Raw genomic sequence first — 115,343 nt, 5'->3', positions numbered from 1 at the left:
GACTGCAATCGCTTCTCGGGAAGATCCCGTTTCTGAAAGCCAAGGGTGTTGTGGCTGCCGGGCCCGACCCGTTTGATGATCCGCAGTTGCTGGCCCTGATCGCCTCTGAGCTGGAGGCCCTGCCGCCGCCGGAGGTCTCGGTCCCGCCTGCGGATGATTTTGCGTCCGATCCGTTATCGCAGTCCCCTCCCTCTTCGGCGCGGGCTGCTGACCCCTTTTCTGTTTCCGAAGAGCCGGTTCTCCGGGCGACCACTGAAGACCCTGGCTACCCCGCAGAAGACGATTTTTCGGCTCTGGGGGGAGTTAGCCCGGAAGATCCGTTTGCCACAGATGAGGCTGACGAGATCTACCGCAACCGCCGCCGTCGCCGGACGGTGATGGGGCTGATTTCCACTGCTGCGCTGGTTCTGGTTCTGGGGGCTGGCCTTTTCTGGTTGTTCGGTTCCTCTGAGCCTGAGCCTTGGGTTGCGGAAGGGCTGACCGTTCTCAATGAAAAAGGCGTGCCGATCGCAGTGCCGCCTGCTGAGGCGGTGGTGTCGGGGACGCGTGTGACCATGGCAATGCCGCCACCGCCGAAGCCACCGCTGCAGGCGAAGACGGATCCGGCCTCTGCATTAGGCACTGAGAAGTCAACAGCCCGCCGCCCTTGGCTGCAATCGGGGCAGGATGCCCCTGCTGCTCCGGGCGAGGCTGCTCCGGCTGAGGCAGCGGTTGCCGCACAGGCTGAAAAGCCGACGGAGCCGACCGCGCCCCCGGCTGACCCGAATGCCGGGAAGCCTAAAGTGGTTGATCCGATGGCTGCCCTGCCGATGTTGGTCGATCCGTTGGGGCCGACTCTGCGGGCTGCCGGTGGCAAGACTCCGAGCTATGCCGGTCTGCCGGATCTGAAAGTGCCGCCCGCTCCGTTGAAGGAAGCCCCCGACCCGGATCTGGCCAAGCGCAGTCCGCTTGGTATTCTGCCGATTCTTGGCCGGGATGGCCGGGCTTCATGGCAGGCTTATGCCCATCCCTTCAAGGTGCAGCCGCCTCTGCCGGCTTCGGCCCCGAAGGTTTCGGTAATCGTCGGTGGGCTGGGGATGAACCCCGACGCCACAGATACGGCAATCCGTAAGCTGCCGCCGGAAGTGACGCTCGCGTTTTCGCCGTATTCGCCGCGACTCGACGAATTTGTGAAAAAAGCCCGGGCTAATGGCCACGAGGTGATGCTTGAGTTGCCGCTGGAGCCTGAGAATTTTCCGAGTCAGGATCCCGGCCCGCTTGGGCTGCTGACGATTTTGCCGCAGATTGATAACCTGACCCGCCTGGAAACCATTCTGGGCAAAACCACCGGCTATGTCGGCCTGCTCGGGCGCATGGGGGGGAAGTTCGGTGCGTCTCCGGTGCATATGCGGCCGGTGCTTGAGGCAATGACAAAGTATGGCGTGATGTATGTCCATACCGCGAGTCCGAAAGGACTGGGGGATATGCGCGGCATTGCCGTGCCGGTGGTGCAGAACATTGTCATGGTGGATGACAGGCCGTTCCGGGACGCCTTTGACGCCCGCCTCAGCTATCTGGTCACTGTGGCCAAGCAGCGGGGCACTGCCGTCGGTGTGACCAATCCGTCGCCGATGGCCTATGACCGTCTGCTGGCGTGGATGGCAACCCTGCAGGCGCAGGGTGTGGTGTTTGCGCCGGTTTCCGCGACGACAGGTATTCCGGCAGGCTGATTTCTGTCCTGCCTGCCTGCTCCCGCTTCTGACAGTCCTGTGGTCTGTTGGGGCAAGAGGGGGCTTGGCCTAACACACTGACATCAGGATGCACCATGTCTCATCCGTCTGCCCCGTTGATTGACCGCGAGTCGCTGCCCTATCGTCCCTGCGCCGGGATCATGCTGGTGAATGCCGACAACAAGGTGTTTGTCGCCCGTCGGATCGATACGGATCAGGACGCCTGGCAGATGCCGCAGGGAGGGATCGATTCGGGCGAAAATCCGCGGGATGCCGCCCGGCGGGAACTGCTGGAGGAAATCGGAACCAACGCCGCTGACCTGCTGGCCGAAACGGACGACTGGCTGTATTACGACCTGCCGCAGGATCTGATCGGGAAAGTCTGGAAAGGCAGGTACCGGGGGCAGATGCAGAAATGGTTCCTGATGCGTTTCACCGGTCAGGACCACGACATCACGCTGGAAACCGAGCACCCTGAATTTGATGCGTGGCAGTGGGTACCGCTGGCCGATGTTCCGCGGCTGATTGTGCCCTTCAAGCGGGATATTTATCAGCAGGTCTGTGATCGTTTCGGGCCGTTGCTGTCGCCCTGATCGCCGCGAGGGGGGCTGCCTGCTCTGGCGATGAGGGCATTTGGCCGGGTTCTGTGATGCGGGCCATTCCGTCCCTGATTTGTTCCGTTTATAGTGCCGCGCATGTCGACGAAAAAAGCCCCCCGCCCGCCCGTTAAAGACCGGACCCGTCTTCTTCCGCCTGAGGCGAAAGAAGCCCTGACCCGGCTGTGCCGCCGTCTGATCGGACTGTGTCTGATCCTGTCGTCCGGTGCGCTGGCTGTGGCGTTGTGGAGCTATTCTCCCTCCGATCCCTCTCTCAATACGGCCGGGCCAAAGCAGGTGGATAACCTGCTGGGGTTACCGGGGGCGCTGATGGCGGATACCCTGTTTCAGGGCTTTGGCATTTTGGCCATCGGCCCGTTGGCACTGCTTGTTTTTTGGGGGGTGCGGCTGCTGTTTGCCTCACCAATCCGCTGGATCTGGTTGCGTCTGGTTGCATTGGTGGCGGCCTTGATTCTGGCCAGCGGCATTGCTCTGCTGTTTCCCCCGCCAGCATTCTGGACCGCTCCGGTCAGTCTGGGCGGCGTCAGTGGTACGATGTTGGTCAATACTTTGCGCCTGATGGTGCGCGAAAATGGTCTGTCCCCGTCCGTGGTTCAGCTCGGCCAGCTGGGCGGCGGGATTCTCGGCGGGGTGCTATATCTATGGGTGGCGATGCTGCGGTGGCGGGAGTGGCGGGCCGTTTTCCGGGTATTCACGGTCGTGCAGGCCGTGCGGCAGACGTCGCTTTCCGGCCATGCTCCTGAAACCTTGCAGGAGGAAACCGGTGCCGGGAACCCAGATCCGTCAGAGACGGTACGGAGCGGGCGTCGGCATTGGCGTTTTGGCGGAAAACTGCGGGATACTCTGCGTCGGGAGGGGCCATCTGTCGTCGACGAGGGGCGTCAGGAGCCAGTGATGACCGCTGGACCCGAACCCGAGAGACCGTTGCAGAAGGCTGCGGCGAACCCGGCGATGCCTGCGTCGGATGAAACCCCGCCGGAGACTGTTAAGGTGGTGTCGCCTTTGCCGCCATCCCGTCCGGATCCGGTCATTACCCCACCCTCTGCTCCGGTGTCGCCGAAGCCGGTGTCGCGAAAAGATCTGGCGGCCCGGCAGGCGTCGCTGCTGCCGGAAGAGGGGGCGCCTGCCTTCCGTTTGCCACCGCTGGATCTGTTGCACCCTCTGAAGGGCAGCGGAGTCTCGGCGTTTAATGAAGAGGCACTTGCCCAGAATGCCCGCCTTCTGGAAGGGGTTCTGGATGATTTTGGGGTGAATGGCCGGATTGTCGAAGTCCGGCCCGGTCCGGTGGTGACCCTGTATGAACTTGAGCCCGCCCCCGGCACCAAGACCAGCCGCGTTGTCGGTCTTGCCGACGATATTGCCCGCTCCATGAGCGCGATCAGCGTCCGTATTGCCGTTGTGCCCGGTAAGTCCACCATCGGGATCGAACTGCCCAACAGTAAGCGCGAGATGGTGAACTTCCGGGGCCTGCTGTCGCTTGATGCCATGCCCCGCCAGCCGGGGACCCTGACGCTGGCGTTGGGGCAGGATATCGGCGGGGCGCCGGTTTACGTTGATCTGGCCCGTATGCCCCATCTGCTGATCGCGGGTACCACCGGGTCAGGCAAGTCGGTCGCGGTCAATACCATGATCTGCTCGCTGTTGTTCCGCCTGAGTCCCGCCGACTGTCGCTTCATCATGATTGATCCGAAGATGCTGGAGCTCAGCGTTTACGACGGTATACCCCATCTTCTGACGCCGGTGGTGACTGACCCCGGGAAGGCCGTTGTGGCGTTGAAGTGGGCGGTGAAGGAAATGGAAAGCCGCTATCGCGCCATGAGCCAGATGGGGGTACGCAATATTGCCGGTTATAACCAGAAACTGCGGGATGCCAGTGCCAAAGGGCAGCCCCTGACCCGTCTGGTGCAGACCGGTTTTGACCCGGAAACCGGTAAGCCGGAGTATGAAGAGCAGCAGCTGGATATGACGCCGCTGCCCTTCATTGTGGTCATTGTCGATGAAATGGCTGACCTGATGCTGGTTGCGGGCAAGGATGTCGAGGCAGCGATCCAGCGCCTTGCCCAGATGGCCCGTGCCGCCGGGATTCATCTGATCATGGCAACCCAGCGCCCCAGCGTTGATGTGATTACTGGCACGATTAAGGCCAACTTCCCGACGCGGATCTCTTTCCAGGTCACCAGTAAGATTGACAGCCGGACCATTCTGGGCGAGCAGGGGGCAGAGCAGCTGCTGGGGCAGGGGGATATGCTGTATATGGCGGCCGGGGGCCGGATCAGCCGCGTGCATGGTCCGTTTGTCTCGGATCAGGAGGTTGAGGATGTTGCCTCCTTCCTGCGAGATCAGGGCACGCCGGATTATATCGAGGCGGTGATTGATGAAGAGGAGCAGGGGCAGTCCAGCATCCTGGATATGCTTACGGGGGGCGGTGATGACGGAACAGGGGGAGATGCCCTGTTCGATCAGGCAGTGGCCTTGATTGCGCGGGAGCGCAAAGTCTCGACCAGCTTTATTCAACGTCATCTGCAAATCGGGTATAACCGGGCAGCCCGTCTGGTCGAGCGGATGGAAAAGGACGGGATGATTTCCCGGGCGAATTCCGCCGGAAAGCGAGAGGTGCTTCTGCCGCCGCCGCAGGAAGGCTTTTAAGAGCCTGTGATCGCGGTTGCAGCCATGCTTTAGCCATGATCGGTGATTATGTCTGTTGCCGGATCCCGCACTGAGATCCGTGCCTGTGTTCGAGGAAGTCTGCCCAATGCTGTCGTGCCGTATCCTGTTATCTGCCGCTGCCGTAGCCCTGCCGTTGCTGACCGGCGCGGGGGTTTTTGCTCCGTCGGCAGTGCAGGCAGCGACGTCTTCCGGTCCGGCGGCCTATACTCCGACAGCGGAGGATCAGGCTTTCCTGAAGGCGGCCGAATCCTACATGTCGGCCCTGAAAACGTTGCAGGCCCGCATTCTGCAGATCACCTCCTCAGGGTCGTCGCAGGAAGGCATGGTGTCGATCAAGCGTCCGGGCAAGATGAATCTGTCCTACGACGCACCGTCTCAGGTCAAAATCATCGCTGACGGGACCTGGCTGATTTATGTCGATAAGGAAAGCGGGCAGGTGACGCATCTGCCGCTGGATTCGACTCCTGCGGGCATTTTGCTGCGGGAAAGTGTACGGTTTTCTGACCCTGATATCATCATGACCGGGATCCGCCGCAGTAAAGGGGTGAGTGAGGTCGATCTTGTCATGGCCTCTGATCCGGCGGCAGGATCGCTGACACTGGTGTTTGCTGACTCTCCGTTCGAGCTGCGGCAGTGGCGGGTGACGGATGCGCAGGGGATTGAGACGATGGTCTCGCTGTTTAATGCCCGGACGGATGTGAAGTTCAAGAACGAACTGTTCGTGTACACAGATCTTCCCGGTGATAACCGCTGATATTCACTCATGGAAGTGTGATCAAGATCACCCCGTGGATGATCATCTTTCTTTATAATACAACCGTCATGCGTCTGTCGCATATCTGTCATGCTTTTACGGGGGTGGCGGCGAGGACGGTTTTGACTTAAATCAAATCCCGACACGGACAGTGCGAAATGCCTGTCCTACTCCGGAACACGGTTTCCCCTACCGTTGTCCGGCGCTCCTCACGGAGCCGAACGCCCGGTCCCCCCCTGACCGGGCGTTCCATATTTCCGGGCCAGCGTTTTCTCCGTGCTTCGACAGCCCGTTCTTCAACAGATGCCAAAACTGTGCGACAACCGGTGGCATACCGTGTTTTGTCTGTACAGGATTTTGCCGTCATGACCTCCACCGTTATTGCTCCGCCGCCCGCTGCGACTGTTGCTGTCGCCGGTACGGATGCTGTGTTTCCGGTGCGCCGGATTTTCTGTGTCGGACGGAATTATGCCGCCCATGCCCGGGAAATGGGTGGGGATCCGAGCAAAGAGGCGCCGTTTTTCTTCTGCAAGCCGGCTGACGCGGTTGTTCCCTCCGGGGCGGTGTTGCCGTATCCGCAGGCGACCAAGGATCTGCATCATGAAGTCGAACTGGTTCTGGCGCTGAAGGGCGGCGGGACGGACCTGACTGTCGAGCAGGCGGCTGAAACCCTTTACGGCATTGGGGTTGGGGTTGATCTGACGCGGCGTGATCTGCAGGCTGAGGCGAAAAAGGCCGGGCGTCCCTGGGATATGGCCAAGGGCTTTGACCGTTCTGCGCCGTTGGCCCCGCTTCTGCCGCTGACCGCCCCGCTGGATCAGGTAGTGCCGCCGTCGTCCCGGATCCGCCTTTCGGTAAATGGCTCTGTGCGGCAGGATGGCGGGCTGGATGAAATGATCCTGTCTCCGCTGGAAATCATTGCGCACCTGTCGCAGGTGGTGGAGCTGGCGGCTGGAGACCTGATCTTTACCGGAACTCCGGAAGGGGTGGCTGCTTTGGTGCCGGGGGATGCGGTGCGGGCCGAAGTGGAAGGGTTGCCGGTTCTGGAGTTTACGCTGGTCTGATGGCAGCGACCTCACCCCTGCGGCTTTGCTCCTGGAATATCAACTCGGTCCGCCTGCGTCTGCCGCTGCTCCAGCGGCTGGCGCAGGCGGCGGGCCCCGATGTTATCTGCCTGCAGGAAACCAAATGTCCTGACCCGCTGTTTCCGGCGCTGGATTGTGCCGCGCTGGGGTACCCGTATCAGGCGCTGGCCGGGATGAAGGGGTATAACGGGGTGGCGATCCTGTCCCGCTATCCGCTGGAGGAAATCCGGGTTCATGACTGGGGCAACCGTCAGGATTGCCGCCATATCTCTGCCCGTGTCTGCGGCGTCGCGGTTCATTCCCTGTATATTCCGGCGGGAGGGGATGAGCCTGACCCGGAGAAGAATCCGAAATTTGCCTATAAGCTGGGGTACCTGACGGCGGTGGCGTCGGGCCTGTCTGCATTACATCGGCCGGAGGATCCGGCTGTTCTGATGGGGGATTTCAATGTTGCCCCGCTGCCGTCCGATGTCTGGGATCATCGGAAGATGCTGCGGGTCATCACCCATACTCCGGTCGAGGTCGATCACCTGCGCCGGGTGCAGGACAGCTGTGGCTGGGTGGATGCTGCCCGCGAATTTGTACCCTCTCAGCAGCGCCTCTCCACGTGGTGGAGCTACCGCGCCGCTGACTGGCGGGCTGCCGACAAAGGGCGTCGTCTTGACCATGTCTGGGTGACGCCGGCGTTGAAACCCCGCCTGTCCGGCTATACGGTACTGACCGAAGGGCGGGACTGGGATCCCCCCTCCGATCATGCGCCGCTGCTGCTTGATCTTGCGTCAGATCCAGCGTAGGGCAATGTCCTCACTGGGCTTCAAAAGCGGCGATCTGTCGGGCTGCGTCGGCCAGCGTGTCGGCAATCAGGGTTGGGGTGCAGGTTTGGGCGGCTTCGGTTTTGGCCCCTTTGCCGGTACGGACCAGCACGGTCCGCGCCCCCAGTGCCTGCCCCAGTCCGACGTCAGCATCCTTGTCGCCGATCATCCATGCCTGCGTGGGATCAAACCCCAGCGCAGTGCGGGCCTGTTCCCCCAGACCGGGCAGAGGCTTCCGACACGGGCAGTCTTCATCGGGGCCGTGCGGGCACAGGAAGTATCCGTCAACATGGATCCCTTCTGCCGCGAGGATCTCGGACAGGCGCTGATGAATTTCGTCCAGCCGTTCCCGGGTAAAATAGCCACGGGCAATGCCGGACTGGTTGGTCAGGACCGCAAACCGGAACCCCATATCCCGCAGATGCCGCAGACCGTCCGCCACCCCGGTTTCAAGCCGCAGATCGTTGGGGTCGGACAGATAGTGGGTATCCACATTGATGGTGCCGTCCCGATCGAGAAGGATGTAACGGGCACCAGAAGACGCAGCGGCAGAAGGCATGGGGCGGGTTCCACAGGTTGAAAGGCGCCTGTCAAACGGGGCTTGCAAAACCGTCCTTCGGCGTCTATCTTGCGCGCCACACCGGCTGATAGCCAGCTCCCGAGACAGGGTGCCTCTGATTAGCCGGTCCGGTTCTCCTTCGCAAGAGAAGGAAAATGCCGGAAAACTCAGGATAAGCTCTCTTACTTATCCACGGTGTGCCGCAGTAGCTCAGTTGGTAGAGCAACGCATTCGTAATGCGTGGGTCGGGGGTTCAAGTCCCTTCTGCGGCACCATTTTCTTCATAATATTCTCTCTTGTGCCCCGCCCGTTCATCGGGCGGAGGGGCTTTCGCTGATCGGCGTATTGTGTCACCACCCGGGCGGCGTTACCATTTCCCTTAATCCGCCGAGATGAGCGGACAGAAATGCAGGGTAGGGAATGGGGGCTGGCGTGCGATGGCGCTTCAGCCCGGAAAAGGGGGTGGAATGAGTGCAGGCCTGTCCCCTCAGTCAGCGGAATTTCTGAGACACGCCAGTGTGGCTGAAATTTTTCAGGCGGCTGGGGTTGTGGTGTCCGTTGGTCTGGTGGTGATTGATGATGCCCAGACCGTGACGTTGATTAACCCGCAGGCGGCTCGCCTGCTGGGCGTTGATCCGGCGCGGGTTCTTGGTCATCAGATTGCCGACCTGCCGGATACTGAGCGGGATCTGTTTACGCTCATGACCCGTCTTGATGGGGAAAAGGCGCGTGGGACCGTTACCCTTCCGGCATCCTCGGGTGGGGGCGGGCAGGTTCTTGAAGTTTCGATCCAGACGCAGGGGCTGGGCAGCGATGCTGTCCGGGTTTTCAGTCTGCGCCGTTTCGGCCCTGCCGATCCGGTCGAGGCCCCGTCCTCTGGATGGGCTGAGGCGGAGGACCGCCTCGGTATGATCGCCACCGGCCTGCCCGGTCTGGTCTTCCATCGGGTGATGCGCTCCACCGGACAGATAGACTATCCGTTCTTCTCCGGGGGTGTGCAGGATGCATTGGGCTATGCTCCGGCAGACATGCGGGTGACCCCTGATGGTTGTCTGGGGTGTCTCCACTGGGCGGACCGTGATGATTATATGGACCGCATCCGCCGGTCTGCCGTTGATCTGACCCCTTATAGTGAGACTGTCCGGGCGGTGACGCGGGACGGGCGGGTCCGCTGGTTGTCCGGAACCGCCAGACCGGAGCGGATGGAGAATGGGGATATCCGCTGGGACTGTGTGCTGATTGATGTCAGTGACCGGATGCTGGCCGAGCAGCGGCTGAGCATGATCATGGATCATGCGGCGGACGGGATCCTGACCTTTGATGATCTGGGGACGATTGAGCTGATCAATGCCGCCGCTGCCCGGGTGTTCGACCTGTCCCCCGGGGCCTTGCAGGGGCAATCGGTGTTTTCTCTGATGCCTGATCATCAGGCCGAAGAGCACCGGCAGGCGTTGGCCCGGCATAATGAGCTGGGCGGGGGATGGATTATCGGGGCCGGTCCGCATGAAATGGACGTCTGTCGCTCTGACGGGCGTCTGATCCCGGTGGAGCTGACCGTATCCGAAGTGGTCTCTGACGGGCATCGTACCTTTATCGCCGTGGTCCGTGACATCACCCGGCGGCGCGAAACCGAGGCCCGTTTGCATGCCAGCGAGCACCGCCTGTTGAGCATTACCGGTAATTTGCAGGGGATGGTCTTTCAGATCCTGTCGGTCCCGGAAGAGACGGCGGCATGTGGGGCGGTTTTCACGTATGCCAGCGATGGGTGCCGCGATCTTCTGGGGGTTCTGCCCACAGATCTGACGGCTGATCCGCAGGTTTTTACGGGGCTGATGGATCTGGCCCAGTGCCAGACCCTGCGGCAGGCCTTGGCGCAATCGGCGGATCGGATGGATCCGCTGGAGCTTGATCTGTATCTGCGGGCCCGCAGTGGTATCGGTCATTGGGTTCGGTTTCTGGGTACGCCCCGTGCTGTCGAGGCCGGGCGGCTGATATGGGATGGTGTGGCCCTGGATGTCACCGACCGAAAGCGGGTCGAGGATGAACTGACCTTTCTGGCTTATTACGACCCGTTGACCCGTCTGGGGAACCGGGCTCTGTTTCTCGACCGTTTTCCCGGCACGCGGGCCGACGCTGACCGGTCCCGCAGTATGGTGGGGGTCCTGATGCTGGGGGTTGACCGTTTCACCATGATCAACACCACCTGCGGGCATGACGTCGGGGATCAGGTGCTTCGTCAGGTGGCTGGGCGGTTACAGGCGCTGGCCGGGCAAGAGATGCTGGCCTGCCGGACGGGGGGAGACCAGTTCCTGCTGCTGGTGCCGGGGTTGCGGGACCGCGATGCCCTGCTGGCGGTGATCGCACGGATTTCCGAGGCCTTTATCAGCCCGGTGAGCGTTGGGCCGTCAGAGTTTGATCTGTCTGTCTCGGCAGGCGTCTCGATGTATCCGCAGGATGGTCTGGATGCAGATACCCTGATCCGCCATGCGGAAGCAGCGCTGCACCGGGCAAAAGGTCAGGGGCCGGGTGGGGTTGAGATCTACACCGAAGCGCTGGGTCGCCGGGCCAGCCAGATGCTGACAATGCGCCAGAAGATCCGCCGTGGGTTGGATGCCGGGCAGTTTATTGCCCACTTTCAGCCGAAGGTTCAGACGGCGACGGGCCAGATCGTCGGGCTGGAGGCTCTGGCCCGCTGGCAGACCGTGGACAGGGGCATGGTTCCCCCGTCAGAATTTATTGAAATCGCTGAAGATTATGGTCTGATTGATGCGATTTGCCAGCAGGTGATGCAGGACTCCTGTCGCTGGATCCGGCATTGGCAGGATCGGGGCCTGCCGACGGTGCCGGTTGCGGTCAATATCTCCGGGCGGCAGTTCCAGAATAGCCGTCAGTTGATGGCAGGAATCCGCACAGCCCTTGAGACCTGGCGGCTGTTACCGGCTGCGCTGGAGCTGGAGCTGACGGAAACGTCGGCAATGGCAGACCCGGCACAGGCCATCTCTGTTGTTACCCAATTGAAAGATATGGGAATTATCTGTGCAATTGATGACTTCGGGACCGGATATTCCTCGTTGTCCGTCTTGCGGCGTTTTCCGATTCAACACCTGAAGATTGACCGCTCTTTCATCCATGGGGTGTCGGACAGCGGGGAAGATGCCGCGATCGTTCGGGCTGTGATTGCGATGGCCCGGGCTTTGGGCCTGTCTGTTGTCGCCGAAGGGATCGAAACGCGGGCGCAGTGGGACTTTCTGCGGGGGGAGGGGTGTGATCAGGGGCAGGGCTATCTGTTCTCCAGACCTGTGTGCGGGGATGCGGTTGCCTCTCTGTTGGGGCAGGTTCTTCCGCTATAAATCTGAATAAAATCAAATGTATAATGTGATTTTCTAATATTTTTGTTTAGCTTGAAATGCGCGTTTTTCGCGCATTTTTTTATTATCTCCCCTCCCAGACATTTCGGAAGCGCAGTGGATTTCGGCAGATGGGGGGTAAATTTTACGTATTTTCCCAAAAATGGCCTGCTTCTGTAGTCGCATGATAAATTATTTTTATATCAATGCATTAATCAGAAAATCTCATCTGATTTATAAGAGATGGGCTGGGGCATGATCGACGAAGGCACGCTAGACCGCGAGGCAATCAGGGAAAACGGGGTTGCAAAGCCGGTTTTGGTCTGCAAATGTAGTTGAAATGCTGCATCCGCAGGGCAGTCCGTTGCGAAATCGGTACGGTAGGGTGATGATTCCGGCTGGTTTTTGGCGGCAGGGCTTCTGGTTGATCCAATACAGGTGTCAGTTTTACCGTCATGGCCACGCTGAAAGACTCTTATACCCTATCGTGCTCATCGGCTTTTCGGGATGCCATTCTGGCTTTGGCGGAACGCCGTCATGTCAATGCCGGTGATGTGGCCCGGTCTGTCATGCTGGTGATTCCTGAGGCGGTTATCGAAGCCTTTGCCGACCCGGGGGAACCACCGGAGGACGACCGCGAAACAGTGGTGCTGAAGTCAGGACGGGCTGAAGGCCGCCCGTGGAAGCGGAAGCCCCGGCTTCAGGTCCGTCTTCCGCCCGGTCTGACCGTGCCTTTTATCCGTAAAGCTTTGAATTTGGCTCTTGCGCTCGATGGCGGAACGATGTCGCTGGATGTCGATCACCCGGATGCCTTTGATGCCCGTCAGGCTGAGCTTGCCGCAGCGGAAGCCGACCGTGCCCGGGAGGAGGAGCGGGCCCAGAAGCAGCGTGAGCTGATGGGCCTGCGGGAAGAGATCGACCGCCTGCGCACCGTGATCAGTGTCCTGTCCTTCGATCCGCTGCCGAATGGGGTAACCACCCGTGCCGAGGCTCTGCACATCCTTGGTTTTTCCCCTTATTCCGACCCCAGTGCTCGGGAAATACGGGCCCGGTTCCGGATGCTGGCGACGGTCCATCACCCGGACAGTTCTTATGGCAATCACAACCGGATGAGCCAGCTGAACGCTGCGATGGAAATGCTGCGGAAGGCCGGGTGATCCGGTTCCCGCCCGGCCCTGACCGGTCAGGAAGCGTCACCCTCACGGGCCAGACGGTCAATGACGGCGGCCAGCTGGATATCCCTTACGGTCAGGGTTTCCGCATCATGGGTGGTCAGTCGGATGGTGACGGTCGCATAGACGTTCTGCCAGTCGGGATGATGATTGATCCGCTCCGCCTCCAGCGCCACCCGTGTCATGAACCCGAAGGCAGCGGAAAAATCGCTGAACCGCAGGCCGCGGCACAGGGTTTTTCCGTCTGAAGACACGGCCCAGAGGGGGAGAATCCGGGGCAGGGCCTCGCGTTCCGCAAGGGTCAGCGGTTGGGGGCAGCTGGCTTTGGTGTCGTTTGCCATTGTATGGACCTCTCTGTCCGGCCGGTCCGCCCCTGCGGTCCTGTGCGTGCGCCGCAGCACGGTCAGCCCTGTGGAAAGGGCTGGAAACTCTGGTGTTTCCTCCCCATCTCCGGGAAGATGACGGATCCGCCCCGTGGCTGCAACGGGGGGATCGGGTGGGGCCTGTCCCGCACCGCCTGATCTGTCTGCCGCTCAGGGAGTTTCGCGTGTCTTCAGCCCCGTCTTTTACTGTCGCCCCGTCTCTGGCCGATATCGATATGATCGCCCGGGATGCGATTTTGACCCTGCCGGCTGAAATTGCCGATCACGTCACCCAGCTGGTGGTGCAGGTCGAGGATTTCCCCGATGCGGAGGTGGAGCGGGAGATGGGGCTTGAAACCCCGTTTGATCTGCTGGGTCTGTATCACGGTATTTCGCTGGCGGAAAAAAGCGTGGGGACGGTTTCCACCCAGCCGGACATGATCTTCCTCTATCGTCGCCCGATCCTCGATTACTGGTGTGAGACCGGCGAGGATCTCGGGCATCTGGTCCGCCATGTGATCATCCATGAAATTGGTCACCACTTCGGTCTGTCCGATGACGATATGGATCGGATTGAGACCAGTATTGCCTGACCGTTGCTCTTTGCTCTGTCCGCCTATGCTCCGCAGGTGCCGCCGATGACCCAGCCGCTTTGCCCCGCCCCGTTACCGACCGACCTTCTGGCCCGCCGGGTTGATCCGGCTCTGGTGCCCTATGAGCGTTCGTCCGAGGCCCCGCCCTTTGACCGGCCAATCGGGCAGGAGCGGGCGATTGAGGCGGTCCGGTTTGCTCTGGGAATGAACGGGCCGGGCTATAACCTGTTCTGCATGGGGCCGGAGGGGACGGGAAAGTCCAGTCTGGTCAGGCGCTATCTGGCGGAGGCCGCCGCCGCCCTGCCGGTGCCGCAGGATTGGGTTTATGTCTATAACTTCTCGGACTCCTACCGTCCGCGGGCCCTGACCCTGCCAGCGGGCCGGGCCCGCCAGTTCGCCCGCGATATGGACGCTCTGGTTGAAGAGCTGCGTCATTCTCTGCCTGCCGCCTTTGAGGCCGATGAGTACCGTCAGCAGCGCAAGGCATTGGAAGAGGCTATTAAGCAGCGGCAGGAACAGGCTCTGGAAGAGCATCGCGGGCGGGCTGAGGCCAAAGGCATCGCGCTGGTCCGCACCCCGATGGGGCTGGCGCTGGCCCCGGAAAAAGAGGGAGAGGTGCTGACGCCGGATGACTTCCATAAGCTTCCGGAGGAGGAACAGCAGCGCCTGAAGGAGGCGATGGGGGAGCTTCAGAAGGGGTTGGAGGAAGCCCTGCGGGAGGCCCCACAGTGGGAGCGGGAGAAGCGGGAAAAAATCCGGGCTCTGGATGCCGACACCGCCGACCGGGTGGTGAAGCTGGAAATTGCCGAGCGTAAGGAGATCTACGCGGACTGCCCGCAGGTGCTGGAATACCTCGATCAGGTGCATGCTGACCTGAAGGACAATGCGAGCCTGTTTCTCACTGATCCGCAGGAGCAGGATCAGCAGGACGGGGTCCCGCCCTATCTGCGCAAGGTCGGTGATGAGGCGCGGTTCCGGCGGTATCGGGTCAATGTGCTGATTGATCACGACGGTGCAACGGTTGCCCCGGTGGTGATGGAGGATCACCCGACCCAGCCTGCCCTGCTGGGGCGGATTGAATACCGTCAGCAGCTGGGGGCCTTGATCACCGATTTCCATCTGATCAAGGCCGGGGCCCTGCACCGGGCCAACGGCGGCTTCCTGATGCTGGAGGCCCGCAAGCTGCTGCAGAATTCGTTCGCGTATGATGATCTCAAGCGGGCCCTGCGGAAGGGGGAGATCCGGATAGAGGTGCCCGGTGGCTCGTGGGGGATGTGGTCAACGCAGGCGATGGAGCCGGAACCGATCCCGTTGCAGGTGAAGGTGGTTCTGATCGGCGAGCCGATGACTTTCTATCTGCTGTCGGAATATGACCCCGACTTCAGCGGTCTGTTCAAGGTGGTGGCGGATTTCAACACCCACATTGACCGTACCCCGGAGACGGTCCGCGATTTCGCTTTGGTTCTGGCCGAAATGGCCCGCCAGAAGGGTACGCTTCCTCTGGGGCGTCTGGCGGCGGCGAAGATCGTCGAATACGGCTCGCGTTTGGCCGAGGATGCGGAGCGGCTGACCACCCATATGGGGGATCTGGCCGACCTGATCCGTGAGGCCGATCATTTCGCCCGTGGCGCCCGGCAGGATCTGATCAACGCCGATCATGTGGCGCAGGCCATTGACGGGCGGCGGCGGCGGTTCGGGCGCATTCCGGCGGCCATTCAGGATGAGATCACGCGTGACATCATCCGCATTGAGACCGATGGTGAGGCAATCGGCGAAATCAATGGGCTGGCGGTACTGGAGGTCGGACCGAATGCCTTTGGCAAGCCCAGCCGGATTTCTGCCCGGGTCCGGGCCGGGCGCGGTGAGGTGATCGATATTGAGCGTCAGGTCGATCTGGGCGGGCCGACCCATTCCAAAGGCGTATTGATCCTGTCCTCATTTCTCGCTCACCGCTTCGGCACCATGGAGCCGCTGCGGCTGACCGCGACGCTGACCTTCGAACAGTCTTATGGGATGGTGGATGGGGACTCCGCCTCCTCGACGGAACTGTATGCCCTGCTGTCGGCTCTGGCCGAGGTCCCGATCCGGCAGTCTCTGGCCGTTACGGGGTCGGTCGATCAGTTTGGGCGGGTACAGGCGATCGGTGGGGTGAACGAAAAGATTGAGGGCTTCTTTGATCTATGCGTCAGCCGGGGACTGACCGGAGAGCAGGGCGTTCTGATCCCGGCCTCGAACGTTGCCCATCTGATGCTGCGCGATGACGTGGTGGAAGCCTGTGCCGATGGGGCGTTCCATATCTGGCCGGTCCGGCACATTGATGAAGGGATCACCCTGTTGACCGGGGTCGCTGCCGGTGAGCAGGAGGAGGACGGCCAGTGGACCAGCGGCAGCGTCAACCGTCGGGTTCAGGCGCGGTTGCGGGCCTTTGCCAGAATCGGGGCGCTGGATGACCACGGCATGGGGGGAGACGAGCCCCCACCGCGCCGTGGTCTGCGGGTGGAGGAGGAGGCCGCCCGCCGCCGCCGCTGGTGACGGGACCGGACAGGTAATGAAAAACGGCGGGACCCGCGCAGGTCCCGCCGTTTATGCTTCAGGTGCCGGTTATCACACCGCTGCGGCGATCCGGGTCAGGATCTTGCGGGTGGTCTCGAGGTCGTGCACCAGCGCCACGCGGATGTAATCGGTGGCGCAGTTGCTGCCATCGGCGCTGGCCTGAGCCAGATAGGCCCCCGGCAGCACTTTGACGCCCGCGTCCTGCCACAGGCGGCGGGTGGCCTGTTCACCGTCCCCGGTCTTCAGCCACAGGAAGAAGCCGCCTGCCGGTTTGACCGCGCCGAAGCGGGGGCCGAGCAGGTCCTGCGCCAGATCCAGCTTCTGTTGATACAGGGTGCGGTTTTCGATGGCGTGGGCCTCATCCCCCCACAGTGCGGTGGCGGCGGCAACGACCGGCAGCGGCATCCCGGCGCAGGCGTAGGAGCGCAGCTTGGCAAAGCGGGCAATCAGGTCCGGGTCCCCGGCAACGAAACCGGACCGCAGGCCGGGCACGCTCGACCGTTTCGACAGGGAGTTGAAGACCAGCACGTTCTTCAGCGAACCGCCGAGGTCACGGCAGGCTTCCAGCGCCCCCGGCGGCGGGGTGTCGGAGTAGATTTCGGAATAGCATTCATCGGCGATCAGTACGAAATCATGCTTCCGGGCCAGCTCGATCATATGTTTCCACTGATCCAGTGTCGCTACGGCGCCCTGTGGGTTGGCCGGAGAGCACAGGGTGACGACGGCGGCGCGGGCCAGAGTTTCTTCCGGCAGGCTGTCGAAATCGGGCAGGAACCCGGTTTCCTCGGTGGCATCGACCAGCACCGGTTCGGCCCCGGCCATCAGGGCCCCGGCATAGTACACCTGATAGAACGGGTTCGGCATGATCGCGGTCGGGCGCTTGCCGTTCTTCAGCTCCGGCACAATGATCTCGTGGATCATGTACAGCCCTTCGCGGGAGCCGGAGACCGGAAGCAGGTGACGGTCGGCCTCGATCATGCCGTCGGGCAGGGTATAGCGGTTGGTCAGCCAGCGGGCCAGCGTCGCCCGGTATTCGGGGGTGCCGTTGACCGGCGGATACTTGCTCCACAGGGCATTGGCGGCGGCCAGCGCCGGGGCGACCAGCGCCGGGACCGGATGTTGCGGTTCACCAATGGAGCAGATCAGCGGATCCTGACCGGGGGTGATCCCCTCCAGCAGGGTGTTCAGACGGGCGAACGGATAGTCGGTCAGAAGATCGGGGCGGCTGTTGAGATGCAGCATGGGGATCACTCACGGCGGACGCTGAGACAAGGAGGGGGAGCGTAGCCGGTTCCCGCAGGTGCCGTCCAGACGGCAGCCGGCCTGCCGATGCCGCCTTTTTGTCATGAGGTCATGACAGAATGTATAGCCCCCCTCACCTGTTGACGCAGAGCCGGCAGGGCCAGCTCTTCAAACCACGGGTTCTTTTTCAGCCAGGCGGTGTTGCGCCAGCTTGGATGCGGCAGCGGAAAGAAGGCGGGTCCGTAGGTCAGCCAGTGGGCGACCGTGGCGGTCATGGTCGGCTGGCGGCGGTTTCCCAGCCACCAGTGCTGGGCATACTGTCCGATCAGCAGGGTCAGCTGAATAGCAGGCAGCGCGGCCCGCATCCGGGCCTGCCACAGCGGGGCGCAGTCAGGGCGCGGCGGGTTGTCCCCGCCTTTCGGGTTGGCACCGGGATAACACAGCCCCATCGGAACGATGGCGACACAGTCCTCGTCATAGAAGAGATCCGGCGGCAGGCCCAGCCACTGACGCAGCCGCGCCCCGGAGGCATCATCCCACGGGATCCCGCTGGCGTGGACCTTCGTCCCCGGTGCCTGTCCGACGATCAGCAATCGGGCAGAGGCGTTGCCGCGCAGAACCGGGCGGGGCCCCAGCGGCAGCACCCCGGTGCAGACCGTACAGGCGCGGGCTGCGGTTTTGACGGATTCTGTGGTTTCTGCTGCAGGGTCGGCGGGCATTACCATCCCGGAATATCCCCGCGCAGAATCCGGTCGACCAGCGCGGGGACCTGTTCGCCCGCCGGACCATAAAGGCCGTCATCGAACAGTCCTGCCCCGTCGCTGGGGGTCAGATTCAGTTCCACCGTATGAGCCAGACCGATATCTGACAGGTGGGAGACAAACCCGGCTGCCGGATAGACAGTGCCGGACGTGCCGATCGACAGAAACAGTCCGCAGTCATCCAGCGCGGCATAGATCCGGTCCATCTCCAGCGGCATTTCACCGAACCACACCACATGTGGCCGCAGGGATCCGCCGTTGCCACAGGCCGGACAGAGGCTTTGGGGTGAGCAGTCCTGATCCCACGGCAGAACCGTTGCGCAGGCGTCGCAGCGTATTTTCCGCAGTTCTCCATGCATTGGGATAATGGCCTGTGAGCCCGCCCGCTGATGCAGGTCATCAATATTCTGGGTTACCAGCAGCACCTCGCCGGGATACTCCTGCTCCAACCGGGCCAGCGCCTGATGGGCGGGATTGGGCTGTACTGCCGGATCGGCCAGCTGTGCCCGCCGGGCATTGTAAAACGCATGGACCCGGGCAGGATCACGCCGGAAACCATCCGGTGTCGCGACATCTTCCAGCCGGACCTGTGACCAGATCCCGCCTGCACAGCGAAAGGTGTCGAGGCCGGACTCGCGGGATATTCCGGCTCCGGTCAGGATGACGATCGACGGTGGGGCTGCGGCGGTCATGGGGGGAGGCCTTCATTGTTTTGCAGACAGAGGAGCATGATATCTGAAGAAAAGGGGTTTTCCGACACAGCCTCTCATGGGACCATGGCATCAGATCACAACGCCGGGGTTTACAGTGCCTGCGACTGACTCTTTTCCTTCATCCGGGGCGACAGCCGCCGGAGCGGACCAGCCGGTCCGGGTTTTGTTTGTCTGCACCGGGAATATCTGCCGGTCACCTTCGGCAGAAGGGTTCTTCCGGGCGCTGGTGGAGCGGGAGGGTCTGTCGGGTGTGATTGAGACCGACTCCGCCGGGACCGGGGCGTGGCACGTGGGCGAACCGCCTGACCGGCGGTCACAGGCGGCGGCCCGGCGGCGCGGGGTGGAGCTGGCGGAACTGCGGGCCAGAAAAGTCGAACTGGCCGACTTCCGGCGGTTTGATCTGATCATTGCCATGGATCAGGGGCATCTGACCGCTCTGCAGCGGATGGTTCCGGCGGAACAGCCGCCGGGAGTGGTGACGCTGTTTCTGAGTTATCTCGACAATCCGCCGATGCTTGATGTGCCAGACCCTTACTATGGTGGGGAAACCGGCTTTGAATACGTTCTCGATCTGATTGAAAACGGTTGCGCCGGACTGCTGAACTATCTCCGGCAGCGCTATCCGCAGGTGGCGGCTGCGTCCGCCGCTGCGTCTTCCTGATGGTCTGCTGATGAAGGAGTCCCGTGATCCGCTCCCGGTGCCTGATCTTCCGCTGGAGGTTGATCTGATCGCCCACAGTTATGGGGCGGCGGTCCGGGCCCGTGGGGCCACCTCGCTGGGGGTGGGGTGGTCAACGGCGGAAGTGCAGATGCTGCGCCTGTCGGTGCTCTGTGATCTGCTGGACGCGGCTGATCCGGCAGCACCGGTGACAGTCCATGATCTTGGCTGTGGCTGGGGGGCGCTGTGGGGGCTGCTGAAAGAGCGCTCAGCTCCGCTGATTTCTCATTATACCGGCTACGACATTACACCGGACATGATTCAGACGGCCCGCCGCACCTACCCGGGGGATGGTCTGCGGGCCCGTTTCGTGGTGTCGGCGACGGCTGAAGAACCCGCCGATTACGGCTTTGTCTCCGGGACCTATAATTTCAGTGACGGAACGGCGGACAGTATCTGGGAACCCTATGTGGAAGAGTCCCTCCGCCATTTTCTGTCACAGTGCCGGAAAGGCATGGCTTTTAACCTGCTCCATCAGCGGCGGCGGACGGAGCGCCCGATGTATTATGCCAACCCGGACCGCTGGCAGCGCTGGCTGGAGGCTGAGGTCGCCGATCGTGGCGGCACCGTCTGGCGTCGGGAGGACTACCTCGAAGACGATTTTACCCTGTTTGTCCGTTTTCCTGATCCGCGGGAGCCGATTTAAGGAGAGAGGGTGAGGGGATACGCGGCGACTTCCTCGTAAAGCGGGCCAGAGCGGCCAAGGTGGCTGCTGAACAGGGTCAGGTGAGTGGGCAGGAAGGTCCCGCCGGGCCAGTCGGTATTGGCGGCCACCACCTGCTCCACACGGCCGGATGCCGGGGGCGAAAACCGGGCCAGCGTCACATGAGGATGATAGCGTTCCTGGCTGGCGGGCAGCCCTGCCTGCTGGCAGATCGTTTCGCAGCGGTCATGCAGGGCGAGAAGGGCCGGGGTCGGGAGAACGGCGATATACAGCGCCCGGACCCCGCGTCGGTTTCCGAACGCCCCGAAGCCATGCAGGGTCAGGGGGCCGCCGGGCAAACGGGACTGGCGCAACAGGCCGTCAAGATCATCCGCCACGTCTTCCTGTACCTCGCCGATGAAGCGCAGGGTGATATGGGCATCCGCTGGATGGATCCAGCGGGCCTCCGGGAGTCCGTTCAGGACGGTGGCGATCCGGTCGCGTAACGGGGCAGGCAGGGCCAGACCAAGGAACAGGCGCACCATGGCATCAGGACTTGCCGCGCTGGTCGATCACGTCCTGTACGGCCTTTTCGACATCCGGCAGCAGGCGGCGGGCGATTTCCTCGGTGCCTTTTTCTGTCGGGTGCATGCCATCCTTCTGCAGCAGGGCCGGATTTCCGGCCACTCCCTCCAGAAAGAAGGGGTAAAGCTGCACCCCGAACTCAGCCGCCAGTTCGGGGTAAATGCCGTTGAACTCGGTCATATCGTCTTTGGAATAGACGTTGGGCGGGGCCAGCATGCCAGTCAGGAGAATGCCGATTTTGGCATCCTGCAGCGTCTGGATGATGGCGATCAGGTTCAGTCGGGTATCGTCCGGCGACAGACCGCGCAGGGCGTCGTTGGCCCCGAGTTCAATGATCACCAGATCCGGCCGGTCCGTCAGCATCCAGTCCAGCCGGGCCAGCCCCCCGGCAGAGGTATCGCCGGAGAGGCCCCCGTTGGTCATTGCGACGGTCAAATGGTTGTCACGGATCACCGGGGAGGTTGCCAGAAGGCGGGCCAGATGATCAGGCACGGACTGGCCGTTGGGCAGATTATAGCCTGCGGTCAGACTGTCGCCGAGGGCCAGAATTTTAAGGGTCGGTGACGGTTTTCCCGTGGCGGTCGCCCCCCCGGCAGATTGCGCCTGTGCGCCGGGAAGACAGAAGATCAGTACATTGACAATGGCGAAAGCCGCCGCATATGCCCACAGAGCCTGCCGCCGCAGGCGTTCCGTAATCCGAGAAGGCCACTGCCAGGGCCGCAGGAGCGTCATGTCTGATCTTTCCTTTCCAATGACCAACCGGGTGACACAGGTGTCTCCGGCCCCTGACTATAGGGTCGAGATGGCGGCGGTGGAAGTGACCCTGAGCGGTGTTTCCGGTACGGTCGATATTCTCCGGGGCGTTGACCTGACGGTCCGGACCGGCGAGGCAGTGGGGATTATCGGTCCTTCCGGGTCGGGCAAAAGTACGCTGCTGATGGTGATGGCGGGTCTGGAGCAGGCCACCGCCGGGCAGGTCCGCGTCTGTGGCGCGGATTTTACTGTGATGGGGGAAGATGCGCTGGCGGTGTTCCGGCGTGACCATGTCGGGGTGGTGTTCCAGTCGTTTCATCTGATCCCGACCATGACCGCGCTGGAAAACGTTGCAGTGCCGCTGGAGCTGGCCGGGCACCGGGATTCCTTCGACCGGGCTGAGGCCGAGCTGCGGTCGGTCGGTCTGGGGCACCGGCTGCACCACTATCCGCCGCATCTGTCCGGCGGGGAACAGCAGCGGGTGGCGCTGGCCCGGGCCTTTGCCCCCCGTCCGGCCCTGCTGCTGGCGGATGAGCCGACAGGAAATCTTGACGGCACAACCGGTACGGCGATCATGGATCTGCTGTTCGACCGTCGGGCGGCAGCCGGATCGACGCTGGTGCTGATCACCCACGATCCGGCGCTGGCGGCCCGCTGTGACCGGGTGGTCCGGGTACAGGATGGCCGGATTGTTCCGGATCCGGCGGCTGTTGCCCCGGCGGTGATGAGCGGCGTCCCTTCCGTCCCCTCAGGATTGCCCGCATGACTGCTGACACCACCGCCCCGCGCCGCGATACCTTTCATGCTGACCGCGCCCGCCGCTACGACGAGACCATCCGCCGGGTGCTGCCGGGGTATGACACCCTGCATGCTCTGTCGGCGGTGATGCTGGAGACCGCCGGGGCCGGGGCCGCTGCCCGGGTGTTGGTGACCGGGGCGGGGACCGGAACCGAACTGGATGTGATGGCCCGCCGGAATCCCGGCTGGCATCTGGTGGCCTGTGATCCGGCGGAAGGGATGCTCGCCGTGGCCCGGACCCGGCTGGAAGAAGCCGGTCTTGATCAGCAGGTCAGCCTGCATGTCGGGATTACCGACAGTCTGCCGCCGCAGGCCCCGTTTGATGCCGCCACCTGTCTGCTGGTGCTGCATTTTCTGCCTGATGATGGCAGTAAGCTGGCCCTGTTGCAGTCCATGGCCCGCCGCCTGCGGCCGGGGGCTCCGCTGGTGATCGCTGATATGGCGGAAGATCCGGGCAGCCCGCGGTTCCGGCACCTTCTGACAGCCTGGACCCACTGGCAGGAAGAGGCCGGTATTGACCGGCAGGAAATCGAAAAAGGCCTGCGCCATATCGAGCGCGATATTCATTTCGTCCCGGAGTCCCGGTTTTCCGCCTTGCTGACGGAGGCTGGATTTACCCCGCCTGAGCGGTTTTTCGGCGGGCTGCTGTTTACCGGATATCTCTGCCACCGCACGCTGGAAACCTGATGACACCGTCGCCGCACCCCGTTCCGCACCCCGTTCCGTCCCCCGTTCTCCAGCCGCCGGGCTGGGGCCTTGCATGGCGCCTTGCATGGCGTGACCTGCGTGGCGGTCTGGCTGCCAATCTGCGCGGTCTGTGGGTGCTGATTGCCTGTCTGGCGCTGGGCGTCTTTGCGATTGCCGCCGCAGGGTCCCTGCGGGCGGCAGTGGAGGCGGGGATGACCCGCGATGCCACTGTTCTGCTGGGGGGCGACATTGATATCCGCATGACCTACCGGGTGCTGGATAACGCACAGCGCGAGGCCCTGAGCCGTCATGGTCGCCTGACTGACCTGCGGGAATTCCGAACCACGGTTCGCAGTGGCGCCGGGGATGTCGAGCAGCGGGCGTTCAGCGAACTGAAGGCGGTCGATCCGGCAACTTACCCGTTGTATGGCACGGTGCAGCTGGACCCGCCGTTGTCGCTGGCCGAAGCCCTGCGGACGGAAACCCGGGCTGACGGCAGTGTTCTGACAGGCGCGGTTGCCGAAAAAGGCCTTCTGGACCGCCTTGGGGTTGAGGCTGGCAGCGAGGTGATGGTGGGGGAGGCGCGGGTGCTGATCCGTGCCGTTCTGGTGAAGGAGCCTGACCGGGTGGCGTCCGTGATGGCCTTTGGCCCGCGTCTTCTGGTTGGTCCCGGCACCATTGAGGCCTCCGGCCTTGATTTGCCGGGGGCGCTGATCCGCAATGTCACCAAGCTGCGGATCGAGGACGGCTCGGCTGTGCCAGCCTTGATTGCGGATCTCAATGCCCGCTTCCCTGAAGCTGGGTGGGATCTGCGCGGGGTGGATGCTGCAGCCCCCGGACTTGATCGGTTTCTGGGGAATATCACGCTGTTCCTGACCTTGGTCGGTCTGACCGCGCTGCTCAGCGGCGGGGTTGGTGTGGCCAATGCGGTGACGGCATTCATGGACAGCCGCCGTCAGACGGTGGCGATCTTTAAAACCCTTGGGGCATCGGGGTCTCTGGTGTTCCGGATCAGTCTGCTACAGATCCTGACTCTGGCATCGATTGGTATCGGTATCGGTCTGCTGGCGGGGGCGGTTCTGCCGTGGGGGTTAGGGACGGTGCTGGCTGATCTGCTGCCGACTCAGATGGCACTCGGGCTTTACCCCTTGCCGCTGATCACTGCCGGGGCTTTTGGCATTCTGGTGACGCTGGTGTTCGGGCTGTGGCCACTGGCGCAGGCATACCGCGTGCCGGCGACAGCGTTATTCCGGTCTTTACTGGCCCCGGCGTCGGGCTGGCCCCGAGGGCGGTTTGCCATCGGGATTCTGTTGGCGGTTCTGGCGCTGGTGGCGGTGACGGTTCTGACAGCAGACCGGAAGGATATTGCTGCCGGGTTTGTGGTGGCTGCTGTGCTGGCGGTTGGGGTGTTTCGCGGGATGGCCGCGTTGGTGATGGGTCTGGCGCGGCGCTCTGTCACCAAAGGAGTGGTGGTTCGGAACCGGCCGGTGCTGCGGCTGGCCCTGACCAATCTTTACCGTCCGGGGGCCTCGACGGCCCCGGTGGTGCTGTCGCTGGGGCTCGGTGTTTCGGTGCTGGTGGCGTCAGTGCTGATTCAGGCCAATCTGACCCGACAGGTGCAGGAGCGCCTGCCGGAAACGGCCCCGGCCTATTACTTTATCGACATTCAGCCGCGCCAGCTGGAGACGTTCCGGCAGGCGGTCGCCTCCGTACCGCAGGCACAGGTTCTGGGGGCGGCGGATATGACCCGGGGCCGTGTCGTACGGCTGAAAGATCAGCCGGTGACGGCAGAGAGTGTCAGTAAAGAATCGGAATGGGCCGTCCGTGGGGAACGGGCCCTGACCTCAGCGGCACAGGCCCCGGCTGATGCGGTCATTGTGGATGGCGCATGGTGGGCGGCGGACCACGCTGGCCCGCCGATGGTTTCCGTGACCGCTGATCTGGCCAAGGGGTTGGGGGTGACCGTCGGTGACCGCATCACCCTGAATGTGCTGGGGCGGGATATTACCGCCACGGTGGCCAACCTGCGTCAGGTTGACTGGTCGTCGCTGTCCTTGAATTTTGCTTTCATTATTTCTCCTGATGCCCTGAAAGGCGCCCCCCGGACCTGGATTGCGACGGTGGCGGCCCCGCCCGCAGACGAGCTGGCGGTGGAGAGGGCTGTGGGGAAGGCTCTGCGCAATGTGTCGGCCATTCCGGTCCGGCAGGCATTGCAGGCTGTGGAGCAGGTGATGGGGGCGGCGGCACAGGCTGTCTGGGTGACCACGGCGCTGACGGTTCTGGCCGGGGTTCTGGTGCTGGCGTCCGCGATTGCCGCCGGGCACCGTCGCCGGGTCTATGATGCGGTGGTTCTGAAGGTCCTCGGGGCCCCCCGCATGCTGTTGGCCCGGGCGTGGCTGCTGGAATATGGGCTGATCGGTGGGGCGACCGCCCTGCTGGCGGCTGCCGTCGGGACCGGGGCGGCATGGGTGATTGTCACCAGAGTGATGAAACTGCCGTGGGAATCGATGCCCGGCCTGACGGCGACAGTCAGTCTGGCCTGTATTGTCCTGACCCTGACCGGGGGGGCACTGGGTACCCTGCGGGCGCTGTCGGAGAAGGCGGGCCGGGTCCTGCGGGCGGAATAATCGTTTTCCGCCCACGTGCAAACTGTTGGTGGTCTGACGGCATGCCGCCGGGGCAGGCAGATTCTTTTGTCTGCCCCATTGCAGAGCGTGAATTTCATGCCATATTGAATCACACCATCGCTCTTTCGCGAAAACAGAGAGGACACTATGGCTTTCGAAGACCGTTCCACCTGGACCCAGGCGCGTTCGGCCGCCGAAGCGGTTCAGATTGATGAAGGCCTGCGCGCGTATATGCTGCGGGTCTACAACTACATGGCCTCGGGCGTGCTGCTGACCGGTATCGTCTCGTGGCTGGTCGCCAACACCGGCCTGAGCAAGGTGTTTTACACCGTTGCCGCCAATGGCAAGACCCAGCCGGGTCTGCTGATGTGGGTTGCCCTGTTTGCCTCGCTGGGCATGGTGTTCTTCCTGTCCTTCCGGGTTGCCAAGATGCAGGCGGCGACGGCGCAGGCTCTGTTCTGGCTGTATGCCGGTCTGAACGGTGTGTGGCTGTCCACCATCTTCCTGACCTATACCGACACCTCCATCGTCCGGGTGTTCTTCATCACCTCTGCCGCGTTTGCCGGTCTCAGCCTGTACGGCTATACCACCAAGCGCAGTCTGGATGGTCTGGGCTCCTTCCTGATGATGGGCCTGATCGGGATGCTGATCGCCAGCGTGGTCAACATCTTCCTGCAGAGCAGCATGATGGACTGGATCCTGTCTGCGGTGGGTGTGCTGGTGTTTGCCGGTCTGACCGCCTATGACACCCAGAAGATCAAGGAAATGTATTTTGAGGCTGATGGTGCCGATGTTGCCTCCAAGAAGGCGATCATGGGTGCGCTGACTCTGTACCTCGATTTCATCAACCTGTTCCTGATGCTGCTGCGCTTCTTCGGTCAGAGCCGCGAATGATCCCGGCACCGCAAGAGGCGAAGGCTTAGCTTTTTGCATCTTAATGCTTCGCGCAGGGCCCCGGACTGGGGCCCTGTTGCGCTTTATGGGGGCAGATTTGTTTGCCCATGATGTTTCTCGGTGGCCCTTTTTTCGGTTCAGGGTAATGATGTTTTCTTCCCCCTCCCGCTGTTTCTGGCTCCCCCGATATGTCTGACAGTCTGTCCTCCTCCCTGTCCCTGACCGTGACCGAAGCGGTGAATGCCGCCGAGCGGGATGAGATCTTCCGCTTCCGCTACGACATCTACGTCCGCGAGATGGGAAAGCTTGGAATGGTGGAGGCTGACCATGCCAACGGTCTGCTGCGGGATGTCGAGGATGCGGAGGCCCGCCTTTACATTGCCCGTTCAACCGGAAAAATTGCCGGCACCCTGCGTGTTCTGTCCGGTGAGAACGGCATCCCGGCCCGCTTTGCTCAGATGCCGGATTTTCAGCGGTTCCGGGCCTTCAGGCCGGAGGAGCTGTCCTTCAGTGCCCGCCTGATGGTTGCCCCGGGCCTGCGCGGAACCCCGGCCCTGAATGCTCTGGTGGCCTGCGCCTATGGCGATGGCCTCAACCGGGGCACCCAGTTTGATTTCTGCACCTGTGCCCCAGGTCTGGTCGATCTGTATGAGCATCTGGGCTACCGCCGGTTTACCACCAACGTGGTTGATCCGGTGATTGGGTATCAGGTGCCGTTGGTGCTGGTGCTGCGGGATACCGAACATCTGGAGGCGATCCGCTCCCCCCTGCTGCGGATTCTGCGCCATCACCGTAACGCCGGGGATGGCGGCCCGGTGGCGGAATGGCTGCGCCAGACGTTCCCGGTGAAATCGGTGGTCCGTGACTGGGTCGAGGATGAGGATCTTTACTGGCGCTTCCTGACAGAAAAAGTCTGGAACAGCGCTGCCGGGCAGGCTTCAATCCTGACCGATCTGGATGAAGACGAGCAGAAGCGCCTGTTCCGGAGCGGGACAGTTCTCGACTGTCGCCGGGGGGATCGCATCATCACCACCGGGACGGTGGGGAAAGAGGTATTCGTGGTGTTGTCCGGTCTGGTGGAGGTCCGGTTGCCGGGGCAGGAGGCCCCTCTGGCGGTGCTGGATACCGGGCAGGTGTTTGGCGAGATTGCCTTTTTGGCCGATACGACCCGGTCCGCTGATGTGCTTGCGGTTTCTGATGCCCGTGTTCTGGCTCTTAGTCAGAACTTCCTGCGCCGCCTGATGCGGACCTCGCCGACGATGGCGTCAAAGTTGCTGTTCAATCTGTCGCGGATGCTGTGTGAGCGTCTGGTGACCAGCAACCGGCATCGCACGCAGGAGAATGGCCTATAGTTGACTGTCCTTGTCGGCCATCAAGGGCGGCGGACCTGAAATTTGCGATTTTCAGCCATTCCAAAGTGGCGGGTAGATATGACCGCCCGATGTGACAAGGAATTGGCAGAATGACCGCGTTTACCTTTGACGATATGCGCAAAATTGACCGGAAGACGCTGGGGGGCGATGTGCCGCTGGAGCTTTTCCGCACCATCCGGCTGATCGGGTTGCATCAGGGGCTGCCAATGGGGGGCAAAGCCACCACCCTCACGGTTGGCCGCAAGATTGGTGACAGCCTGCCGGTAAGATCCCTCGACGATATCCTTAAGATCTTTGTCGACCTTAAAATCGGTATGCCGAAAGTGGTGCATCAGGACGAAACCCTGATCCGGGTGGTGGTTGAAGACTGTTTCTGTGACGGCCTTCCGGCCAGCGGGACATCGGTCTGTGATCTGGAAGGGGCGATTCTTGAAGGGGCGGTTGCAAAAGTGACTGGCAAAAGTGTCCGTGTGCGCGAGACCAAGTGCAATGTCGCCGGGCATGAGCATTGTGAGTACGAGGTCCGGCTGGGATAACCAGTCCGGTGTGCCAAAACAGGATGTGCCGAAAAAAGGACCGGCCATCCTGTCGGAAAGCCGGTCTTAAAGGCATCTGTTGGCTTGGTCTGCCACCGGGGGGCGGGAGGGAGCATCAGCAGAAGCAGGGATCGCCTGTCGCTGAAAACACTCCGTCTCCCCCGGGACCGGGCCGGGTCTTAATACATATGCTGACCGCCGTTGATCGACAGGGTCGAGCCGGTGATGAAGTCGGCATCGTCAGCGACCAGGAACAGCACGCCGCGGGCAATGTCGTCAGCCTTGCCGAGGCGGCCGCGCGGAATCTTAGCGATGATCTTTTCCAGCACGTTCGGGGGGACGGCGCGGACCATATCGGTATCGACATAGCCGGGGGCGATGGCATTGACGGTGATGCCCTTGCTGGCCCCTTCCTGGGCCAGAGCCTTGGTGAAACCGTGAATCCCCGATTTGGCGGCGGCGTAGTTGACCTGACCGTACTGACCGGCCTGCCCGTTGATGGAGCCGATGTTGACGATGCGACCGAAGTTACGGTCCCGCATGGAATCGATCACGCACCGGCACATGTTGAAGCAGGAGGTCAGATTGGTCTGAATCACCTCGTCCCACTTCTGGTAATCCATCCGGTGAATGGTGGTGTCGCGGGTGATCCCGGCATTGTTGACGAGCACGTCAACCGGCCCCAGCTCTTCGTTGATCTTTTTCACTGCGGCTTCGCAGGCGGCAAAATCAGCGACATCGAACTTGTAGGCAGCAATACCGGTTTCTTCGCTGAACTTTTTGGCGGCGTCATCGTTACCGGCATAGGTGGCCGCCACCTTGTAGCCCTTGTTCTTCAGGGCTTCGGAGATGGCACGGCCAATCCCACGGGTTCCACCGGTCACAACCGCCACACGACCTTCAGACATTCTTGAACTCCCCTTGCATCAAAAATTTTGCATATGAATGGATCTGTACTGATAATTATCCCGGCAGGCTGGAGCCCACGGCAGGGCCAGACCGCGAAGGCCTGACAGCGCTCTTTCGGCGTCATGAGAGTCAGTGTAATGAAATTTATGGATAAATAAACCGATATTTCTGTAACAAAATTTCAAGATGACAAGAGAAAGTGTGTCGCATTCCAACCTTGTGGCGCGACTTCAGCGGCTTTATCCATGGCGAACGGGGCAGGGGGATCGGTTTCAGCCGGGTTCCGTAAGGGTAACATCTCTGGTTGCGGAAACAAAGCTGCGTAACCGGATTTGATCGCGGGACCGGGGAAACCATCGGATGGCGGAAAAGAGTCTCCCGCCAGTGATGTCCCTGCGGTAGACTTTCCGGCAGCAGTGATGGCCGTGCGGGATTTGTCATGACAGTACCGGAGATGCCGCCAGATCCGTCCGGTATGATGACGGATGCCGGAGCCGACCCGGGACAAACGGTGCCGCCCCGCGAGTCGTTGTCCCGCCGCCTGCCAGTCCTGCAACTTTTGATCGCACTTGAGCGCTTCTGGCTGGAAAGCTGGGCGGTCCGGGCGATGTTGGTGATGGGGTTGGCGGTCTTACTGTCGGGATGGCTGCCGCTGCTGCCGGGATGGATTCATCTGACTCTACTGCTTGTAGCGGCTGGTCTGCTGCTGGGTGCCGTCTGGCGGATGGGGCAGCGACTGTGCTGGCCGGGCCAGATCGATGCCATCCGGCGATGGGAAGGCCGGGCTCGGCACCGGCCGCTGACAGCCAGCTTTGACCGGCTCAGTCAGGGTGGAGACCCTCTGACGGAAGCGTTGTGGGTTGCGCATAAGGTGGCTGCCCGCAGACAGGTGGCGTCTCTGTCGCTGTCATTCCCCGATCCACAGATTGCCGTCCGGGACCCGCTCGGGTTACGGGTGATACCTGTGCTGGCGCTTGTGGTGGCGTTGGTGGCGGGCTGGCATGATCCCCTGCGGCGAATCACCGAAGGGATGGCACCGGCCCTGAATGTGTCGGGAGATCCGGTGACGCTGGATGTCTGGCTGACGCCGCCGTCATACACCGGCCTGCCCCCTTTGACCCGTAGCCTGACAGTGCAGAGGCCGGGGGTGGGCGAAGAGGAGGCCGTCAAGGCATGGCAGGATCTGTTTGCCGTGATCCCGGCGGGAACGGCGGTGCAGATGCTGGTTCGCTCCGGGGGGAGTCTAAGCCTGCAGATGGCAGGGCAGGACGTGCCGGTGCAGCATCTTGATGCCGGTGTCGTGCGTTGGGATGGCGTCCTGTCTGCTCCGGGTGTGGCTGAGATTGCGATCGGATCGTACTGGCGAACCTGGCTACGCTGGCCGGTAAAGGTTCTGCCGGATCAGCCGCCGTCTTTGGCGTGGACGGCCCCCCCGACTGTGAGTGCCCGCTCCGGGGGGGATGGGGCGCTGCTCTTGCCTTTACAAGGGGATGATGACTGGGGGTTTACCGCCCTGCTGCTGGAGATGCAGCGGGCGGGCGAAGCGGGTGAGGCCCTGCCGTTGCCGCTGTCCGGGCAGCCGCGTGCCTTGCGTTCAGCCCTTTCGCTGATGCTGTCCGGTCACCCCTGGGCCGGTCTGGAGGTACAGGTCCGGGTCAGGGGGCGTGACGGGGCCGGGCAGGAAGAGGTGACGGAATGGGCCCCGGTGACGCTGCCGGAGCGGGCCTTCACTCATCCGGTGGCCCGGCAGATCATTCTGTTGCGGAAGGCGCTGATGACGGAAGGGCCGACCGGTCTGGCGGCGGTCGGTATCGGGCTGGCCCATCTAAGCAGCCAGCCGGATGATTTCGGGCAGGATCCGGTGTTGTTTCTTGGCCTGCGGATTGCGGCGCTGCGGACTGCCTTTGCTGCGGGGGCTGCAATCAGCCCCCCAGACCGGCGCGGTCTTGCCGGTCTGTTGTGGAATCTTGCGATCCGGGTCGAAGATGGTGGGCTGAGTGGGGCGCGGGAGACTCTGGAGCAGGCCCGTCAGGCATTGGCGGATGCGGTGGCGTCAAAAGTCTCGCCCGCTGAGCTACAGGCGGCAATTGCTGCTGTGCGGCAGGCCGCCAGCGCCTATATCAATGAATTGCTCACCCGGATGGAAAGTGATGGCACTCCGTTGCCTGCCCTGTCCGGGCTGGCTCTGTCTGCTGACAGCATCGACCGTATGGCACAGGCTCTGGAGGAGCTGACCCGTCTTGGGTCAGCGGAAGCGGCCCAGCAGATGATGGAGCAGCTTTCCCGGGCGCTGTCGCGCCTGCAGGCGGCAACCCCGGATGTGGGGCAGATGCAGGCTGTGGCGCGGACAGTCGAAGCTCTGAAGCAGATTGTGCGCGAGCAGGAAGGGCTGCTGCAGGAAACCTTTGGCGTCCGTCAGGATGAGCCGATCCGCCGTAAGAACACGCCGTCCCGATATGCCGGGCGTGGGCAGGAGCTAGCGGAATCGCAGCAGCAGCTTGCTGCCCGTCTGCGAGCCCTGTCAGCAACGCTGTCGCCTGATCCTGCGGCGCAGTCCCCATCCCTGACGGCAGCGGGGGTAGCGATGGGGCAGGCCGAGGCGGCGTTGCGGACTGCCCGCTGGGACGCGGCGATGGAGGCGGAGGCCGAGGCTCTGTCTGCCCTGAAAAAGGGGCAGGGAGAGGCGCTGGAGTCGCTGCTGCAGGGAGGGGGGATGCCTCTTCTGTTGATGCCCGGCGGCACTGGTCTGTCTGAAGATCCCACCGGACGCGGGGGAGAAAGCCTTGGGCCTGCAGGGCAGGCGATCCCCGATAAACCCCAGCGGGCAAAAGCCTGGGATCTGTTGCAGGAACTGCGACGCCGGGCCAGTGACCGGTCCCGTCCGCAGGAGGAGCGCGAGTATCTGGAGCGCCTGCTGAAACTGTTCTGAGAAGTACTGTTCAGGGACTGGAGCATAAGAAAACCGGGCTGCAACGGGGCAGCCCGGTTTTCTTATGACGGAACGGAGAAGGGGGGCGTTGGGTGTCCCCCTTCCCTGTTGCCTGATTATTCAGCCGCTTCGGACAGCGACCACACTTCCGGGCTGCGTTCCAGACGGGCGATCTGCATCTGACGGTGCAGTTCCAGTTCCTTCGGCAGACGATCACCAAACTTGCTGAACATGACTTCCTGATCAATGGCTTCCGCCATCGCCGCGCCCTTGTAGATCTTCATGATCTCGTCGAACTTGGCCTGCGGGAAATCAAGACCGGCCCAGTGCAGGTCAGAGTAATGCGGCATCCAGCCGATCGGGCTTTCGGTGGCGGCGGCGCGGCCATGGACGCGGTCGACGATCCACTTCAGGGCGCGCATGTTTTCGCCGAAGCCCGGCCACACGAACTTGCCGTTCTCGTCCTTACGGAACCAGTTGACGCGGAAGAAGCGCGGCGGATTCGGCAGCTTGCGCCCGACGTTCAGCCAGTGATCCCAATAGTCGCCCATGTTGTAGCCGCAGAACGGCAGCATGGCCATCGGGTCACGGCGCATGGCGGCCTGACCGACCGCAGCGGCAGTGGCTTCGGAGCCCATGGTGGCGGCCAGATAGACGCCATGGCTCCAGTTGAAGGACTGGAACACCAGCGGGAAGTTCTTGGACACGCGGCCACCGAACAGGAAGGCCGAAATCGGCACGCCAGCCGGGTTTTCCCACTCGGCGTCGATGCACGGCACCTGCGAGGCCGGGGCGGTGAAGCGGCTGTTCGGATGGGCAGCCGGGCGACCGCAGTCCGGGGTCCAGTCACGGCCGGTCCAGTCGATCAGATGAGCCGGGGCTTCATCGGTCATGCCTTCCCACCACACATCGCCATCGTCGGTCAGCGCGACGTTGGTGAAGATGCAGTTGGCGGTCAGGGTCGCCATCGCGTTCGGGTTGGACTTGGTGTTGGTGCCCGGGGCAACGCCGAACAGCCCGTTTTCCGGGTTGATGGCGCGCAGCTGGCCATTGGCGTCCGGCTTGATCCACGCAATGTCGTCGCCGATGGTGGTGACTTCCCAGCCATCAAAGCCGGCCGGCGGAATCAGCATGGCGAAGTTGGTCTTGCCGCAGGCAGACGGGAAGGCGGCGGACACGTAGGTCTTTTCACCCTGCGGGTTCTTCACGCCGAGGATGAGCATGTGTTCGGCCAGCCAGCCTTCGTCGCGGGCCATCACCGAGGCGATGCGCAGGGCCAGACACTTCTTGCCGAGCAGGGCGTTGCCGCCGTAACCGGAGCCGTAGGACCAGATTTCCCGGGTTTCCGGGAAGTGGACGATGTACTTGGTGTCGTTGCACGGCCAGGCCACATCCTTCTGGCCCGCGGCCAGCGGGGCACCGACGGAGTGGATGCACGGCACGAACGAGCCGTTTTCACCCAGCACGTCCAGCACCTTGGTCCCCATGCGGGTCATGATCTTCATGTTGACGGCGACATAGGCGCTGTCAGAGATCTCGACGCCGATCTGGGCGATGTTGGAGCCGAGCGGACCCATGGAGAACGGCACCACGTACATGGTGCGGCCCTTCATGCAGCCGTCGAACAGGTTGTGCAGGGTGTTGCGCATTTCCGCCGGATCGACCCAGTTGTTGGTCGGACCGGCATCATCCTTCTCTTCCGAGCAGATGAAGGTGCGGTCTTCAACACGGGCGACGTCAGACGGGTCGGAGCGGCACAGATAGCTGTTGGCGCGCTTTTCCGGGTTCAGGCGAATGAACGTGCCCGCGTCGACCATTTCCTGACACAGGCGGTCATACTCGGCGTCGGAGCCATCGCACCAGTAAACGCTGTCTGGTTTACACAGCTTGGCAACTTCATCGACCCAAGCGAGAAGCTTGGCGTTCTTCGTCGGGGCAGCGGTCATTTAACGGATCTCCAGTGGACGATCCGCGCCCGGTCCTTCCGGCTTGAAAGCGGTAAGGGCATCAGGGGCGCGAACGGCGGTCAGTCTTGGGGAAGAAACACGGACCGGCCCGGCGGGCCATCCGGGTTTCACACAACAGGTCACAACCCCGGAGCGGACAGAACGGGGGTTCACCCGGGTCATAGACCGGGTGTCAGGGGCATTTTTGTTTTTACGAGCCTCGGGCCGTTTCGGTCCCTCTTGCATCGCTGAAATGCTCTCCTTAAGCGCGGCACGGTCCCCCGGCCCGGACGGGCAAGGGGTGTGTCTGGCTCTGGGCCTGTTTGGGATCCCTGTCCGGCATGGCCTCCGGACAGTCCCGAAAGGGACAATAAAGGCCCGGAGGGTGCCCCGCAACCGCTTGTTTCGCTTTCCGGGGATTCCGGACCGGAAAACCGCGCCTACCCGGATGGGTTGGATACAAAATCCCCGCAAAGCGGCGGATTACTGCGGTGCAGCACGAAGAGCGCGGAGCATCGCCACCAAAGTGGGTTGGAGGTCATCCGGTGCTGACAGCGGGGTCGGGAACGGGATCCGCAGGCTGAGGGCATCGGTGCCGATATCCATGCCGTCGGCATCGAGGGCGAGCAGTTTCCATACACTGGTGGGGGTATCGGTTGCGTCGTTGTCGGCCCGATGATGACGGGCCAGCAGGGCAACGGCATCGGCATGATCGGTGTTCATATGGTCGCAGGCCGATCCGGCGCGTGCCTCGAGATTGGCGCACAGGGCAGGGGGCAGACCCGGGCCGTCTTCGATCCACACGGCACGGGCAAATCCGCCGACAAAATGGATGCGCTCAATCTGCATTACCCAGAAAGAGAAGTCCCCGAACCCGGCATAAAGGGCCGCGCCGGGGTGGCGGGCCAGAAAGCGGGCACGGGCCCGGTCGGCTTCTGCTCCACTGACCCGTCGCAGGGTCCCGGTCAGGGTCGCGCGCGGACCGGTCTGCGGATTGGGCAGGACGGACGCCTGTTCGACCAGAAAGGCTGCCCGGGGATCCCGCAGAAGGTTTTGAGTGTGTTCAGCCAGTTCTGAGAGTAAAAAGACCGGCGAGGCATCCGGCAGGGTGGCGTGGGTGACCAGTGAGGCGTAAGGGCCGCCGGGTGCCCCGTCCGCTTCTGACGGTCCTGATGCCTGCGTGGTGGCAAGGCTGCCGCAGCGGCTGGCGCGCAGCAGGGCCCGCACGGTGCGGCGATGGGTATCAGAGGGTTTGATTTGTGGAATTTCGCGGGTCATGATGCCATCCGTGACACAGCACACAGGTCCGACGGGCAGAAGGACCATATGGTGAGGAAGGTTGAATAACTTTCCTGATTCGGTAAATAGGGCGCATGCGGATTCTGTATCATCACTGGCTGTCGCCGTTCGCACGGAAAGTCAGGCTGGTTCTAGGCGAAAAACGCCTGGACGTGACCGAAAACCTTCAGGCTGACTGGGATCGCAGTGACCAGTTTCTGGCCCTGAACCCGGCTGGGGAAGTTCCGGTTCTGATTGAACCGAACGGCCTTGTGCTGTGCGATTCTCAGTCGATCTGTGAATATCTTGAGGAAGCCTATCCCGAGGTGCCGCTGCTGCCGCGTCAGGTGCCGGAGCGGGCGGAAACCCGGCGTCTGGTGGCGTGGTTTGACCGTAAATTTCAGCAGGAGGTTACCCATCCACTGGTCAGTGAAAAGCTGATGAAGCGGATGCTGGGTGGTGATCCGCCGGATTCCCGCTGGGTGCGGGTCGGGCGTACCAACATCCACAATCACCTCGCTTATATCACCTGGCTGACCGAGCGTCGCAAATGGCTGGCCGGTGGGGCGATGACGCTGGCTGATATTACAGCGGCTGCCCATCTGTCACTGATTGACTATATCGGGGATGTTCCGTGGGATGACCATCCATTCGCCAAGGACTGGTATGTTCGGATCAAGAGCCGTCCCTGCTTCCGGCCACTGCTGCGGGAGGTGATCCCCGGTGTACTGCCGCCCAAGCATTATGCTGATCTGGATTTCTGATTCTTAGGCGTGAGCCTGCCTGCTTCAGGTCTTTTCCTTCAAAAAAAACCGGCACAGCTCAGGCTGGCCGGTTTTTTTGAGCCGGGGCCGCAACGGCCTTAACGGAAGTACTGCCAGAAATAGCGGCCGATCATGATCATGCACATGGTGACGATCAGGGGGCGGATGTACTTCGATCCCCCCTTGACCACCGCCACGGATCCCAGACTGGCGCCGATCACCTGTCCGCAGACCATCGACAGGGCAACAATCCACAGGATTTTTCCGCTGGCGATGAAGACAGCAACCGCAGCAATGTTGCTGGCAAAGTTCATGGCTTTGGCATGGGCTGTGGCGCGAACCAGATTTTGGCCGCGCAGGGCGACCCCGGCCAAAGCAAAGAAAGAGCCGGTTCCCGGGCCGAACATGCCGTCGTACAGGCCGATTGCCGGGATCACCGTGGTCCGGTATGCCATCCGCCCCATCCGGGGTTTCCCATCCACCTCCCCCGCTTTGGGGGCCAGAATGAAATAGACCGCGATGCCGATCAGCACGGCGGGGATGATGATATCAAGGGCTTTGGCATCCACATAATGGATGGCGATTGCCCCGAGGACGGATCCGATCAGCGCGGCGAGGAAGGGCCACCCGACGTCCTGTGGCCGCAGCATCCCCATACGGATCATGGCGATGCTTGCGGTCAGGCTGCCGGAGCAGCCCTGGACTTTGTTGGTGGCAAGGGCGATCAGAGGCGGGACACCGGACAGCAGCAGGGCGGGAATGGTGATCAGTCCGCCCCCGCCTGCCATCGCGTCCAGAAAGCCGGCAACCAGTGCGATGGCGAACAGCATCGCCAGCACGTCATAACCCAAAGTCAGATCCACGGCAGTCCTCGCCAGTTCCGCAGGAGTCCGGGGTGGCTCCGCAGGGGCAGTGCAGATCCCCGGAGGGGGGAGCGCCGACAATAGCCCCCCTCCGGCAGGGCCGGAAGCCGGATTTTGTCCGGTATGACACTGGGCGAACTGGGCTGCATACCACAGGCGCAGGTCAGCTGAAGGCGTTCACCAGTTCGGTGATCCGGGCCGGATCGAATTCTGCCATCACCCGTCGGGCAAAGGTTTCGGCGTCCATATGGCTGATTCTGCGGATCCGTTGTTTGACCCGGGGCAGACTGCCTGCCGCCATCGACAGTTCGCGGATGCCGATGCCCAGCAGCAGCGGTGCCAGCCGGGGATCCCCGGCGATTTCCCCGCAGACACTGATCGGAATCCCGGCCCGCAGGGCGGCGCCGGTGGCAAAATGGATCAGCCGCAGGACGGCTGGGTGCAGTGGGTTGTACAGGTGGGCAACCGTCTCGTCTGTGCGGTCGATCGCCAGCGTATACTGGGTCAGGTCATTGGTGCCGATGGCAAAAAAGTCTGACAGCGGCGCGAGGGCATCGGCGGCGAGGGCGGCACCGGGGATCTCGATCATGATACCGATCGGTGGCAGGGCGTCCGGCACCGGAATGCCCTGATCTTTCAGACGGGCATGGACCGTCTCAGCGGCCTGCCGGACCGCCTGAATCTCATCGCAGTTGGAAACCATCGGCACCAGAATTCGCACCGGTCCGTGAACGGCAGCCCGCAGGATCGCCGCCAGCTGGGCTTCCAGAACATCCGGGGCTGACAGCAGGAACCGGACCGCCCGCAGCCCAAGGGCCGGATTATCCGGCAGACTGGTGCCACTGGCGGAGGTCAGTTTATCGCCACCGGCATCGAGAATGCGGACCGTCACCGGACGGCCCTGCATCCGTTCAATCACAGACCGCAGTACGGCATACTGCTCGTCTTCGGTTGGCCAGTCGGGGCGGTTCATAAACAGGAATTCGCTACGCAGCAGGCCGATTCCTTCCGCCCCGGCCTGAAGCACCGCTTCGGCTTCCGTCGGCAGTTCGATGTTGGCGAGCAGCCGTACGGTGACGCCGTCGCTGGTGACGGCGGGCAGATCTTTCAGCCGGGTCAGGGCGCGGCGGGCCCGCAGGAAATCAGCCCGTTTGATGCGGTAGGCGGCCAGTGTTTCCGTGCAGGGATTCAGGATCACCTGTCCGTCGATACCGTCAATGATGACGGTTTCGCCACCCCGGACGGACCGCACCAGATCCGGCACCGCCAGAACGGCAGGCAGGTCAAGGGACCGCGCCATGATGGCGGTGTGGCTCTGGGCGCCGCCCGACTCGGTGGCGAAGCCGTGGACGTACTGCGGGTCAAACATGGCGGTATCAGCCGGGGTCAGTTCCCGGCTGATCACCACGGCCCGGCGCGGCAGATTGTCGAAGGCTTTGACCGTGGTTTTGGTCAGATTGCGGATCAGCCGGTGACCGACCTCGCGGATGTCGTCGGCGCGCCCGGCCAGATAGGCGTCGTTCATCGACGCAAAGGCTTCGGCCAGATCGGCAATGACGGTGCGCACCGCCGCTTCGGCGTTGATCCGGTCCTGCTCGATCCGCAGGTCCACCCCCCGGACCAGCCGCGATCCCTGCAGCATATGACTGTAAGCATCAAGCATGAAGCCGAGTTCTTCCCCGGCATGCGCGGGCAGTTTCTCAGCTTTTCCGCGCAAGACGCCGATCTGGCGCTGGGCAGCGGCGACCGCCTGTGCAAACCGTTTCTTCTCGGCACTGACCCGGTTGGCGGCAATCCGGTATTCCGGAGCGCGGACATCGCCGGGGTCATGCAGATGAACGACGCCGATCACCACCCCGGGGCCGACGGCCAGCCCCCGGAAGCACTGTTCCTCGCGGAGGCCGCCGGGGCCGCAGCGGCCGGGGGGTGGGTCATTCCTCATCGAATTTATCATCCACCAGTTTGCCGAGTCCTTCCAGGGCCTGTCGGGCCTGGGTGCCGCTGGCCCGCAGCTCGATGGTGGTGCCGGGTGAGGCGGCCAGCATCATCAGACCCATGATGGATCTGCCGGAAACGGTCTCCCCCCGGTTGGTGACGCGGACATCGGCATCAAAGGTTTCAGCCAGTTTGACAAACTTGGCGGCGGCACGGGCGTGCAGGCCGCGGCTGTTGGTGATGGTGGCGGTACGGAACACCGATCCGTCGGCTTCCTCGGTGATCATCGGCTGAAGGGCAGTATCAGACATAACGGGTTCCTCCCGGACGGTTTTTGTCTTTGGATGACGGGCCGGGCCCGCCACCGGGGACAGCAGGGGCCTGTGCCCCTGTTCCTGCGACCTGTTGTTATTTGTTCAGCAGCTTGGACGCAACGTTGATGTACTTGCGCCCGGCATCCTGCGCCGCCAGAACGGCATCGGCGAGGGCCATGTCGTTGCGGACACTGGCCAGCTTGATCAGCATTGGCAGGTTGACCCCGGCGATCACCTCGACCTTGGCCTTGCCCATGATCGAGATGGCCAGATTGGACGGGGTGCCGCCGAACATGTCGGTCAGGACCACAACACCGCTGCCGTCCTCAACCCGGCCGACGTTGTCGAGGATGTCGGCCCGCCGCTGTTCCATATCATCATCGGGTCCGATGCAGACCGATGCCACCCCTGCCTGCGGGCCGACCACATGCTCCAGCGCAGCGATCAGTTCATCCGCCAGCCGACCGTGGGTGACGAGTACCATTCCAATCATCCGCGCATTTCCCCTCAGTAAGATCCGTTTTCTTTAAGATCTGTGCTGTTTTTGTGGTTCTCCCGGCAGCGGTGCCGGGCTCAGCAGCCCGCCGCCGGATGGTGCACGTCCGCAGCGGAAGCGGTGAGTGTGCCCGGCATATCACGATGCCGCAAGGTCGGACGTCGTCCCAGCGTACTCAGCCAGTGAAAAAGCTGTTCGGCGACATAGACGGACCGGTGTTTGCCGCCGGTACAGCCGATGGCAATGGTCAGATAGGACTTTCCTTCTTCCTCATAGCGGGGCAGCAGCGGCCCGATCAGGGTTTTGAGGCTGTCAAGGAACCCTGCCAGCGCGGGGTCGGCTGCGATATAGGCCCCGACGTCAGCCGACTGGCCGGTCTGGGGACGCAGGGCGTCGATATAATGCGGATTGCGGAGAAACCGGACATCGAAGACCAGATCGGCTTCACGCGGTAATCCGTTGCGGAATCCGAAGGACATCACCACCACGCTCATGCCCGGGTTGGCCTCTGTACCGAACTGTTTTTCCAGTAGCCCCCTGAGATCGGCGACCGGCAGGCGGGAGGTGTCGATCACGGCGTCGGCGCGGTCGCGCAGCATCGACAGCATCTGGCGTTCCAGCAAAATGCCATCGGTCAGCGGCAGATCGCCGCCGATCGGGTGCCGCCGCCGGGTTTCGGTGAACCGCCGGGCCAGAACATGCTCATCCGCATCGAGAAACAGCAGATCTACATCAAGGTCCGGGTGGGTCCGCAGGGTATCGACTGCGGCCAGCAGGCGGCTGACATCAAAATCCCGGGTGCGGATGTCAATGCCCACCGCCAGCGGTTTGCGCACACCGGGGGCGGCTTCTCCGACCAGACGTTCCAGCAGGCTCAGGGGCAGGTTATCCACGGCCTCATAACCCATGTCTTCGAACCCCTTCAGGGCCGTTGACTTTCCGGCACCGGAGAGGCCGGTAACGATAATGACCCGGGCGGCGGGAGAGGGGGGCGGAAGGGAGGTTGTCATGACAGCAGCACCACATCGCCGGTGATTACCCGCACGGCCAGCCTGACTTTTGCCGCAGCGGACGCATGAAAAGGGTCAAGAAACAGCCGGGGTACGGCCACGCCGGACAGTTCGACCGTTTCCGGTACCGGCATCCGCTCCGGGATCTGCCCCGGACACAGGTCAAACAGCAGGCGGACCGGGACGTCCTGTACATGGCCGACCCGGATCAGGCCCAGCCCCCGCACTTCCAGCACCCCGGCCAGTTCCGGACGGGGGGAGGCGATCAGGACGTCACCGGCCCATCCGGATTCGGTGTGGTACCGGCAGTAGTCATCGCCGACCAGATGTGCACCGGCATCAATCAGACGCAGGGCCAGATCTGACTTACCGCTACCGGAAGGGCCGCGCAGGAGAACCCCATGACCATCAATCGAGACGCAGGTGGCGTGGATCATCATCATGGGTCAGAGAGTGTGTTTGACCCGTTCGAAAGTCAACCGGCGGACCGGTCCATTCGCTTTTATGGTCCGTATATCCCCCTCGTCAGCCTGACTTTCATGCTTTAGTAAGGGTGTCCTGCCACACTGCAGCAAAATAGTCAGCCTTCCGTATCCTGCTTTCTTCTCTGTTGTCCCCTGTCCCGGATCCCGACCGCGCATGACTCCCCGGTTTTCCTCTTTGACGCTGCATATGCTGCGCCGCGGTATTCACCGGGCGGCGGCGGCCTGCTGCGTGCTGGGGGGGCTGGCGGCACTGGGGCCGGTGTGGGCGCAGGCGGTCAGCCTCGACCAGATCTACCGGGACTCCCTGCGGGAAGAGAACGCCGGGATTTTGCCGGGTTATGTGCTGAACCGTGGGTTGCCCCCTTACCCTGAGCCGAAACCCCCCGTTCCCGGATCCGGGGAAGGGCGGGTGGGGGCAGGGGTGGTGGAAATGCCGCTGAATACTCCGATGGCGTGGAACGAGGTGCTGAAAAGCATCGCCGGGGGATCCCCCAGCCCCTTTGCCGTTGATGCGGTCCGCCGCCGGGCGGAACGGAGTGACCCTCAGGCGATTGAACTGCTGGCGTGGATGTTCACCAACGGGGTTGGGGTCAAGCGTGATCTGACGCAGGCCTTTGACCTGTATGTGAAAGCAGATGCGCTGGGCATCGCCAATGCCAAGGAAAACGCCAAAGCCGTGCTGAAATCGATGCGGCCGGAAGAGCGCCGGGCGGTCATGAACCCCTTTGGCTGACAGCCGGGGCAGGTTCCGGCTTGCGTGCCGGGGGGTGTGCGGTCATGGTGCTTCTCCTCCCCTTTCTGACCGGTACGGATCTTCCCGATGCTGCTGATTCTGTTCAACGTTATCGCACCGGTCATGATTCTGGCCCTGATCGGATATGTCTGGGCCCTGCGGAAACTGCCGTTTGATACCCCGGCAATGACCCTGTTGGTGACAGCGCTGGGCGCCCCGGCCCTGATCGTGGAAACCCTGCTGCGGGTGAACCTTGATCTCTCGGTTCTGTTAGAAATGATGCTGGCTGCCCTGCTGACTCATGTGGCGTTTGTCGTTGTCGGCTGGTTGATCCTGAAAGCGGCGAAGGAACCGATTTCGGCCTTTTTGCCCTCTCTGGCGTTCGGGAATACCGGCAACATGGGTATTCCGCTGTGCCTGTTTGCTTTTGGTGATCATGGGCTGGCGCTGTCGATCGGATATTTTACCCTCAATTCGATTTTTCTGTTCACGCTGGGATCGCAGCTGGCATCGGGGAAAGCCTCTCTGACCGATCTGGCCCGTACGCCGATTGTTTATGCCGTGCCGGTGGCGCTGCTGATGATTATTACCGGTATCCAGATGCCGGTCTGGGCCGCCAATACCCTGAAGCTGTTGGGCGGGGTGATGATTCCGCTGATGCTGATCGCGCTGGGGGTTTCTCTGTCCCGGCTGAAGATCACCAGCATCCGCCGCAGCTTCGGGATTGCCCTGCTGCGGATTGTCATGGGGTTTGTGATCGGCTGGGCAGTCGCATGGCTGCTGGGGCTGGAGGGGGCCGCCCGTGGTGTGGTGGTGGTGCAGAGCGCCATGCCGGTTGCCATGTTCAATTATCTGTTCGCGGTCCGGTTCAACAACCGCCCGGAAGAAGTGGCGGGCATTGCCGTGATGTCGACCCTTATGTCCTTTGTCCTGCTGCCGTTTATTCTGATGACGGTGATGGATTTTTAAGGCTGGACCGTTCCCGCACGGGCAATCGCCTGCCTGCTCTGTTCACCCCGCACTGGACATCCGGGGCGGAGCGGTGCATGTATTGGCATCTTTTTGACAGTATGGGGTTGCCCCACCGATGAACTGGCTGACCAACTTCGTCCGCCCCAAGATCCAGCAGCTTGTCCGCCCGAAGGAGGTTCCTGATAACCTCTGGATCAAGTGCGGCGCCTGCGAGCAGATGATCTTCCACCGGGAGCTGGAGAAGAACCTGCAGGTCTGCACCCACTGCGGTCATCATATGCGCCTGCCGGTGAAAAAGCGGCTGGAACTGCTGTTTGATGATGGCAACTACAAGCGGATCGAGCTGCCGAAGGTGGCCGAAGATCCGCTGAAGTTCAAAGACCTCAAGGCGTATCCGGCCCGCATCAAGGAAGCCCGGTCCAAGACCGGCGAACAGGATGCCATCATCGTCGCCCATGGCGCGATGGGGGGGATTGACGTGGTGATCGCCGCCTTTGACTTTTCCTATATGGGCGGGTCGATGGGGATGGCGGTCGGTGAGGGTCTGGTTGCTGCAGCCGAGCTGGCCGTGGTGCAGGATGCACCGCTGATCGTAATCCCGGCTTCCGGCGGGGCACGGATGCAGGAAGGGATTCTGTCCCTGATGCAGATGGCCCGTACCACCGTGGCGGTGGAGAAGGTCAAGGAACATGGCCTGCCCTACATCGTGCTGCTGACGGATCCGACCACCGGCGGCGTCACAGCCAGCTTTGCCATGCTGGGGGATATCCATGTCTCTGAGCCGGGCGCGACCATCGGTTTCGCCGGGGCCCGGGTGATCGAGAGCACCATCCGTCAGAAGCTGCCGGAAGGCTTCCAGAAAGCGGAATATCTGCGCGACCATGGGATGGTCGACGTGGTGGCCAAGCGCCATGATCTGCGCAAAACGCTGGTCAATATTCTTGATCTGCTGCGGAACCGTGGCCCGGCCGGTCAGGTCGTGCCGCTGCGGGCCCGGATCCCGGCGGAATAAAATGACGGGCGTCCCGGCTGATCCGTCCGCCGCGCTTGACCGCCTGACGGCGCTGCACCCGAAGATCATCGATCTGTCGCTGGATCGGGTGTGGCGTCTGCTGGCGGCGCTGGGCAATCCGCAGGACCGGTTGCCGCCGGTCGTCCATGTTGCCGGGACCAACGGCAAGGGGTCGACCGTCGCCACCCTGCGGGCCTGTCTGGAAGCCGCGGGGAAGACGGTCCATGTCTACACCTCGCCGCATCTGGTCCGCTTCAACGAGCGGATCCGCCTTGCCGGACAGATCATCAGCGACTCGGCGCTGGTGGCTCTGCTGGAGGAGGTGGAGGCCGCCAATGGCGGCCAGCCGATCACTTTTTTTGAAGTGACCACCTGTGCTGCGCTTCTGGCGTTTTCACGCACACCCGCTGATGTGGTGTTGCTGGAAACCGGGCTGGGCGGGCGGTTGGACGCCACCAATGTGGTGACCCGTCCGGCAGCGACAGTGCTGACCTCTATTTCCCTCGATCATCAGCAGTATCTCGGGGATACGCTGACCTCCGTCGCCACCGAAAAGGCCGAAATTATGCGCCCCGGTGTGCCGTGTATCGCCGCCGCCCATCCGGCGGAGGCCGCTGCCGTGGTTGAGGCCGCGGCTGCCCGCATCGGGGCGCTGCTGCTGCGCGAGGGCCGTGACTTCTCAGCGGACGCCGGTGGTGCCGGTGTTTTGTCCTTCAGGGCCGGGGAAACCCACCTGACCCTGCCAAGGTCGCGGTTGCCGGGCGATCATCAGATCCAGAATGCCGGTCTGGCACTGGCGGTGCTGACGCTGGTCCCGGCGCTGAACGTTCCGGAGCAGGCGCTGCGTCAGGGGTTGCCTGCCGTGGACTGGCCCGCCCGTCTGCAGCACTTGACCCACGGGCCGTTGGTTTCGGCCCTGCCTGCTGGCTGGGATCTGTGGCTGGATGGCGGTCATAACCCGGATGCCGGGGTGCGGCTGGCTGCCTATCTGCAGCAGCAGACCGAGGCTCGCCCGCTGGATCTGGTCGTCGGGATGATTGATACGAAAGATGAGGCTGGCTTCCTGCGCCCCCTGCTGCCGCTGGTCCAGCGGGTGCGAACGGTGCCGGTGCTGTCCAGCGCTGCCGGACGTCCGCCGCAGGCCGTGGCAGAGACGGCGCGAGGGCTTGGGGCCGGGGATGTGCTCCCCTGTGACAGTGTTGAAGCCGCAGTTACGGCTCTGGTTGCCGGACAGACCGCTCCTCGGCGGATTATGATCTGTGGGTCGCTGTATCTGGCCGGGGATGTTCTGGCTGAAAACGGCTGAGAGATCATAGGAACAGAGAAGAGGTAAAAGGGGCTTTGGGGAGCCCCTTTCTCTATGCCTGTCAGGGATTGGCCTTCCGGGCGCTGCGGGCCAGAATCCAGTACGTTGCCATCGACAGGCTGCCCATGATGCCGATGCTCAGGCACATCGGCAGGGTGGTGCCATTATGCAGCATCCCGACCAGATACCCGGCAATAGCCCCGCAGCCCATCTGCAGGAAGCCAAGCAGGGCGCTGACGGATCCGGCTATTTTCGGGAACGGAGCGATGGCGCCGGCAGTGCCGTTGGGCAAAGTCAGGGCGCAGAAGAAGAAGTAGAGAGAGATCGGGGCAATCACACCGGCGGGTGTCTGGATTCCGGCCAGCGCGATACCGGCGGTCAGCAGCCCCGCGGCCCCAATACCCAGCGTGCCGAAGCCGAGCACACGGTCAAGGCCGTAGCGCCCGGTCAGCCGGGCGGCGAGAAACCCCCCGCAGATATAGCCGATCACCACGCAGGCAAAGGCAAAACCGAAGTGGGCACTGTCAATGCCCAGCACGTCGATAATGACGAAGGACGAGCCGGAAATGAAGCTGAACAGGCCGCCGAAGCCGAAGCCGACCGTCAGGGTATAGCCCATGAAGACCGGTGATTTCAGCAGATTGCCGTAGGTGCGCAGCAGCCGCCCCGGACGGGTGGCCTGCGGATCCATATGGGCATTGGTTTCCCGCAGTAACAGCAGGGTTGCGGCCAGTACGCAGGTCCCGAACACCACGAGCGCCACAAAGTTCGACCGCCAGCCGAAGCTGCCATGCAGCCAGCCACCGATAATCGGCCCCACCGCCGGGGCCAGAGCCATGGCGGATGCCATGTAGGACATCATCCGTGCCGCCTCATCACGGTGATAGACGTCGCGTACAATGGCCCGGCCCAGAACCGGCCCGGCGCAGGCCCCGAATGCCTGGGCGAAGCGGGCGAGAATTAGGGTATCGATGGTTGGGGCCAGCAGGCAGGCAACAGAGGCGATCAGATACAGCACGATCCCGCCGATGATCACCGGCCGCCGCCCGAAACGGTCTGACAGGGGGCCATAGATCAGCATTCCGCAGGCAAAGCCGAGCGTGAAGGCCGAGAGTGTCATCTGCACCTGACTGACAGTGGTGCCGAAGGCCCGCGTCATATCCGGCAGTGACGGCAGATACAGGTCGGTGGAGATCGGTCCGAAGGCAACCAGAAAGGTCAGCAGAACGGCAACTGTCGGGGTCCGGGGGTCTGGTTTGGTCAGCATGGGGGAGGGGAGGCTTTCCGCGCTATTTGTTTCATTTGTAACTATGGCAGTATCAACCGGCGGATAAAACCACCCGAACCGGCAGGGTGGGGAGGTTCAGGTTACCACCCGGTTACCGGGCTGCTCTGCGTCCGTGGGGGCAGGGCCGGGGCATCATCCATACCGGTGCAGGCTGCTGCCGTGCCGTTTCAGCCAGTCCCGGGGGGCCGGGTAGTCTGGCATCAGCCGGGCGACCTCGGCCCAGAAGCGGGGGGAGTGATTCATTTCCGCCAGATGGGCCAGTTCGTGGGCCACCACATACCCCAGAACTGCTGGCGGGGCCATCACCAGCCGCCAGGAAAACGACAGATCCCCCAGTGCCGAACAGCTGCCCCAGCGGGATCGGGTATCGCGCACGCTGATGCGCCGGATCCGGCCTTCCACCAGCGGGGTCAGCCGTTGGCACTGGGTGGTGATGGTGTCGCGGGCGAGCCGGACCAGATAATCCCTGACCCGGTTTTCCGGCTTTTCGACCGGGCCGGTCAGCACGATCTGTGTGTCCGTCATCTGCAGACCTCGCCGTCCCTGCGGGGTATGGGTAATCAGCCGCATCTGCCCCAGAACCGGGATCGTCTGGCCGGGCAAAAACGGGATCCGGTCGGGGGCGGTGGCAATCCGCCGCCCGATCCAGTCATGATGATCACTGAGGAACTTCCGGATGAACCGGGCCGAGACTCCGGGTGGGGCGGTAACCGTCAGGCAGTCTTCCTGCGGCAGGTAGCGCAGGGTCAGCCGGACAGCCCGGGGGGAAACCCGGATCCGCACCGGCAGGACCCGCCCGCTGACTTCCACCGACAGGCTGGCAGTGACAGGCGACCGCGTGCCGATCACAGGTCCGGCCAGTCAACAATGTGGTGATCCAGCGGCCCGGCTTTGCGCTCAGAGATCACCCGCCCCCGGACACTGATGCCTGCTTCATGAATGGTTTCCGCGCTGCCTGAGACCAGCGGGTGCCACCAGGCAAGGTCCTTGCCTTCATGCAGCAGACGGTAGGCACAGGTTGTCGGCAACCACACCGCTTTTTCGATGAACTGCGGGAACAGCTGGACACAGTCCGGCACAAAGTCCCAGCGGTTGGCATAGTCGGAGCACTGGCAGGAGCCAAGGTCAAGAAGGCGGCAGGCAACGTTGGTATTGTGGATTTCGCCGGGTTCACCGTCTTCATCCTCGTCCTGCAGTTTGTGCAGACAGCATTTACCGCAGCCGTCACAGAGGGATTCCCACTCTGCGCGGTCCATTTCCTCCAGAGATTTCCGTTTCCAGAACGGAAGCTCTCCGGAGGAGGCATCAGTGGTGGTCTTAAGGGCGGCGGCGTCAGGCCGCGCGCTGCTTTTCGGCCCGCGCCCCGTGGGCGCGGATGAAGTCTCGGACATGGGGCAGGATTTCCTCGCGCCAGCGGCGCCCGTTGAAAATACCGTAATGCCCCACTTTGGGCTGAAGATGATGCTTGCGCAAGTCATCCGGCAGGCTGCTGCACAGAGAATGGGCGGCAATGGTCTGTCCGGCACCGGTGATGTCGTCACGCTCCCCTTCGACGGTCAGCAGGGCGACATCGGTGATCGCGGCAGGATCGACCCGGCGTCCGCCGAGGGTCAGGGTTCCTTCCGGCAGGGCATGTTCCTTGAACACCCAGCGGATGGTGTCGAGGTAGAATTCCGCAGGCAGATCCATCACCGACAGATATTCGTCGTAAAATTCACGGTGCTTTTCAGCCGAGTCGCCATCGCCTTTGATCAGGTGACGGTAGTAATGCAGGTGAGCATTCATATGCCGGTCCATGTTCATCGACATGAAGCCCGACAGCTGCAGGAACCCCGGATAGACCCGGCGCCCGCGCCCGGCGTAGGTCATCGGCACGGTGTGGATCACCTTGCTTTCAAACCAGCTCATTTCATGAGTGTCGGCAAATTCGTTGACTGCCGTCGGGCTCTGACGGGTGTCGATCGGCCCGCCCATCATTACCATCGAGGTCGGCCGACAGGGATCCTTATCCTCGCTCATCAGCGATACAGCGGCCAGCACCGGCACACTGGGCTGACACACCGCCATGATATGGGTGTTGGGGCCGAGGAAGGTCAGGAACTGGCGCAGGTAGTCCACATAGCTGGCAAAGGTGAACTCCCCCTGCGACAGCGGCACATCACGGGCATTGATCCAGTCAGTGATATAGATGTCGTGGTCGGGCAACATGGCCTCGACGGTCCCGCGCAGCAGGGTGGCATAGTGGCCCGACATCGGGGCGACCAGCAGGACTTTCGGGTCATCCTTTGGCGCATTGTCGCGGGCGAAATGCAGCAGGTTGCAGAACGGCAGCCGCAGCGCCACCTCTTCGTGTACCGCAGTTTTGTGGCCTGCGATGTCGGTGACCGGCAGGTTGAACCCCGGTTTCGGATACTGGCGGGTGATCCGCTCAAACAGTTCTGCCCCGGCGGCCAGGCTGCGGCCGGTGTTGGTATGGGCAAACGGCATCCACGGGTTGGTGAACATCGTCTGCATGGTCTGCGCCATCAGCCGCATCGGCGCCAGCGCCGCATGCTGCATTTCATGAAAATGATACAGTGGCATCCTGCTCGTACCCTCCGACGTATCCGCACAGTGCGGCCCCCGGTGTCTGGTGTGGCTGCCGGCAGGATGAAGACCATGCGGACAGCGGTCAGGGGCCGTGTTTTCGGGAGTTCCGGTTTTCCGGATTTGTAATTTTATTGCGACGGTCATAGGACCGTCATTTGATTTATTGCCAGATATTCAGTGTCCGGCAAGATAGAATCGAGGCAGGATCACAAAGACCTGTCCGTTGATCATGTTGCAATGCAGCATATCACGGACGGGGCTGTCCGTCAGCGAATTTAAATCTGTTCCAGATCAATCATGTGCAGGAAAGACCCTGCCACCGACCCCCGCTTCAGCCCCATCGCGGGCAGTTCTGCCCCAGTGGCATCCCCGGCGCGGAACAGCCGCTCTGCCCGCGAGTCGTCTTCGCGGATGATGCTGGCGTAATGGAATTCATGCCCCCTCAGCCGGGCTCCGGCCGGGCCGAAGCCGCTGTCGGTGAGGCTGGTGACATGGCGGTATCCCAGATGCAGCTTCCGTTTGGCAAAGCTGGTTTCCACCGGCAGCAGGCCCAGCATCGGGTGGCTGTTACCTTCGGCATCGGTCAGGGCCTCTCCCAGTGTCATATAGCCCCCACATTCCCCGATGATCGCCGCGCAGCGGTCTGCTGCGGCCTGCATGCCAGCCTTGAAGGCTGTTGCCCCGGCAAGGCAACCGGCATGCAGCTCGGGGTAGCCGCCGGGCAGATAGACGGCGTCGGTCTGTGGTGCGGGGCCTTCGTCCGCCAGCGGGGAGAACGGCAGGATTTCCGCCCCCTGCTCCTGCCAGCCGCGCAGCAGGCCGGGGTAGGCGAAGGCGAAGGCAACGTCGCGGGCGATTGCAATCCGTTGTCCGGGCGGGGGCGGAAAGGCTTGTTGCCCGGTCAGGGGGGGCGGCAGCGGTGGCCGGGCCAGCGCCATCACCGCGTCCAGATCGACATGGGTTGAAACCGTATCGGCAGCCGCGTCGAGGAAGGCTTCCAGCTCAGTATGTTCCTGCGCCTGTACCAGCCCCAGATGGCGGTGTGGCAGATCCAGCGCCTTGGCCCGGGGAACGCTGCCCAGCACCGGTACGTCCGGCACCGCTTCGGCCAGCGCCTGCCGGATAGCCGCTTCGTGGCGTGGGCCGCCGACCCGGTTCAGAATCAGACCGGCCAGCGTGATGCCGGGGCGGAAGGTCTGAAAGCCCTTGGCGACAGCGGCGGCAGAGGCGCTCTGGCCACTCACATCAAGCACGAACAGAATCGGCAGCCCGGTCTGCAGGGCCAGTGCCGCTGTCGAGCCGTCCGCGAGGCGGTCAGCGACAAAGGCCCCGTCAAACAGTCCCATCACCCCTTCGGCAACCGTCATGTCGCCATCCAGCCAGTGCAGGGATGTCAGCAGGGTTTCCCGCCGCATACCCCAGGTGTCCAGTGACAGGCAGGGGTGCCCGCTGGAGGCGGCATGGAAAGCCGGATCAATATAGTCGGGTCCGGTCTTGGCTGTCCGGATCAGCAGTCCCCGCCGTCGCAGGGCACGGACCAGCCCGAGGGTCAGCACGGTTTTTCCGCTGCCGGAAGAGGCGGCGGAAACGATCAGGCCGGGCGGGGGAGACGGGAGCATCGGCAGGGTTCAGAGCAGGGGTTACAGAACGGATGCCAGCTTCTTGGCCATCTCTTCCGCCGTGGTGTCGTGGCCGAAGTAGGAGACGAAGCGACCATCCGGCCCCATCAGGTAGGTGATGGCCGAATGGTCGACGAGATAGTCATCGCTGTTGTTTTCCTTGCCCTTTTCCTTGGCGTAATAGACCCGGTAGGCTTTGGCGATGGCGGCGGTCTGCTCTGCGGTGCCGACCAGACCGATCAGGCGCGGGTGGAAGGCTGCGACATAGGCAGTCATCTGCTCCAGCGTGTCGCGGGCCGGATCGACCGTGACAAACAGGGGCTGGATTTTGTCCGCCTTATCGGCAGGCAGGCTGTTCAGGGCCTGTGCCAGCGTGGTCAGGCCGGTCGGGCAGACATCCGGGCAGTAGGTGTAGCCGAAATACATCAGCATGTATTTGCCCTTGAAGCTGTCCTGCGTCACCGTCTGGCCGGTGGTGGCCGCCATGGTGAAGGGGCCGCCGAGGGCGACGGCTTCATTCTTTTCCAGAAATCCCGGGGCAAACCGCAGGCCAAGGGCGACTGCCGCCACAGCGACAACGATCAGGATAATTTGCAACGGCTTCATCGGGGTTCCCTTTACTCCGGGCCGGTCCCCTCCGCGCGGGGCAGCGGCTGTCAGTCAGGATCAGGCAATCAGTGAAACGGCCAGCCACGCCAGCACACCGGCGTTCAGGATCAGCAGGACCGGTGCCGCCTGGGCAATCAGGCCCCGCCAGCGCTGCCCGGCCAGATGTCCGGCGACACCGACCGCAAGCAGGTTGGGCAGGGTGCCAAGGCAGAAGGCGGCCATGCCGAAGGCACCGGCAACCGGGTCACCGGTGGCCGCTGCCGCCGCCAGAGCAGCATACAGCAGGCCGCAGGGGATAAACCCCAGAACAACCCCCAGCGCATAGCCCCGCCAGCCGATCGGTGCGGCAAACAGCGGGGCAGCCATCCGGTTGATCCAGCGCCCGGCTGAGGGAGTGCTGACGGGGCCGGAGGGATGCCACAGCTGCCTGAGGCGGGGAATGGCGTGTCCGGCAAACAGCACGGCGGCCAGCAGCAGCAGGGCCGCCGACAGCCAGCGTAGGCCGCTGAGGCTGTTGATCTGGCCCGCCAGGGTCGCGCCCACGGCCCCCAGAAGAGAATAGGTGGTCATCCGCCCCAGATGATACGGCAGCAGGGCCGCCCCGGTCAGGCGGTGCCATTCCCGCATCCGCGCTGCCGGAATCCGTTCCAGACGGGATCCGACCTGCGACAGCACAAACGGCCCGCACATGCCGATACAGTGGCTGACGCCGCCGACCAGACCTGTGAACAGCAGGCTGGTCAGCAGGCCGCCCTGTTCGGCCACGACACCGGAGCAGTGACTGATTCCGGCAGCGATCAGGGCAAAGGCGGCGTCGGGGCTGGCCATGGATCAGCGCCCCGGGTGCCCGGCCCCGGCGGCGATAATGTCGCGCAGGGACACCACGTCGCCCACCACCACAATGGCGGGGGGATGCAGTCCGGCTGTGGTGATAGCCTCGACCAGAGTGCCCAGTGTCGCCGTCACCACCCGCTGGCGGGGGGTTGTGGCTTCTGCCACCGCCGCAGCGGGAGTTTCCGCAGAGCGCCCGGCTGAGATCAGCCGGTCAACGATGACCGGCAGATGCTTCAGGCCCATGTAGAAGACCAACACCGGTGAGGCGTGGGCCAGGGCTGACCAGTTCAGGGTTTCCGGTACATCGCCGTTGGCGGCATGGCCGGTGATAAAGGTGATGGCGGCATTGGTTTCCCGCACCGTGGCCGGAATCCCGGCGGCGGCAAGCCCGCCGATTCCGGCAGTGATGCCTGAAACCACCCGGAACGGGATGCCGTGAGCGTGCAGATACTGGCACTCCTCAGCCCCACGCCCGAAAACGAACGGGTCGCCGCCCTTCAGGCGCAGAACCCGGCGGCCGGAGCGGGCCAGTGATACCAGTGTTTCGGAGATGTCGGCCTGACGGGCGCTGGGGCGTCCTCCCCGCTTTCCGGCGTACAGGCGTTCTGTCGCTGCCGGAGCAAGGCCCAGAATCCGCTCATCAACCAGTGCATCGTAAACGATGACGTCAGCGTGCCGCAGGGCATGCAGGGCATGCAGCGTCAACAGACCGGGATCACCGGGACCGGCCCCGACCAGCCAGACCCAGCCCGGCGGAAAGTCAGGAAAATCCAGCCCGGCCGGAAGCAGATCCGGGGCGGGGCCGGGGGCCATGTCTCCGGAGTGTCGGTCCGGGGGAGGGGAGGGCGTGTCCGTCATCATGAAACAGGTTCATACACCTCACGCAGACTGCCTGCAAAGTCTGAAACAGTCACATCCCCGTGACGGAGGGCTGATTTTCCGGCGGTCGGTTGCGCCGGGGGCGGGGCTGCGTTAGCTTCAGGGGCAAGACTGTCTTTTTCTGTGTCCGAGGGATCCTATGGCTTTTTCGCTGCCGTCTGCCCGTTTTCCGCTGTCGCTGACCACGTTGCGCCGGGTGGCGCTGGGGGCGGTGCTGTTGCCTGCCGTGTTGCTGGTGACCGATCCGGCCCGTGCTGAAATGGACCTGCCGCTGGAAAGCCCGATCGTTAAACTGATGATGAGCCAGAACTGGCCGGAATTTAAGCGGACCCTGATGGGCGGTACAAATGCCAACAGTACCGATCAGTCCAAGCAGCCGCTGCTGGTGCTGGCAGCCCGCAACAATATGCCGCAGGCCGTCGAGATTCTGCTGGAGCAGCAGGCCAAGATCGATCTGCAGGATTCCTTCGGTAATTCTGCTCTGCTGTGGGCGGCGGACCAGAACAACGTTGAGATTCTTGAAAAGCTGATCAGGGCCGGTGCTAACGTGAACCTGCAGAACCGGCAGGGGGTGACACCTTTGATGCGGGCGGCGGAAAAAGGGTCGGTCGCTTCGGTGGAAAAGCTGCTGAAGAGCGGGGCGGATGCCTCCATCAACGATTATACCGGCCGGGATGCCCTGTCATGGGGGCAGGCCGGGGGCAACGGTAAGATCCAGCGGCTTCTCGAAAAGGCCCGCTGATCGGTTTGCCGCCATGACGACCCTTGCGGCCCTGCTGTTCGATATGGATGGCACCATTGCCGAGACCGAAGACCTGCATCGCCGCTGTTTCAACAGGGCGTTCGCGGCTTTTGGTCTGTCTTGGCATTGGGATGAACCGACCTATCACCGGCTGCTGGATGTCCCCGGTGGCCGGGAGCGGATTGCGGCCTATGCCCGGGATATCGGGGCGGAGATTTATACTGCCGTCACCGACAATCCGGCGCTGGATGCGCTGCACCGCTGGAAAACCGCTCATATGGCGGATCTTCTGGCCACTGGCCGCAGTGGTCTTGCTGCCCGGCCCGGTGTCGCCCGCTTATGCCGCGAGGCGGTCGCTGCCGGGGTCAGGCTGGCTCTGGTGACCACCAGTCAGCGCCCGGTGGCGGAACAGGTGCTGCGCCAGACACTGGGGCCGGATCTGGCAGCAGCCTTCAGCGTTGTGATCTGTGGGTCGGATGTCCGGGTGAAGAAGCCCGATCCTGAAAGCTATCTTCTGGCGCTGCAGCGGCTCGGGGTGTCGGCGGGGCAGGCCGTGGCGGTTGAGGATTCCGCCGTCGGGCTGCGTTCCGCCCGGGCCGCCGGTCTGGCCTGCGTGGTGACCGAAAGCCTGTATACCCGGGATCATGACTTTTCCGGGGCGGCGCTGGTGGTTTCTGACCTCGGCGAGCCGGGGGACTGGCCGGTGCTGGTCCGCAGTCCGTCCCGGCAGGTCTGTCCGGGCGTGGTTTCTCTGTCCCAGATCACCGGTCTGCTGACGGCCATCACCGTCTGAGGGCATGAAAAAACCCCCTGCCGGAACACTCCGGCAGGGGGCATCTTCTGCCTCGGCTCAGTCGCGTTCGACGGTCAGGGCAACGCCCATGCCACCGCCGATACACAGGGTGGCGAGACCCTTCTTGGCATCGCGCTTCTGCATTTCATGCAGCAGGGTGACGAAAATACGGTTACCCGAAGCGCCGATCGGGTGACCCAGCGCAATGGCCCCGCCATTGACGTTCACTTTCGAAACATCCCAGCCCATTTCCTGATTGACGCTCATCGCCTGCGCGGCAAAGGCTTCGTTGGCTTCGATCAGGTCAAGGTCGGCGGCGGTCCAGCCAGCCTTTTCCAGCGCCTTCTTCGACGCCGGGATCGGACCGGTGCCCATGAAGGCCGGATCTACCCCGGCAGCGGCGAAGGACTTAATGCGGGCCAGCGGCTTCAGGCCGCGCTTGGCAGCGGCTTCAGCGCTCATCAGCACCACGGCGGCGGCGCCATCGTTGATGCCGGAGGCGTTACCGGCGGTGACGGTGCCATCCTTGGCGAAGGCCGGGCGCAGTTTGCCCAGCGACTCGGCGGTGGAGCCGAAGCGCGGGAACTCGTCGGTGTCGAACAGCTTCTGTTCTTTTTTCACCATGTAGGTGACCGGGACGATTTCATCCTTGAAACGGCCGGAGGTGATGGCGGCTTCGGCTTTCTGCTGCGAGGCGGCAGCAAAGGCATCCTGCGCCTCGCGGCTGAAACCCCACTTGTTGGCGATGTTTTCAGCGGTGGTGCCCATGTGGTACCCGTTGAAGGCACACCACAGACCGTCTTTGATCATGGTATCGACCAGTTCCGCCGAGCCCATCTTGACGCCGGAGCGCAGATAGCTGCAATGCGGGGCATTGGTCATGCTTTCCTGACCGCCGGCGACAACGATATCGGCCATACCGGACAGGATGCTCATCGCCCCCTGTGCCACGGTGCGCAGGCCGGAACCGCAGACCATGTTCAGTACATAGGCGGGGACGGTGTCGGGCAGACCGGCCTTCAGGACTGCCTGACGGGCCGGATTCTGGCCGGTGCCGCCGGTCAGAACCTGACCCATGATCACTTCGGAGACTTCGGCCCCGTCAACACCGGCGCGGGCCAGCGCTTCCTTAATGACAATTCCGCCCAGATCGGCACCGGAATAGGCCGACAGGCTGCCGCTGAAGGCGCCGATGGCGGTACGGGTTGCGCTGACGATAACGACTTCGGTCATGGATCGTGTTCCTCCCTGATCCTGCCGTGAGGAGTTTCTCCGCACGGGCTGACTGCGCTGCCGACATCAGGGCGTCCATCTGTCCCGGTATGGAACCGGGCGCCGGTGCCGGACCGCCCGAAAGAGTAGCGAGCGGCCCGGTGCAAGTCTACCGGATATTGCGGCGCAAAATGCCAGATGGTGCCTGCTCCTGCCGCCCCTCTGCTGCTGCGTCACTTCCCCCGTCAGGAGCGGGTTTCCGCGCAGGCACGTCGTAGCCAGCGGGCCAGCGGGCCATAGACGGTCCGTACGGCGGCACTGCCGGTCATCATGCCGATGTGTCCCAGCGGCACATCCAGACGGGTGGTTCCGCCGGGGGAGCCTGTCAGGGCATCGGACAGGGCAATGGCAGACCCCGGCGGAACGATCCGATCATTCAGCGGCACCACGGTCAGAGACGGCACGGTCAGGGTGCCGGGGCGGACTGTTTCTCCTGCCACCGTCCATTCCTGCCGGAAGGTGCGGTTTTCGCCATACCAGTGCAGCAGACATTCCTGTGCGGCCGGTCCGGCCAGCGGGACGCCATCATTAACCCAGTCTTCCAGCGCAACGAAGGCTTTGGCTTTGTCTGATGTCTGCCCCAACCCGGCAAACATGCGAAATTTGCGGGCGATTGAGCCGGGATCAAGCCCGGAGAACATCGCCTGCAGGATATCCACCGGCAAAAACCCCAGATGCTCCACCGCTTCCGCCACTTTCTCGCGGGTTTCCAGCAGCAGGCGCAGCCCGCCGCCGGATCCGGCATGAAAGTTCCATGGGGTCGCCAGCCCGATGTAGGCGGCGCAGAGATCTGGCCGCCTCTGGGCCAGAGCCAGCGTCAGAACCCCCCCCATGCAGTATCCGATCACCGCCGGTTTCTGTCCCGTCAGTCGCAGCACCTCGGCTGCTGCCGGTTCCAGCCGGTGCAGTACGTAGTCGCCCAGAGAGAACGCCCGCTCTTCCTGCGGGTCACCCCAGTCAATCAGAAACGGGCGGAACCCCCGGCGCGCCAGCCAGCGCATGAAACTGCGCCTGCCGTTCAGATCCAGAACATAGGCGCGGTTGACCAGCGACGGAATTGCCAGAATGGGCAGTCCGGTCTCCGGCCCGCCGTAGCTGCGTAAGGTGACGCCGCCCGCCTGCCAGATCACCGGGGCATCCCGCAGGCGACGGCGGTAGGGGTGATTGCGGTACAGGTCGAGCCCTTGCAGAAACTGCTCGAAGCGGTGGCGGCTTTCGGCCTCAAACGCGGTGGCGAACTCAGCCGGGCTTGCGTCGCCGAGCTGGCTTCGCATCTCCTCCGGCAGGTCGGGATTCCAGCGTGCTGACCCGTTCTTCAAGATCTGCGATGCGGCGCAGCAGGTCAGTAAGGACGTGATCTCCATGCTCAGAAACATCGGCAGCGGACGCGGACCCAGTCTTGGGGCCCGGCTGTGCAGGGGCGGCGTCTGGGGCATCGGCGGCGGTCTCCCCGGTGTCTGGACGGGCGGCAGAAGGGGCTGTGGCAGGCTGGGGCCACAGAGCTGACAGATCTCTGGCTGTTTTTGGCAGGTCATGCAGGGCTTCGCTGCCTTTGGTCATCATCGCAAAGGTGCGCGTCATCAGATCCAGCGTTGCCGGATCCTGCGACAGGCGGCCCATCTGGTCCTGCCAGATATCAAGGGTTTTGCGGGCCAGCGCCGACAGGTCGGGCGGGGTGGATGATCCGGTACTGTCGCCGCCGGGCGGGGCAGATGTTTTGGTCATGGCAGTACCCTGAGCAGTAAGAGCCAGAAGGGAAGAGCGGATGGCGGCAAAAGGGCCGCTGGCATCAGAGTACAGCAGGAAATTGCCGCCGCACTTGCATTTTTCTTGCTGCAAAGCGGCATCGCAGGCACTCTTGATCGTGCAATGACGCAGGGAAAAGCCGGACGCTGTCCGTGGCACAGAACCCTGCCATAACAGGGAAACGCGCATATGGCTGAAACCAGGAACAGCCCGATCACCATTAAAAAGTACGCCAACCGGCGTCTTTACAACACGGCGACCTCCAGCTACGTCACGCTGGATCACCTGTGTCAGATGGTGAAGGACGGGACCGAATTCGTGGTCTATGACGCCAAGACCGGCGACGACATCACCCGCTCGGTCCTGACCCAGATCATCGTCGAGGAAGAGAGCAAGGGCGGCCAGAATCTGCTGCCGATCGGGTTCCTGCGCCAGCTGATCAGTTTTTATGGCGACAGTCTTGGCGGTCTGGTGCCGCGCTATCTGGAACACAGCATGCAGGCGTTCTCCCATAACGAAGAACGGATGCGCGATGTGATGCAGAATGCCTTCGGCGGAATTTTTCCGCTGCAGCCGTTCGAGGAGCTGAACAAGCAGAATGTCGCGTTCTTTGAGAATGCAATGAAGATGTTCGGCCGCTTTTATGGGGATGAGGAAAACGCCGGTAAACCCGGGGCCGCCCGTCCCGCCGCCGGCGAGTCCAGTATTGACGACCTGAAGGCCAAGCTGAACGCCATGCAGGAGCAGCTTGACGCCCTGAGCAAGAAGGGCTGACCGCATCCGTTTGCGATGCAGAAGACAGACATGACGGTCGCCTTTTGGCGGCCGTCTTTTTTTGCATCAGGACAGGAGAGGCATTGGACAGAAAGCGTTTTGCAAAATGCACAGACTTTTTCGGCAAGAAGGGATGTATTCGCATTCTGCAAAGACGTTTCTATTCTTTGGTATATGAAAAAGGATATTCGACCGGGGCATGTAGTTCCGAGGGATCACTTGCTACAAGAGCATGACCGGCGTATCCCTTTAGTTGATCAGAAGGGCACAATATGGTCGCAAAAGATGGCCTGTCCCGATCCGTATAACGTCCGTCTCCGCCATTGTTTGCCGATGGCCTCCCGCAGGACGATACGCCCGTGCTTGAGATGAGAGGGAACCCGATCATGAATTATTCGCCCACCACCGTCCGTCCCGACCAGCCCGCCAACCGGGCCACGGATACTGACCGTCATGTCGGCTCTAAAATCCGTGAGCGCCGGATCATGCTGGGTCTGTCCCAGCAGCAGATGGCCGACATGATCGGTGTGACCTATCAGCAGGCCCATAAGTATGAGCGCGGTATCAACCGTATTTCTGCCGGGCGTCTGTACGAAATCGCGCAGGTGCTGAATGTGCCGGTCAGTTACTTCTTTGAAGGACTGGATGATGCCCGTACCGGCGATCTGGCACCGCGTCAGCGTATGTGTCTGGAACTGGCCCGCAATTTTGCGATGATCCAGAACGAACGCCATCAGGAAGCCCTGTCGGGTCTGGCCCGGGCACTGGCCAGCGAACCGGCCTGATCCGGGCTTACGGCCTTTGTAAGAGAGCAACGCCCCCGGATGGTATTATCCGGGGGCGTTGCTGTTTTTTTGTATCCTGTCCGGTGTTTACACGGGATGGAGCCCCCTGTACCGTCACCCCCGCGTGTGTTGGGTGTAGAGGCGGACCGGGATAAAATGACGGCTCATGTGCGGACGGTGGCGTTCTCTGGCATTGATACCATTGCCATTGATGTGCAGGTGCAGTTGTCCAACGGGCTACCGGCGTTTTCGATCGTCGGGCTGGCAGACAAGGCCGTCAGTGAGTCGCGTGAGCGGGTGCGGGCGGCACTGACCGCAATTGGTCTGGCGCTGCCGCCCAAACGGATCACCATCAATCTTGCCCCGGCGGATATCGTCAAAGAAGGCAGTCATTACGATCTGCCGATTGCCTGTGGTGTGTTGGCGGCGATGGGGATTTTGCCGCTGGAGGATATGGACCGCTATCTGGTGCTGGGCGAGCTGGGGCTGGATGGATCCGTCGCTGCAGTATCCGGGGTTTTACCGGCAGCCATGGCTGCGGTGGCAGGGGATCTGGGACTGATCTGCCCAGCCGCACAGGGGGCCGAGGCCGCATGGGCTGGCGGTGAGGATATTCTGGCGGCACCGTCCCTGCTGGCGCTGATCAACCACTTCAAAGGGACGATGTTGTTGCCCCGTCCGGCCCCCAGTGCGCCGGAGGAGATCGGCATTCTGCCGGATCTGCGGGATGTCAAAGGTCAGGAGACGGCCAAGCGGGCTTTAGAGGTTGCGGCGGCAGGGGGGCATAACCTGCTGATGATCGGTCCGCCGGGATCGGGGAAGTCGATGCTGGCCAGGCGTTTGCCGGGTCTCCTGCCCCCGCTGACACCGCAGGAATCACTGGAAGTCTCGGTGGTGCATTCGATCGCCGGTCTGCTGCCGGAAAGTGGATTGACCACCCGTCGCCCGTTCCGGGATCCGCATCATTCGGCCAGTATGCCTGCCCTGATCGGGGGCGGCCATCGGGCCAGACCGGGCGATATCAGTCTGGCGCACAATGGTGTGCTGTTTCTGGATGAGCTGCCGGAATTCCCCCGTCAGGTGCTGGAAGCGTTACGTCAGCCTCTGGAAACCGGGCGGGCGGTGATCAGCCGGGCCAACGCCCACATCAGTTATCCGGCACGGGTGCAGCTGGTGGCGGCGATGAACCCCTGCCGTTGTGGCTATCTGTCGGATCCGGGCATGGCCTGTTCCAAGGCTCCCCGCTGCGGAGATGACTATCAGAACCGCCTGTCCGGCCCTCTTCTCGACCGTATCGATCTGACGGTGGAGGTCATGGCGGTTCATCCTCTGGATCTTGCGGGCACTCCGGCCGGGGAAGCATCGGCACCGGTGGCGGAGCGGGTGGCGCAGGCCCTTGACCGGCAGCGGATCCGCTATGCCAGACTTGATCCGTCGGGGGCGGTGCGCCGCAATGCTGAGGCGGATGGAGCGGTGCTGGATCAGGCTGCCCGTCTGGATGAGGCAGGGCAGGCCCTGCTGGCGGAGGCGGCAGGGCGGATGAGGCTGTCAGCGCGTGGGTACCATAGGGTGCTACGGGTGGCGCGGACGGTCGCTGACCTTGCCGACCGGGATCAGATCAGCCGTCTGGATATTGCGGAGGCCCTCAGTTACCGCCGGGCCCGTGCTTTGCCGGGGTGAGTCAGACCGCGTCGGTCCGCATCCGCCGGTACAGCCACACTCCGATCAGGCCGGAAATCACAAACAGGACTGCCGACAGGGCGATCTGTGCGGTGGCATCAACCTGTACCCCGGTCCCCAGCAGCACAAAGACGATGGTCTGCGGTAGATAGCCAACCATCGTGCCCGCCAGAAAGCGTGGCGCAGGAACGCTGGAGACACCGGCGCCCATGTTGGTGGCAAGGTTAGACCCGACCGGCAGCAGGCGGATCAGCAGAGTCATCGAAAACGGGTGGCCGTGCAGCAGGGCATCAAGGCGCTCGATACGGGCGGCGAACAGCCGTCGCACCAGTGACCGACCGAGCAGGCGGGCATAAAAGAAAGACAGCGTGCAGCCGATGATCTGGGCAACGGTGGAAATCAGGATGCCCATGCCGAAGCCAAAGGCGTAGCCGCCGCCAAAGGCCACCAGCTGACGGGGAATCCCGATGGCGGAGGCAATCGCCCCCAGTCCGATGAACAGGGCTTCGCCGATCAGTCCCTTCCCGATCACCTCGTGGTCCAGCCAGCTGGTGGAGAGGGTGTCAGCCAGACCGAGTTTGCGGGCAACCGTGCCAATGATGACCAGAGAAACGATCATCACCAGTCCCTTTATCAGGGACTTCAGGCCGCTTTGCTTCCGGGCGACAGTGTCACCGTCCTCTACCAGCAGGGAGCTGGTCAGGCCGGAGTCCGGCGCAGCGGTATTTTCCGGGTGTTCCGTCGGGGCCGACATCGGGGGTGCCTCAATCCTGCGTTTCGACCTGCGGGTTCCGGGCCCGGCGCTGCAGCCACATCACACCGATCAGATCATACAGGCTGACCCACAGGCGGTTCCAGACACCATATTTGGAAGTGCCGCGTTCCCGTGGCCGGTGGTTGACCCGCACGCTGACAACGTGGCCGCCTTCGCGCAGCATCAGGGCCGGCAGATAGCGGTGCATGTGGTCAAAGCGCGGGAATTTCAGGAAGGTGTCGCGGGCGAACAGCTTGAGGCCGCAGCCGGTGTCCGGGGTGTCATCGTTGAGCAGCCATGCGCGCACACCGTTGCCGACCTTGGACGACAGGCGGCGGATTTCATTGTCCTGCCGTTTCTGGCGGTGCCCGGCGATCATCACCATCGAGACCGGCTTGCCGGACCGGGCGGCTTCTTCATTCCGACGGGCCAGCATGGCAGGAATATCGGCAGGATCGTTCTGTCCGTCACCGTCCAGAGTGGCGATCCAGCTGCCACGGGCCATCCGGACGCCGGTATGCACCGCCTGACTCTGGCCGCACGAAAAACGGTGCCGGGCCGTGCGCAGGCGCGGATACTGGCGTTTGGCGTCTGCCAGAACGGCGGGGGTGCGGTCGTCGGAGCCGTCATCGACGTACACGACTTCAAACGGGGCGACGCCGTCGAGGGCGGCATGAATCTCTGCCAGCAGCGGCAGGATATTGTCCTCTTCGTTCTTTACGGGAACGACGACGGTAACGTCAGGCTGAGTCAGATCGGTCATGGTCCATCACGACGGCGCGGGAAAACAGGCCATGGGCGTATGCCAATGGCGGTCTGACCGTCCGGTCGACCGGTCAGGCTGGCGCGGTTGTACTCCTGCTGCCGGATCAGGAAAAGGGAAAAGAGGCTGACAGGGCCAAAAGGAGCCGCAGGTCAGGCGGCTGGATCTGTTCAAAAGCCTTGGGCGCGATGGGGGGCGGCTCATGGCGAATCCATGGGAAAGTATGCAGCCGATTGCACACATCTCAGTGCGTGCTTTTCTTGTATCAGGCGCAGGGTTTTTCTGGGGGGACATCTTTCCGCAAGAGGGTTTCTGGCGGTGAGCTGTGATGGATCGCACAGGGATAGCCTGCGAATCGGGTTAAGAGAAAGCCATATACAAAGGGACTCTGGGGCGTCGATACGGCCCGGAGATATACTCTTTTCTTTCATCGCATTCAGTTTCCGGGGTTGTCGCCGGGAAAATCTTCCGCCTATATCTTGCCTCGGCTGGGAGGGGCAGTCGCGAGACCGTTAGGGGGATGTCCGAATGAAACGTATGCGACAGCCTGTAAGAGGCCCGGGAGCGGAAGTGTGTTCAGACTCTGCCCGCTTGAAGAGCCGGGTCAGTAGCGCGGCCCTGACCGTAGGGCGCAAAGCCGTTTTCGGGATGGCCCTGACCGGGGTGGTTGTTTCCGGTTTTGGGCTTGAGAGTGCACCTGTCCATGCGCAGGGCTTCAAGGTGGAGCAGGTTGCGACCCGTTCCGCCGGGCAGGAAGGCTGGCGGCTTTCCGAGCAGGACATGGACTTGTATGGCCGTATTTTTTCTCTGCAGGGCGATGGCCGTTGGGATGAAGCTGCGGCCCTGATCCCGCAGATTCAGGATCCCCTGCTGCTGGGCTACGTGCATCATCAGCGTCTGATGGCTTCCCCGCAGAAAGCCCGGCTGACCGAGCTGCGGGATTGGCTGGACAGCTACGCCGATCTGCCGATGGCGGAGATTGTCTATTCCGTCGCGCAGGGGCGGATGGCTCCGGCCCGGTCTCCCCAGAAAGCGCAGCCCGCAAAGGCTGCTGCCGCGAAGAAAGAACCGTCTAAAAAAGAGCCCCCCAAAAAAGAAGCGGCAGGAAAGAAAGACCAGAAGGCGACGCAGGCGGCCCCCCCGGTGAAGGCAGAGCCCCCGGTGGTTCTACGCTCTCCCGTCGGCCCGCCGCGGTTTAACGGTGGCGGCACCGGCGAGACGATGTCTGCCCTGTGGGAACTGGCGGGGACGTATTCCAATTCACAGTCACAGAAAGCGGCGGCCCTGTGGGCCAAGTTCCGTACTGCCCTGAGCAAGCAGCCGACCCAGACTGTCGCCCGGATGGTGGACACTAAGGAAGTCACTTCCACGCTGACGGCGCTGGATCATGATCGGATGCGTGGGACGCTGGCCTATGCGCTGTTTGTTGAAGGCGATGATCAGTCGGCGGTCGAATGGGCTGAAAAATCGGTGGCCCGCTCCGGTGACCGGATGTCGATGGCCCTGTGGGCCGGTGGATTGGCGCATTGGCGTCAGGGCCGCTATGACGAGGCCCGCGACTGGTTCGCCCGCCTTGCCCGTTCCTCGGATTCTTCTCCGTGGCTGACGGCTGGCGGGGCTTTCTGGGCATCCCGTGCCGCCTTGCGCACGGGCCGTCCGGAAGAGGTTTCTTACTGGCTGAACGAAGCCGCGAAGGAAGCGCGGACGTTCTACGGACTGACGGCCCGCCGGGCCCTTGGTCTGCCTCTGTCTTTCGCGTGGGAAGGTGACTTTCTGAGTGCGGCGGACAGCGAGGCGTTGGGCCGGACGCAGGCCGGGCGCCGGGCACTGGCGCTGGCCCAGCTGGGCCGGATCGATAATGCCGAGGAAGAGCTGCGCCGCCTGTATGCCGTGGTTGATGAGCGGACCAAGGACGCCATCGTGCGGATGGCCGACGTATCCGGCATGGCTTCCTTTGCCCTTGGGCTGGCGTCGTATCGCAGCCGTACCGATCAGGGCAGTGTTTCGGTCACGGATGCGGCCCGCTATCCGGTGCCGCTGTGGGAGCCGGAAGACGGCTGGCGGCTTGACCGGTCCCTGCTGTATGCCTTTATGCGGCAGGAGTCGGCCTTTAATCCTGACGCCCGTTCGGTGGCAGGGGCGCAGGGGCTGATGCAGATGATGCCCGCCACGGCCAGGCTGGTGGCAAGCTGGGATGGCAATGCCAATGGCTGGTTGACCGGATCCAAAACGGTGATGGTGCCGGAAGTGAACATGTCGCTTGGCCAGAAGTATCTGGAAACGCTCCTGGCCCAGCCGGAAGTGGATGGTAACCTGTTCTTTGCCGCTGCGGCCTATAACGCCGGGCCGGGGAATCTGGCCAAATGGCAGAAGCGCGTGCAGTACAATGATGATCCGCTGCTGTTCATTGAGGCAATTCCATCGCGGGAAACCCGTCTGTATATCGAGCGGGTGGTCGCCAATCTGTGGATCTATGCGGACCGGCTTGGTCAGCCTGCCCCGTCGCTGGATCATGTTGCAGGCGGGGCGTGGCCGCGCTATGTCCCCTTGGAGCAGGGCACCCGGGTTGCGCAGGTCCGCAAATCCGGGGGATGATGGCGGGGGCCTTTCCGGGCCCCGGATCACTGCCCGCCGGTCCCGAGAGGACCGTCAGTCCTGATAGGGAGGGTTTATCATGTCCCAAGTCGCCGAAGGCGCAGCGTTTCTGCCGGTCAACATTGCAATCCTGACCGTGTCCGATACCCGGACTCTGGAGACCGATACCTCCGGTCAGGCACTTGTCGATCGTCTGACCGCTGCCGGGCATCAGCTTGCTGACCGAGCGATCGTGCGCGACGATGCCGATCTGATCGCCGAGCGGTTCCGGCAGTGGATTGCCGATCCGGCGGTTGATGTGGTGATCTCCACCGGCGGCACCGGTCTGACCGGCCGGGATGTGACGCCGGAGGCTATGAGCCGGGTGGTCGAAAAAGAAATTCCCGGCTTCGGTGAGCTGTTCCGCTGGATCAGCTTCCAGAAGATCGGGACCTCGACGATTCAGAGCCGGGCAATGGCCGGGCTGGCCAACGGCACCTATCTGTTTGCCCTGCCGGGATCAACCGGGGCCTGTCGGGATGCCTGGGATGGGATTCTGTCCACCCAGCTCGACAGCCGGTTCCGCCCCTGTAACTTTGTCGAGCTGATGCCCCGCCTGAAAGAACATCTGCGCTGACGGGCGCGCAATTCCGTGCAAGGCAGGCTCCGGGGCGGGGCTTGCCTTTTCACGGGCACAGGTGTATAAGGTTGCCTTGACATTCTCTGGTGTGCCCGTCCGGGCTTGCGAGAGTGGGCCAGCGGCCCACTTTTTTTGTTATGGGCAGGGTGCAACGCCGGTCTGCCCATACGGACGCGGCGATGAACAGAGTGTGTCGGAAAGACCAACAAGCCATCTCTTTGTGGGACCCGGTATGGACCTGACCGAACGACTTGCCGCCATCGTCGAACCGACCATCTCCGATATGGGGTATGATCTGGTGCGTGTGCTGATTCAGGGCGCGAAGCACCTGACGGTGCAGATTATGGCCGACCGCAAGGATGGCGCGCTCATGACCGTGGACGACTGCGCCGATATCAGCCGGGCCGTTTCTGCCCTGCTGGATGTCGAGGACCCGATTTCCGGTGCCTATAATCTTGAGGTCAGCTCCCCCGGGATTGACCGTCCGCTGACCCGGGCCAAGGATTATGTGACCTGGGCCGGGTTCGATGTGAAGGTCGAAACCAAAGTGCTGCTGGACGGCCGGAAGCGGTTTTCTGGAAAGCTGATGGGGCTTGATGAGGCCGGAACCGCCGTGCAGGTGCATGGCGAGGATGGCCAGTGGTCCATTCCGCTGGATGCGGTGTGGAAGGCCAAGCTGGTTCTGACCGATGCACTGATCGACCATGTGACCCGGAGCCTGCCGGACGCCTGACGGCGGCGGCACCCGGCAATACGATTAATTCATTCGACCGTTTAACGACTTTCGATCAAGGGCTTGAGAACGATGGAACGTACCGTTGGCATGGCGCGGCCGGAGCTGGTTCAGGTCGCCGACACCGTGGCCCGCGACAAGAACATCGACCGGGAAGAAGTGTTCGCGGCCATGGAGCAGGCGATCCAGAAGGCCGGGCGCTCCAAGTATGGTCACGAGCATGATATCCGCGCGCACATCGACCGCCGCTCCGGCGAGATCCGTATGGCCCGCTATATCGCCGTGGTTGAGGAGATCGAGGACGAATTCACCCAGATGACCGTGGCGCAGGCCCGCCGGAAGAAGCCGGATGCTGCTGTGGGTGATTTTCTGATTGATCCGCTGCCGCCGATCGATTTCGGGCGTATCGCCGCCCAGACCGCCAAGCAGGTGATCGTGCAGAAGGTGCGCGATGCCGAGCGTGAGCGTCAGTTCAATGAATACAAGGACCGCATCGGCGAAATCGTCAACGGTCTGGTGAAGCGCGTGGAATTCGGGAACGTGGTCGTTGACCTTGGCCGTGCCGAAGCCCTGCTGCGCCGGGACGAACTGATCCCGCGTGAGCATCTGAAGAACGGGGACCGTGTCCGGGCCCTGATCAAAGATGTACGCAAGGAACAGCGCGGCCCGCAGATTTTCCTGTCCCGCACCGATGGCGGCTTTATGAAGCAGCTGTTCGCGCAGGAAGTGCCGGAAATCTATGACAACATCATCGAAGTGAAGGCCGTGGCCCGTGACCCGGGCTCCCGCGCCAAGATCGCCGTCACCTCCCGCGACTCCGGCATTGATCCTGTCGGCGCCTGCGTCGGGATGCGCGGTTCCCGCGTTCAAGCCGTTGTGGCCGAACTGCAGGGCGAAAAGATCGACATCATTCCGTGGTCGGTCGATCCGGCTACCTTCGTCGTCAACGCGCTGGCCCCGGCCGAAGTTGCCAAGGTCGTGCTGGACGAAGAGCGTAATGTGATCGAAGTGGTGGTGCCTGATGACCAGCTGTCGCTGGCGATCGGCCGTCGTGGTCAGAACGTGCGTCTGGCGTCTCAGCTGACCGGTTGGAATATCGATATTCTGACTGAAGAAGCCGAGTCGGAACGCCGTCAGGAAGAATTCCGGACCCGGACCAAGCTGTTCATCGACGCGCTGGACGTGGACGATGTGCTGGCTCACCTGCTGGTGACCGAAGGCTTCGAGACCGTCGAGGAAGTCGCCTATGTCGCCACGGAAGAGCTGGCTGGCATCGAAGGCTTTGACGAAGATGTTGCCGCCGAACTGCAGCAGCGTGCCCGTGTCTTCTTGGACGAGCTGGCCCGCCGCGCCGAGGAGGAGCGTGTTGCTCTTGGCGTCAGCGATGATCTGGCCCAGACTGAAGGTCTGACCGTCACCATGGCTGTTGCCCTTGGCCGCAACGGGGTGAAGACCCTTGATGATCTGGCCGATCTCGCGTCTGACGAACTGGTCGAGTATGTCGGCAAGGACGTCATGGGTGAGGAAGAAGCCAACCGCATCATCATGGAAGCCCGCGTCCGCGCAGGCTGGTTTGATGACGGCGCGGTCTGAGACCTGACGTCAGGAGTTGAGTGTGACCGAATCCGGCGCGACGACGCCCGCTGCTCCCGATCTGCCGGAAGGTTCTGACCTTCCGGTGGCTCTCCCCACCGCCGCCGCAACAGCGGTGCGGCGGAAAGGTCACCGGAAAGGTGGCGGTGCGGCAGACGGTAAAGGCAGCCCCGCCCGGGGTTCGGAAAAAGACGGGCCGCAGCGCCGCTGCATTGTCAGCGGTGCGGTCCTGCCGAAGGAGATGCTGATCCGTTTTGTCCTCGGACCTGACGGTAGTATTGTGCCCGATCTGGAAGGAAAACTTCCGGGACGGGGTTTGTGGTTGAGTGCGCGCCGCGATATGCTAGAAACGGCGACGCGTAAGCGCGCTTTTTCCAAGGCGGCCCGCTGCCAGACCGTGGTTGATCCCGATCTGGCCGGGTTGGTGGAAGGGCTGCTGCGTCAGCGCTGCCTCAACCTTTTGGGATTTGCCCGTCGCGCCGGAGTGGTGCTGGCCGGGTTTGACAAGGTGGCAGCCGCTGCCCGGGCCGGACAGGTGCGGATGCTGGTGGAAGCCACCGAGGGCGCCGAAGACGGCCGCCGCAAGATTATGGCGGCGGCGGCACAGGCCGCCCGGGAAGGCCGCCGGATGCCGGCGGTGATAGAGTTGTTTACGGGGGCCGAAATGGCCGCCGTGTTGGGTCGCGAACACGTCGTGCATGTGGCCGTGACCTCCGGCAAGCCGGACCAGCGTGCGCTGGCTGATCGGTTCGCCGCAGAGTGTGAGCGCCTGGCGGTTTACGTCGGGCAAAAGGATCTGCCCGCTTCCATGGCTCCGGCTGACACCGGACCGGAAGACGGAGACAGTCCGCAGCGCCGCGGAACGGAGCCGGAAATGGCCCCGGACAGCGGAGAGTAACGCCAGAGTTGGACGCCTAGAGACCGGGACGCATGTCGAACGAGAACGAAAAAAAGCCGCTTAGCCTTTCCTCGCGGGGAAAGCTGGAACTGAAGAAGGGCGTGGAGGCCGATAAGGTCGTCCAGAGCTTTTCGCACGGGCGGCAGAAGGAAGTGGCGGTCGAGCGCCGCAAAAAGCGCATTGTTGGCCCTGGCTCTGAACCGCATGGCGTCGAGTCTGCTCCGCAGGCTGCTCCGGCTGCCCCGGCTGACACCTCATCCAAGGTGATGCTGGATGACGAGCGTCTGCATCGCCTGCAGGTGCTGCAGAACGCCAAGCGCGAGGAAGATGAAGTGCGTCGCCGTCAGGACGCCGAACGGGCCGCTGCTGAAGCGGAAGCCCGGAAGGCTTCTGGCGCCGAGGCTGCGCCCTCCCGCGCCTCTGAAGACGCTGCCGCGCCGTCTGCCCCGGTCGCTTCTGCTCCGGCAGCAGCTGCTCCGGCGCCTGCTCCGCAGGCTGCCCGTCCGGCCCAGCCGGCCCGCCCGGCGGAACCTGAGCGTCCGGCGCAGGCCGCTGTGTTCCGGGCTCCGGATCAGCAGCGGGCGATTGACCGCACTCCGCAGCGCAGCGCCACCGGCCACAGCATGGGCCGCACCTCCGGTGACGGTCAGTCTGCCGTGTTCCGGGCCGGTCCGCGCCCGTCGCGTGACGGTCAGTCTGCGGTTCTTGCCCCGCGTCCCCCACGGGAAGCGCAGAGCCGTGACGGTGGATCGCGCGATGGCCAGTCTGCGGTGTTTCAGGCCCGTCCGCCGCGTGAAGGCGGTTTCAACCGGGATGGTGCCCCGCGTGAGGGTGGTTTCAACCGTGACCGCGATGGTCAGCGCGATGCCCGTCCGCCGCGTGAAGGTGGTTTCAGCCGTGATGGCCAGCAGCGCGACGGCAACCGTCCGCCGCGTGAGGGTCAGCGCGATGCCCGTCCGGGCGGTTTCTCCCGCGACGGGCAGAACACCGGTCCGCGTCCGCCACGTGAAGGTGGGTTCAACCGGGACGGCGCCCGTCCGGCCGGTGGTGGTCCGCGTGGTCCGTCCGCCGGTGCCCCGGGGGCCGCGGCCAACCAGTTTGGCCCGCCTGCCCTGACCAAGAACGAACATCCGATCCGTGATGATCGTGGCGCAGCCCGCCGCGTCGAGGTTGATCGTGATGAGGATACCGAAGAACAGCGCCGCAACCGCGCCGCTGCCAAGGTGGCCCCGAAGCGGACCGCCGGTCCGGGGACTCCGGCGACGGTTCAGAAGCGTCAGGGTAAGCTGAATGTGTCCGCCGCTCTGTCGGGGGATGAGGAAAGCGCCCGCGGTCGTTCTGTGGCTGCTCTGCGCCGTGCCGCGCAGAAGGAAAAGCGCAAGGCGCAGCAGATGCAGAAGGCGCCGGAGAAGGTCGTGCGCGACGTGGTCGTGCCCGACACCATCACGGTGCAGGAACTGGCCAACCGTATGGCCGAACGCTCTGGCAACGTTATTAAGGCGCTGATGAAGCTGGGGGTGATGGCAACCATCAACCACACCATCGACGCTGATACCGCTGAACTTGTGGCCCAGGAATTCGGTCACGAAGTGAAGCGCATCTCTGAGGCGGATATCGAAATCGGTCTGGATGCCGGTGCCGATGTCGACGTCGATCTGCTGCCGCGTCCGCCGGTCGTCACCGTGATGGGTCACGTTGACCATGGTAAGACCTCGCTGCTCGACGCCCTGCGCCATACGGATGTGGTCTCCGGCGAAGCCGGTGGTATTACCCAGCACATCGGGGCCTATCAGGTCACGATGCGGTCCGGTGCTAAGATCACCTTCATCGATACCCCGGGTCACGAAGCGTTCACCGCGATGCGTGCCCGTGGGGCCCGCGTTACTGACATCGTCATCCTCGTGGTGGCGGCGGATGACGGCATCATGCCGCAGACCATTGAAGCGATCCGTCATGCCAAGGCGGCGGGTGTTCCGATGGTTGTCGCCGTCAACAAGATGGATAAGCCTGCTGCGAATCCGGAACGGGTCCGCATGGAACTGCTGAACCACGAAGTGGTGGTTGAGCAGATGGGCGGTGACGTCCAGTGCATCGAGATCTCCGCCAAGCAGCGGCTGAACCTTGAGAAGCTGGAAGAAGCGGTCCTGCTGCAGGCTGAAATCCTTGATCTGCGGGCCAATCCGGAACGCGCCGCCGAAGGCACCATCGTCGAAGCGAAGATGGAAAAGGGCCGTGGCTCTGTGGCGACCGTTCTGGTCCGCCGTGGTACCCTGCGCGTCGGTGACGTCTTCGTCGCCGGTAAGGAATGGGGCCGTGTCCGCGCCATGATCGACGACAAGGGCAACCGCGTCGAAGAGGCCGGTCCGGCGACTCCGGTGGAAATCATCGGTCTCCAGGGTGTTCCGGCTGCCGGTGATGACTTCATCGTGACCGAAGACGAAGCCAAGGCACGTGATGTCGCGGCGTACCGTCAGCGGAAGGAACGGGAAGCCGCTGCCGTCAAGGCCGCCCGTGGCTCGATGGAACAGATGTTCGCCAAGATCCAGGCGGGCGAAGCCAAGGAACTGCCGGTCGTCATTAAGGGCGACGTGCAGGGCTCGGTGGAAGCGCTGATCGGGACGCTGGAAAAGATCGGGACCGACGCCGTCAAGGTTAAGGTGCTGCATTCCGCTGTCGGTGCGATCAACGAATCTGACGTCACGCTGGCCAAGGCCTCTGACGCCCTGATCGTTGGCTTTAACGTCCGCGCCAACCCGCAGGCCCGTGAAATGGCCCGCCGTGAAGGCATCGATATCCGCTACTACTCGATCATCTACGATGTGGCCGAGGATATGAGGCGGGCTCTGACCGGTATGCTGGAACCGACCTTCAAGGAAAAGTTCATCGGCTATGCCGCGATCCGCGAAGTCTTCAACATCACCAAGGTCGGCAAGGTTGCCGGGTGTATGGTCACCGAAGGCGTCATCAAGCGCGGCTGCAAGGTCCGCCTGCTGCGCGACAACGTGGTCATTCACGAAGGCGATCTGGGTCAGCTCAAGCGCTTCAAGGACGATGTCCGCGAAGTTCGCGAAGGGTTCGAATGTGGGATGTCGCTGGCCAGCTACGGCGACATTCAGGTTGGCGATGTGATCGAATGCTTCGAAATGGAGCAGATCGCCACCGAACTCTAAGGTGTGTGAAACAGGCGCGGGGCCGGGCTTCCATCCAAAACGGATGGCGCTCCGGCCCCAAGCCGTTTTATAGCAGACCTGCGTGGGGGTCCGTTCCGGGGCCCTCGGGGTCAGGTCGACTCCGGATCCGTGCCCGCTGTATTCCGTATAATTCGGAAAGACCACCCGGACCGGACTGCGACAGCGATAAAGGGGATAGCCATGATCCGCCCTGGCAATCAGGCTCCGACGCAGCGTCAGCTGCGTGTTAATGAAGAAATCCGTCACGCTCTGGCCTGGGTGCTGGAGCGGGGGCAGTTCCGTGATCCGGTTCTGGCGTCGACCCCGATCACCGTCACCGAAGTGCGGTGCAGCCCTGATCTGCGGAATGCCACGGTCTTCTTTACGCCACTGGGCGGACAGGGAAATGCCGAGGCTGTGCGTGAGGCGCTGACCCGCGCGCAATCTTACCTGCGGCACGAACTGTCGCGGACGGTCGAGATGCGGTATCTGCCCCGTCTGTCTTTTCAGGTCGATACCAGCTTTGATGAATATGCCCGCATTGACAGCCTGCTGCATCGCCCGGATGTGATCCGGGATACCGCCTCGGTTGATGAAGACGATGCCGAGGGGCAGGATGAAGATGCGGAGGAGGGGGACCGCCATGACGCGTAAGCGTCGCGGGGAAGCGGTGCATGGCTGGGTTGCCGTCGATAAGCCGCTGGGGATGTCCTCCACACATGTGGTGACGTTGGTCCGCCGGGCTTTCAACGCCCAGAAAGCCGGGCATGGCGGTACGCTTGATCCTCTGGCGACCGGCATCCTACCGGTGGCGTTGGGAGAGGCGACCAAGACCGTCCCTTATGTGATGGACGGGCGGAAGATTTACCGCTTTACGGTCTGCTTTGGGGAAGAGCGCTCGACCGATGACAAGGAAGGGGAGGTGACAGCCACCCATCCGCATCGCCCGACGCGGGAAGAGCTTCTGAAGGCGATTCCGCAGTTCCTCGGCGATATTCAGCAGATTCCGCCGAAGTATTCGGCGGTGAAGGTAGACGGCCAGCGGGCATACGATCTGGCCCGTGATGGGGAAGAGGTCGAGCTAAAAGCACGGACGATTCTGATCGAGTCGTTTGAGCTGGAAGAGATGCCGGATGCTGACCATGCCGTTTTCCGGGTCCGGACCGGCAAGGGGGCCTATGTGCGGTCTCTGGCCCGGGATCTGGCCCGGGCGGTGGGCACGGTGGGGCACGTGGCGACCCTGCGCCGTCTGGCCTGTGGTCCCTTCGATGAGCTGTCAGCGATTTCGCTGGATAAACTGGATGCGGTGCGCCATAGTGCCGCCCCTGCGGATTTCCTGCTTCCTGTTGTGACCGCGCTGGACGACATCCCGGCGCTGGCCTTGACGGAAGGGGAAGCCCGCCGCCTCTCCAACGGGCTGCCGGTGATTTATGCCCCGGTTGCGGCCCGTCTGGCGCTTTCCGATCTGGCTGACGGCACCACGGTGCGGGCCATGGACGGGGAACGGCTGGTGGCGATTGCCCGACTCCACGGGCCGGAAATCCGGTCTGTGCGGGTCATGAATCTCTAATCTTTAAGACCGAAGGAGTCTGCGATGTCGATCACCGCTGCCCGCAAGCAGGAACTGATCAAGGAATATGCCGTTAAGGAAGGCGATACCGGTTCTCCGGAAGTTCAGGTTGCCATCCTGTCCGAGCGTATCCGCAACCTGACCGAACACTTCAAGGACCACAAGAAGGACAACCACTCCCGCCGTGGTCTGCTGATCATGGTCGGTCAGCGTCGTCGCCTTCTCGACTACCTGAAGAAGAAGGATCAGAAGCGCTACGAGACCCTGATCGAGCGTCTGGGCCTGCGTAAGTAAGCTTGTGGCTAAGGTTTGCGGGACGCCTTCGGGCGTCCCCTTCCTTTTGGGCCGGACCCCGGCGGAGTACATTGGGCCTCTCAGGCATCAGGCCCGTCCCCGGAACGGGGAAGGCTGACAGAGTGCCGGGAGATCTGAAGTCCGGCCATCCAGATGCAGGGGCCCTGCCCGCACCGTGTATTTCTCGGTGGTGAAATAAGCGGGGACCTCAGATTTTCAGCGCCAGATGGCGCGAAACAGAGTATAGATTAGGCACTATTACAAAGAGAGAAGACCGCGACCGGACAGTCCGGTCCGCCGATCTGAAAGACGGTGCTGCGCCATGGGGTGCACGCCGGGATCCGGGCGGAACGGGCAGACACAAGGCGCCGGTCACACTTGGTAAGGAAAAAAGATACATGTCTATGTTTAAGGTGTTCCGTAAGGAAATCGAATGGGGTGGCCGCAAGCTGGTTCTGGAAACCGGTAAGGTCGCCCGTCAGGCCGATGGGGCCGTTCTGGTGACTTACGGGGAAACCACCGTCCTGTGTACCGCTGTCGGTGCCAAGTCCCCGAAGCCGGGTCAGGATTTCTTCCCGCTGACGGTCAACTATCAGGAAAAGACCTTCGCCGCCGGGAAGATCCCGGGTGGCTTCTTCAAGCGTGAAGGCCGTCCGTCGGAAAAGGAAACCCTGGTTTCCCGCCTGATCGACCGTCCGATCCGTCCGCTGTTCCATGACGATTACAAGTGCGAGACCCAGGTGGTCGCCACCGTTCTGTCGCACGATCTGGAAAATGATCCGGATATCGTCGCCATGATCGGTGCGTCCGCTGCGCTGACCATCTCCGGTCTGCCGTTCCTCGGTCCGATCGGTGCGGCCCGCGTTGCCCATGTCGATGGCGCCTATGTGCTGAACCCGACCTCTGAACAGCAGAAGTCTTCCGTCCTCGACCTGGTGGTCGCCGGGACGTCCGAAGGCGTGCTGATGGTTGAGTCCGAAGCGCAGGAACTGACCGAAGAGCAGATGCTGGGTGCGGTGACCTTCGGTCACGAAGCCTACCAGCAAGTGATCAATGCGATCATCGATCTGGCCGAGCTGTGCGCTAAGGAACCGCGTGATCTGCCGGCTCCGGCCCCGGAAAAGGCTGTTGTCGAGCAGGCGTTTGAAGCCTTCCGCGCCGAGCTGGAAGCCGCCTACAAGATTGCCGCCAAGACCGAGCGTCAGAACGCCGTCGCCGCTGTGAAGCAGAAGGCGCTGGCTTCGCTGGATCCGGAAAACACCGCCGCTCTGGCGCTGGCCGGTGAAGTGTTCAAGCATCTGGAAGCGGATGTGGTCCGTTCCAACATCCTGAACACCGGCGTGCGTATCGACGGTCGTGACACCAAGACTGTCCGCGCCATCGAATCCTACGTTGGCATCCTGCCGCGGACCCATGGTTCGGCCCTGTTCACCCGTGGGGAAACCCAGGCTCTGGTCGTTGCCACCCTCGGCACCGGTCAGGATGAGCAGATCATCGACGCCCTGGAAGGCGAATACCGCGAAAACTTCATGCTGCACTACAACTTCCCGCCGTACTCGGTCGGTGAAGCGGGCCGCATGGGGTCCCCGGGCCGTCGTGAAATCGGTCACGGTAAACTGGCATGGCGTGCGGTTCACCCGCTGCTGCCGGCCAAGGATGCTTTCCCGTACACCATCCGCGTGGTGTCGGAAATCACCGAGTCTAACGGCTCCTCCTCGATGGCCACTGTCTGCGGCACCTCGCTGGCGCTGATGGATGCCGGTGTGCCGCTGACCCGTCCGGTCGCCGGTATTGCCATGGGTCTGATTAAGGAAGGCGAAAAGTTCGCCGTCCTGTCCGACATCCTCGGCGATGAAGATCACCTCGGCGACATGGACTTCAAGGTTGCCGGGACTGAGCGTGGCGTCACCAGCCTGCAGATGGACATTAAGATCACCTCGATCACCAAGGAGATCATGGGCATCGCCCTGCGTCAGGCCAAGGATGGCCGTCTGCACATCCTCGGTGAAATGTCCAAGTCCCTCGGGACTGCGCGGACCGAAGTGTCCTCGACCGCGCCGCGTATCACCACCCTGAAGATTGATCCGTCCAAGATCCGTGACGTGATCGGCTCCGGCGGTAAGGTGATCCGCGAGATCACCGAACAGACCGGCACCAAGATCGACATCGAAGATGATGGCACCATCAAGGTTGCCGCCGTCGACAACGATGCCGCCCAGAAGGCCGTTAACTGGATTAAGGGCATCGTGGCCGAGCCGGAGATGGGCGAAATCTATCAGGGCAAGGTCGTGAAGCTGATGGACTTCGGCGCTTTCGTGAACTTCCTCGGGAAGCGCGATGGTCTGGTCCACATTTCCGAAATGTCCGAAAAGCGTGGCACCAAGCCGTCTGATCACGTCAACCAGGGCGATAATGTCTGGGTGAAGTGCATCGGCTTCGATGATCGCGGTAAGATTAAGCTGTCGATGAAGCAGGTTGATCAGGCTACCGGTAAGGAAAAGGTCGCGGACTCTGAAGAGGCCTGAGACTGATCTGGCACCGGGGTGACCCGATATGTGCAAACCCCCGCTGAAAACAGCGGGGGTTTTGCCTTTTCAGACCACAGAGACCGAACTAAAAAGCACAAAAACGCACTTTTCCGATCTTAAGGGGAGGAGTAGGGTTCTGGTCAGCGCCGACCCGTCGGGGTCGCCCTGTTGTCTCTGGTTCCTGCAAGGACTCCCTGTCATGTCGTCGAAGCTTTATCCGTTCTGGGTGGTCGGTCATCGTGGTGCCAAGGCTGTTGCGCCGGAAAATACCTTGGTCTCTGTCCGCCGGGCCGCTGCCGATGGGGCAAAGATGGTTGAGGTCGACATTAAGCTGACCGCTGATGGCCGCGCGATGGTGATGCATGATGAGCTGCTGGACCGTACCACTGACGGCAGCGGCCCGATGGAGCACACGCTGTTTGAGGCCGTCAGTGCGTTGGATGCCGGGTCGTGGTTTGCGCCTGAGTTTAAGGGCGAGCCGGTGCCGACACTGGAAGAGCTGATTGATGTGCTGGCCGAACTGTCGCTGGCGGTGAATCTGGAAATTAAACCCTGCCCCGGCCGTGAGGCCGAGACCGCCAAGGTCTGCATCGACATCGCCCGTGCCGCGTGGCCGGCACACCTGCCGCCGCCGGTGCTGTCCAGCTTCTCGCGTACCAGCATGGAAGTGGCGCGGGATCTGGCCCGCGACTGGCCGCGGGCGTGGCTGGACGAAAAACTGTCCGATGACTGGGAAGAGCTGGCCGTCGCGCTGGATGTGCAGGCGGCGCATCTGGGGACCAAAGACCTGACGGAGGCCGATGTGCGCCGGGTTCTGGCCAGCGGGCACGAACTGGCGGTATGGACCGTTAACGACGTGGCCCGGGCCAGACAGCTGCGGTCGTGGGGCGCTGCTGCGATTATCACCGACAATCCGGCCCTGTTGATTGCCGGGGGCGATGGACTGGTCTGATCTCTTCACTTTCAGGGTGTTAGGGTCACTTTTGATCCCCTTGTTGCGGGATTGATAGCAAAAACGGCTGCAGACAGGGTTCTGCAGCCGTTTTTGTCCATGAGTGTGGGTATAAAACATCATCGACAAGCGGGACTGAAGGGGGGATAACATGAGTGGCGTCCACGGCATTCCGTCATGGGCGAACCTCACCGGCTGGGTTTGTTGCTGCTGCTATCCCCGTGGCGGCCCGACAGGTTCAGCCATCACAAAATAGGGACCGCGAAGGCCCCTGGGTGCGAACAGCATCCGAAACGAGGGAGTACATGCTGTGAAAGCCATCAATCCCGTGGTCATTTCTGGCCGGGAAGTGCACCCCATTGTCGAAGGCGGCAAGGGTGTTGCCGTGTCCACCGGGCGCAGTGCCGGTGCGTTTGCCGCAGCGGGGGCTGTGGGCACCTTTTCCGGGGTGAACCCGGACTTCTATGATGAAAACGGCAATGTCATTCCGGTGTCTTACAAGGGTAAGACGCGGGCTGAACGCCATGAAGAACTGGTGGAAATGGGTATTCGTGGCGCTGTGGCGCAGGCGAAGATGGCCCATGATGTTTCCAACGGTCAGGGCCGCATCCACATCAACGTGCTGTGGGAAATGGGCGGTGCGGAACGGGTTCTGGAAGGTGCGCTGGAAGGTGCCCCGGGTCTGATCCATGGGGTGACCTGTGGGGCGGGTATGCCGTACCGGGTTGCGGAAATCGCTGCCCGTCATAAGGTGTGGTATTATCCGATCGTGTCTTCCGCCCGCGCTTTCCGCGCTCTGTGGAAGCGCAGCTATAACAAGATGCCGGAATGGCTGGGCGGCGTGGTCTACGAAGATCCGTGGCTGGCTGGCGGGCATAACGGCTTGTCGAACGTCGAAGATCCGCGTCAGCCGCAGGACCCGATGCCCCGTGTCCGCGAACTGCGCACCATCATGCGGGAACTGGGCGCGCCGGATGTGCCGATTTTCATGGCCGGTGGTGTGTGGTGCCTGAAGGAATGGGCAGACTGGATCGACAACCCGGAACTGGGGCCGATTGCCTTCCAGTTCGGCACCCGCCCGCTGCTGACGCAGGAAAGCCCGATTTCTGACGAGTGGAAGCGTCGGCTGCTGACTCTGCAGAAGGGCGATATTTCCCTGCATCAGTTCAGCCCGACCGGTTTTTACTCCTCGGCGGTGCGCAACACCTTCCTGCGCGGTCTGGAAGACCGCAGCGCCCATCAGGTGGCCTACAGCCGTGAAGCGACGGCTGAGCTGACCGAAGCGGTGGCTGTCGGTGCCCGTGGGCGCGAAATTTTTGTCAGCCCTGTCGATAAGGCCCGTGTCAGCGGATGGATCGCTGAAGGCCGGACTCAAGGGATGCGGACCCCGGACGAGACGATGATCTTCGTCACAGAAGAGGATGCCCGCACCATTCTGGTGGATCAGAAGAATTGCATGGGCTGTCTGTCGGCCTGTGCGTTCTCCAACTGGTCGCAGCATGGGGAAGGCTTCAGCACCGGTCGCACCGCTGACCCGCGCAGCTTCTGTATTCAGAAGACCCTGCAGGATATTGCCCATGGTGCCGATCCGGAGCATGAGCTGATGTTTGCCGGTCACAATGCGTATCGGTTTGCCGACGACCCGTTCTATGCCAATGGATTCGTGCCGACGGTCAAGCAGCTGGTTGACCATATTCTGACCGGCAACTGAGCAGATCCGGCTTTGTCCGGGGGGCTGGAGGCAGCTTTCTGGGTGGGTTGATCTAGCTCAATGCAATGATTCCAAATTAGGGTGATGGTGCGTCTAACAACGCACCATCACTTTTTTATTTCTGTTCACCGTCTTCCGCACTCATGGCTACCGCCGGATTATGGCGCGTCAGCGAAGGGTATGCTGTTGCCTGCACCTCTGGAAAAGCCGGTGCGGGCAGTCCGGAAGGCCCGGTTGGACCACACAAGGATCGGCTTGCCATGAATATGATGCGCCCCACCCTGAGTCTGGTTGACCGTCTTCGGGCCAGCGGTCTGCGCCCGACCCGCCAGCGTCTTTCGCTGGCAAAAATCCTGTTCGATCATGGCGACCGCCATGTATCGGCGGAGCAGCTGCACACCGAAGCGATGGAACAGAATGTGCGGGTGTCTCTGGCAACCGTTTACAACACCCTGCACCAGTTCACTGATGCCGGGTTGCTGCGCGAAATCGTCGTCGATGCCGGGCGGTCGTATTTTGACACCAACACCAGCACCCACCATCATTTCTTCTTTGAGGGATCGGGCCGTCTGGAAGATATTCCGTCGGAACAGGTCCATCTGGACCGTCTGCCGGATGCCCCTGCCGGGCACCGGATCCGCCGGGTTGACGTTATCGTCCGTGTCGAAGGCTAAGATCATCCATAAGCAGGACTTAGGCTGAGGCCGAGCGCGACAGGGGTTGACGGCCCTGCGTGTCCCACCCATCCTGACTGCCTCCTTTCTGCGCCGCCATCCCGGATTCGGGGTGGCGGCTGCTGTTTTGGGGTTTGTGACTCCGGCTATTTTCCGGCGCGGGAAAACAACCGGGCACTTTTTGCAGACAAGCACATTCAGGAAGGATGCCTGCCCCTTGGCGTGGCATCAGGGTGAAACGATGGATATGACAACAAGTCTCGGGACGCGGGGCGAGCACCATCAGGCAGGCGGAAACGGCTGGTGGGATGAAATCCGGGCAATGCTGGTGCTGGGATGGCCGCTGGTGCTGACCAGTCTGGCACAGGTGATGATGAATGCCACCGACGTGCTGTTCATCGGTCGTGTCGGGCCGCAGGCTTTGGCCGCCGCCGCACTGGGGACCAACCTGTACATTGCTGCCTTTGTGATTGGCCTCGGGCTGGGGATTGCCACATCGGCGATGCTGGCGCAGACGCTGGGGCGATCCCGCCACGCGGTGCGTGACGTACGGCGCACTGTTCGTCAGGCCCTGTGGGTCTGTGCTTTTGCGGCGCTGCCGGTCTGGCTGGTGCTGTGGCAGGCCGAGACGATTCTGCTGTTGATCGGGCAGGATCCTCTGCTGGCTGCAGAGGCCGCGCGGTTTGTCCATGTGCTGCAGTGGGGCATGCTGCCGATCTGGATCTTTATGGTGCTGCGGTCCTTCTGCGCGGCGCTGGAGCGGCCGCATCCGCCGATGCTGGTGACCATTGTTGCAATCGGGCTGAATGTGCTCCTGAACTGGCTGCTGGTGTTCGGGCACTTTGGGTTTCCTGCGCTCGGGCTGCAGGGGTCGGCGCTGGCGACGCTGATCAGCAGTGTGTTTATGGCGCTGGCGCTGCTGGCCTATATTCTGCGTGACCGGCATCTGCGGCGGTTTTCGATTCTGGGCCGCTTTTGGCGTGCCGACTGGCCGCGCTTGCTGGAGTTGGTGCGGCTGGCCGGGCCGATTATTGTGACTCTGGCGTTTGAGATGCTGGTCTTTAACGTTGCGGTCATGCTGATGGGGCTGATCGGAAAGGCCGAACTGGCGGCGCATTCGATCGCCATTCAGATGGCTTCTCTGACCTTCATGGTGCCGGTCGGCCTGTCACAGGCGGCTGTGGTCCGTGTCGGTCTGGCCGCCGGGCGGGGGGACATGGAGGGGGTTGCCCGGGCCGGATGGGTTGCCATCGGTATCGGCGTTGTCTTCATGAGTTGCACGGCGCTGCTGTTTGTGACGGCACCCAGCCTGATTGTCAGCCTGTTCCTCGGTGAGATCACCGGGGAAAAGGTTGAGGTTGCCCGCCATGCCGCCATCTTTCTGGGTATTGCCGGGATTTTCCAGATTGTTGACGGGGTGCAGTGCCTTGCATCCGGTGTGTTGCGTGGCCTGAAAGATGCGACCATCCCGATGCTGATCGCAGCGGTCGGCTATTGGGTGATCGGCCTGCCGGTCGGGGCATGGCTTGCGTTTAAGGGCGGCATGGGCGGTGCCGGGATCTGGGTCGGTCTGGGATCGGTGGCGGTGATGATGCTGGTGCGCTGGTCATGGCGTGACCGTCTGGGGTTACTGACCCCTTATCGCCGGACCGGCTGAAGCAAAAGAAACAGGCCGCAGAGGAATCTCTCTGCGGCCTGTTTTTTAGCGGGACAGTTCGGTCAGTTAATGGCTTCAGCTTTATAGGCGCCCCACAGTTCGTTCCGGCGCAGCCAGCCCTGATACCCTTCAACTTCAACGCGGCAATAATCACTGCCTTTCGGGCATTGCAGGAGTTTACCGATAACCCCTTGCGACAGATAGGCGGCAGCGGACGCGGTGTCATCCGCAGTCCGACGCAGCATGGCCTTATCTTTGCGGACCATAATCGTGCGCCGTCCGGTCAGCATGCTCTGATGCACCCAGCCTTCGGCGCCATCGGGGTCGCGGATTTTCCGCCAGGTTTCATATTCCTGAATGACCTCAACCGGAAGATCACGGCGCATGTAAACCCAGTCGACCGGATAGCGGGCCCCGGGACCGGCCCGCATGTTGACCTGATCAGAGCGCAGACTGACAAACCGTGGCAGGGGCAGGCCGCTGGTCCCTTCTGCGGCCGGGGCTCCGGCCGGGGCGGCAGCACCGGCCCCGGCAGCCGAATCGGCGGCGGCTTTGGCCGGATCCTGCTTGGAGGCATCGGGCTTAGCGGGCTCTGTCTTTACCGCCGGAGCAGGTTTTGCCGCCGGTGTCTGGGTCTGATGCTGCTGGGTCTGAGCTGCCGCAGGAAGCGGCTGGCTGCCCAGAAGAAAACCGGCAAGCATCATCAGGCCGGACAGGGCAAGCACGCTCCGGGCAGGGGTGGGCCGCTGCTCCTGGGGGGAGGGGAGAAGGCGGGCCTGCGAAAACATCCTGTTGTTCATTACCATCCACTTCGGACCGTCGCGACCGGGCGAGAGGCGCAGTATACCGGCTTGTTTTTCGGATGCCATGTTTTTGCGGACGCTAAGATTTGTTGCGCCTGCTCACTTTTCCACAGGGGCAGGGCTGGACAAGGGGCAGACGGATTGGTAAGCCAGAAGGCAAGGATCTGGACTCGCTTATGTATGCTCGCAGGGTTTTGCTTTCTGCATTGCCCGCAGACCGAACAGCCTGAATAATTCCGGAACCATCATCCCGCTACAGGGGGGAGTAATGCCGAAAGACAAGCCGTTGGTTGTTGTAACCCGCCGTCTGCCCGACGTGATCGAAACGCGGATGATGGAGCTGTTCAACTGCCGTCTGAATATGGACGACCACCCGTTCACCCGTGAAGAACTGATCGCGGCGGTGAAAGAGGCGGATGTTCTGGTGCCGACCGTGACGGACCGCCTTGATAAGGGGGTTCTGGCACAGGCTGGGGAAAACCTGCGTCTGGTTGCCAACTTCGGAAACGGGGTTGACCATATCGATCTCAGCACCGCCCAGCAGCGGGGGATTACCGTCACCAACACCCCGGGGGTGCTGACGGAAGATACCGCTGATATGACCATGGCGCTGATCCTGTCAGTGCCGCGCCGTCTGGCGGAAGGGGAGCGCCTGATCCGCTCCGGCCGCTGGGGGGGCTGGAGCCCGACCCACATGCTTGGTCACCGCATCTGGGGCAAGCGTCTGGGGATCATCGGCATGGGCCGGATCGGTCAGGCGGTGGCGCGGCGTGCCAAAGGTTTTGGCATGGCGATCCACTACCATAACCGCCAGCGCGTCCATCCGGAGATCGAGCAGGAGCTGGAGGCCACCTATTGGGAGAGCCTTGACCAGATGCTGGCGCGGATGGATGTCATCACCATCCACTGCCCGCACACTCCGGCGACCTACCATCTGCTGTCAGCCCGCCGCCTGAAGCTGTTGCGCGACCACGCCTATATCGTCAACACCGCCCGTGGTGAGGTGATTGATGAGGCGGCTCTGGTGCGGATGCTGCAGAAGGGCGAACTGGCCGGGGCGGCGCTGGACGTGTTTGAACACGAGCCGAGCGTGAATCCCAAGCTGCTGGATATGGATAACGTGGTGCTGCTGCCGCACATGGGCTCTGCCACCATCGAAAGCCGTATCGACATGGGCGAAAAGGTTCTGGTGAATATTAAGACGTTTGTGGACGGTCATAAGCCGCCGGATCGTGTTCTGCCGACGATGGTCTGACCGTCAGGGTTGCTATCAGCAGGACATGGGCATTCAGAACCCTGTGTTCGATCTTGAAACAAGGGGATAATCCGTTATGGATTATCCCCTTGTTGTGTTTTGTTACCCCACCTTATCGGTGTTCGCCGTTGCACGTCACAGCCGGACAGCGGAAGATTGCCGGGCCGTTCATAATACGCCGCAGGGTGTATGATCGCAGTATGCTCGGCCCCGTAGGCCGGGTGTGAGCAGCACAGGAGAGTTGTGGCATGTCATCGGAAGGGCTTATGGACCGTCCTGTGGTCCGGCCGGCGGTATCCCGCTGGCTGACAACGGTTCGTCCGGTGATCACGGTCGCAGTGATTGCCGGTGTACTGGTCTTGGCCTGGATGGCTGCGAGCCGCCTGACCGCTGAGGTCTCCTACGATGATCTGATGACGACAGTGCGGGAAACCCCCCGCTGGGCCCTGCTGAGTGCTTTGGGGCTGACCCTGCTCAGTTTTGCCGCGCTGGCGGTCTATGATTTTGGGGCACTGGCTTATGTCGGCCGGAAGATCCCGGCCCCGGTGGTGGGGCTGACGTCTTTCTGCGCCTATGCGGTCGGCAACACTGCCGGATTTGGCCCACTGACGGCCGGGGCGATCCGTTACCGCTTTTATACCCCGTATGGTGTTGAGACCGAGGATGTGGCGCGGATTGTCGCCTTTGTCACCGGGGCGTTTGGGGTCGGACTGGCCGGTGTGACCGGATTTGGTCTGCTGGTGGCATCGGTGGATGTGTCGACTCTGCCGATTTCTTCCCTCGGGATGAAGATTGTCGGCGGCGGGCTGGTGATCGGCCTGTTCACCCTGTGGGCCGTCGCCGGACAGGGGCGGGTGGTGACCGTTTTTGCCCGTCCGTTTGCCCTGCCGTCACGGGGTATCCTGATCCGTCAGTTTGTCGCCACCGCAGTCGATATCATTGCCTCGGCCGCCGTGCTGTGGGTGTTGCTGCCAGCTGGCAGTATTGATTTGCCGTCGTTCATTGCTGTCTATGCCGTGGCGATCGGGCTGGGGGTTCTCAGTCATGTTCCTGCCGGGCTTGGGGTGTTTGAGGCGGTGGTAATCGCCTCCCTCGGGCCACATATTGATGTGCGCGATGTTCTGGGCGCGCTGGTGCTGTACCGGGTGATTTATCACCTGCTGCCGTTGGTGCTGGCGGCGGCGTTTATTGCCGTGTTGGAACTGCGCCGTGTCGCGGGGTCGCCGATGGCGATGGTGGCGGCGCAGGCCGGGGCCCGTCTGGCACCGCCGGTGCTGGCGGGGCTGACACTGGTGACCGGCGGGGTGATGATCTTGTCCGGGGCTATGCCGCTGGATGATGCGGTGGTCAACCTTCTGGATGGGAAGGTGCCGTTGCCTCTGGTCGAAGGTGCTCACTTCCTCGGCAGTGTCCTGGGGGTGGTGCTCTTGGCCGTGGCCCGGGGACTGCTCCACCGTCTGGATGGGGCATGGTGGGCTGCGGTCGGAGTGGTCTGCCTTGACCTGTTTCTGTCGCTGCTGCGGGCTTTGGGGCCGGAAGAGCTGGTGCTGTCGGGTTTTCTGCTGCTGGTCCTGCTGGCAAGCCGGAAAGAGTTTACCCGCAAGGCTTCGCTGCTGCATCAGACCCTGACCCCGCAATGGCTGCTGGCGGTGGTGACGCTGCTGGTGACCACGGTGACACTGCTGTTTTTCGTTTACAAAGATGTCGAATACGCCAATCAGCTGTGGTGGCAGTTTGAGTTCTCGCAGCATGCACCACGCAGTCTGCGCGCGGTGATGGGGGTGGTGCTGGCGGCCTGTTTCGGGGCTGCGTGGATGCTGATGCGTCCGGCGCGGGCGACCCTGCTGCCGCCGACGCCGGAGGAGCTGGACAAGGCGATGGCGATTGTTGCGACCCAACCGGCACCAGAGGCCTGTCTGGTGGCGATGCGCGACAAGTCCCTGCTGTTCTCTGAAGATGGCCGTGCTTTCATTATGTACAGCCGACAGGGCCGGTCCTGGGTGGCACTCTCTGATCCGGTCGGGCCGCGGGACTGCTGGCCGGATCTGATCTGGCGCTTTGTTGAGATGGTGCTGGCTGCCGGGGGCCGCCCGGTGTTTTATCAGGTGACGGCGGAGGCGCTGTCCTATTACGCCGATGCCGGGCTGCGTGGCTTCAAGCTGGGGGAAGAGGCACGGGTGCGCCTGCCGGACTTCACGCTGAAGGGCAGCAAGAAAAATAATCTGCGCAACTCTCTCAACCGGTCAGAGCGGGAAGGGATCACCTTCGAAGTTCTGACCGGTGATCAGGTTGCGGCCCACATGCCGGAGCTGGCGACGGTGTCGCGGATCTGGATGAAACATCATTCGGTCCGCGAAAAGCGGTTTTCACTGGGGGCTTTTGATCCGCAGTATGTGCTGACCCAGCCGGTTGCTGTTTTGCGGCAGAATGACCGGATCATTGCCTTTGCCTCAGTGATCCAGACGACCTGCAAGGACTCTGCTGGTATTGACCTGATGCGTTTCCTGCCGGACACCCCGCACGGGGTGATGGAAGTGCTGATCCTGCGGTTGATCCTGCATTTTCAGGCGGAAGGCTTTCAGTGGTTTACCCTGGGGATGGCCCCGTTGTCGGGCTTGTCAGACAGCGAAGCGGCCCCCATCTGGCACAGTGTCGGTCGCACGGTGTTTGACCATGGGGAGTGGTTTTATAACTTCTCCGGGCTGCGTGCCTTCAAGGCGAAGTTTTTCCCCGAGTGGCGGTCGCGGTATCTGGCAGTGCGCGGGGGAATCAATCCGATGATTGCCCTGACGGATATCACTGTCCTGATTAGCGGCGGCTTTAAAGGGGTAATCAGTAAATGACCGGTTTCAGACAGGCCCTGTGGGCAGGGGTGTGCGTTCTGGCGACCCTGATCGCTGGTCCGGTACAGGCGCAGACGTTTGATATGGGCGGCATTGGCTCGCCGGAGATCATCCAGCCTGCGGGAACTCCGGTCGGGGTAGTCGCCCTGTTGTCGGATGCCGGGGGCTGGGGGGAGCGTGAACGCGGTCTGGCCCACCAGTTTGCTGATAACGGCGTGCTGGTGATGGGGATTGATACCCCTGCTACCCTGAAGCGGATTGAAGCGTTTACCGAGGATGAGTGTGCCGACCTGATCGGTGAGGTCGAGGCGGTCAGCCACCAGTTGCAGCGCGGCCTTGGTCTGCCGTCCTACCATTTTCCGGTGGTGATCGGCAGTGGTCTGGGGGGAGCCTTTGTTACGGCGCTGGCCGGGCAGACTGAAGAGGCGACGGTGGCGGCACTGGTCGCGGTTGATCCTGTGCCCGCTATCCCCGGCCAGAAACCGCTGTGCAGCCGTGGGCGGATCACCGACACCGCCGCCGGGCGGGTTTATGCCCTGCCGCCCCCCCCGGCCCGTTTTGCGATGAAAGTGATCGAGAGTACCTCTGCCACCGCTGCGCAGAAGCAGCGGATCCGGACTCTGCATCTGGGAATGAACATGGGGGCCCGCTTCAAGGCTGTGCCGGAAGCGGTCGATGAGGCCATCGTGAAAGAAGCGCTGTTGGCAGTGCCCCGGCAGACGGAAGAGACTCCGGGCTCCGCCGCTGAGGTGACGGGGGCGGCCCGGGTCGCCGACTTACCAGTGGTGCCGCTGCCGGTGGAGCAGCAGTCAGACACCTTTGTGGTGTTTTATTCCGGGGATGGCGGCTGGCGCGATCTGGATAAGGATGTGGCGGCGATTTTTCAGGAACAGGGGATCCCGGTCGTCGGTGTTGATGTCCTGCGGTATTTCTGGAAAGAGCTGACCCCGGACACTGCCGCCCGCGATCTGTCACGCATCATCCGTGCGTATTCGGAAGAGTGGAACGCCCCGTCGGTGATCCTGATTGGCTTTTCCTTTGGGGCTGACGTTCTGCCCTTCCTTGCCACCCGGTTACCGCCTGAGGACTTAGGCAAAGTGACTCAGATCTCGCTGTTAGGTCTGTCGGAACATGCTGACTTTGAAGTTACGGTCTCCAACTGGCTGGCCAACAAAAAGACGCCGATGGCTTTGAAAACGCTTCCCGAGATCAAACGTCTTCCATCCGGCCTGATCCAGTGTGTCTATGGCGAGGAAGACGAAGAGAACGCCTGCAGAAAGCTGGAAGGCACGGATATCGAAGTGTTACGGACTCCGGGGGGGCATCACTTCAATGAAGATTATCCCGCGCTGGCGCACCGTATCCTTGCCGGGGTCCGGCAGCGTCAGGCTGCCGGAGCGACGAAATAGGTGTATCCATAGGCCGGTGTCATTCCCAGCCCGCGATACAGGGTCTGTGCCCCGGTATTGGTGGCGCTGACATGCAGCCACAGCTGGCTGGCACCCTGTTCCAGCCCCCAGTGGCGCAGGGCTGACAGAACTCTCTGGCTCAGGCCCTGCCGACGGGCCTCCGGGACGGTGCCGACACAGAACAGCCCCATCAACGGGCCGTCGACCACTGCCATCGCCACCGATGCGGGCTGACCGTCATGGGCCGCGCAGGCATAGGCGCAGGGCAGGGCAAGCCGCCGGACCATACTTTTCAGGGTGCAGCGGTCCTGTGGGGGCAGACCGTCAATCCGGGCGAAGGTTGCCAGCCAGTCAGCGGTCGGATGGTCTGACAGCAGATCGGGTCCCGCCGGGGTCTCGGGGGTGGTCAGGGGGCCGAGCATCAGCAGCGACGGATCCCGTTCGGTCCAGCCCCGGCGTCCCAGCTCCGCCAGAGTGGCGGCGTCAGTCAGGGGAGACGCCCGGAACACCGGTGGCAGGCCCTGACGGTGGAATGTGGAACAGGCACGGTCCAGCCGCTGCCGCAGGTCGGCAGGGCTGTCATTTTCTGCCCCCAATGTATTGATTGAGTTGGCGCGCTTGGTCACGCCGGCTGCCAGCCGGATCACCCAGGGCCCGTCGAGGACAGTGCTGAGGGCAGGCCAGGAATTGAATCCGGCCTGCTCCAGCCGCCGCACCCTGTCTGATGGCAGGGTATTGAACAGTGTGCTCATTTCCAGATCGGCTTTCCGCTGCCCGGCAGGCCATAACTGGCCCATTTACGGGTGACGGTGTCGATCACATCCTGATCCATCTGGATTTTTTCGCCCCATTCACGGTGGGTTTCCGGCGGCCATTTGTTGGTGGCGTCCAGCCCGATCTTGCCGCCCAGCCCGCTTTCCGGGCTGGCAAAGTCGAGGTAGTCGATCGGGGTGCCTTCAATCACGGTGATGTCGCGAGCGGGATCCATGCGGGTGGAGATGGCCCACATCACATCCTTCCAGTCGCGGGCGTTGATGTCATCATCCACCACGATCACGAACTTGGTGTACATAAACTGCCGCAGGAACGACCATACCCCCATCATCACCCGCTTGGCATGGCCGGGGTAAGCCTTCTTCATGCTGACGACGGCAATACGGTAACTGCAGCCTTCCGGCGGCAGCCAGAAATCGACGATTTCCGGGAACTGCTGGGTCAGCAGCGGGATGAACACTTCATTCAGGGCCTCGCCCAGCACGCTCGGCTCATCGGGCGGGCGTCCGGTAAAGGTGGACAGGTAGATCGGCTTCTTCCGCATGGTGACGCAGGAGACGCGAAACACCGGGAACGGCTCCACGCTGTTATAATAGCCGGTGTGGTCGCCATAGGGGCCTTCGTCGCCGAACTCATCGAGCATGACGTGGCCTTCCAGAATGATCTCGGCCTGTGCCGGAACCTTCAGGGGCACGGTCTTGCAGTCGACCAGCTCGACCTTCTTACCCCGCAGCAGCCCGGCGAACTGATATTCTGACAGGGTATCCGGCACCGGGGTCACGGCAGCGAGAATGGTCCCGGGATCGGCCCCCAGCACCACGGCGGCAGGCATGGCGGTGCCTTTGTCCTTGCCCCAGCGCCGGTAATGCTGGGCACCGCCGCGATGCTTCAGCCAGCGCATCAGGGTGGTGTCCTTGCCGGTGACCTGCATCCGGTAGATACCCAGATTGAACACGTCTTCGCGGGTTTCGCCGGGGCCTTTGGTGACCACCAGCGGCCAGGTGATCAAGGGGGCAGGTTCTCCCGGCCAGCAGGACTGCACCGGCAGTCTGGACAGGTCGATCTGGTCGCCGGTTAACACCACTTCCTGACAGGGGGCGGAGCTGACGGTCTTGGGTTTCATGGCCAGAACGGTCTTGATCAGCGGCAGCATTTCCCATGCTTCGCGGATGCCTGCCGGCGGCTCGGGCTGTTTCAGGAAGGCCAGTGTCTCGCCAACAGCACGCAGCTGCTCCGGTTCGCGGTCCATGCCCCAGGCGACGCGTTCGACGGTGCCGAACAGATTGACCAGCACCGGCATGTCATAGGGGGTGCCATCCGGGCGGACCGGGCATTCAAACAGCACTGCCGGGCCGCCTTCGGCCAGCAGGCGGGTCTGGATTTCCGTCATCTCCAGATCGGTGCGGACCGGAACCTTGACCCGGACCAGACGGCCGTCGCGCTCAAGGCGGTCAATAAAATCACGGAGGGAGGAATAGGGCATGATGGCTCCGACCGAAAGGCAGGGGGACAGGGGAAACGCAGCGGCGTTGCTCCGGTTTTTGGAGTAAACGCCGCTCCGGTCTGTGGCAACCGCATTCTGTGCGGTTTTACAAAATCTTTCCCGGCATCCCTGTCTGCCGTACGGCGGTCCTTCAGAACCGGGCGGTGAAGAAGTGGGCCACCTGAGCCCCCAGTTCGTAATAGGCTTCCCGCAGCGGGGTGACGGACATCGCTTTCGGGGTGCTTGGTTCCAGCGGCAGATCAGCGTCCTTGACCTCGCCACAGATATAAGCGGCCAGCAGTTTTCCGAAAACGGTGCCGGGGGCGATGCCGCGCCCGTTATAGCCGCAGGTGGTGACCATGCGTTCATTGAGCTTGTGGAAACGGGGCAGGTTGTTGGCGGTCATGCCGATCCGGCCATACCATTCCGCTTCAAAGCGGATGTCCTGCATCTCCGGCCACAGCGTCTGAAGTGACCGGCGCGTCCAGTCGCGGTGGATCGGCAGGCCGGTGCCGCGCAGCGCCCCGACAGAGCCGAACACCAGACGGCCCTTCTGGTCAAAGCGGAAGGATGACAGAACTTCTTTGGTATCCCAGCACCCCTGCCGCTCCGGCAGAATCCGGGCCTGCAGGTCTTTTGACAGCGGCTGGGTCGCGATGTTGAAATAGGGCAGAATCACCTGCTGACTCAGGATTTCCGGGCAGATCAGCGTGGTGTAGGCGTCGGTCGCCGGGACCACCCATTTGGCGGTGACGGTGCCGCCGGGGGTGGTCACCACCCAGTCAGCCCCATTGCGGCCGATCGAGGTGGCCGGGGTTCCGGTGAACAGTTTGACCCCTTTGGCAACGGCGGCATGGGCCAGCCCGCGGGCGTAGGCCAGGGGCTGGATGGTCCCGGCGCGCAGGTCGAGCAGAGACCCGCTGTACGCACCGGTGGCCAGTTTGGCCGCAGTTTCGCGTTCATCGAGAATATGGACGGGAGCCCCGTACTTCTGCCACTGGCGGGCGCGCTCTTTCAGCTCTTTCAGGCCATTGGTCCCGCAGCCGAGGTGCAGGGTTCCCTGCCGTTCCCCCTCGCAGGAAATGCCATAGCGGTCGATGACTTCCCACACCTGCCGCGGGCCATCGCCAAGAAAACGGATCAGCCGGGTGCCGTAGTCTTCGCCCAGCTCGCTGCACAGGGCCTCGGGCATCACCCACATGCCGGCGTTGACCAGACCGACGTTGCGGCCTGCCCCGCCGAACCCGGACTCTACCGCTTCCAGCAGCACCACCGACCGGTCGCGTTCAGCCAGATGCAGGGCCGTGGACAGGCCGGTGTATCCGGCGCCGATGATGACCACCTCGGCTTCCTCTGCCCCGGACAGCGCGGTGGTGATGGGGGCGGCGGGGGCGGTCATTTCCCACAGGCCGTGGGAGCGGGGATCATTACGCATGGTCGGCGGGTCCTTATCGGCGGATCAGGATGAAAAGGCAGTCTATGCCCCTTTGTTGCGCGCCGTGGGGCGATGTGCTAGCGAGATCTGCTCAAAGGGTCATTCTGAACGGGAATACCATGCGCGCTCCCCGCCGTTTTCTTCCCTCTCTGCCGCTGCTTGCCGCCTTTGAGGCTGCGGCCCGTACCGGTTCTGTCACCGGCGCGGCGCGGGAGTTGTCCCTGACCCAAAGTGCGGTCTCCCGTCAGATCAAGGCGCTGGAAGAGCAGTTGGGGACCGAGCTGTTCGCCCGCGAAAAACAGAGTATCCGCCTGACAGCGGGCGGTGCGGCCTACGCGCGGGAAATCCGCGAGGCGCTGTCGAAAATTTCTTCCGCCTCGCTGACCCTGCGGGCGAACCCAATGGGCGGGACGCTGACACTGGCAACGCTGCCTGCCTTTGGGATCCGTTGGCTGACCCCCCGGTTACCGCGTTTTCTGGCCGCGTACCCGGGGGTGTCCGTCAATCTGCTGACCCGGATCGCCCCCTTTGATTTCCGGCAGGAGGCCATTGATGCCGCCATTCATTTCGGGACGGAGGCCTGGCCGGGGACCGGAATGGTCCGGGTACGGTCTGAAACCGTTCTGCCGGTCTGTGCCCCGGGATTGCGGGATCAATACGCCTTTGAAGACGCAGGGGATCTGCGTGCGGCCCCGCTGCTGCATCTGACCACCCGCCCCGACGCGTGGGAACGCTGGTTGCGGCGGTATGGGGCAGATGCCGAGAATGTCCACGGGATGCTGTTTGACCAGTTTGCCCTGTTGGGGCAGGCGGCGATGGCCGGGCTGGGGATTGGCCTGCTGCCGACATTCCTGATTGATGAGGATCTGGCGGCGGGCAGGCTCGTTCCTGCCCTGCCGCTGCCCTACACCTCAGAGGATTCCTATTACCTCTGCTGGCCGGTGGAGCGTTCAGAACACCCGCCGATGATTGCTTTCCGTGAATGGCTGATGGCAGAAACCGCGCCGGACCGGGCCTGAGCCCCCTGCAGGCGGGTATCCCCGATGAGACACACCCGCACTTTTATCCTGCTACAGACAGAAAATTTTCTTTATGATGATTCTGAGGGCAGCGTAAACCGGATGTGATCCGGTAAAATTTCAGGGATAGGGCATTGAAGTCTCGGCAGACTCATGAAGGCGCTCCGCCGCAGGCCAGCGATGCGAAAGCGGACTCCGGCAGCGCGAACGACCGTCGCCGCCGGGGCCGACGCAAGGAAGATATCGACGCCAGTTATCTTGCGCGGCTGATCGATCTGGGGATTGCCCTGTCGGCGGAGACCAACCATGACCGCCTGACAGAAAAGATTCTGGTTGAGGCCAAAGAGTTTACTCACGCTGACGGCGGAACCCTGTATCTGGTCGCCGATGACGGCCAGAGTCTGCACTTTAAAATTCTGCGCAACGATACCCTGAATACGGCAATGGGCGGCACCACCGGCAAGCCGGTGCCGTTTCCGCCCCTGCGGCTGTACAACGCCGAAACCGGCGAACCGAATCATAACAACGTGGCCACTCATGTCGCCCTGACCGGCCGCAGCATCAATATCGAAGATGCCTATACGGCGGAAGGGTTCGACTTTTCCGGGACCAAGCGCTTCGATCAGGGGACCGGGTACCGCTCCCGGTCGTTTCTGACCCTGCCGCTGAAAAATGTGGCCGGTGAGGTGATCGGCGTTCTGCAGCTGATCAATGCGCAGGATGATGACGGCGAGGTGATCCCCTTCGCCTCACACATTCAGCCAATGGTGGAGGCGCTGGCCAGTCAGGCGGCGGTGGCCATTGATAACCAGCGGCTGTTGCAGGCGCAACGCGATCTGCTGGACAGTTTCATCAAGGTTCTGGCCCGGGCGATTGACGCCAAATCGCCTTATACCGGCGGTCACTGTGAGCGGGTGCCGATTCTGGCCAAAATGCTTGCGCAGGCGGCCTGCGATCAGACCGAAGGGCCGTTCGCCGGGTATACCCTGAACGACGAGGAATGGTACGAGCTGCATCTGGCGGCGTGGCTACACGACTGCGGCAAGGTGACGACCCCGGAGTATGTGGTCGATAAGGCTACCAAGCTTGAAACCATCTATGACCGGATCCACGAGGTGCGCACCCGCTTTGAAGTCCTGCGCCGGGATGCGGAAATTGAGATGTTGCGCCGCCAGTTGGCCGGAGAGGACAAGGCTGCGACCGAGGCCGCTTTTGCCGCCCGCGTCGCCGAGCTGGAGCAGCAGTTTGCCTTTGTCGCGGAAGCCAATATCGGCGGCGAATTCATGGCCCCTGACAAGATTGACCGCCTGCAGGTGATCGGGGCACAGACGTGGACCCGGTATTTTGACCGCAGCCTCGGCCTGTCCTGGGAGGAAGCGACCCGCCTGAAAGATGATCCGCCCGCACCGGCCCCGGCTGTTGAACCCCTGCTACAGGACCGGGGCGATCACCGGGTCGGAATTTATAACCGGGGAGAGCTTTACAATCTCTCGGTGCAGCGGGGCACCCTGACCGCCGAGGAGCGGAAAATCATCAACGATCATATCGTGGTGACACAGGAAATGCTGAAGCAGCTGCCGTTCCCCAAATCGTTGAAACGGGTGCCGCAGATTGCCGGAAATCATCATGAGAAAATTGACGGCACCGGCTATCCCAACGGCCTGACCGGCGACCAGATGGGGACGCAGGAAAAAATTATGGCGATTGCCGATGTGTTTGAGGCGCTGACGGCGGCCGACCGTCCTTATAAGACGCCGAAAACCATCAGCGAATGTGTGAAAATCCTCAGCTTCATGCGGAAAGACAAGCATGTCGATTCTGATCTCTTCGATCTGTTCCTGACTTCCGGGGTGTATCGGGACTATGCCGAGCAGTATCTGCGGCCCGATCAGGTGGACGAGGTGAATATCGCCGCGTATCTGTCCCGGCCGGCCCCGGCTGAAACCGCAGGATGACAGGCTGATGAGCGGACGGTATCCGCGGGCACCGGTGCCCGCTGTTCTGGCGGTGGTGCCCGAAGACGGGCGGGTGGTGTTGGTCCGGCGGGCCAATCCACCACGGGCGGGAACCTGGGGGATGCCCGGCGGCAAGATTGATCTGGGCGAAACCCTGTTTCAGGCAGCGGAGCGGGAGCTGGCCGAGGAAACCGGGCTCAGTGCGACGGCGGTGATGGCCCTGCCCCCTCTGGAGACGCTTGATCGCGATGTGGCCGGTGCCGTGCGGTATCATTATCTGCTGGTGCCGGTGCTGTGCCGGTTGAATCCACAGACCCCGCCCTTGATGGCGGCCAGTGATGCCGATGCGGCGGAGTGGTTTGACCCGGCGGCGATTGCCGCTCTGCCAGCCGAGGCGCTGGCCGGTCCGGTGTTGCGTGTTGCCCGGTTGGGCCTGTCTCTGGCCGAGCGTCTCTGGGCAGGTGATGGTGACAGCCTAGCGGGCGGCGCAAAAGCAGGTTAAATTTGAAAGATTTCGTCGGAAAGCGGAGCGTTGGACAGAGATCCGGCCCGGTCCGGCGGCTGAGTGGGAAAAATGAAGGGGATACCCAATGTCGGACAGCAAGTTCCGTCTGGTTACTCGCAGCGATTTTGATGGTCTGGTCTGCGCCATGATCCTGAAGGAGATGAACCTGATCGATGAGATCAAGTTCGTCCACCCCAAGGACATGCAGGACGGCAAGGTGGAAATCTCCGCCCGCGACATCACCACCAACCTGCCGTATGTGGAAGGGGTGCATCTGGCCTTCGACCACCACCTGTCGGAAACGATCCGTGTCGGCAAGCGCGATAACCATATTATTCAGGCGGATGCGCCGTCGGCGGCCCGGGTGGTTTACAACTACTACGGTGGTGCCGCAAAACTGCCGCGCATCAGCGAAGAAATGATGCTGGCGGTGGACAAAGGCGACTCCGCCCAGTTCACCAAGGATGAGGTTCTGACCCCGACGGGCTGGAATCTGATGAACTTCCTGATGGATGCCCGTACCGGGCTCGGCCGGTTCCGCGAGTTCCGGATTTCCAACTATCAGCTGATGATGGAGCTGATTGATTACTGCCTCGATCACTCCATCGAGGATGTTCTGGCGCTGCCGGACGTCAGGGAACGGACCGAGCTGTACTTTGATCAGCAGGCCAAGTTCACCGAGCAGGTCAACCGCTGCACCACCGTGCGCGGGAACGTGGCGGTGCTGGATCTGCGGGATGAAGACCCGATTTTCGCCGGTAACCGCTTCCTGATCTACGCCCTGTTCCCGCAGACCAATATCTCGATCCATGTGATGCGGGGCTTCCAGAATCAGAACGTGGTGTTCGCCTGTGGCAAGTCGATTTTCGACCGCAGCAGCGGCACCAATGTCGGCGAACTGATGCTGCGCTACGGCGGTGGTGGTCACCTGAATGCCGGGACCTGTCAGGTCGGCCACGACAAGGCGGCGGAAACGCTGGAGGCGTTGGTGGCGCAGATGAACGCCGACGGCTGAGGCGTTTCAAGCCTCTTGCCGAGGCGGTAAGAGTATGCGATGCCTAAGGGGTGGGCTGAAGGCCTGCCCCTTTCGCGTTTTCCTGACACCTGTTCCCCGTCTAGGAGAAATCCTGTCGTGTTCCGCACCCGGTCCCGTTCGTCAGCCCGTCCGCCGATGCGCTCCATGCGCCGGTCGGTGCTGCGTGCCGTGGTGTGGACGGAAACCGCGTGGCGTCGCTGAACCCTGCTTCAGCCTGACCGGCATCCGTCCGGTCCCAGCCTTCGTATTCCGTGAGTGATCCCAGAGGGATCCGTAAGACAGGAGTGACGGCAGTCATGTCGCACCAGCTTGCCAATTCTTTCCGCACCGGCGCCGATGAGCGCGGTCATTTTGGTATCCACGGCGGCCGCTTTGTCGCTGAAACCCTGATGCCGCTGATTCTTGATGTCGAAAAGGCCTATGCCGAGGCTCAGGCCGACCCGGCCTTTCAGGCGGAACTGGATGGATATCTGAAAACCTATGTCGGTCGCCCGAGCCCGCTGTACTTTGCCAAGCGCATGACGGAAGAGCTGGGTGGGGCTAAGATTTATTTCAAGCGCGAAGATCTCAATCATACCGGCGCCCACAAGATCAACAACTGCATGGGGCAGATCCTGTTGGCCCGCCGGATGGGCAAAAAGCGGATCATCGCGGAAACCGGTGCCGGTCAGCACGGCGTGGCGACGGCCACCGTCTGCGCGCTGTTCGGTCTGCAATGCGTGATTTACATGGGCGCTACCGATATCGAGCGGCAGCAGCCCAATGTGTTCCGCATGAAGCTGCTGGGGGCGGAAGTCCGCCCGGTGACCAGTGGTGCGGCGACCCTGAAGGATGCCATGAATGACGCCCTGCGGGACTGGGTGGCCAATGTGCATGACACCTATTACCTGATCGGCACCGTTGCCGGCCCGCACCCCTATCCGACCATGGTGCGTGACTTCCAGTGCGTGATCGGTGACGAAACCAAGGTGCAGATGCAGGAGGCTGAAGGCCGTCTGCCGGATTCCCTGATTGCTGCCGTCGGCGGCGGTTCCAACGCCATGGGCCTGTTCCATCCGTTCCTTGATGACGCCTCGGTGCGGATCATCGGTGTTGAGGCCGCTGGTCATGGGATTGACACCGGCAAACATGCCGCCAGCCTGACCGGAGGCAAGCCGGGGGTTCTGCATGGCAACCGGACCTATCTGCTGCAGGATGAAGACGGTCAGATTGCCGAGGCTCATTCCATTTCCGCCGGTCTCGATTATCCGGGGATCGGGCCAGAGCATTCCTGGTTGCACGACATGAAGCGGGCTGAATATGTCGGGATCACCGACGATGAGGCGTTGGACGCATTCCACCGCTTCACCCGCTGGGAAGGCATCATTCCGGCGCTGGAATCCTCTCACGCCATTGCGCAGGCCATCAAAATGGCCCCAACCCTGCCGCAGGATCACCTGATGGTGGTCAACCTCTCCGGCCGGGGAGATAAGGACGTGAACACCGTGGCCCGCGCCATGGGCGTGGTTCTGTAAGGGGGGATGCGGATTATGAGCACCGTGACTGTCGTCAATCGTCTGGAAATCCGCTTTGCCGACCTGAAAAAGGCCGGGCGCGGCGCGCTTGTCACCTACACCATGGCCGGTGACCCCGATCATGAAACCGCATTGGCGATCATGAAAGGGCTGCCCGCTGCCGGGGCCGATGTGATCGAACTCGGGATGCCGTTTTCGGACCCGATGGCGGATGGCCCGGCGATTCAGCTGGCAGCGCAACGGTCTCTGGCGGCCGGGGGATCACTGTCCCGTACGCTGGATACCTTGCGGGCCTTCCGGGAAACCGACCACAGCACCCCGGTGGTGCTGATGGGGTATTACAATCCGATCTACGCCCGCGGCGTTGACCGCTTTGCTGCTGAAGCGGCAGCTGCCGGGGCGGATGGTTTGATCATCGTCGATCTGCCGCCGGAAGAAGCCCCGGAGCTGACCGAACACCTGAACGCCCATGGCATTCATCTGATCTTCCTGACCGCGCCGACCACCGACGCCCGCCGTCTTCCTGCCGTTCTGGCGCAGGCGGGTGGGTTTCTCTATTACGTCTCGATCACGGGGATTACCGGCACTGCCTCGGCGGATGAGGCGGCTGTGAAGGATGCGGTGGCAGCCTTGCGCAAGTCCACCGACCTGCCGATCGCTGTTGGTTTCGGGATCAAGACTCCGGCGCAGGCCGCCGCCTTCGCGCGGATCGGTGACGCCGCTGTCGTCGGGTCTGCCGTGGTGCAGACACTGGCAGACAGTCTTGATGAGGTCAGGGCGGCGACGGAAAAGACTGTTCCGGCCGTGCTGGGCTTTGTGGCGACGCTGGCGGAAGGGGTCCGTGCCGCCCGCCGTTGAGGCCGTGACCGTATTCTGAGAACAGGCGGACTCTCCGGGTGTGGGGAGTCCGCTTTTTCATGGGGATCCGGTCAGGTTTCGGATACAGTATGCGCCGTTCAGGGTGGTTTCACCGGCCCCGATTCGCCGAAAACGCCCAGAGAGGCCCCGTCCGAGAAGAGTCCGTGCCATGAGTGATGCATCTGTTCTGCGCCATACCCTGATCGGGGCCTCGGCCCTGTTGCTGTGGTCTACGCTGGCGGTGACAACCGTGTTCGCCGGAGGGGTGCCGCCGTTCCTGATGGTCGGCTTTGCCTTTTTTCTCGCCTTTCTGATTGGCCTGGCGAAGTGGGTGGTCCGGGGAGAATCGATCCTTGGCCATATGCGGCAACCGTGGCAGGCTTGGGCGCTGGGCGTCTGCGGGCTGTTCGGGTATCACGCCCTCGTGTTCTATGCCTTGCAGGCTGCCCCGCCGCTGGAGGCCAATCTGGTTAATTACCTGTGGCCGCTGTGTATTGTGCTGTTTTCCGGCTTTCTACCGGGACACCGCCTGCGTTGGTTTCATCTGGCCGGAACGCTGTCCGGCCTGATTGGGGTGATTCTGTTGGTGACCGGGGGCGGCTCGGTTTCCTTCAAGCCTGAGGCTCTGCCCGGCTATCTGGCAGCTTTTGGTGCGGCCCTTACCTGGGGAGCCTATTCGGTGCTGTCACGGCTGATGAAGGCGGTGCCGACCGACTCGGTGGCGGCATTCTGTCTGGTCGGCTCGTTGCTGGCGTTTGTCTGTCATGCGCTGTTTGAAACCGGCGGCTGGCCACAGACCCCGGTGCAGTGGGGGGCGGTGATCCTGCTCGGTCTTGGTCCGGCAGGGGGTGCGTTCTTTCTGTGGGATCTGGGTATGAAGCGGGGGGATATTCAGGTTCTGGGGGCCCTGTCCTATGCGACGCCGTTGATGAGCACCCTGCTGCTGATCCTGACGGGCAGCGGCGCTTTGTCGCCGATGGTGGCGGTTGCCTGCCTGATGATCGTTGGCGGTGCGGCGCTGGCCTCGAAGGATATGCTGTTCCGTCGTAAGAAGGAGGCGGTGGTGGCGGAATAACCGCCACTCCCCTTCTTATCCAGCCCCGTCAGCCGGGGCGGGTCATGCGGAAAACTTCGGTGATAACGGCATAGTCACGGTATCCCAGCCGGACCAGCGGCTTCAGAAGAGTTGGATCGACCCGCCCTTCCCGCAGGATTGAGTCGTCGATGTGGATACCTTCGACCAGCCCGAGGATCATGACATTCCGCAGCCCGGGCGGCGCATCAGGCCGGACCGGAAGTTCTGTTTTCTGATAGAGGCGGCACTCAAAGGTGATCGGGCTTTCGGCAACCCGTGGGGCTGCGATAGTTTGGCACCGGGCTTCTGTCATACCGGACAGATCGAACTCGCTGATATCAGGTCCGACAGCCGCACAACTGGCATTCATCGGCTCCCGCAGATCCGAGGAGACCATGTTGACGGCAAACTCCCCCGTCTCTTCGATATTGCGCAGCGTATCTTTCGGTCCGTGCGGATGATGACCGGTGATGGAAAACATCAGGATCGGCGGATCAGAGGCAACGGCGTTGAAATAGCTGAATGGTGCCAGATTGCTGATGCCATCAGCGCTGCGGGTTGAGACCCAGGCGATGGGGCGGGGGACCACGCAGGCAACAAACGGGTCAATCGGCAGGCCGTGATCGGCAGCGGACGGGCGATAAAACATCAGGCAAGATCCCTGCTGAAAGCGCATTGCATTTTGCATCGCAGACTTCCACGCGGGCCGTCAAGGAATGGTCTCTGCCTGCGTGGGTATGCTGTCGTATGCCAACGATCTTCTGACAGACCTGCGGGGAGAAGGAAAAATATTCCTTTTTCCTGCTTGTGGCGACGTGACATCGGAAAAAGGGATAAGCCCGGCGGATCAGCCTCTGTCTGGCAGAGAGTTTGCTGCAACGGTGGCATGGTGTGTCCCTGATCGGGTCAGGGGCCTTTCCTGCTTCTTACTGGATGCCGTCATGTCGCTCTCCACTCTCTCTCCGCTTGTCTCTTCTGCACCGCGTCTGCGTCCGTCTGTGTCTTTTGCGCTGTCCCGTCATCTTCTGGCAGAGCAGGCGCGGGCCGTCATGTCTGCCCGCGATGCCCTGAATGAGGCCTTGATCGCTGTTGCCAATCTGGAAACGGCTTTCAATGCAGGCCGGATTGACCGCAGCAGCCGTGATTACAGGCAAACTGAGCTGCGGCTTGACGCCCTTCTGGATGCGGTCCTGCGGGCTGAGGCGGAGCAATTGGTGTTGGAGGAAGTGTTCAGCCGGTCTGCCAGTTATGCGATTGATCGGGTGATCGCATACCATGTCCGGCGTGGGCTGGCCTATGCCGGGGTTCTGACCGGAGACCGGGGCTGCCGCGATGCCCTGCTTGCATTGTCTCAGTCCGTGCGGACTTATCTGGAAGAGGATCCGAGCGACCGGCAGGATATGCGGGTCCGGTCCGCCTGGGCTGATCTGCGCTGTCATATCCAGCCGGTGCGGGCTGGCTGACGGTTCTTCCGACGGCGGTTTTTTTAAAGAAAAACCCCCTGTCCGGCTCCACGGACAGGGGGTTTTTGACCATCGTCCCAACCGGGTATCCCGTTGGAACGGGATACCCGGTAGAACTGAGCCAGACGGAATCCGGCAGGGTGATCAGGTGACTGATCAGAAGGTCAGAGACAGACCGGTGGCGGCAACCCAGCCATCGTTGTCGGCGCCGGTGGAGGCAGAGCCTTCGCCGTCGAAGGACACGTAAGCGATACCGCCGACCAGCGACACGCCCGGGCCCATCTTGTATTCGGCAGCCAGTTCGGCCGACCGCAGTTCGTCGTCAGCAATGTTGGTGGTCTTCTTCTGGTCGCCGGAGATGTAGACCAGGGAGACACCGTACGGGCCGGTTTCGTAGGACGCGCCGATTTCCCAGATGTTGGCGTTCGGGTCACGGGCGTTGGCAGCGGAAGCGTCACGCTTCACCGCGCGGTAAGCACCGCCGAAGGTGAACCCGGCGTAGCCGATGTTCAGGCCAGCCTGGTATTCGTTGTGGCTGTCGATATCGTTGCCGGTGTCGGCGGTCAGCCAGCCGATGTCGGCCGCGACGGTGACGGCACCGATTTCACCCTTATAGCCGATGCCAGCGCCATAGGCGTCGGAGACCTGGGTGTTGGTGGTGGTCGGAGCACCCGGGGCATCATCGCCACCGGCCACGCTCGGCACATAAGAGGCGCCAAAGGTGAAGCCAGCGAAGGCCGGGGAGATGTAGCTGACCGATTCGGCATCGCCGTTGGTATCAATGGCGGTGTCGCCAAAGAAGGCGTCGTCGAAGTTGGTCGGCTTAACCACATAGTTGCCGGAGGTGACGTCGCCACCGATGGCGCCACCGCCAAACAGGCGGCCACCAACGCGCGGGGCGTTGCTGTGGATCATCGCCAGGGCGTTGTCATCAGCACCGGCCTTGATAGAACCGAACTTGCCTGACACGGTGATGGAGTATTCGTCGGACACGTCGGTCATCGAACGGCCGCCGGACTCGATCTCGTAGACCACGGCAATGGTCAGGCCGTTATCAAGGGTGGTGTTGCCCTTGAAGTGGATTTCGTTGTCGCCCTTCACGTCAACGGCGGACACTTCACGGTTGGACTGACGCAGGAAGGCGTCGTCGTTAGAGGCATAGCCAACCATCACGGCACCGTAGCCGCCAACGGACAGCTTGATCGGGTCCGCAGCGAAAGCCGAACCGGCGATCAGGGTGGTGGCGAGGGCAGTGGTGCCCAGCAGAGCAAAGGTCTTGGTCACGAGAAATACTCCCTGTCTTGGAATCCCGGAATTCGATCAGGGGCAGGTGCCAGAGCACTGTCATCACCGCGTAATCAAATCCATCCGTACAATGCGGGATCGTGTCGGAGCGCTGCAACAAAGACTCCGGGTGTCTGATCACATTTTCAAGGAGTGTGGCATTTTTGCATCATGCATGAGCAAGGGGTAAATTGTTCAACTTTTGAGCAATGCGCTGAAACTATTGGAAACGTCGCTTTTTAAAGGCTCTTTAAAGTCGACAGGGGAGAGGATGTGTCACTTTATTTAAAATTGTCAGACAATTTTTATTCTTCTGCGTGCGGAGAAGGGGGAGCGGAGAGACCGCGCCGTTGACCCGGTGATGGCCTGATCAGGGTGGCGATTGCTTGACAGGCGATGACGGGCTGTTACCGTACAGACCAACAGGGCGGAACCGGTAGAACGGAACCGCCCCTTTGGTTTTGGTGCATTCCGCGCTGAGATCTTTGCCAGTCTGTCTGTTCCTCATATGTCTGTTCCATAGTTTTGACCCGTGCAGGACTTCCGGCCACCGCCATGACCACCACCGCCCCCAAGAAGAAGCTTTTTATCCGCACCTACGGCTGTCAGATGAACGTCTATGACTCATCCCGGATGACAGATGTGCTGGCGCCGTTGGGATATGAACCGGCGGCGGATCCGGACGGTGCGGACATGGTGGTGCTGAACACCTGTCACATTCGCGAGAAAGCATCGGAAAAGGTCTTTTCCGAGCTGGGGCGTCTGCGGTCCCTGAAGACCGAGAACCAGCAGGATGGCCGCGATATGATTATTGCGGTTGCCGGCTGTGTGGCACAGGCGGAAGGGGAGTTTATCCTGCAGCGTGCCCCCTACGTTGATATTGTGCTGGGGCCGCAGACCTACCACCGTCTGCCGGAAATGGTTGCCCGGGCTGAACGGGCCAGTGCCGAAAACCGGAGTGGCGCGGGGAAGCCGGGTGCCAGCCGTCCCGGCGTTGGCGTGATGGATACCGAGTTCCCCATTGAACCGAAGTTTGATCACCTGCCGATGCCGTCTGCCAGTGGGCCGAGTGCTTTCCTGTCGGTGCAGGAAGGGTGTGACAAATTCTGTACCTTCTGTGTTGTGCCCTATACCCGGGGGGCGGAATATTCCCGCCCGGCGGGGCAGGTTCTGGCTGAGGCCCGCAAGCTGGTGGCCGAGGGAGCCCGGGAGCTGACCCTGCTGGGGCAGAACGTTAATGCCTATCACGGCGATTCGGCGGATGGCGGCACCTGGGGGCTGGGGCGCCTGATCCGCGAACTGGCGGAGATCGACGGGCTGGCCCGCATCCGCTACACCACCAGCCATCCGCGCGATCTGGATGATGACCTGATCCGGGCCCATGCCGAGGTGCCGCAGCTGATGCCGTTCCTGCATCTGCCTGTGCAGTCAGGGTCTGATAAAATCCTGCGGGCGATGAACCGTGGTCATACCGGTGCCGAGTACCGCGCCAAGGTGGAGCGTCTGCGGACACTGGCCCCGGATCTGGCGCTGTCCTCTGACTTTATTGTTGGCTTCCCGCACGAGTCGGATGCTGATTTTGAGGATACGATGGCGCTGGTGCGGGATGTCGGCTTTATTCAGGCCTATTCCTTCAAGTATTCACCGCGTCCGGGGACACCGGCGGCGGTGATGGAGTCGCAGGTGCCGGAGGACGTCAAGAGCGCTCGTCTGACCGCGCTCCAGGCCCTGCTGCTGGAACAGCAGGGGGCGTTCAACCAGTCCTGTCTGGGGCGGGAGATGGACGTTCTGCTGGACCGTCCGGGCCGTCATGACGGTCAGCTTCTGGGGCGCAGCCCGTACATGCAGCCGGTCCATGTCGCCGGATCGGAAGATCTTTACGGGTCAGTGGTCCGGGTGAAGATCGGTGCGGTCACTGCCAACAGCCTGACCGGAACGCTGATCTGACCGCTGCGGAGAGGGCCGCTGGCGGACCGGGGCTGTTTGCCCCATATATAAGGGTATCCAACCTGCTTTCAGCGTCCGGCCGGGCCGGGCAGAGCCTGCGGAGGCTATCATTCGTATCTCGCTGACCCTTGCCAACAATGCCCTGCTGCCGCTGGTGTTCGGGGCGCATAATGTCAATCTGGAGCGTCTGGAAACAGCGCTGGGCGTGACCATCGTCTCAATGGGGAACACCGTGACCCTTGAGGGGCCAGATGCCGCCGTGATTGCCGCCCGCGTCGCGCTGGAGGCCCTGTATGAGGAAGCCTGTAAGCACCCGGGGAAGGATATCGGGTTTGCTGAGGTTGACGCAGCGGTGCGGATGCAGCCGAAACATCCGACGGAACAGGTCAGCACCGCCGGGGTTGAGGATCTGACGATCCGCACCCGCAAGAAGTCGGTGGTACCGCGCACCCCCAATCAGGCGGAATATATCCGCTGCATGCACCGGAATGAGCTGGTGTTTGGTCTTGGCCCTGCCGGGACCGGCAAGACCTATATGGCGGTGGCGATGGCGGTGGCGATGAAGCTGGCCGGGAAGGTTGACCGGATCATCCTGTCCCGTCCGGCGGTGGAGGCCGGGGAACGGCTTGGCTTCCTGCCCGGGGACATGAGGGAAAAAGTCGACCCGTATCTGCGTCCGCTGTACGACGCACTGCATGATATGCTGCCGGGCGATGTCGTCTCCAAGGCGATGGAAAGTCAGGAAATTGAAGTCGCGCCGCTGGCTTTCATGCGTGGCAGGACCCTGTCCAATGCCTTTGTGATCCTCGATGAGGCGCAGAACACCACCACGACCCAGATGAAAATGTTCCTCACCCGTTTGGGGCAGGGGTCGCGGATGGTGGTGACCGGCGATCTGTCGCAGATCGATTTGCCCAATGGCGTGAAATCCGGCCTGCGCGATGCGCTGGACATTCTGGAAAGCGTCAACGGTATTTCCTTCATCCGCTTTACCGGCAGTGATGTGCTGCGTCACGATCTGGTGACCCGGATTGTTGGCGCGTATGACCGCCACGACCGTGGCCTTGCCCCGTATTGAGGATCCGGTGATGGACGAAATTCTCGATCTGGCCCTGACCGTTGAAGATCCGCGCTGGGAAGAGGCGATTCCGGTGCTTGATGCATTGGTTGACCGGGTGGTGCGGACCACGCTGGAAATGGCCGGAGAGCAGGACCCGGTAGAAGTCTCCGTGGTGCTGACCACCGATGCGGCTGTGCGGGATCTCAACCGGGATTACCGGGGCAAGGACAAGCCGACCAACGTTCTGTCTTTTGCCAGCCGCGATCAGGATATGCCTCAGCTTCCCGGCGAGCCGGAAGTGCTGGGGGACATCATCGTCGCCTTCGAAACCACACAGGCCGAGGCGGCGGAGCAGGAAAAATCCTTCAGCGACCATTTCAGCCATCTTCTGGTCCATGGCACCCTGCATCTGCTGGGCTTTGACCATCAGGACGAAAAAGAGGCCGGAGAGATGGAGGCGTTGGAGGTGGAAATTCTGGCCCGTCTGGGAATTTCCGACCCTTATGCTGACGGTGAGGTTGTCGCCGTCGACGATGACCGCTAGTATGGTTGCCGCGATCCCGCATTCATTCATCAAGAGCGCCAATGAACGACGACTCTTCCAGTAGGAAGCCCCGCGATAGCGGGGCCGACGACTCCGGTTCCCTGATGTCGCTGCTGAAGCGGCTGATTCCGGGTTCCCGGCGCGGTGGCGATGACGCCGTCCGCGAAGCCCTCGAAGAACTGATCGAGGACGACGACGCCGAAGCAATCGACAGCCATGAGCGGCTGCTGCTTGGCAATATCCTGCGCCTGCGGGATACCACTGCCTATGACATCATGATCCCACGCGCGGATATCTTCGCGATTGACGTCAGCACTCCGCTGGCGGATGTGGCGGAGCAGGTAGGGCGGACCGGGCATTCCCGCGTGCCGGTCTTCCGGGAAACTCTGGATGATGTTGTCGGCATGATCCTGATCAAGGATCTTTTGCCGGTGATTGCCCGTGGTCAGACCATGGATCTGCGGCACCTGATGCGGAAGGTGATGTTCGTGTCACCGGCGATCCGGGTGCTGGATCTTCTGGTGGAAATGCGGCTGAAGCGCACCCACATGGCGCTGGTGGTTGACGAATACGGTGGCATCGACGGTCTGGTGACGATTGAGGATCTGGTCGAACAGATCGTCGGTGAGATCGAGGACGAGCACGATGACGACAGCGAACCGGAAATGCTGTTGACCGGTGACGGCACCCTGACCGCCGACGCCCGTGTTGCGCTGGAAGATTTTGAAGACCGGTTTGGCGTCGTCTTCTCCGATGAAGACAAAGAGGACACCGATACCCTTGGTGGTCTGGTGTTCCGTCTGGCCGGACGGGTGCCGCTGCGGGGGGAACTGATTACCCACGCCAGCGGTCTGGAGTTTGAGGTGGTTGATGCCGATCCCCGGCATATCCGCCGTCTGCGGGTCCGGAACCTGCCGCAATCCCCCGCCACCGTTGAAGGTGCCTAAGTGTTTCTTTGTCCGCTGCGTAACCGCCTCCGCCCCCTGACCGGGTGGCGGAGGCTTGGTGCTGCCATCCTTGCCGGGGCGCTTTCCGTTCTGGCTCTGCCGCCCCTGTTTGTTCTGCCGGTGCTGCTGATCACCTTTCCGGTGTGGCTGATCCTGCTGGAAGGGGCGGACCGGCGGCGGACGGCTTTTGCGATCGGCTGGGGCTTCGGCTTTGGGTATTTTGTCTGCGGGCTATACTGGATCGCCAATGCCCTGTTGCTGGATGCCGCCCGCTTCGGCTGGATGGTGCCCTTTGCCATCGGCGGCCTGAGCGCTGTTCTGGCGGTGTATACCGGCCTGACCGCGCTGGGGGTCCATCTGCTGCGGTTGCATGGCGTGGCGCGGCTGCTGGCGCTGGCGGGACTGTGGACGGTGATGGAGGTTCTGCGGGGCCTGTTGTTTACCGGGTTCCCGTGGAATCCTCTGGGCAGTGTCTGGGCACCGGTGGGGCCGGTGTTGCAGGCGGCCTCGGTGATCGGTGTCTTTGGTCTGTCGTTGTTGACCGTTCTGGTGGCCGGGGCCCCGGCCTTTGGCCGCATGGTCTCTGTCATGGCCTTTGCCGGGCTTGCCGCTGTGGCCGTCGCAGGCTGGGTTCGCCTGCCATCCGGCCCGTCGCCTGTGGTCGACGGGGTGAGGCTGCGGCTGGTACAGCCGAATATTCCTCAGACCATGAAATGGGACGCTGAAGCCCGTGATGACAATCTGCGCCGGTATCTTGGGCTGTCCCAGCTGCCGGCGCTGGATCGCCCACCGACTCACATTCTGTGGGGGGAAACGTCGGTCCCCTATGCGCTGGATGGGCAGAATGATGCTGTTCTGCGGCAGATCATGGCCCGTCCGCTGGACGTCCATCAGCCCGGCAATCCGGCAGCGGGTCTGATTGTCGGCGCGATCCGGGCGACGCCGGTCGGGCAGGAGCCGTTCCGGATCTGGAACGCGATGATGGCGCTGGATCCGTCCGGGGCCGTGACGGGTACCTATGATAAGGCGCATCTGGTCCCGTTTGGTGAGTACGTCCCGTATAAATCCGTATTGCCGTTGCCGAAAGTGACGGTCGGGAGTACGGATTATACGCCGGGCCCCGGTCCCCGGACGCTGGATTTGCCGGGTCTGCCGCCGGTTGGGCCGCTGATCTGCTACGAAGTGATTTTCCCCGCAGCGGTCGTTGATCCTGCCCATCGGCCGCAGTGGCTGCTGAATTTGACCAATGATGGCTGGTATGGGGTCTCCACCGGTCCGTTCCAGCATCTTGATACGGCCGTTCTGCGTGCGGTGGAGGAAGGGCTGCCGGTGGTGCGGGTGGCCAATACCGGCGTCTCGGCCGTCATTGATGCCTATGGCCGGACTACGGCGCGGATCGGTCTGGATGTTGCCGGATATACTGATGCGGATCTACCTCTTTCGGTTGAGCCGACCCTGTTCAGCCGGATCGGAAACTGGGGTGCCTTAGGGTTATCTTTCGTATCGCTGGTGATGGCTGCACTCCTTAGGCGAAATATTGTCCGTACAGACCAAGGCTGACCAAAACTGTGCCTGACCGGACAACCTCTCCCGGTTGATTATTGAACTTACGATTTACTCCGTTACGGTCGCCTTCGAGAGTCGGGTTTGACTGTAAGCGCCTGAACTTCCCCGGTGCCTGTGTCTGCCGGGACAGGGGCTGAGAGAGGGTGACGTGGTACAGGATGATGATGTGGGTCGGTCCGCCCGTGGACGGTTGCCGGACGGCGCGCCCAATCCGGTCGATGTGCATGTCGGCAGCCGGGTGCGGCTGCGGCGCATGCTGCTGGGTCTCAGTCAGGAAAGGCTGGGGGATGCTCTGGGCCTGACCTTCCAGCAGGTGCAGAAATATGAGCGCGGGATCAACCGGATCGGTGCGTCCCGGCTGTGGGATCTCAGCCGTGTTCTGGGGGCGCCGGTCGGGTACTTTTTTGAGAACATGAATGAGGCGGTCGCCCGGTCGTCCCCCCGTCAGCTGGTGGACAGTACGGCAGGGGACGGCGAAGGGCCGGGGTTTGTCCGTGACACAATCCCCCCGGACCCGGCAGATCCCCAGGGGGATATCGGTCACCGGGAGGTGCTGGAACTGGTCCGGGCTTATAACCGGATCACCGACCCGGTCGTCCGCCGCCGGATCTACGACCTGACGCGGACGCTGGCCGTTATTCCGGGGCTTGGGCTTCCGGGGCGGGTGCCGTCGGGAGACGACACCTGGTCTGAAGAGGTCCGGGATGATGCCGAGCAGGTATGATCCAGCCTGATAATATACGCACATCACCATGGCGGCTGCGCTGTGGGGCTTGCGTCGTGCGCATATTTCCGATACTCCCTGCCAGTTAAATTTGGGGAAAACCGGGGTACTGTCGTCCCGGTCGCCCCTGTTCGTTCATCGCCAAGGCCGGTCTGTCAGCGCAGTCGGCTGGGGGCGTCATGCAGATCCCTGCGACGGAGGATTATCAGGTGGCGCTTAAAGACTACCTTTTCACCAGCGAGTCGGTTTCTGAAGGGCATCCGGATAAGGTCTGTGACCGTATTTCCGATACGATCGTCGATCTGTTCCTTGAAGCTGACCCGTATGCGCGCGTTGCTGTCGAGACACTGGCGACGACAAATTTTGTCGTTCTGGCCGGTGAAGTCCGCGGTCCGGATCATCTGAATCACGAAACCTTCAAGCAGAAGGCCCGTGAGGCGATCAAGGCGATCGGTTACGAACAGAACGGTTTCCACTGGAAGGATGCGGAGATTATCTCCCACGTCCATAGCCAGTCCTCTGACATTGCGCAGGGCGTTGACGCTCTGGGGAATAAGGACGAAGGCGCCGGCGACCAGGGCATCATGTTCGGCTATGCCTGCGATGAGACCCCGGAACTGATGCCGGCCCCGATCCAGTATTCCCACCGGATCCTGAAGTCTCTGGCTGAAGCCCGCCATGCTGGCAACACCCTGCTGGGCCCGGACTCCAAGTCGCAGGTCACCCTGCGCTATGTTGACGGCAAGCCGGTCGGTGCCACTTCGGTGGTGGTGTCCACTCAGCATGCCGTCAATGCCGATCAGGCGGAAATCCGTGAACTGGTGCGGAAGCATGTTCTGGAAACCCTGCCGGAAGGCTGGATGTGCCCGGAAGATGAATTCTACGTCAACCCGACCGGTCGTTTCGTCATCGGTGGCCCCGATGGTGACTGCGGTCTGACCGGCCGCAAGATCATCGTCGACACCTACGGCGGCGCTGCTCCGCACGGTGGCGGGGCGTTCTCCGGTAAGGATCCGACCAAGGTTGACCGTTCTGCCGCTTATGCCACCCGCTATCTGGCGAAGAACGTGGTTGCCGCCGGTCTGGCTGAAAAGTGCCTGATTCAGGTCTCTTACGCCATTGGCGTCTCGAAGCCGCTGTCGCTGTACGTCAACACCTTCGGCACCGGCCGGGTTGATGAAGGCAAGCTGGCCAAGATCCTGCCGGAACTGATGAACCTCAGCCCGCGTGGTATCCGTGAGCATCTGGGCCTGAACAAGCCGATTTATGCCCGGACCGCCGCGTATGGTCACTTTGGCCGTACCCCGGAGGCCGATGGTGGTTTCTCGTGGGAAAAGACTGATCTGGTCGCCGCGCTGAAGTCCGAATTCGGGGCTTAATCCCGAAAAACAACCGGCCCCGGCGGAGCGATCTGCCGGGGCCGTTGTGCTTTATGGCTCCCTTCCTGTCCCAGAGGCTTTGCCGTGTCCAAGACGCCCGTTCTGCCCGCTGAAACTGCCGAAACCACCCCCGTGATCGACACCCGTTTTTATGGGCGCCGTAAGGGTAAAGCCCTGAAGGCTGGTCAGAAGGCGCTGATGGAAACGCTGTATCCGCGTCTGCGCCTGCCGTTGGCGGGAGAGGCAGAGATCCCGGTGGATCTGAAAAGCCTGTTTCCTCGTCCTGTGCAGGAAGTCTGGCTGGAAATCGGCTTTGGGGGCGGTGAGCATCTGGCCCATCAGGCAGATACGCACCCTGACATCGGGCTGATCGGGGCGGAGCCCTTCGTCAACGGGATCGGCAAGCTGCTGAAGCACATTGATGAAAAGGGTGTCGAAAACATCCGGATCTATGGTGAGGATATCCGTCCGTGGCTGAAGGAGATCCCTGATGCCTGTCTGGATAAGGTTTTTCTGCTTTTCCCCGATCCGTGGCCGAAGACCCGGCACGCGGATCGCCGCTTCGTCAACCCGTGGAACCTTGATGTTCTGGCCCGGGTGATGAAGGACAATGCCATCTTCCGGGTGGCCTCTGACGATATGACCTATATCCGGCATACGCTGACCGTCGCCCCGGTTCATCCGGACTTTGAGTGGCTGGTCTCCGGGCCGGAGGATTGGCGGACCCGCTGGCCGGATGCGATCGAAAGCCGCTATGAGGCCAAGGCCCACCGGGAGGGCCGGACCCCGAAATATCTGACCTTCCGCCGCCGCCCGCGGGCCTGAGGCGTTTACGCCTCGAGTTTTGTTTGTCGGGCGTTTACGCCTCGAGTTTTGTCTGTCGGGCGTTTACGCCTCGTCTCCGGTCTTCAGGCGATAGCCGATCCCCGGTTCTGTCAGCAGGAACCGGGGGTTGGCCGGATCCTCTTCCAGCTTTTGCCGCAGCTGTCCTATGTAGACCCGGAGATAGGCCGTATCCTCGACATGGGCCGGGCCCCACACGCTGCGCAGCAGGTGACGGTGGGTCAGCACGTGATCCGGGGCTGCCGCCAGACAGGCCAGCAGATCCCATTCCCGCTTTGACAGGTGTATTTCTTCTCCGTCCCGGCGGATCACCCGTCGGGTCATGGACAGACTGACCGGTCCCAGACTCAGGCTGTCGTTGGACGGGCCGGGGGACCGGCTGCGCAGCAGGGCCCGCAGGCGGGCCATCAGTTCGGCAATGCCAAACGGCTTGACCATGTAATCATTGGCTCCACGGTCAAGGGCTTCCACCTTGTCAAACTCGTCCGCCCGCACCGACAGAATCAGGATCGGGCAGTCTGAAAAACTGCGGATGGCGGAAATCACGTCCTGTCCGTCCCCATCCGGCAGGCCCAGATCCAGCACCACCAGGTCGGGTTTTAGATCGCGGGCGGCGGTGATGCCGCTGGTGGCCCCATCGGCTTCGCTGACCCGATAGCCGTTGGCCGTGAGGGAAATGCCAAGGAACCGGCGGATCTGCGGTTCGTCGTCGATGACAAGAAGATGGGCGTTCATGCCGGGACCCCGGGTGGTGTATCCGGCATAGGTAACCGCAGGATCAGGCTGGCGCCAACCCCATTCAGGCCGCTGTCTGCGGTTAGGGTGCCGCCATGGGCGGTGACGATGCCCCGGCAGATTGCCAGACCCAGTCCGGTCCCAGACTGCCGGTCTGTCTGATCCACCCGGTAAAACATGTCAAACACCCGGTCCCGGTCTTCTGCCGGGATCCCCGGACCCTGATCGCTGATTTCAAGGGTCAGTTCTGTTCCGCTGTGGCTGGCCCACAGGCTGATCGTGCTGCCATCGGGGGAGTATTTCTGGGCGTTATCCAGAAGATTGAACAGTACCTGTTCCATCAGGACCGGATCGAGGCAGACCAGAGGCAGGGCCGGGGGCACCGTGACGCGGACCGTGTGGCGGCTCAGCAGGCGGGCGGCGCGGCGGCGGGCGGCGTCAATCACATCCTGCAGATCCACCCAGTCTGTGCGGGGGCGCAGGGCTCCGGCTTCCAGCCGCGTCATATCGAGCAGGTTCTGGACAAAGCGGTTCAGCCGTTCCGCTTCTTCAAGAATGGTCTGGGACAGCTCACCGCGCTGGGGGTCGGTCAGTGTCGGACCATAACTGATCAGACTGGAGGCCGCGCCCATGATCGAAACCAGCGGGGTCCGCAGGTCATGGGATAGGGACGACAACAGGGCCGCACGCAGCCGTTCCCGCTCGGTTGCCACCCGGGCGGTCTCGATATCGCTGACCAGCATGGTGCGTTCGATGGCGATGGCAGCCTGATCGGCCAGCACATCAAGCAGCTGGCGCTGGTCCGGCGGCGGGGGCAGATCGCTGTCCTGCCGGACCCCGAGAACACCGATCCCACCCCGTGCGGTTTTCATCGGCAGGAACAGCCATCCGGCGGCGGGCAGGGTGGCGGTGCCGCGCCCGGCAATGCGTTCGTTGCTCCAGGCCCACTGGGCGGCGGCGGCGGAAACGTCGTCCAGCCGGTCTTCCGGGGGGTATCCGGCCGCAATCCGCAGGCCTGCCTGTCCTCCGTCCGGTTCCGGCATCAGCACAAGCGACCGGCCGGGCAGGGTGGCCGCAACGTGATGGGCCACCGCCCACAGCACGTCGTCCTGAGTGACGGCGGCGCTGACTGTACGGCCAAAGGCATACAGGGTTTCCGTCCGGCGGGCATTTTCGCGCAGCCGGTCCACCTGCGTCCGCAGCCGGGCTGCCAGCTTACTGACCACCACCGCAGCCAGCAGAAAAAAGACAACGGTCAGAATATTCTGGCTGTCGGTAATGGCGAAGGTGTAGCGCGGCTCTGTGAAGAAGAAGTTGAAACTGAAGAAGCAGGCCAGTGACGTCAGGATAGCCGGGGTCTGCCCGGCCCGGATCGCCACCAGCAGCACCGCCATCAGATAGGCAACCGAGATATTGGCCAGAGGCCAGTCGAAATGATCAATGGCACCGCCCAGCAGGCTGGCTCCGGCGGTTGCCGCGACGGTCAGCAGGGCCGACCGCCACGGGAAGGGTGGCACCGGGTCAGACGGAGAGGTGTCGGCTGCTGCGGCCTGTCCCCCTGCTTTCCCGCCCCCGGGGGGGACCACCAGAATGTTGATGTCCCCGCTGGTGGCCAGCAATCGGTCTGCCAGCGGGCGGGACCACGGCCACAGGCCTGACCACGGCGACGGGGCGGGGCGGCCGGTGACGATCAGGGTGACATTGGTGGTGCGGGCATGGTCGAGCAAGGTGGCGGCGACGTCCGTTCCGTGCAGGGTCCGTGTCTCTGCGCCCAGTTGATCAGCCAGCCGCAGGGCTGCATTCAGGGCAGCCTGACGGTCGGGGGAGGCGTGCAGAGCTGCCGGTGTTTCCACCGTGACCACTGACCACGCTGATCCGCGCCGCTCGGCGGACCGTTTACCGATCCGTACCAGCCGTTCGGCGGCATCTCCGGCGGCAATGCAGACCATCACCCGTTCCCGGCTTGGCCAGGGGCCGCTGATGGCATGGGCCCGCATGTAATCGACCATCTGGCGGTCAACCCGCTCGGCGGCGTGGCGCAGGGCCATTTCCCGCAGGGCGGTCAGGGTCGCGGGGGAAAAGAAATTGTGCATGGCCCGCCGGGCCTGCTCGGGCACATAAACCTTGCCGTCCTGTAGCCGCCGTATCAGATCGTCGGGGGGCAGGTCGATCAGCTCGATTGCGTCTGCGGCGGCAAACACCCCGTCCGGCACGGTTTCCCGCACTTTGATGCCGGTGATGCGTTCGACCACATCGTTCAGCCCTTCCAGATGCTGGATGTTCAGGGTGGTGTAGACATCAATCCCGGCATCGAGCAGATCCTGCACATCCTGCCAGCGTTTGACGTGACGGCTGCCCGGTACGTTGGAATGGGCAAATTCATCAACCAGCGCCAGTGCCGGGCGGCGGGCCAGCAGTCCGTCCAGATCCATCTCGGGAAAGGTGCGTCCCCGGTGGCTGATCTCTTTCAGTGGCAGGATTGGCATGCCACCAAGCAGGGCCTGCGTTTCGGCGCGGTTATGATGTTCGATTACCCCGGCCACCACATCCAGCCCGGCGCGCAGCTTCTCATGAGCGGCAGACAGCATGGCGAAGGTTTTGCCGACACCGGGGGCCGCGCCGAGGAATATTTTGAGATGTCCCCGCTGCTCCTTCCGGGTTTCGGCCAGCAGGGCATCAGGGGACGGGCGCAGATCAGACGGGTTTGGCATCGGGGACGGGACTCTCAGGGATGGGGCGCCGCCGGAAAGCGGGTGTGCAGCAGGGTGTTCAGAGTTGTGGCGCTTAAAGGGGTCAGGCCACAGGCATCAATGGTGTCACAGCCCGCCAGAGTCCGCACCTGTTGCTGTAAGGCGAGCCGGTCCAGATGGCGGAGACCGGCAATTTCCCGGCTTTGCAACAGGGCGTCGGCGGCGGTCAGGGTATCACTGCCCGGCGGTAAGGTGGCATGAAACAGCGGGACCGGTGGCGGATGCAGGATTGGTTGGAGAACCGGCAGCGTACGGTCCACCGGGTGGCGGGGGATCAGCAGGACCGCCCCCAGCAGCAGGGACAGCGCGGTCAGGATGGGCAAGGGGTGGAGAGGGCGGGGCATGGCGGGTCTCCGAAAGGGTGGGCGGTGCACGGGGCACCGCCCACGTGTCGGTCAGGAGGACAGGGGCCAGCGCGCATCCAGCGCCCGGTTCAGGCGCAGGACGTTGACCCGGGGTTCGCCCAGAAGGCCCAGATCCCGGCCTTCGGTCATCTCATGGATC

The 115,343-nt window shown here is 62.5% G+C and carries 101 protein-coding genes and 1 tRNA gene (1 of these 102 only partly in view); 63 read left to right on the top strand and 39 right to left on the bottom strand.

The window, feature by feature from the left end; genetic code table 11:
• Positions 1 to 50: 50 nt before the first annotated feature.
• The 6 genes from G365_RS22820 to G365_RS0107990 all read left to right on the top strand — a co-directional run bounded on the left by G365_RS22820 (position 51) and on the right by G365_RS0107990 (position 7,626).
• A complete protein-coding gene (locus tag G365_RS22820; protein ID WP_169545089.1) occupies positions 51 to 1,709 on the top strand; it encodes a divergent polysaccharide deacetylase family protein in 1,659 nt (552 codons plus the stop codon).
• Positions 1,710 to 1,804: 95 nt separating this feature from the next.
• Positions 1,805 to 2,302 carry an RNA pyrophosphohydrolase gene (locus G365_RS0108010; RefSeq protein WP_019644993.1) on the top strand — a complete coding sequence of 166 codons (498 nt, stop codon included), beginning with the start codon at positions 1,805 to 1,807 and terminating at the stop codon, positions 2,300 to 2,302.
• A 102-nt stretch (positions 2,303 to 2,404) separates the two neighbouring features.
• Entirely contained in the window at positions 2,405 to 4,972 is a 2,568-nt protein-coding gene (locus tag G365_RS0108005; RefSeq protein ID WP_043741896.1) for a DNA translocase FtsK, read from the top strand.
• A 106-nt stretch (positions 4,973 to 5,078) separates the two neighbouring features.
• The gene (locus G365_RS0108000) at positions 5,079 to 5,747 is read left to right on the top strand and encodes a LolA family protein (protein ID WP_019644991.1); all 669 of its coding nucleotides are present in this window, start codon (positions 5,079 to 5,081) and stop codon (positions 5,745 to 5,747) included.
• A 365-nt stretch (positions 5,748 to 6,112) separates the two neighbouring features.
• On the top strand, positions 6,113 to 6,811 hold the full coding sequence (locus G365_RS0107995) for a fumarylacetoacetate hydrolase family protein (RefSeq protein WP_019644990.1): 699 nt from the start codon (positions 6,113 to 6,115) through the stop codon (positions 6,809 to 6,811).
• Complete coding sequence (locus G365_RS0107990; RefSeq protein WP_019644989.1) at positions 6,811 to 7,626, top strand: exodeoxyribonuclease III; 816 nt, start codon at positions 6,811 to 6,813, stop codon at positions 7,624 to 7,626. Before G365_RS0107995 ends, G365_RS0107990 begins: the two co-directional genes overlap by 1 nt.
• A gap of 10 nt (positions 7,627 to 7,636) precedes the next feature.
• Here the strand turns inward: G365_RS0107990 and gmhB are convergent, their stop codons facing one another.
• Positions 7,637 to 8,203: a D-glycero-beta-D-manno-heptose 1,7-bisphosphate 7-phosphatase gene (gene gmhB, locus G365_RS0107985; protein WP_019644988.1), complete on the bottom strand. Its 567-nt coding sequence runs from the start codon at positions 8,201 to 8,203 to the stop codon at positions 7,637 to 7,639.
• Positions 8,204 to 8,402: 199 nt separating this feature from the next.
• On the opposite strand from gmhB, the gene G365_RS0107980 reads away from it, so the two are divergent.
• From G365_RS0107980 to G365_RS0107970, 3 genes are all read left to right on the top strand, one after another.
• Positions 8,403 to 8,478, top strand: a tRNA-Thr gene (locus tag G365_RS0107980).
• Positions 8,479 to 8,721: 243 nt separating this feature from the next.
• Positions 8,722 to 11,553 (top strand): sensor domain-containing protein, encoded by a 2,832-nt coding sequence (locus G365_RS20770; protein WP_169545087.1) that lies wholly within the window; start codon positions 8,722 to 8,724, stop codon positions 11,551 to 11,553.
• Positions 11,554 to 12,005: 452 nt separating this feature from the next.
• The gene (locus G365_RS0107970) at positions 12,006 to 12,707 is read left to right on the top strand and encodes a J domain-containing protein (RefSeq protein ID WP_019644986.1); all 702 of its coding nucleotides are present in this window, start codon (positions 12,006 to 12,008) and stop codon (positions 12,705 to 12,707) included.
• Between the two features lie 26 nt (positions 12,708 to 12,733).
• Here the strand turns inward: G365_RS0107970 and G365_RS0107965 are convergent, their stop codons facing one another.
• Complete coding sequence (locus tag G365_RS0107965; RefSeq protein WP_019644985.1) at positions 12,734 to 13,063, bottom strand: 4a-hydroxytetrahydrobiopterin dehydratase; 330 nt, start codon at positions 13,061 to 13,063, stop codon at positions 12,734 to 12,736.
• Positions 13,064 to 13,269: 206 nt separating this feature from the next.
• Between G365_RS0107965 and G365_RS0107960 the strand changes: the two genes are divergently transcribed.
• Positions 13,270 to 13,677, top strand: coding sequence for a metallopeptidase family protein (locus G365_RS0107960; RefSeq protein ID WP_019644984.1), 408 nt, complete (start codon positions 13,270 to 13,272; stop codon positions 13,675 to 13,677).
• A gap of 45 nt (positions 13,678 to 13,722) precedes the next feature.
• Entirely contained in the window at positions 13,723 to 16,209 is a 2,487-nt protein-coding gene (locus tag G365_RS0107955; protein WP_155976189.1) for a Lon protease family protein, read from the top strand.
• Positions 16,210 to 16,281: 72 nt separating this feature from the next.
• On the opposite strand, the gene G365_RS0107950 is transcribed toward G365_RS0107955, so the two are convergent.
• The 3 genes from G365_RS0107950 to G365_RS0107940 form a co-directional block, all read right to left on the bottom strand.
• Entirely contained in the window at positions 16,282 to 17,472 is a 1,191-nt protein-coding gene (locus G365_RS0107950) for an aminotransferase class I/II-fold pyridoxal phosphate-dependent enzyme (RefSeq protein ID WP_019644982.1), read from the bottom strand.
• A gap of 101 nt (positions 17,473 to 17,573) precedes the next feature.
• Positions 17,574 to 18,191, bottom strand: a complete 618-nt coding sequence (locus tag G365_RS0107945; protein WP_019644981.1) for a uracil-DNA glycosylase family protein — start codon at positions 18,189 to 18,191, stop codon at positions 17,574 to 17,576.
• The gene (locus tag G365_RS0107940) at positions 18,191 to 18,925 is read right to left on the bottom strand and encodes an NAD-dependent deacylase (RefSeq protein WP_019644980.1); all 735 of its coding nucleotides are present in this window, start codon (positions 18,923 to 18,925) and stop codon (positions 18,191 to 18,193) included. Before G365_RS0107940 ends, G365_RS0107945 begins: the two co-directional genes overlap by 1 nt.
• 184 nt (positions 18,926 to 19,109) lie before the next feature.
• Here G365_RS0107940 and G365_RS0107935 point away from each other — a divergent pair, with 184 nt between their 5' ends.
• A complete protein-coding gene (locus tag G365_RS0107935; protein WP_019644979.1) occupies positions 19,110 to 19,607 on the top strand; it encodes a low molecular weight protein-tyrosine-phosphatase in 498 nt (165 codons plus the stop codon).
• A 10-nt stretch (positions 19,608 to 19,617) separates the two neighbouring features.
• Positions 19,618 to 20,310, top strand: coding sequence for a class I SAM-dependent methyltransferase (locus G365_RS22815; RefSeq protein ID WP_019644978.1), 693 nt, complete (start codon positions 19,618 to 19,620; stop codon positions 20,308 to 20,310).
• On the opposite strand, the gene thpR is transcribed toward G365_RS22815, so the two are convergent.
• Together thpR and G365_RS0107920 are read right to left on the bottom strand one after the other, a co-directional pair.
• Complete coding sequence (thpR, locus tag G365_RS20760) at positions 20,307 to 20,852, bottom strand: RNA 2',3'-cyclic phosphodiesterase (RefSeq protein WP_019644977.1); 546 nt, start codon at positions 20,850 to 20,852, stop codon at positions 20,307 to 20,309. The two genes, G365_RS22815 and thpR, sit on opposite strands and share 4 nt — an antisense overlap.
• A gap of 4 nt (positions 20,853 to 20,856) precedes the next feature.
• On the bottom strand, positions 20,857 to 21,624 hold the full coding sequence (locus G365_RS0107920; protein ID WP_019644976.1) for an arylesterase: 768 nt from the start codon (positions 21,622 to 21,624) through the stop codon (positions 20,857 to 20,859).
• Here G365_RS0107920 and G365_RS0107915 point away from each other — a divergent pair.
• The 6 genes from G365_RS0107915 to G365_RS0107890 all read left to right on the top strand — a co-directional run bounded on the left by G365_RS0107915 (position 21,623) and on the right by G365_RS0107890 (position 28,560).
• On the top strand, positions 21,623 to 22,411 hold the full coding sequence (locus tag G365_RS0107915; RefSeq protein ID WP_019644975.1) for an ABC transporter ATP-binding protein: 789 nt from the start codon (positions 21,623 to 21,625) through the stop codon (positions 22,409 to 22,411). The two genes, G365_RS0107920 and G365_RS0107915, sit on opposite strands and share 2 nt — an antisense overlap.
• Positions 22,408 to 23,130 carry a class I SAM-dependent methyltransferase gene (locus tag G365_RS0107910; RefSeq protein WP_019644974.1) on the top strand — a complete coding sequence of 241 codons (723 nt, stop codon included), beginning with the start codon at positions 22,408 to 22,410 and terminating at the stop codon, positions 23,128 to 23,130. The genes G365_RS0107915 and G365_RS0107910 overlap by 4 nt, the downstream gene beginning before the upstream one ends.
• Positions 23,130 to 25,757 carry an ABC transporter permease gene (locus tag G365_RS0107905; protein ID WP_019644973.1) on the top strand — a complete coding sequence of 876 codons (2,628 nt, stop codon included), beginning with the start codon at positions 23,130 to 23,132 and terminating at the stop codon, positions 25,755 to 25,757. Before G365_RS0107910 ends, G365_RS0107905 begins: the two co-directional genes overlap by 1 nt.
• 147 nt (positions 25,758 to 25,904) lie before the next feature.
• Positions 25,905 to 26,651 (top strand): Bax inhibitor-1/YccA family protein, encoded by a 747-nt coding sequence (locus G365_RS0107900; RefSeq protein ID WP_019644972.1) that lies wholly within the window; start codon positions 25,905 to 25,907, stop codon positions 26,649 to 26,651.
• A gap of 188 nt (positions 26,652 to 26,839) precedes the next feature.
• Positions 26,840 to 28,003 (top strand): cyclic nucleotide-binding domain-containing protein, encoded by a 1,164-nt coding sequence (locus G365_RS0107895; protein WP_019644971.1) that lies wholly within the window; start codon positions 26,840 to 26,842, stop codon positions 28,001 to 28,003.
• A gap of 110 nt (positions 28,004 to 28,113) precedes the next feature.
• Positions 28,114 to 28,560, top strand: coding sequence for a V4R domain-containing protein (locus G365_RS0107890; RefSeq protein WP_019644970.1), 447 nt, complete (start codon positions 28,114 to 28,116; stop codon positions 28,558 to 28,560).
• A gap of 179 nt (positions 28,561 to 28,739) precedes the next feature.
• On the opposite strand, the gene phbB is transcribed toward G365_RS0107890, so the two are convergent.
• The gene (gene phbB / locus G365_RS0107885) at positions 28,740 to 29,468 is read right to left on the bottom strand and encodes an acetoacetyl-CoA reductase (RefSeq protein ID WP_019644969.1); all 729 of its coding nucleotides are present in this window, start codon (positions 29,466 to 29,468) and stop codon (positions 28,740 to 28,742) included.
• Positions 29,469 to 29,908: 440 nt separating this feature from the next.
• On the opposite strand from phbB, the gene G365_RS0107880 reads away from it, so the two are divergent.
• Positions 29,909 to 32,398, top strand: a complete 2,490-nt coding sequence (locus G365_RS0107880; protein WP_081628486.1) for a DUF4175 family protein — start codon at positions 29,909 to 29,911, stop codon at positions 32,396 to 32,398.
• Positions 32,399 to 32,514: 116 nt separating this feature from the next.
• Here the strand turns inward: G365_RS0107880 and G365_RS0107875 are convergent, their stop codons facing one another.
• A complete protein-coding gene (locus G365_RS0107875; protein WP_019644967.1) occupies positions 32,515 to 34,344 on the bottom strand; it encodes a phosphoenolpyruvate carboxykinase (GTP) in 1,830 nt (609 codons plus the stop codon).
• Between the two features lie 483 nt (positions 34,345 to 34,827).
• Positions 34,828 to 35,622, bottom strand: coding sequence for a HugZ family pyridoxamine 5'-phosphate oxidase (locus G365_RS20755; RefSeq protein WP_245554716.1), 795 nt, complete (start codon positions 35,620 to 35,622; stop codon positions 34,828 to 34,830).
• Between the two features lie 95 nt (positions 35,623 to 35,717).
• On the opposite strand from G365_RS20755, the gene fzlA reads away from it, so the two are divergent.
• Positions 35,718 to 36,386: an FtsZ-binding protein FzlA gene (gene fzlA, locus G365_RS0107865; RefSeq protein ID WP_019644965.1), complete on the top strand. Its 669-nt coding sequence runs from the start codon at positions 35,718 to 35,720 to the stop codon at positions 36,384 to 36,386.
• Positions 36,387 to 36,484: 98 nt separating this feature from the next.
• On the opposite strand, the gene G365_RS0107860 is transcribed toward fzlA, so the two are convergent.
• The 6 genes from G365_RS0107860 to G365_RS0107835 form a co-directional block, all read right to left on the bottom strand.
• Positions 36,485 to 37,249: a TSUP family transporter gene (locus G365_RS0107860; protein ID WP_019644964.1), complete on the bottom strand. Its 765-nt coding sequence runs from the start codon at positions 37,247 to 37,249 to the stop codon at positions 36,485 to 36,487.
• A gap of 163 nt (positions 37,250 to 37,412) precedes the next feature.
• The gene (ptsP, locus tag G365_RS0107855) at positions 37,413 to 39,191 is read right to left on the bottom strand and encodes a phosphoenolpyruvate--protein phosphotransferase (protein ID WP_019644963.1); all 1,779 of its coding nucleotides are present in this window, start codon (positions 39,189 to 39,191) and stop codon (positions 37,413 to 37,415) included.
• Positions 39,181 to 39,495 carry an HPr family phosphocarrier protein gene (locus G365_RS0107850; RefSeq protein WP_019644962.1) on the bottom strand — a complete coding sequence of 105 codons (315 nt, stop codon included), beginning with the start codon at positions 39,493 to 39,495 and terminating at the stop codon, positions 39,181 to 39,183. Before G365_RS0107850 ends, ptsP begins: the two co-directional genes overlap by 11 nt.
• A gap of 97 nt (positions 39,496 to 39,592) precedes the next feature.
• Positions 39,593 to 39,991: a PTS sugar transporter subunit IIA gene (locus tag G365_RS0107845; protein ID WP_019644961.1), complete on the bottom strand. Its 399-nt coding sequence runs from the start codon at positions 39,989 to 39,991 to the stop codon at positions 39,593 to 39,595.
• Positions 39,992 to 40,071: 80 nt separating this feature from the next.
• Positions 40,072 to 41,004 (bottom strand): RNase adapter RapZ, encoded by a 933-nt coding sequence (rapZ, locus tag G365_RS20750; RefSeq protein WP_081628485.1) that lies wholly within the window; start codon positions 41,002 to 41,004, stop codon positions 40,072 to 40,074.
• Positions 41,001 to 41,447, bottom strand: coding sequence for an HPr kinase/phosphorylase (locus tag G365_RS0107835; protein WP_019644959.1), 447 nt, complete (start codon positions 41,445 to 41,447; stop codon positions 41,001 to 41,003). The genes rapZ and G365_RS0107835 overlap by 4 nt, the downstream gene beginning before the upstream one ends.
• Positions 41,448 to 41,643: 196 nt before the next feature.
• Between G365_RS0107835 and G365_RS0107830 the strand changes: the two genes are divergently transcribed.
• From G365_RS0107830 to G365_RS0107815, 4 genes are all read left to right on the top strand, one after another.
• A complete protein-coding gene (locus G365_RS0107830) occupies positions 41,644 to 42,222 on the top strand; it encodes an SEL1-like repeat protein (RefSeq protein WP_155976184.1) in 579 nt (192 codons plus the stop codon).
• An 87-nt stretch (positions 42,223 to 42,309) separates the two neighbouring features.
• Entirely contained in the window at positions 42,310 to 43,191 is an 882-nt protein-coding gene (locus tag G365_RS0107825) for an AEC family transporter (protein WP_019644957.1), read from the top strand.
• A 118-nt stretch (positions 43,192 to 43,309) separates the two neighbouring features.
• Positions 43,310 to 44,206 carry an acetyl-CoA carboxylase, carboxyltransferase subunit beta gene (gene accD, locus G365_RS0107820; RefSeq protein ID WP_019644956.1) on the top strand — a complete coding sequence of 299 codons (897 nt, stop codon included), beginning with the start codon at positions 43,310 to 43,312 and terminating at the stop codon, positions 44,204 to 44,206.
• Between the two features lies 1 nt (position 44,207).
• On the top strand, positions 44,208 to 45,512 hold the full coding sequence (locus G365_RS0107815) for a bifunctional folylpolyglutamate synthase/dihydrofolate synthase (RefSeq protein ID WP_019644955.1): 1,305 nt from the start codon (positions 44,208 to 44,210) through the stop codon (positions 45,510 to 45,512).
• Between the two features lie 61 nt (positions 45,513 to 45,573).
• Here the strand turns inward: G365_RS0107815 and G365_RS0107810 are convergent, their stop codons facing one another.
• The 8 genes from G365_RS0107810 to cobA form a co-directional block, all read right to left on the bottom strand.
• Complete coding sequence (locus G365_RS0107810; protein ID WP_019644954.1) at positions 45,574 to 46,779, bottom strand: multidrug effflux MFS transporter; 1,206 nt, start codon at positions 46,777 to 46,779, stop codon at positions 45,574 to 45,576.
• 153 nt (positions 46,780 to 46,932) lie between these two features.
• Positions 46,933 to 47,649, bottom strand: coding sequence for a M48 family metallopeptidase (locus tag G365_RS0107805; protein ID WP_019644953.1), 717 nt, complete (start codon positions 47,647 to 47,649; stop codon positions 46,933 to 46,935).
• Positions 47,646 to 48,191: a YcgN family cysteine cluster protein gene (locus G365_RS0107800; protein WP_081628483.1), complete on the bottom strand. Its 546-nt coding sequence runs from the start codon at positions 48,189 to 48,191 to the stop codon at positions 47,646 to 47,648. Before G365_RS0107800 ends, G365_RS0107805 begins: the two co-directional genes overlap by 4 nt.
• The gene (locus G365_RS0107795; RefSeq protein ID WP_019644951.1) at positions 48,133 to 49,383 is read right to left on the bottom strand and encodes a polyhydroxyalkanoate depolymerase; all 1,251 of its coding nucleotides are present in this window, start codon (positions 49,381 to 49,383) and stop codon (positions 48,133 to 48,135) included. Before G365_RS0107795 ends, G365_RS0107800 begins: the two co-directional genes overlap by 59 nt.
• 281 nt (positions 49,384 to 49,664) lie before the next feature.
• Positions 49,665 to 51,008: a cobyrinate a,c-diamide synthase gene (locus G365_RS0107790; RefSeq protein WP_019644950.1), complete on the bottom strand. Its 1,344-nt coding sequence runs from the start codon at positions 51,006 to 51,008 to the stop codon at positions 49,665 to 49,667.
• 21 nt (positions 51,009 to 51,029) lie between these two features.
• The gene (locus G365_RS0107785) at positions 51,030 to 51,614 is read right to left on the bottom strand and encodes an SCO family protein (RefSeq protein ID WP_019644949.1); all 585 of its coding nucleotides are present in this window, start codon (positions 51,612 to 51,614) and stop codon (positions 51,030 to 51,032) included.
• Between the two features lie 60 nt (positions 51,615 to 51,674).
• Complete coding sequence (locus G365_RS0107780) at positions 51,675 to 52,445, bottom strand: sulfite exporter TauE/SafE family protein (RefSeq protein WP_019644948.1); 771 nt, start codon at positions 52,443 to 52,445, stop codon at positions 51,675 to 51,677.
• A gap of 3 nt (positions 52,446 to 52,448) precedes the next feature.
• Complete coding sequence (gene cobA, locus G365_RS20745; protein ID WP_019644947.1) at positions 52,449 to 53,264, bottom strand: uroporphyrinogen-III C-methyltransferase; 816 nt, start codon at positions 53,262 to 53,264, stop codon at positions 52,449 to 52,451.
• Between the two features lie 205 nt (positions 53,265 to 53,469).
• On the opposite strand from cobA, the gene G365_RS0107770 reads away from it, so the two are divergent.
• Positions 53,470 to 54,072, top strand: coding sequence for an ankyrin repeat domain-containing protein (locus G365_RS0107770; RefSeq protein WP_019644946.1), 603 nt, complete (start codon positions 53,470 to 53,472; stop codon positions 54,070 to 54,072).
• A 13-nt stretch (positions 54,073 to 54,085) separates the two neighbouring features.
• The gene (locus tag G365_RS20740; RefSeq protein WP_019644945.1) at positions 54,086 to 54,865 is read left to right on the top strand and encodes an HAD-IA family hydrolase; all 780 of its coding nucleotides are present in this window, start codon (positions 54,086 to 54,088) and stop codon (positions 54,863 to 54,865) included.
• A gap of 57 nt (positions 54,866 to 54,922) precedes the next feature.
• Here the strand turns inward: G365_RS20740 and G365_RS0107760 are convergent, their stop codons facing one another.
• The 3 genes from G365_RS0107760 to G365_RS20735 all read right to left on the bottom strand — a co-directional run bounded on the left by G365_RS0107760 (position 54,923) and on the right by G365_RS20735 (position 57,862).
• Positions 54,923 to 56,098 (bottom strand): acetyl-CoA C-acetyltransferase, encoded by a 1,176-nt coding sequence (locus G365_RS0107760; protein ID WP_019644944.1) that lies wholly within the window; start codon positions 56,096 to 56,098, stop codon positions 54,923 to 54,925.
• Positions 56,099 to 56,322: 224 nt separating this feature from the next.
• A complete protein-coding gene (locus G365_RS0107755; RefSeq protein WP_019644943.1) occupies positions 56,323 to 57,411 on the bottom strand; it encodes an alpha/beta fold hydrolase in 1,089 nt (362 codons plus the stop codon).
• Entirely contained in the window at positions 57,377 to 57,862 is a 486-nt protein-coding gene (locus tag G365_RS20735) for a hypothetical protein (RefSeq protein WP_155976182.1), read from the bottom strand. The genes G365_RS0107755 and G365_RS20735 overlap by 35 nt, the downstream gene beginning before the upstream one ends.
• A gap of 210 nt (positions 57,863 to 58,072) precedes the next feature.
• Between G365_RS20735 and phaR the strand changes: the two genes are divergently transcribed.
• The 3 genes from phaR to G365_RS0107735 all read left to right on the top strand — a co-directional run bounded on the left by phaR (position 58,073) and on the right by G365_RS0107735 (position 61,122).
• The gene (gene phaR / locus G365_RS0107745; protein WP_019644941.1) at positions 58,073 to 58,657 is read left to right on the top strand and encodes a polyhydroxyalkanoate synthesis repressor PhaR; all 585 of its coding nucleotides are present in this window, start codon (positions 58,073 to 58,075) and stop codon (positions 58,655 to 58,657) included.
• 386 nt (positions 58,658 to 59,043) lie between these two features.
• On the top strand, positions 59,044 to 59,442 hold the full coding sequence (locus tag G365_RS0107740; RefSeq protein WP_019644940.1) for a helix-turn-helix domain-containing protein: 399 nt from the start codon (positions 59,044 to 59,046) through the stop codon (positions 59,440 to 59,442).
• A gap of 156 nt (positions 59,443 to 59,598) precedes the next feature.
• A complete protein-coding gene (locus G365_RS0107735) occupies positions 59,599 to 61,122 on the top strand; it encodes a YifB family Mg chelatase-like AAA ATPase (protein WP_019644939.1) in 1,524 nt (507 codons plus the stop codon).
• A 1-nt stretch (position 61,123) separates the two neighbouring features.
• Here the strand turns inward: G365_RS0107735 and G365_RS0107730 are convergent, their stop codons facing one another.
• Together G365_RS0107730 and G365_RS0107725 are read right to left on the bottom strand one after the other, a co-directional pair.
• The gene (locus G365_RS0107730) at positions 61,124 to 61,876 is read right to left on the bottom strand and encodes a TVP38/TMEM64 family protein (protein ID WP_019644938.1); all 753 of its coding nucleotides are present in this window, start codon (positions 61,874 to 61,876) and stop codon (positions 61,124 to 61,126) included.
• Between the two features lie 10 nt (positions 61,877 to 61,886).
• Positions 61,887 to 62,639, bottom strand: a complete 753-nt coding sequence (locus tag G365_RS0107725; protein WP_019644937.1) for a glycosyltransferase family 2 protein — start codon at positions 62,637 to 62,639, stop codon at positions 61,887 to 61,889.
• Between the two features lie 591 nt (positions 62,640 to 63,230).
• Between G365_RS0107725 and G365_RS20730 the strand changes: the two genes are divergently transcribed.
• The 14 genes from G365_RS20730 (at position 63,231) to G365_RS0107655 (ending at position 81,633) form a co-directional block, all read left to right on the top strand.
• Positions 63,231 to 65,234: a lytic transglycosylase domain-containing protein gene (locus G365_RS20730; protein ID WP_211217671.1), complete on the top strand. Its 2,004-nt coding sequence runs from the start codon at positions 63,231 to 63,233 to the stop codon at positions 65,232 to 65,234.
• 79 nt (positions 65,235 to 65,313) lie between these two features.
• Positions 65,314 to 65,850, top strand: coding sequence for a molybdenum cofactor biosynthesis protein B (gene moaB, locus G365_RS0107715; protein ID WP_019644935.1), 537 nt, complete (start codon positions 65,314 to 65,316; stop codon positions 65,848 to 65,850).
• Between the two features lie 235 nt (positions 65,851 to 66,085).
• The gene (gene rimP, locus G365_RS0107710; protein WP_019644934.1) at positions 66,086 to 66,586 is read left to right on the top strand and encodes a ribosome maturation factor RimP; all 501 of its coding nucleotides are present in this window, start codon (positions 66,086 to 66,088) and stop codon (positions 66,584 to 66,586) included.
• A 72-nt stretch (positions 66,587 to 66,658) separates the two neighbouring features.
• Positions 66,659 to 68,179, top strand: coding sequence for a transcription termination factor NusA (nusA, locus tag G365_RS0107705; protein WP_019644933.1), 1,521 nt, complete (start codon positions 66,659 to 66,661; stop codon positions 68,177 to 68,179).
• 22 nt (positions 68,180 to 68,201) lie between these two features.
• Positions 68,202 to 69,077, top strand: coding sequence for an RNA-binding protein (locus tag G365_RS20725; RefSeq protein WP_019644932.1), 876 nt, complete (start codon positions 68,202 to 68,204; stop codon positions 69,075 to 69,077).
• Positions 69,078 to 69,109: 32 nt separating this feature from the next.
• On the top strand, positions 69,110 to 72,247 hold the full coding sequence (infB, locus tag G365_RS0107695; RefSeq protein ID WP_019644931.1) for a translation initiation factor IF-2: 3,138 nt from the start codon (positions 69,110 to 69,112) through the stop codon (positions 72,245 to 72,247).
• Positions 72,248 to 72,448: 201 nt separating this feature from the next.
• Positions 72,449 to 72,901 carry a 30S ribosome-binding factor RbfA gene (rbfA, locus tag G365_RS0107690; protein ID WP_019644930.1) on the top strand — a complete coding sequence of 151 codons (453 nt, stop codon included), beginning with the start codon at positions 72,449 to 72,451 and terminating at the stop codon, positions 72,899 to 72,901.
• Positions 72,891 to 73,817 (top strand): tRNA pseudouridine(55) synthase TruB, encoded by a 927-nt coding sequence (gene truB, locus G365_RS0107685; protein WP_019644929.1) that lies wholly within the window; start codon positions 72,891 to 72,893, stop codon positions 73,815 to 73,817. Before rbfA ends, truB begins: the two co-directional genes overlap by 11 nt.
• Before the next feature lie 24 nt (positions 73,818 to 73,841).
• Complete coding sequence (gene rpsO / locus G365_RS0107680) at positions 73,842 to 74,111, top strand: 30S ribosomal protein S15 (RefSeq protein WP_019644928.1); 270 nt, start codon at positions 73,842 to 73,844, stop codon at positions 74,109 to 74,111.
• A gap of 398 nt (positions 74,112 to 74,509) precedes the next feature.
• Positions 74,510 to 76,636, top strand: coding sequence for a polyribonucleotide nucleotidyltransferase (pnp, locus tag G365_RS0107675; protein WP_026345179.1), 2,127 nt, complete (start codon positions 74,510 to 74,512; stop codon positions 76,634 to 76,636).
• A gap of 202 nt (positions 76,637 to 76,838) precedes the next feature.
• On the top strand, positions 76,839 to 77,591 hold the full coding sequence (locus G365_RS0107670) for a glycerophosphodiester phosphodiesterase family protein (RefSeq protein ID WP_019644926.1): 753 nt from the start codon (positions 76,839 to 76,841) through the stop codon (positions 77,589 to 77,591).
• A 310-nt stretch (positions 77,592 to 77,901) separates the two neighbouring features.
• A complete protein-coding gene (locus tag G365_RS0107665; protein ID WP_019644925.1) occupies positions 77,902 to 79,302 on the top strand; it encodes an NAD(P)H-dependent flavin oxidoreductase in 1,401 nt (466 codons plus the stop codon).
• Positions 79,303 to 79,562: 260 nt separating this feature from the next.
• Positions 79,563 to 79,976, top strand: a complete 414-nt coding sequence (irrA, locus tag G365_RS0107660) for an iron response transcriptional regulator IrrA (RefSeq protein ID WP_019644924.1) — start codon at positions 79,563 to 79,565, stop codon at positions 79,974 to 79,976.
• Between the two features lie 241 nt (positions 79,977 to 80,217).
• Entirely contained in the window at positions 80,218 to 81,633 is a 1,416-nt protein-coding gene (locus G365_RS0107655) for an MATE family efflux transporter (protein ID WP_019644923.1), read from the top strand.
• A 62-nt stretch (positions 81,634 to 81,695) separates the two neighbouring features.
• Here G365_RS0107655 and G365_RS23480 read toward each other — a convergent pair whose 3' ends face one another.
• Positions 81,696 to 82,358, bottom strand: coding sequence for an SH3 domain-containing protein (locus G365_RS23480; protein ID WP_026345178.1), 663 nt, complete (start codon positions 82,356 to 82,358; stop codon positions 81,696 to 81,698).
• 346 nt (positions 82,359 to 82,704) lie between these two features.
• On the opposite strand from G365_RS23480, the gene G365_RS0107645 reads away from it, so the two are divergent.
• The 3 genes from G365_RS0107645 (at position 82,705) to G365_RS0107635 (ending at position 87,943) form a co-directional block, all read left to right on the top strand.
• Entirely contained in the window at positions 82,705 to 83,691 is a 987-nt protein-coding gene (locus tag G365_RS0107645) for a 2-hydroxyacid dehydrogenase (protein WP_019644921.1), read from the top strand.
• 266 nt (positions 83,692 to 83,957) lie between these two features.
• Complete coding sequence (gene mprF / locus G365_RS0107640; RefSeq protein ID WP_155976180.1) at positions 83,958 to 86,534, top strand: bifunctional lysylphosphatidylglycerol flippase/synthetase MprF; 2,577 nt, start codon at positions 83,958 to 83,960, stop codon at positions 86,532 to 86,534.
• A complete protein-coding gene (locus G365_RS0107635; protein ID WP_019644919.1) occupies positions 86,531 to 87,943 on the top strand; it encodes an AcvB/VirJ family lysyl-phosphatidylglycerol hydrolase in 1,413 nt (470 codons plus the stop codon). Before mprF ends, G365_RS0107635 begins: the two co-directional genes overlap by 4 nt.
• On the opposite strand, the gene G365_RS0107630 is transcribed toward G365_RS0107635, so the two are convergent.
• The 3 genes from G365_RS0107630 to G365_RS0107620 form a co-directional block, all read right to left on the bottom strand.
• Positions 87,919 to 88,695 carry a GNAT family N-acetyltransferase gene (locus G365_RS0107630; RefSeq protein WP_169545083.1) on the bottom strand — a complete coding sequence of 259 codons (777 nt, stop codon included), beginning with the start codon at positions 88,693 to 88,695 and terminating at the stop codon, positions 87,919 to 87,921. The genes G365_RS0107635 and G365_RS0107630 overlap by 25 nt on opposite strands.
• On the bottom strand, positions 88,692 to 90,200 hold the full coding sequence (locus G365_RS0107625) for a UbiD family decarboxylase (RefSeq protein WP_019644917.1): 1,509 nt from the start codon (positions 90,198 to 90,200) through the stop codon (positions 88,692 to 88,694). The genes G365_RS0107630 and G365_RS0107625 overlap by 4 nt, the downstream gene beginning before the upstream one ends.
• Positions 90,201 to 90,351: 151 nt before the next feature.
• Positions 90,352 to 91,635: an NAD(P)/FAD-dependent oxidoreductase gene (locus tag G365_RS0107620; RefSeq protein WP_019644916.1), complete on the bottom strand. Its 1,284-nt coding sequence runs from the start codon at positions 91,633 to 91,635 to the stop codon at positions 90,352 to 90,354.
• Between the two features lie 119 nt (positions 91,636 to 91,754).
• Between G365_RS0107620 and G365_RS0107615 the strand changes: the two genes are divergently transcribed.
• The 7 genes from G365_RS0107615 (at position 91,755) to yddG (ending at position 99,597) form a co-directional block, all read left to right on the top strand.
• A complete protein-coding gene (locus G365_RS0107615) occupies positions 91,755 to 92,654 on the top strand; it encodes a LysR family transcriptional regulator (protein ID WP_019644915.1) in 900 nt (299 codons plus the stop codon).
• Between the two features lie 134 nt (positions 92,655 to 92,788).
• Entirely contained in the window at positions 92,789 to 94,609 is a 1,821-nt protein-coding gene (locus G365_RS0107610; RefSeq protein ID WP_019644914.1) for an HD family phosphohydrolase, read from the top strand.
• 7 nt (positions 94,610 to 94,616) lie between these two features.
• Complete coding sequence (locus G365_RS20720; protein ID WP_019644913.1) at positions 94,617 to 95,111, top strand: NUDIX hydrolase; 495 nt, start codon at positions 94,617 to 94,619, stop codon at positions 95,109 to 95,111.
• Positions 95,112 to 95,199: 88 nt separating this feature from the next.
• Positions 95,200 to 96,129, top strand: coding sequence for an exopolyphosphatase (locus G365_RS0107600; protein WP_019644912.1), 930 nt, complete (start codon positions 95,200 to 95,202; stop codon positions 96,127 to 96,129).
• Between the two features lie 317 nt (positions 96,130 to 96,446).
• Positions 96,447 to 97,664, top strand: a complete 1,218-nt coding sequence (gene trpB, locus G365_RS0107595; RefSeq protein ID WP_019644911.1) for a tryptophan synthase subunit beta — start codon at positions 96,447 to 96,449, stop codon at positions 97,662 to 97,664.
• A 15-nt stretch (positions 97,665 to 97,679) separates the two neighbouring features.
• Entirely contained in the window at positions 97,680 to 98,522 is an 843-nt protein-coding gene (gene trpA, locus G365_RS0107590; RefSeq protein ID WP_019644910.1) for a tryptophan synthase subunit alpha, read from the top strand.
• A 169-nt stretch (positions 98,523 to 98,691) separates the two neighbouring features.
• Positions 98,692 to 99,597 carry an aromatic amino acid exporter YddG gene (gene yddG, locus G365_RS0107585; protein WP_019644909.1) on the top strand — a complete coding sequence of 302 codons (906 nt, stop codon included), beginning with the start codon at positions 98,692 to 98,694 and terminating at the stop codon, positions 99,595 to 99,597.
• Positions 99,598 to 99,625: 28 nt separating this feature from the next.
• Here the strand turns inward: yddG and G365_RS0107580 are convergent, their stop codons facing one another.
• A complete protein-coding gene (locus G365_RS0107580) occupies positions 99,626 to 100,246 on the bottom strand; it encodes a flavin reductase family protein (RefSeq protein ID WP_019644908.1) in 621 nt (206 codons plus the stop codon).
• A gap of 292 nt (positions 100,247 to 100,538) precedes the next feature.
• On the opposite strand from G365_RS0107580, the gene G365_RS0107575 reads away from it, so the two are divergent.
• On the top strand, positions 100,539 to 101,060 hold the full coding sequence (locus G365_RS0107575) for a hypothetical protein (protein ID WP_019644907.1): 522 nt from the start codon (positions 100,539 to 100,541) through the stop codon (positions 101,058 to 101,060).
• 156 nt (positions 101,061 to 101,216) lie between these two features.
• On the opposite strand, the gene G365_RS0107570 is transcribed toward G365_RS0107575, so the two are convergent.
• Positions 101,217 to 102,344: a porin gene (locus G365_RS0107570; protein ID WP_019644906.1), complete on the bottom strand. Its 1,128-nt coding sequence runs from the start codon at positions 102,342 to 102,344 to the stop codon at positions 101,217 to 101,219.
• Positions 102,345 to 102,899: 555 nt separating this feature from the next.
• On the opposite strand from G365_RS0107570, the gene miaB reads away from it, so the two are divergent.
• The 8 genes from miaB to trmB all read left to right on the top strand — a co-directional run bounded on the left by miaB (position 102,900) and on the right by trmB (position 111,336).
• Positions 102,900 to 104,291: a tRNA (N6-isopentenyl adenosine(37)-C2)-methylthiotransferase MiaB gene (gene miaB / locus G365_RS0107565; protein ID WP_019644905.1), complete on the top strand. Its 1,392-nt coding sequence runs from the start codon at positions 102,900 to 102,902 to the stop codon at positions 104,289 to 104,291.
• Positions 104,292 to 104,445: 154 nt separating this feature from the next.
• Positions 104,446 to 105,369, top strand: coding sequence for a PhoH family protein (locus G365_RS0107560; protein WP_019644904.1), 924 nt, complete (start codon positions 104,446 to 104,448; stop codon positions 105,367 to 105,369).
• A 10-nt stretch (positions 105,370 to 105,379) separates the two neighbouring features.
• Positions 105,380 to 105,895, top strand: coding sequence for an rRNA maturation RNase YbeY (gene ybeY, locus G365_RS0107555; protein ID WP_026345177.1), 516 nt, complete (start codon positions 105,380 to 105,382; stop codon positions 105,893 to 105,895).
• 41 nt (positions 105,896 to 105,936) lie between these two features.
• Entirely contained in the window at positions 105,937 to 106,842 is a 906-nt protein-coding gene (locus G365_RS0107550; protein ID WP_026345176.1) for a hemolysin family protein, read from the top strand.
• Positions 106,843 to 108,402, top strand: coding sequence for an apolipoprotein N-acyltransferase (gene lnt / locus G365_RS0107545; protein ID WP_019644901.1), 1,560 nt, complete (start codon positions 106,843 to 106,845; stop codon positions 108,400 to 108,402).
• A 172-nt stretch (positions 108,403 to 108,574) separates the two neighbouring features.
• The gene (locus tag G365_RS0107540) at positions 108,575 to 109,132 is read left to right on the top strand and encodes a helix-turn-helix domain-containing protein (RefSeq protein ID WP_245554715.1); all 558 of its coding nucleotides are present in this window, start codon (positions 108,575 to 108,577) and stop codon (positions 109,130 to 109,132) included.
• A gap of 209 nt (positions 109,133 to 109,341) precedes the next feature.
• Entirely contained in the window at positions 109,342 to 110,511 is a 1,170-nt protein-coding gene (metK, locus tag G365_RS0107535) for a methionine adenosyltransferase (RefSeq protein ID WP_026345175.1), read from the top strand.
• Between the two features lie 84 nt (positions 110,512 to 110,595).
• Entirely contained in the window at positions 110,596 to 111,336 is a 741-nt protein-coding gene (gene trmB / locus G365_RS0107530) for a tRNA (guanine(46)-N(7))-methyltransferase TrmB (protein ID WP_019644898.1), read from the top strand.
• Positions 111,337 to 111,399: 63 nt separating this feature from the next.
• Here trmB and G365_RS0107525 read toward each other — a convergent pair whose 3' ends face one another.
• The 4 genes in view from G365_RS0107525 to kdpC are tightly spaced (at most 51 nt apart) and all read right to left on the bottom strand, a layout consistent with a single transcriptional unit that may run on beyond the window.
• Positions 111,400 to 112,089 carry a response regulator gene (locus G365_RS0107525; RefSeq protein ID WP_019644897.1) on the bottom strand — a complete coding sequence of 230 codons (690 nt, stop codon included), beginning with the start codon at positions 112,087 to 112,089 and terminating at the stop codon, positions 111,400 to 111,402.
• Positions 112,086 to 114,800, bottom strand: a complete 2,715-nt coding sequence (locus G365_RS0107520; RefSeq protein ID WP_019644896.1) for a sensor histidine kinase — start codon at positions 114,798 to 114,800, stop codon at positions 112,086 to 112,088. The genes G365_RS0107525 and G365_RS0107520 overlap by 4 nt, the downstream gene beginning before the upstream one ends.
• A 14-nt stretch (positions 114,801 to 114,814) precedes the next feature.
• Entirely contained in the window at positions 114,815 to 115,183 is a 369-nt protein-coding gene (locus G365_RS0107515; protein ID WP_155976178.1) for a hypothetical protein, read from the bottom strand.
• 51 nt (positions 115,184 to 115,234) lie between these two features.
• Positions 115,235 to 115,343 carry the final stretch of a potassium-transporting ATPase subunit KdpC gene (gene kdpC / locus G365_RS0107510; RefSeq protein ID WP_019644894.1) on the bottom strand. It continues 473 nt past the right edge of the window, so the window shows 109 of its 582 coding nt (coding positions 474–582); its start codon lies beyond the right edge, outside the window — the gene reads right to left on this strand; the stop codon is at positions 115,235 to 115,237.

The sequence above is a fragment of the Novispirillum itersonii subsp. itersonii ATCC 12639 genome, assembly GCF_000381985.1.
Taxonomy (GTDB): Bacteria; Pseudomonadota; Alphaproteobacteria; order Rhodospirillales; family Rhodospirillaceae; genus Novispirillum; species Novispirillum itersonii.
This window is presented reverse-complemented; position numbering and strand designations above follow the sequence as displayed.

Bases quoted from the DNA above. Each gene is read 5' to 3' on its own strand.
- G365_RS0108010 (WP_019644993.1), top strand. From the start codon at position 1,805: ATGTCTCATCCGTCTGCCCCGTTGATTGACCGCGAGTCGCTGCCCTAT.
- G365_RS0108005 (WP_043741896.1), top strand. From the start codon at position 2,405: ATGTCGACGAAAAAAGCCCCCCGCCCGCCCGTTAAAGACCGGACCCGT.
- G365_RS0108000 (WP_019644991.1), top strand. From the start codon at position 5,079: ATGCTGTCGTGCCGTATCCTGTTATCTGCCGCTGCCGTAGCCCTGCCG.
- G365_RS0107995 (WP_019644990.1), top strand. From the start codon at position 6,113: ATGACCTCCACCGTTATTGCTCCGCCGCCCGCTGCGACTGTTGCTGTC.
- G365_RS0107990 (WP_019644989.1), top strand. From the start codon at position 6,811: ATGGCAGCGACCTCACCCCTGCGGCTTTGCTCCTGGAATATCAACTCG.
- gmhB (WP_019644988.1), bottom strand. From the start codon at position 8,203: ATGCCTTCTGCCGCTGCGTCTTCTGGTGCCCGTTACATCCTTCTCGAT.
- G365_RS0107970 (WP_019644986.1), top strand. From the start codon at position 12,006: ATGGCCACGCTGAAAGACTCTTATACCCTATCGTGCTCATCGGCTTTT.
- G365_RS0107965 (WP_019644985.1), bottom strand. From the start codon at position 13,063: ATGGCAAACGACACCAAAGCCAGCTGCCCCCAACCGCTGACCCTTGCG.
- G365_RS0107955 (WP_155976189.1), top strand. From the start codon at position 13,723: ATGACCCAGCCGCTTTGCCCCGCCCCGTTACCGACCGACCTTCTGGCC.
- G365_RS0107950 (WP_019644982.1), bottom strand. From the start codon at position 17,472: ATGCTGCATCTCAACAGCCGCCCCGATCTTCTGACCGACTATCCGTTC.
- G365_RS0107945 (WP_019644981.1), bottom strand. From the start codon at position 18,191: ATGCCCGCCGACCCTGCAGCAGAAACCACAGAATCCGTCAAAACCGCA.
- G365_RS0107940 (WP_019644980.1), bottom strand. From the start codon at position 18,925: ATGACCGCCGCAGCCCCACCGTCGATCGTCATCCTGACCGGAGCCGGA.
- G365_RS22815 (WP_019644978.1), top strand. From the start codon at position 19,618: ATGAAGGAGTCCCGTGATCCGCTCCCGGTGCCTGATCTTCCGCTGGAG.
- thpR (WP_019644977.1), bottom strand. From the start codon at position 20,852: ATGGTGCGCCTGTTCCTTGGTCTGGCCCTGCCTGCCCCGTTACGCGAC.
- G365_RS0107915 (WP_019644975.1), top strand. From the start codon at position 21,623: ATGTCTGATCTTTCCTTTCCAATGACCAACCGGGTGACACAGGTGTCT.
- G365_RS0107920 (WP_019644976.1), bottom strand. From the start codon at position 21,624: ATGACGCTCCTGCGGCCCTGGCAGTGGCCTTCTCGGATTACGGAACGC.
- G365_RS0107910 (WP_019644974.1), top strand. From the start codon at position 22,408: ATGACTGCTGACACCACCGCCCCGCGCCGCGATACCTTTCATGCTGAC.
- G365_RS0107905 (WP_019644973.1), top strand. From the start codon at position 23,130: ATGACACCGTCGCCGCACCCCGTTCCGCACCCCGTTCCGTCCCCCGTT.
- G365_RS0107900 (WP_019644972.1), top strand. From the start codon at position 25,905: ATGGCTTTCGAAGACCGTTCCACCTGGACCCAGGCGCGTTCGGCCGCC.
- G365_RS0107895 (WP_019644971.1), top strand. From the start codon at position 26,840: ATGTCTGACAGTCTGTCCTCCTCCCTGTCCCTGACCGTGACCGAAGCG.
- G365_RS0107890 (WP_019644970.1), top strand. From the start codon at position 28,114: ATGACCGCGTTTACCTTTGACGATATGCGCAAAATTGACCGGAAGACG.
- phbB (WP_019644969.1), bottom strand. From the start codon at position 29,468: ATGTCTGAAGGTCGTGTGGCGGTTGTGACCGGTGGAACCCGTGGGATT.
- G365_RS0107880 (WP_081628486.1), top strand. From the start codon at position 29,909: ATGACAGTACCGGAGATGCCGCCAGATCCGTCCGGTATGATGACGGAT.
- G365_RS0107875 (WP_019644967.1), bottom strand. From the start codon at position 34,344: ATGACCGCTGCCCCGACGAAGAACGCCAAGCTTCTCGCTTGGGTCGAT.
- G365_RS20755 (WP_245554716.1), bottom strand. From the start codon at position 35,622: ATGACCCGCGAAATTCCACAAATCAAACCCTCTGATACCCATCGCCGC.
- fzlA (WP_019644965.1), top strand. From the start codon at position 35,718: ATGCGGATTCTGTATCATCACTGGCTGTCGCCGTTCGCACGGAAAGTC.
- ptsP (WP_019644963.1), bottom strand. From the start codon at position 39,191: ATGAGGAATGACCCACCCCCCGGCCGCTGCGGCCCCGGCGGCCTCCGC.
- G365_RS0107850 (WP_019644962.1), bottom strand. From the start codon at position 39,495: ATGTCTGATACTGCCCTTCAGCCGATGATCACCGAGGAAGCCGACGGA.
- G365_RS0107845 (WP_019644961.1), bottom strand. From the start codon at position 39,991: ATGATTGGAATGGTACTCGTCACCCACGGTCGGCTGGCGGATGAACTG.
- rapZ (WP_081628485.1), bottom strand. From the start codon at position 41,004: ATGACAACCTCCCTTCCGCCCCCCTCTCCCGCCGCCCGGGTCATTATC.
- G365_RS0107835 (WP_019644959.1), bottom strand. From the start codon at position 41,447: ATGATGATGATCCACGCCACCTGCGTCTCGATTGATGGTCATGGGGTT.
- G365_RS0107830 (WP_155976184.1), top strand. From the start codon at position 41,644: ATGACTCCCCGGTTTTCCTCTTTGACGCTGCATATGCTGCGCCGCGGT.
- G365_RS0107825 (WP_019644957.1), top strand. From the start codon at position 42,310: ATGCTGCTGATTCTGTTCAACGTTATCGCACCGGTCATGATTCTGGCC.
- accD (WP_019644956.1), top strand. From the start codon at position 43,310: ATGAACTGGCTGACCAACTTCGTCCGCCCCAAGATCCAGCAGCTTGTC.
- G365_RS0107815 (WP_019644955.1), top strand. From the start codon at position 44,208: ATGACGGGCGTCCCGGCTGATCCGTCCGCCGCGCTTGACCGCCTGACG.
- G365_RS0107810 (WP_019644954.1), bottom strand. From the start codon at position 46,779: ATGCTGACCAAACCAGACCCCCGGACCCCGACAGTTGCCGTTCTGCTG.
- G365_RS0107800 (WP_081628483.1), bottom strand. From the start codon at position 48,191: ATGTCCGAGACTTCATCCGCGCCCACGGGGCGCGGGCCGAAAAGCAGC.
- G365_RS0107795 (WP_019644951.1), bottom strand. From the start codon at position 49,383: ATGCCACTGTATCATTTTCATGAAATGCAGCATGCGGCGCTGGCGCCG.
- G365_RS0107790 (WP_019644950.1), bottom strand. From the start codon at position 51,008: ATGCTCCCGTCTCCCCCGCCCGGCCTGATCGTTTCCGCCGCCTCTTCC.
- G365_RS0107785 (WP_019644949.1), bottom strand. From the start codon at position 51,614: ATGAAGCCGTTGCAAATTATCCTGATCGTTGTCGCTGTGGCGGCAGTC.
- G365_RS0107780 (WP_019644948.1), bottom strand. From the start codon at position 52,445: ATGGCCAGCCCCGACGCCGCCTTTGCCCTGATCGCTGCCGGAATCAGT.
- cobA (WP_019644947.1), bottom strand. From the start codon at position 53,264: ATGGCCCCCGGCCCCGCCCCGGATCTGCTTCCGGCCGGGCTGGATTTT.
- G365_RS0107770 (WP_019644946.1), top strand. From the start codon at position 53,470: ATGGCTTTTTCGCTGCCGTCTGCCCGTTTTCCGCTGTCGCTGACCACG.
- G365_RS20740 (WP_019644945.1), top strand. From the start codon at position 54,086: ATGACGACCCTTGCGGCCCTGCTGTTCGATATGGATGGCACCATTGCC.
- G365_RS0107760 (WP_019644944.1), bottom strand. From the start codon at position 56,098: ATGACCGAAGTCGTTATCGTCAGCGCAACCCGTACCGCCATCGGCGCC.
- G365_RS0107755 (WP_019644943.1), bottom strand. From the start codon at position 57,411: ATGCGAAGCCAGCTCGGCGACGCAAGCCCGGCTGAGTTCGCCACCGCG.
- G365_RS20735 (WP_155976182.1), bottom strand. From the start codon at position 57,862: ATGACCAAAACATCTGCCCCGCCCGGCGGCGACAGTACCGGATCATCC.
- phaR (WP_019644941.1), top strand. From the start codon at position 58,073: ATGGCTGAAACCAGGAACAGCCCGATCACCATTAAAAAGTACGCCAAC.
- G365_RS0107740 (WP_019644940.1), top strand. From the start codon at position 59,044: ATGAATTATTCGCCCACCACCGTCCGTCCCGACCAGCCCGCCAACCGG.
- G365_RS0107735 (WP_019644939.1), top strand. From the start codon at position 59,599: ATGACGGCTCATGTGCGGACGGTGGCGTTCTCTGGCATTGATACCATT.
- G365_RS0107730 (WP_019644938.1), bottom strand. From the start codon at position 61,876: ATGTCGGCCCCGACGGAACACCCGGAAAATACCGCTGCGCCGGACTCC.
- G365_RS0107725 (WP_019644937.1), bottom strand. From the start codon at position 62,639: ATGACCGATCTGACTCAGCCTGACGTTACCGTCGTCGTTCCCGTAAAG.
- moaB (WP_019644935.1), top strand. From the start codon at position 65,314: ATGTCCCAAGTCGCCGAAGGCGCAGCGTTTCTGCCGGTCAACATTGCA.
- rimP (WP_019644934.1), top strand. From the start codon at position 66,086: ATGGACCTGACCGAACGACTTGCCGCCATCGTCGAACCGACCATCTCC.
- nusA (WP_019644933.1), top strand. From the start codon at position 66,659: ATGGAACGTACCGTTGGCATGGCGCGGCCGGAGCTGGTTCAGGTCGCC.
- infB (WP_019644931.1), top strand. From the start codon at position 69,110: ATGTCGAACGAGAACGAAAAAAAGCCGCTTAGCCTTTCCTCGCGGGGA.
- rbfA (WP_019644930.1), top strand. From the start codon at position 72,449: ATGATCCGCCCTGGCAATCAGGCTCCGACGCAGCGTCAGCTGCGTGTT.
- truB (WP_019644929.1), top strand. From the start codon at position 72,891: ATGACGCGTAAGCGTCGCGGGGAAGCGGTGCATGGCTGGGTTGCCGTC.
- rpsO (WP_019644928.1), top strand. From the start codon at position 73,842: ATGTCGATCACCGCTGCCCGCAAGCAGGAACTGATCAAGGAATATGCC.
- pnp (WP_026345179.1), top strand. From the start codon at position 74,510: ATGTCTATGTTTAAGGTGTTCCGTAAGGAAATCGAATGGGGTGGCCGC.
- G365_RS0107670 (WP_019644926.1), top strand. From the start codon at position 76,839: ATGTCGTCGAAGCTTTATCCGTTCTGGGTGGTCGGTCATCGTGGTGCC.
- irrA (WP_019644924.1), top strand. From the start codon at position 79,563: ATGAATATGATGCGCCCCACCCTGAGTCTGGTTGACCGTCTTCGGGCC.
- G365_RS0107655 (WP_019644923.1), top strand. From the start codon at position 80,218: ATGGATATGACAACAAGTCTCGGGACGCGGGGCGAGCACCATCAGGCA.
- G365_RS0107645 (WP_019644921.1), top strand. From the start codon at position 82,705: ATGCCGAAAGACAAGCCGTTGGTTGTTGTAACCCGCCGTCTGCCCGAC.
- mprF (WP_155976180.1), top strand. From the start codon at position 83,958: ATGGACCGTCCTGTGGTCCGGCCGGCGGTATCCCGCTGGCTGACAACG.
- G365_RS0107635 (WP_019644919.1), top strand. From the start codon at position 86,531: ATGACCGGTTTCAGACAGGCCCTGTGGGCAGGGGTGTGCGTTCTGGCG.
- G365_RS0107630 (WP_169545083.1), bottom strand. From the start codon at position 88,695: ATGAGCACACTGTTCAATACCCTGCCATCAGACAGGGTGCGGCGGCTG.
- G365_RS0107625 (WP_019644917.1), bottom strand. From the start codon at position 90,200: ATGCCCTATTCCTCCCTCCGTGATTTTATTGACCGCCTTGAGCGCGAC.
- G365_RS0107620 (WP_019644916.1), bottom strand. From the start codon at position 91,635: ATGCGTAATGATCCCCGCTCCCACGGCCTGTGGGAAATGACCGCCCCC.
- G365_RS0107615 (WP_019644915.1), top strand. From the start codon at position 91,755: ATGCGCGCTCCCCGCCGTTTTCTTCCCTCTCTGCCGCTGCTTGCCGCC.
- G365_RS20720 (WP_019644913.1), top strand. From the start codon at position 94,617: ATGAGCGGACGGTATCCGCGGGCACCGGTGCCCGCTGTTCTGGCGGTG.
- G365_RS0107600 (WP_019644912.1), top strand. From the start codon at position 95,200: ATGTCGGACAGCAAGTTCCGTCTGGTTACTCGCAGCGATTTTGATGGT.
- trpB (WP_019644911.1), top strand. From the start codon at position 96,447: ATGTCGCACCAGCTTGCCAATTCTTTCCGCACCGGCGCCGATGAGCGC.
- trpA (WP_019644910.1), top strand. From the start codon at position 97,680: ATGAGCACCGTGACTGTCGTCAATCGTCTGGAAATCCGCTTTGCCGAC.
- yddG (WP_019644909.1), top strand. From the start codon at position 98,692: ATGAGTGATGCATCTGTTCTGCGCCATACCCTGATCGGGGCCTCGGCC.
- G365_RS0107580 (WP_019644908.1), bottom strand. From the start codon at position 100,246: ATGTTTTATCGCCCGTCCGCTGCCGATCACGGCCTGCCGATTGACCCG.
- G365_RS0107575 (WP_019644907.1), top strand. From the start codon at position 100,539: ATGTCGCTCTCCACTCTCTCTCCGCTTGTCTCTTCTGCACCGCGTCTG.
- miaB (WP_019644905.1), top strand. From the start codon at position 102,900: ATGACCACCACCGCCCCCAAGAAGAAGCTTTTTATCCGCACCTACGGC.
- ybeY (WP_026345177.1), top strand. From the start codon at position 105,380: ATGGACGAAATTCTCGATCTGGCCCTGACCGTTGAAGATCCGCGCTGG.
- G365_RS0107550 (WP_026345176.1), top strand. From the start codon at position 105,937: ATGAACGACGACTCTTCCAGTAGGAAGCCCCGCGATAGCGGGGCCGAC.
- G365_RS0107525 (WP_019644897.1), bottom strand. From the start codon at position 112,089: ATGAACGCCCATCTTCTTGTCATCGACGACGAACCGCAGATCCGCCGG.
- G365_RS0107520 (WP_019644896.1), bottom strand. From the start codon at position 114,800: ATGCCAAACCCGTCTGATCTGCGCCCGTCCCCTGATGCCCTGCTGGCC.
- G365_RS0107515 (WP_155976178.1), bottom strand. From the start codon at position 115,183: ATGCCCCGCCCTCTCCACCCCTTGCCCATCCTGACCGCGCTGTCCCTG.